The following is an 89,976-nucleotide window of genomic DNA, read 5'->3' as shown; positions in this document are numbered from 1 at the left end:
CAGATATCAATGGGGACGTAAAAAGATGACTCCTGTACAGTACAGGAATCATCTTTTATCTGCGGCTTAAAACCACAAGTCCCTTTTTTTACAAGTGTCCTTGACAAAGGGTACAGTTCATTGAGGGGTGCCTTGTTATTTTTAATGAACCGTTAGGACTGCACGGGTTTCTTGATGAAGGGTTCTACCTTTGCCAGCACTTCTTCTTCGGTCGGAGCACTGACGTAACGTCCGTTGATATAAACAAAAGCACGTTTGCCGCAAGGCCCGCAGTAGGATTTGCAGCCGACTTTGATTTCGGCGTCGGGAGCCATCTTTTGCAGCTTGGGCACAATCGTTTTGATCCGGGTAAACTTGCATTTATCGCATACGCGAATGTCGTTAGCCATGATTTCTCCTCAACTTCCAATCGATCAATGATCGCCGTGGTTGCCTTGAGACGGGTTGGTAATGACAAAACCTTCTTCAGGAAAATAAAGGTAGTCAATCTTTACGCCGTTCAGGAACGGGTCGCTAAGGTCGATTATAACATCGATTTCTTTATCGGTAGATACCACATTGTCGGACTCGGAAGGCTTCACCAAATCCAAACCGTAGTGCGCGTGATCTCCGTGCGCGTGCGTGACGAACACTTTCAGCGCAAGTCCTTTGTCCTTGTTCTCTTCTTTATCTAGTTCTTTCTTTATCACTTTGGCCGCATTGCGGGTAATTTTGACGCTCATTCCAATCGCTCCTGTCTCGTTTGAATTTCCGTTAACGTAGTATACAAATTGAACTAACATTCCTATTGTAAAGAATCACGCCCGGCAGCGCAAGGACAACCTCTCCTCCCGCCGGAAGCCGAATGCTTGTGTTCCTTCCATATTCATCCCAGGTATAGAGGGCTGACGCTTAACTTAACGCAAGCTAGGATTTTTTCGCTCGACCCGGTCCACAAACCAGTTCATCAGCAGCAGGGTTACCGCCATATCGTCAATCGGGACAAAGGGAAGCACGTCGGGCAGCACCCAATAAAGAGCAGCGGGAACGAGCAGCAGGAGCTTGTCCGACCATGGCACGCGGGATGAAAAAAGCAGACCCGGCAGCTTTCTGAATACATGGGCCCACCGCCGGATCGACCAGATTTTTCTCCACTTCATGGTTATCCCTCCTTTGCAGTAAGGATACCCCATTTCCCGGGAATCGAAAAGCTAAAGCGATAATGCTTCCGCCAGAATGGCATAAACATCCTTGTAAATGTCTTCAAAGTCCTCAGCCGGAAGCGGATTAACGCCTTCGCCCACCTCGACCGTAAATCCGGGACGACGGAACTCCTGAATGAACCAGTCCTTATAACCGGCGTCGCTGCCTCCAAGCTTTACCGCCCGATAGCCGCCAGCTTCAGCCAGGCATTCCGCCATGCCTTCCGACTCCGCGGGCTCCAAATCCCTGTAGTTCCAGTAGATTTCTTTGCCTTGACTGTGGAGGGATAATACACGTTCGAACGGCACCCCTCTCGTCAGCACGGCCAAAGCCGTCGCTTCCGGCTCGCTCAGCGGCGATGGGCCGCTGTAATCCTGCGGTGCCGGACCGGTTACCTCTCTTCGCTCTCGCTCCTCTTCCCAAAAAGCCGGAAACTGGTCGTTCAGGTCCACTCCCCTGATATTCGCTTTCCACCGCGAGAAATCGGCGGATTGGCCGTTCCATTCCAGCAGCCTGGCCTGGTAGACCCCGCAGTGGACCGCGCCGTTTTGGGAAAGGTCCACCCCGTCGGGATTAACCATCGGAACCGCCCATAACGTGTAATTGCTGTACCAGCTCTCGGCCTTCTGATACCCGGTACCACTACCGGAGTCCTTTTCCCCTTCCAGCTCCGCTGCATAATCCTCCAGAAATCGGAGCAGGAGCGCCGAAGTGATCCATTCGTTTGCATGAACGGCCGCGTTGACATGGATGTGGCGCGAGCCTTTTCCAATCCGGACGCACCAAATCGGTTTGCCCAGCACGCTGTGGCCAATGGAAGCAAATTTAAGCACGGAATACCGGCCCTGCAGCTGTCCGCATTGCCGGCAAAAATCGGCATAACTGAATTTCCGGTCCGCAATATGCACAATACGTTCCGGGTTGTCCCCGTAATACGGCATCATAATCAGAACACCTCCACCTGTTTGGTACACTTTATGACAGTCCTGTTGTCCGATATGCCCCTAAAAGTAAACGCTTTCATGAATTCCAGCCGACAGCTTTGATGACCTTCCATTGACGGGAATCGGCTGCCCGATAAACGGCTATGGACTGCAGCAAGCTGCTAAACAATAGTTTATGGGTGCTGAAAAGTACCGAAAAAAAGCCGTGCCGGCAAAAACCGGCTTCCCGCAGCCCGCGGCCGCAAAAAGCCGGTCATCCAACAAAGCATGGCCTGCATAACCTCCTACCACTTGGCCTTGTGCAGCCAAACGTTCTCTTCAGCCTCGTCCTCCGCCATGCGCCCGACATGCCACACAATCGGCGTCAGCCGGATTTCCTCGCCCAGCCATTCCTTCGCGATCCGCCTAAACATGATTTCATCCCCGCTGCAAAAAAACTGGTGTACGGGCGTCTCCACGCCCCTGGCCAGCTGGCCTTTCTGATACAGCACGGTGCTGATCTCCCTGGCCGTTTCATCGGCGGAGCTGATCAGCTTTACACCGGGCCCCATGACTTCCCCGATTGCCTTCCGGAGAAACGGGTAATGCGTGCAGCCGAGGATCAGGCAGTCCATTTCGTACTGCTTGATCCAGGACAGAGAACGGCAGACGGCTTCCCGGGTGCGGGAGGTTTCGAACTCCCCCTGCTCCACCAGCGGAACCAGGTCCGGACAAGCATCGCTGACCACCTCGATATAAGGCGACAGCTCTTTTAAGGCAATCGTATAAGCTCCGCTTTGGATCGTTCCCACCGTTCCGATGACGCCGACGCGGCCCGTTTTTGTAGCGCTGATGGCAGCCCTCGCTCCGGGATGAATCACGCCGATCACCGGAATCGGCAGCTTCTCCGAAATAAAATCAAGCGCAGCCGCCGTGGCCGTATTGCAGGCGATCACGACCATTTTCGGATTGAATTGAATCAAAAAATCTACAATTTGTTCCGTAAACAAGCGGACCTGTTCGGGAGTACGCGGGCCGTAAGGGGCCCGGGCCGTATCTCCAAAATAAATGATTTTTTCCCGGGGCAGCTGGCGCATCACTTCCTTAACGACCGTTAATCCGCCCACTCCTGAATCCAATATGGCGATGGCTTGCTGCACGAACATACCGCTTCCTTTATCTTAAGGTTTAAAAATGCTCATCGTTACTTTATGCCGGGAACGTTCAAAGCGTACCTGCGGCTACCCTGAGTCCCCTGTCCCTTCGCCGGAAAGCTCTGGATCGACTTCTTGCCCGGCGGCTCCCTCAGGGTTTTGTTCGGGAAATCCGGGATTCCAATCCTTTCGATCGCTCAAAAAAGGCCTCCTTCCGGAGGCCCTGCAGAAAAAACGTCCCTGCCGTTATTTCAAGGAAATATCGGCAGCCTGCTCTTCATCCAGCTCTTCGAAGATTTCTTCCTCGGAAAAATCGGCTTCTTCTTCAAAAGAGGAAACAACCGCTTCTTCCTCGGCTTCGTTGTCTTTGCCGAAACGGGATTGGACATCCTGTACGAGATGTCCGGCAGCCGTTTTGACCCGGGAATAAAGCTCGGTACTGTGCTCGCCAACTTTTTCCGCTGCCGCGTGGGTTTTCTCAGCTGCGGCGCGCGCACCTTCCGCGATGTCCTGGCGAAGTTCCTTGCCCGGCTTCGGCGCAAACAGAAGCGCCGTTACCGAACCGGCCACCGTTCCGATCAAAGTTCCCCAAAGAAAGCTTTTGCCTGCTTTGCCCATGATTCATCTCTCCTTTGCGGCCGCGCCCCATCCGTTTCCGGGCGAATGCCTAATGTTTAGTTCATTATAAGCAGCATGGGCTTGACCGGTCACAAAGGATAGAAAATTATTTTAATGAGCAAGCTCCCGTTCCAGATAACGCTGTACCTGCGCCGAGAAATCCGTTAAAGCCGCCGACAGCCGGGCCGTATCGATTTGACGCTCGGAGACAGGGCCATAATATTCCTGGACCAGCGGTTTCCGCAGTCTCACCAGCTCTTTCAGGATGCCGACAAGCCCATCCCCGATCACCTGCTCATCGTAGATGATGTCGAGAATATCCTCGTAGCTGCTGGCATCGCGCATAATGAAACCATCGATCAAATAACTGCCTACGTCCGTCACAACCTCCAGCGCCAGATGCAAAGCCCTTTCTTCCGCATAACGTCGGAGCACGTCCTGTCCGGACAACTCGCCCGACCTGCCGAGCACGTCAAGAATTTCGGGCAGCACCTTCAGCCGCAAATCAATCTGGTCCCGGTTGACATAATACATGTTCGTTCCCCCTCATTGAGTTCGGCACTTCTGATGTCAGTTCTTAAAATTCGTAGTCCACCACGGCTTGTGACTCGCGAACTTCAGAAATATGCTCGATGACTTTTTTATGCTCCGGATGCACCTGATAACCCTGAAGGTCCTCCAGCGTACGAAAAGTCGCCTCTAAAGAAAGATCATAGGAACGTGGCGTATCCACCGTATTTCTGCCGATGTGCAGATCAACCAGCTGCTCGACCTTGCCCTTCATCCCGTTCAGGACGGCGTACGTTTTGTCCACGCTTTCCGGGGAATTGTCTTTCAATTTAAACAAAACGATGTGTTTAATCATTGGATTTCATCCTTTGCCTGTTTTTTTAGGTGAACAAGTTCTGTTCAAAATATAACACACCTTTTTCCAGAGACGCCAGCGAAAGCGGGAGGCAAATGGGGGAAGTGGAACGCAAAGCGGAAGAGAAAGCCGGAAGGCTTAGCTCTTCCTGCCCCCTTGGACGGAACCGATAAAATACAATACGAAATAGACACCGGCCGTGAGCGCAAACATCCGGAAGCAAAACTCAGCCGCAAAGGACCTTTGGGAAACATCGGTCAGCAAATCGACCAGATCCTTGCGGATCATGCGCGGGTTCTCCCATAAGTCCCAGGTGTTCCAGCGTACAAAACGGCCCATATAGATGCCGAAGCTGCTGAGCCCCAGAATGCCTAAGGAAAACAGCCAGCCTGCCGCCGCGCCAAATTTTCTCCGGATCTCGCCGTGGAAGGACATCAGCGTAAACGAACCCAGCAGCAGACCCAGCGCGGCCGTAAGGAACAAAGCGGATATATGTTTCCAGAACGGCAGCTCCAGCCAGAACCGCTCGGCCGGATCCACCGGATAATTCACGAAGACATGCAGCAGATCCGTTACCATATAAGCCGAATTCGGATAAAACCCTAGCCACAGCAAACCGAAACCCGCCAGGCACATCCGCCTGAACCGTCCGGGCTGCAGCAGCAAAGCCCAATCCATCAGCAGCATGAAACCCACCGGAAGCCAAGCCAGAAACATGTTCCAGAAGATAAACAAATAAGGCCTGCGGCCCGATGCCAGCTGGAGGTCATAAATCCATTTGAGGCATAACAGAGTAACCACGGCTAACGCAAAAATAACTATCCATTTCCCCGGATAATGAAGTTCGGATTTGGTCCTCATAACCCCTCCTTGATCATGGCAAAGCTCGTTTTTCAGGTATTGACCTTACCCATGTAACGGGCGAACCCGCGTTTTGGTTACAGTCCTATTAAACCGAATGAAGCTGGTTGAAAGGTTTGACAAGCTGCCGGGCAATTTATATACTCAGCCAAATAAAAATGGCCAAATAAAAAAGACATCCGCCGCACCTTTCGGTTCGGCAAATGCCTTTTGCGTTGAACAACTTATTTGCTGTTCAGGTTGTATTTCTTGTTGAAACGGTCTACACGGCCGCCAACGTCATTGTTACGTTGTCTGCCTGTGAAGAATGGGTGGGATGCGGAGCTGGTATCCACGCGGATGACGGGATAAGTGTTGCCGTCTTCCCATTCCATAGTTTCGTTGGAAGATTTAGTGGATGCGCTCAGGAATTTGTAGTTTGCACTTGCGTCAAAGAAAATCACCTGTTGGAATTTAGGGTGAATTTGTTGTTTCACTCTGATCACCTTTACTGTTGAAATTATTTCGTAACTTTTACGATACTTTTTATTATAACTAATTCTCAGAAAAAACACCAGTACGAAATAAAAATATCAATTATTTATGGAAAATTAATAATATATTAATATCTTTTGGATATAATAGAGACATGAAGGCACTACAAGAAGCTGAAGGAGGACTTGGTATGAGACACGAAACCAATTTAAGTTTGTGGATGACTGAATTTCTATGCAGTTCGGACCAAGTGAAACTCCGCCGGATTCGTGAAGCCGAAAATCTTCATAACCCGGAGCTGATGAACAGCATTTATTTTCACCTGGCCATGCGGGACAAGCTGCATCTGCTTGAAAACCGCAAAATCGGTTAAGTTTAATCCATATCGAACTTCCCTGTTTGCCGTCTTCCGGCGGCCTACGGGGAAGTTTTTTTGCGTGCGGCATTTTTCATAAAGCGGACCAAGGGGCGGCCGCTTGACCCTGGCGGCCTTGTCCTTCCATCAGAGCTCCGTTAAATGTTTAGTCCCGTTATACAAGTCGCAGCTCCAAACGCCGTCTTCGCGGGAAAGCACGGTAAAAGCCGTGTTGCCAAGGTTCATTTTATCGGACAAGCCCGGGACCAGCTTTCGGAGACTATGGTAGAGCAGGACACCGTGGCTGACCATCAGAATCCGTTCGCCTTCGTGCCGGTCCGCAATTTCGGTGATGCAGGCCGCCCCGCGTTCCATGCCCAGATCCGGCGCTTCCAGACCGAGCTCCAGCTCCTTCCAGCCCGGGCCCCACTTGCTGCGGCGCTCCTCTTCGGTTGTTCCTTCGATTTGTCCGGCATTCATTTCCCGCAGACGGGGATCGATTTCAATTTTGCGAATTCCCTGCTCTGCGGCAATGATCTCGGCCGTTTCCCGGGCACGGACCAAATCGCTGGTATAAATCCGGTCCCATTTCTGGCCGCTCAGCCACTTCCCAAGCAGCTTCGCTTCCCTTTTTCCGTCTTCGTCCAGAGGGTTGTCGGTTAAGCCCTGCACCCTGCCTGTTTTATTCCATAACGTGCTGCCATGTCGGATCAGCCCCACCTGCGTCACTTCGCGTGCCCCTCCTTTAAATTCGGCTCCTTTGGGGCCGTGGGAGAAATAAGGATGTTTTAGATGCTCCTTCCATTATAAAGGAGCTTCTTGCAAAAAAACAAAAACGCCCGGCAGCCCGGACGTTCTTGACCTCGAGAATAACGGATAGACTGGCAGGAATCCGGTCTTTCAGTATTGGCGTATTAGATCCACTACGTTTACGCTTGGCGCCTGACCTTGCGCATACAAACGCAAATTGTCGGTAAAAATCCCGACCAGCCTTTCATTGTACCGAGGAGAGTTGCCCGCATTGTGCGGCGTCAGAATGACCTGCTCCAGGTCCCAAAGCGGGTGATCCTGCGGAAGCGGTTCTTCCTCGAACACGTCCAGACCCGCTCCGGCAATCGTGCCGTTTTTCAGCGCCTCCACCAAAGCCGGCGTATCCGTCGTAGCGCCTCTGCCGATATTGATATAGAAAGCTCCGGGTTTCATGGCTTCAAATTGGGCTTTGCCCATAATTTTCTCCGTATCCTTCGTATAAGGAAGACAGTTCACCACGAAATCACATTCTGCCAGCAGCTCATTCAGGCGGTCGGGCGTATACATCCGGTCCACCCATTCATCCGGTTTGTCCGAATTCCGCAGACCCAAAACGGTCATATGAAACGCTTTGGCCAGCCTGGCCGTCTCCGAGCCAATGGATCCTACACCAAGAATGCCTATCGTCCGTCCATGGGCTTCGTCCATCCCCTCTTCGGATAATGCCCAGGTACGGCTTGCCTGATTGCGGATGGCCATATGGACGCGGCGGGTCAAAGACAGCAGCATGGCAAAAATATGTTCCGATATAGGATACGGGTGAACGCCGCTCGCATTTGTTAACGTAATGCCAAGTTCCCTGAAACGCTCCAGGGGCAGTTGTTCTACGCCGGCTCCCCAGTTCTGAACCCATTTTAAGGGAGTCCCTTCACGCAAGAGCACATCGGCCGCATTGCTTCTCCAGCCTAGCAGCACCTCCGCGGACGGCAAATGTTCAGCCAGCTTGTCCGGATCGCTGCCGTCAATCAGCTCCCAGCCGGGAGCGGCTTCCTGAATAGCCTTGCGAAAAGCTTCCTCCAGCGGGCGTACCGCTACGATTTTTCCCATGATGATCCCTCCGTTTCTCCATTTCCTAATCTGCCAAAGATGCTAACATCCTCAAACGGAGGCTGTCAAATCGTCATTAGGAACCCTTTTCTAAGATGAATGGCTCATAAAGGCACAAATTCTTTCAGCGCTTCCACGTACGCGATGCCCAGCTTGGACAAGGCCGCATCTTTATGCCGGATCCAGCCGACGTTGATCGTCTCCTCCGAAGCCAGCGGCACGGCGATAATATCGCTCCCGTTTAACTCCGCGCTGAGTACTCCGGTTGAAATCGTATAGCCGTTGAGCCCGATCAGCAGGTTGAACAGGGTGGCGCGGTCGTTCACCCGGATGCTTTTTTTATGGGACAAAGTGCTTAAAATTTCCTCCGAGAAATGAAACGAATTATATTCCCCCTGATCGAAAGACAGGTACGGGTAATCCTGCAGCTGCTCGATCTGTACGATGGACTGGCGGGCAAGCGGGTTCTTAACGCTGATAAAGATGTGCGGACGGGCGATGAACAGGCTGGTGAACACCAGTCCCGCATCCTTCATCAGCTTGTTGATTACCTTCGCGTTAAACTCGTTCAGATACAAAATTCCGATCTCGCTGCGCAGCGTTTTGACGTCTTCGATAATTTCGTAGGTTTTGGTTTCCCGCAGGGCGAGCTCGTATTCTTCGTGACCATGCTCCTGTACCAGCTTGACGAAAGCGTTGACCGCAAAAGCGTAATGCTGGGCAGAAACCGAAAAATGCTGCGGCGATGGTTTGGCGTTCAAATAACGTCCTTCCAGCAGCTCGGCCTGCTCAACAACCTGGCGGGCATAACTTAAAAACTCTACGCCGTCTTTGGATAAAATGATGCCTTTGTTCGTCCGTTCAAATATCGTTATCCGGAGCTCTTCCTCCAGATCTTTGATGGCATTCGACAAGCTGGGCTGCGTAATAAACAACCGTTTCGCCGCTTCGTTCATCGATCCGCGAGTGGCGATTTCTATGACGTATTTTAACTGCTGTAAGGTCAATTCCCCGCCTCCTTCCGATCTTCATAGCCCTATTATATATCGGCAGCCGCCCTTTTCGGCAAGGCTCCTCCTCTTCTCTTGTTAAGCAAACAATAAAATCCCCCCAAGGGATGGGGGGATTTTCAAGGCCCTTCATATTCTCAAGGGCCTTCATATTCTCTTAAACTTTAAAGCGCTCTATGGAGGCCTGCAGTTCCTGCGCCAAACCGCTTAAATGACCTGCGGAGCCGCTGACTTCCTGTACGGAGGCCAGCTGCTGCTGGGACGCTGCCGCCGCGCTTTGCGTCAGCTCCTTCGCGTTGTCCGCGATCTCTGCCGAGGTTTCGGCCGAAGCCAGCACTTCTTCGGACGCCGCGGACATTTCCTCCGTTACCGCGGACACGTCCTGGAGCTGCGCAGACAGCTCGCGGATATTTTGCAGGATGCCGTCAAAGTTTTTCCCTACATCCAGCATGGTGGCTTGTCCGTTCTGCGCGTACGCCTTGCTTGTCTCCATGGTCTGGAACAGCTTGGCCGTGTCTTTTTGGATTTCGCCAATGAGCGAGGAAACGGTTCCGGCCGATTGGCCGGTTTGCTCGGCAAGCTTTTTAACTTCCGCGGCCACCACTGCAAAACCTCTTCCTTCCTCGCCCGCACGAGCCGCTTCGATAGCGGCGTTCAGCGACAGCAGGCTTGTCTGGGAGGCAATATCATTGATCGTGTTGGAGATGTCGCCGATGTTTTCGGACTTTCGGTTCAGGTCCTCTACCGCTCCGGCCAGCTGCACGATCGACTGGTGAATTTGCTCCATCTCCTGAACGGCCTGGGCCACATATTGATAACCGGTCCGCGCATTATTTTCCGAATGTCTCGAGGTTTCTACCAGCTCGCCCGCCGATTCGGCAATCCGTCCGATGCCTGTCGTCATCTCCTGCATCGTCCGACTGACTTCCTCGGCTCCGCGGGCCTGCTGGTCCGTTCCGTCGCTGATTTTCTGCATTTGTTTGGAAATATGCTCGGTTGCACTGGCGCTTTGCTCGGAAGCCGCCGTCAGCTGCTCGGAGCTGGCCGCCAAAGCGGAAGCTTTTTCGTTCACCTGCAGCACCAGCGATCTCAGCGATTCCACCATCTGGTTAAAGGACGCCGTCAGTCTGCCTGGCTCATCCTTGTACTGATCTTCGCCTTTTACAGTCAAATCACCGTTCGCGGCTTTCTCCATCATTTTCTGGAGGTCAAACAGCGGATTCGTGATCAGTCTTACAAGCGTCCAAGCGATAAAAGCCAGCAGCAAAGCCGCCAATACCACGCCGGCAATACTCACGGTTTTAGCCGTTAATCCCGCCTGCAGATTTTCGTCGTTCCGCTGTTTTGAATTATCGTCCGTAATTTTTGTCAAGGCGTCGATGGATTTTTCAGCGGCCGCCTTTGTCGGCATGATTTGATTCACGTAGGCCTGATAAGCTTCGTCTTTTTTGTTGGCCAGTCCCAGCGCGATCACCTGATCCGAATCCTTGACCAGCTTTTGGACCTGCTCGCTTAATTCTTTGTATTCGGACTGCTCCTTGCCGCCGTTAATCAGCTTCCCAAAGTCCTGCAGGAGCGTCTGGTTAGCCTTGTTCATATCGTCATAGTTTTTGTTCAGATCATGGTTCAGGTTTTCGTCGTCCGTAAGGATCAACCCTAAAATATCGTTCATGGCCGTAGTGAAATTGGCTTTCATTTCATTGATCTTTTTAACCTTCATTAAATTTTGCTCATAAAGCGCTTTGGAGTTGCCCACCGTAAGATTCACATAGTAGTAGCTAATTCCGCCGATCAGCAGCAAAAAAACAATCGAGGTCAGGTTTAGAATCAGCAGCTTGTTACGGATCTTCAAATCACGTACATTAAGAAATTTAAGCAAGCGATCAAGCAAGTTACGCAGGTTGCGCATGGTTTCCCCTCCATGGACAGCTGGCCGCCGGAAGCGGTTCTATCCTTTTTAATCTTTCTCTGTGTGAGTCTATTCGGACCAGAAAATAACTTCCGGTGGACTAGAAATCTTCTCCAGCCAAAAGTAGACTTCTTAAATATCGACTAAATTTGCTAATTTCTTTATTTAGTTTTGTAAACGCAGCGTTAAATTTTGAGTACAAAGTCCCGGGTAAATAAAAGATTTACAAAAAAAAAACGTTTTGCCCGAAGGCAAAACGTCGGCGGAAGTGAAAAATCGACTTACCCGTACGGCACGGGCGGGCCTTCAAAATAAACGATCTGGGAGATGCGGATATGCAGGGAACGGTCCTCCACATTCATTTGCACATGATCGACCGCCACGCCGGCAAGCGTTCCTTCTATCCGTCCTACGGTCGTTACCAAAGCCATTCGCTGGCCTTGGTGACGGCTTAAGTGCTGCACAAATACCGGCTCGAGCGGCGTATGATAAGCAGTCGGCTGAGGAATGCCGGCTACGGGAACAACCTGGGAATAAACAGCAGGCATATGATTCACGTAAGCGGGCTGCACAACCGGATTTTGCCGAGGCGGAAATTTCCCCGCCATCCCCTGCATTTCCATTTTCGTCCGTCCCTCCCTTAAGCAACAATATTCCGTAATGCATATGCGCCGTTCGGGCGATATATGCGGGTTTCCACTTTAACAAGAAAGCCGAACTCTCTTCACGTTCTTTTAACATGAGAGAATTATGCTGGAGTTAATCTTGAGCAGGAGGAGTTCCCATGCCAAATATTTGGATGCATATTGAATTCGGAAGAAAGCTGGCGGAGGAGTTCAAAAGCGATCTGCCTTTTCTCCGCAGGCTGGAAGAAAACCGCGTTTTGTATCAGCTCGGCTGTCAGGGGCCGGATTTTCTGCTTTATCACCGTTTTCTCCCCTGGCAGGGAAGCAGCGATGCCGTAAAACTCGGGGATCTTATCCACAGGCGCAGCTGCGGGCCGGTTCTGATCGAATTTTGGCAGCGTACCCGCTCTCTTCCTGCGGCCGAAAGGGAAGCGGTACAAATCTATTTCCTCGGCTTTCTGACGCACCATCTGCTGGACCGGAACCTGCACCCTTATATCAACTGGAAAGCGGGCTATAAGCAGCGCAATCATCAGCGTTTCGAGGTCGCTTTGGATACCGTATTTATGAAAGCCTGGTGGGGGATCGACACCTGGAACACCGATACCTCCAAAGAAATTGACGTTGGATCGCGGATCCCCGAGCCCATCCATGATATTTTGCATCAGACCGCCATCACCTGGTTTCCCGAAGTCTCGCATCTCAGTCCGGAAAGCTGGCAGGAGGCCTACCGGGATATGAGGATCGCCCATAAATGCCTTTATGACCCGAAGGGCTGGAAAAAGGCCATCGCGCAGGGCCAGATTAAAAAGCTGTTTTACCAGCCGCTGAGCGAAGAAGAACTCGAGCTGGATTATTTAAATCTGAAGCGTAAGCCTTGGCGCCATTCGGCTATCTATTCAGAAATCCGCGAAGAAAGCGTGTGGGACCTTTGGGAGCAAGCACTGGAGGAAGGACGTCAGGTTTTCCTCACGCTGGCCGATTTCATCCATGCCTCCACGGCCTTCGAAGCGTCGCGGCATCTCGGCAATCTGGCGCTTGTGCTGGGCAATCGCTCCTATGACACCGGCAAGGCATGCGGCAGCAATCTGATCAACCTGTATGCCGAGCCGATCTGGTGACATCCTACAAAAACCGGCAGCGATGGCTGCCGGTTTTTCTTTTTGCCCCCTTATAGAGCCTGGTTCCGCCGGGGCTCCAGAGCTTTTTTCCAAATGCCGAGAATAAGGCCGGACAAGACGGCTCCAATGACCACCGCCAGCAGGAACAACAAGGCGTGGTTCGCCAAAGCTGCTACAAAAATGCCGCCGTGCGGAGCCGGAATGTTGATGTGCCAAAGCTGGGTCAGGCCGCCGGCCACTGCGGAACCCAGGATGCAGGAAGTAAGCACACGCAGCGGATCGGCCGCCGCAAACGGGATAGCCCCTTCCGTAATGAAGGACAAGCCGAGCACGTAGTTGGTAATGCCGGATTTTCGCTCGTCTTCCGTAAATTTGCGTTTGAACAATGTTGTTGTAAGCGCAATGGCGAGAGGGGGAACCATGCCGCCTGCCATAACGGCTGCCATCATCGTACCGTTGGTGTTGCCGCTTGAAGTAAACACGCCGATAGCAAAGGTATAAGCCGCTTTATTGAAAGGACCGCCCATATCGATGGACATCATGCCGCCGAGAACGAGGCCAAGCAATACGGCATTGCCGGTGCCCAGGTTATTCAGACCGGAAACCACCCAATCGTTGATGGTGCTGAAGACGGGATCAAAAATGTAATACATGATTACGCCAGTAATCAGCAGGCCAACGACCGGATACAGGAGGATCGGCTTCAGACCGTCCAGCGTTTTCGGTAATCCGGCAAATACTTTGCGCAGTCCGATAACGATGTAACCGGCCAGGAAACCTGCCGCCAGGCCGCCGAGAAAACCGGAATTCGAGTTGACCGCCATCAGGCCGCCGACCATGCCGGGCATCAGAGCCGGACGGTCGCCAATGCTCATCGCAATAAAGCCGGCCAGGATCGGAATCAGGAAGTGGAATGCCCCGTCTCCGCCAATGGCCATCAGCAGCTTGTAAATCGGATTGTCCGCTCCACCCATCTGTTCAAACAGGAACGAAACGGCGATCAAAATACCGCCCCCGACCACAAACGGCAGCATGTGGGAAATCCCGTTCATCAAATCTTTGTAAATTTTGCTGCCGACGCTCGTTTTGCCTTGGCCGGAATCGGCGTTTTGCCCGGCTTTGGCTCCGGTGCCGCGATAAACCGGCGCATCCCCCCGCACCGCTCGTTCAATGAGCTCCTGTGGTTTGCGGATTCCGTCGCTTACCGGTCTTTGCAGCAGCGGCTTGCCGTCGAAGCGGCTCATTTCAACCTGCTTGTCGGCGGCGATAATAACGCCTTTAGCCCGGCGGATTTCCTCGGCGGTCAGCACGTTTTTGGCGCCTTCCGAGCCGTTGGTTTCCACGCGGATCTGCACGCCGAGCTCGGCCGCTTTTTTCTTCAAAGCATCTTCGGCCATATAAGTATGGGCAATGCCCGTAGGACAAGCCGTCACGGCCACTACAAAATCATCGGATTCGTCAGACAGGGCAGCGCTTTGCCCGGTTTTGGCTTTGGATGACACGCCGCCGGCATTCGCTCCAGACTGCCCGGATTTTGGAGCATCGTTTTGAGCATTGTTTTGAGATTCGGCTTCTTCCTGCTGTTTCCCGTCAAACAAAGCCACTACTTCGTCCGGTGTGGAAGCGGCCTGCAGCTGTTCGATGAAACCGCTGTCAATCAGCAGCTTGGAAAGCGAAGCTAACGTCTGCAAATGTACGTTTCCTGCACCCTCCGGCACGGCAATCATAAAAAAGAGCGTTGCAGGCTCTCCGTCCAGCGTATCGTAATCGACTCCATTTTCGCTTTTGGCAAAAACAACCGTCGCTTCGTTGACCGCCCTCGTTTTGGCATGAGGCATCGCAATGCCTCCGCCAATGCCGGTGCTGGCCTCCTCTTCCCGTTTCAAAATCATTTCCTTGAACAAAACCGGATCGTTGATCCGTCCATGCGCGGCCAGACTGCCAATTAACTCGTCGATTGCCTCTTCTTTCGTAACCGCCTTCAGACTCATAATCATCGTTTCTTTAATCATCAGGTCCGTGATTTTCATGACTTTTTCCCCCTAGCTGATATCGGTTTCCCTGCACCCGTTAATTCCATTTCGTAATATGGACTTGCGAACGTAATTCGCGGATATATTCCCCTGTGGCCAGATCATCGGAAAAGGCGGTTGCGCTGCCGGCAGCCACTCCTGTCCGGAAAGCTTCCAGCAAACCTTCTCCTTCGGTCCATGCGCTGATAAATCCGGCGATCATGGAATCCCCTGCGCCAACGGAGTTTCGTACCCGGCCAGCCGGCACGTTGGCTTCATAGGCCTCTGTTTCTGTAAGCAGCAAAGCGCCGTCTCCTGCCATGGAAACAAGAACGTGCCGCGCTCCGAGCTCGAGCAGCTTGCGGCCGTAAGCGGCAACTTCTTTTTTGTCCTTCAGCGTAACGCCAAACAGCTCAGCCAATTCGTGGTGATTGGGTTTGATGAGGAGCGGCTTATGCTTCAGGGCGTTTCTTAAAGCTTCACCCGTGGTATCAATGACGAATTCCGCGCCCTTCCGCCGGCAGACCCCGATCAACCGGTCGTAAAAATCTTCTCCCAGTGAAGGAGGCACACTCCCCGACAGCACCAATACGTCGCCTTCGTTCAGCTCATCAAATTGCCGAAGCAGCTGCAAGGCATCCTCATCACGGATGGCGGGTCCAAGTCCGTTGATCTCCGTCTCTTCCCCATGCTTCAGCTTGATGTTGATCCGGGTATCCTCTTGTACCTGGACAAAACCGGTCCGAATGGATTCGGCTTTCAGGCAATCCTCTACGTAGCGTCCCGTAAAGCCGCCGATAAAACCGACTGCCGTATTGTCCGTCCCAAGCCGGTTCAGCACCCGCGAGACGTTGATGCCTTTGCCGCCGGGCAGCTTCAAATCCCTTGTCATCCTGTTCAAGCCGCTCAGCTTGAAATCTTCCACTTCCACGATAAAATCGATGGAAGGATTCAGCGTTACCGTATATATCATGGTTATCCCTCAATTATGTTGGTTTTCTGCGTTATGGAGGTTCTCCAGCGTTCCGGCACCCTGTCGGTAATCAGTTCGGCTTCCTCCAGGTCAAACAGTTTGGCAAAAGTGATTTCGCCAAATTTGCTGGCATCCGCCAGCACAAAAGTTTGGCCGGACAATTCATGGGCCCTGCGTTTGATCAAAGCCTCTTCAGGATCCGGCGTCGTATACCCCATCACCGGATCTACCCCGTTTGTGCCAAGAAAACATTTATCAAACCGGAAATTTTCGATATTTTGGAGCGCAATGCTGCCGATCACCGCTTTCGTATGCGTTTTCATCATTCCGCCTAACAAATAGCTGCGAATCTGTTTGCTCACCAAGGCCTCCACATGGGACAGGCCGTTCGTAACAACCGTGATGTCCTGGGCTTCAATAAAAGGAATCATCGCCAAAGTCGTCGTTCCCGCGTCCAGATAGATGCATTCTCCGTCCTGCAGCTGCTGGGCTGCCATTCGGGCGATGGAGGCTTTTTCCTGAACGTTTTTGAACGTTTTCTCTTCAATGCCCGGTTCTTTGCCTTTCTCTCCGGGCAAGCTGGCTCCCCCATGAACCCGCTTGAGCAGCCGCCTGCTTTCCAAATCAACCAAATCCCGGCGGATCGTGGATTCCGAAGCGCCTATTAGATCCACCAGCTCCTGAAGCTTTACGATCCCCTGCTCATGTAAGCGCTGTAAAATTAGGTTATATCGTTCTTCTGTCAGCATATCCATACCTCCAACTGCTTTTATCATACCATAAAATCAGTCAAAATCAATCATATTCATTCAGAATAATTCAAAATCTTTCAAGCTGCTCTAGCCTGGAGATCAGGCGCATATGCTTGAAGTAAACGCAGTATTCCTTTTCCATGAATTTAAAGGGATTTTTATTGCCTTAACATCCATTTGATCTGTGCTGAATATTTGACGATTAAGATAAGGGGAATACGAGTAGTGAGGAGGTTATCCATGCGATTAGCCTTGTTTACGGACACCTTTTTCCCGCAGACGAACGGTGTTGCTCTGACGCTCAATCGGCTGACCAAACATTTGGAACGCAGAGGCATCGAACACCTCTTGTTTACCCCGAAATCGGCTCCGGAGGAACAATATGCCGGTTCGATCCGCCCGATTGCGAGCATCCCCTTCCTGCTCTATCCGGAATGCCGCCTGGCTCTGCCTAATCTGCCGGCCATCCGCAAACAGCTCAGCGATTTCCAGCCTGATCTGCTGCATATGGCGACTCCGTTTAATCTCGGGTTATGCGGGCTTCGTTATGCCCACAGCCATAACCTGCCTCATGTCATCTCTTACCATACTCACTTCGACCGGTATCTCGAATATTACCGCCTGCAGAAAATCGTTCCCCTGTACTGGAGATACATGAGGTGGTTTCACCAGTCCTGCGACGCCACCTTTGCCCCCTCCCAGGAAACGATAAATACGCTTCGCATGCAGGGATTTCAACGTCTTCGTCTTTGGTCCCGCGGAGTGGACTGTACGTTCTATACTCCGGATGCACGCAGCACCGACAGCGTCAAGGAACGTTACGGGATCACCGCCCCTCTGCTGCTGCTGTTCGTCGGCCGGATCGCGCCGGAGAAGGATATCACCACCTTGGCCCAGGCCATGCAGCTGCTGCCGGACAACGTCCGCTCGCAGGTGCATTTGCTGGTGGTCGGCGACGGGCCGATGCTGCCCGAGCTAAGGAGCCAGGTCCCGGACAACGTTACCTTCACCGGGTACAAACACGGGGAGGAACTGGCGGAGCTGTACGCCTCCGCCGACCTGTTTGTGTTTCCGTCCAGCACGGAAACGTTCGGGAACGTCGTCCTGGAAGCGATGGCTTCAGGGCTGCCCGTTATCGGCGTGAATGCAGGCGGGGTCAAAGACCTCGTCATGCCGGAAGTTACTGGCAGCCTGGTAGAGCCGCGACGCGCCGATGTTTTGGCCGAAGAGATTAGCAGGCTCGCAGCGCTGCCTTCCCTGCTTGCCGATATGGGACGTGAAGCGCGCAAACATGCGCTCCGCCAATCCTGGGAAAGCATCTTTGACGGCCTGATTCAGGATTACGAGGAAGCTATCGAAACGAGACGGGCAAACCGGGAAATTAAAACAGGCTGATTCTGGAGCAAAAAAACCCTCCTTGCTGACCTGCAGCAAAGAGGGTTTTTTTCATACAAACGCGCATTTGGCCTATTTTCCCGAGTGCTGTTACTTGTTCTTCACCTGCAGCAGACTGCCCAGCTTATCGGGATAATCGGTAATGATGGCCGTAACGCCGGCTTCCAGCAGCCGCTTCATGTCTTCTTCCTTATTTACCGTAAAAGGATGATAAGCGATGTTCTGTTCCGCTGCAGCCGCTACCCATTCAGGCAGAACGGCATAGTAGTGAGGATGCAGCGCATTCGCCCCCAAACCGGCCGCATATTTCCAAGGCTCGTATAAACCTTCCATATATAATACGCCTGTCCGGATTTCCGGTGCCAGCTCTTTGCATTTGACCAACGAATAATGATTAAAGCTGGAAATAATAATCCGGTCGCTTAAACCGAGTTCGCGGACTTCCCGGATGACGGCTTCTTCAAGTCCCGGATAAGGCACAATCCCGTTCTTCAGTTCAATATTCACTTGTACGGAAGTGGGAAGCACCAATTCCAACAGCTCGCGCAGCGTCGGCACCCGTTCACCGGCAAAAGAAGGATCAAACCAGGAGCCTGCATCCAAAGTGCGGAGCTCTTCCAAAGTCACGTCTTTGACCAGCTTGGACGAACCGGCGGTTCTTTGCAGTCCTTCGTCATGAATAAGCACCAGATGACCGTCAGCCGTCATTTGCACATCGGTTTCGATGCCGTTTGCGCCAAGCTCAATAGCACGCTTGAACGCGGCCATCGTATTTTCCGGACAATAGCCGGATGCTCCCCTGTGGGCAATATTTAAAAAGTTGTTCACCAGATTACCTCCATGTTTACGAATGAGTACAAACTATTTTATCGCCTCAAAATTTAGGGAAATCATGACTTATGTAAAATTTTATCGCTATTCCTTTAATATTATGAGGAAATCAATAAGAAAAAGCATCCCCGATTAACGGAGACGCCTTTTCTGTAACCCTGCTTGCACCGGGTTGGTTTGTTAAGCCTAGATTTCAAAATTTACGCCCGTCAATTGCTCACTGACGGTCCAAAGCTTGGCCGCGGCCTCCGGGTCAACCGCCCAGGAACAGACGCCGGTCATATTCGGCTCGCTTTCTTTCCCGGGTTCAACCTGGCGGGCGATGTCCACGTTTTCGCAATAAACGCCGCCTTTTCCGTCCAGCATCGGGCTCACTGCGCACCAGACGATGGTCGCCGCGCCTTCGGGAATCGTTTTCCGCTCGTTGTCATAATCAGCATACCCGCGTTCGCCCTGCTCGTTAATCGCCCCCATAGCCATCATCTCATCTTCGGAAAGGTGACGCGCCAGCCCCGTAAGGATACTGCCCGGATGCACCGAAAATGCCCGTACCCCTTCCTTTTGGCCCCTGCGATCCAGCTCTACCGCAAACAAAGCGTTAGCCGTTTTGGCCTGCCCATAGGCCGCCCACTTGCTGTAAGGTTTGTTTTTAAAGAACATATCGTCAAAATCAATACCGCCGCGCCGATGCCCTTTGGAGGATACGGACACCACTCTGGCTCCGCCAGCGGCTTTAAGCGCAGGCCACAGCCGGGCCGTTAATTGGAAGTGCCCCAGGTGGTTCGCCACAAATTGCTGCTCGTACCCGCGGCTGTCATAAGCTTCCTCCGAAGCCATGACGCCTGCGCTGTTCACCAGGATATGCAAAGGCCGTCCGGAGCGGATAAACCGCTCGGCAAAAGCGTCAATCGAGGCCGGATCCATCAGATCCACCGTTTCCAGCTCAACCCCGGGAATCGAAGCCAGGGCAGCTTTGGCTTTCTCAGGCGTGCGCGCCGGCACGATCACCTTGGCGCCTGCAGCGGCCAATACCCGCGTGGTTTCGAGACCCAGTCCGGAATAACCGCCTGTGACGATGGCGACCTTTCCTTCCAGATTGACGTCCCCAAGCGCCTCCTCCGCCGTTGTGCGCGGTCCAAAACCGGTATTCAGCGGCTCCTGAGGCGTAATCGTGTTATTTGTGTTCATGTTGATCTGCTCCTTTCGATAACTTACCGTCTTTAACTTCTTGAAAATGCTCCAGCTTGTACTTCAGCAAATCCAGCGTGGCCGTCCATTCCTCGATTTCCGATTCGACGGTCTGCCGGTGCTCGTCCAGCAGGGCGTAACATTTTTCCTCATCCTGTGCGTTATAAGCTTCAATATATTCCTGAATCTTCTTGAGCGGCATCCGCGTGTTTCTAAGATGGGTAACAAACACGATTTTGCCTAAGTCCATAGGACTATACTCGCGCTGCCCGCTGTATCCGCGTCCCGGCGGAAGAATCAGCCCGATTTTCTCGTAATACCGGAGCGTATCCGGCGAAAGACCGGTCTGCTCGGCAATTTCGGCAATGGTGTAGGAACGGTTATGATCAAACCCGTACACTTGGCGAACCTCCCTTGCTATTGGCTTGAAATTCGGTTATACGATCATCATACCCGTTGGAGTGAACTCCAAGTCAAACCCATAAAATGGAAATTATATCTCTTTTATAAAAAAAATCGCTCCCTCTTATCAGAGCAGAACGATTTTATCCTTTTCCCTTATTTGGGACGTTTATTGTAGCCTCGATCCCCGAACGGCTGAAGTTTCTCGAGCCACATATCCAGCAGCGCTTCGAGTTCCCCTTTGTATTTCTGCAAGCCGGCGGCATCGGCAAAATCTTCATCCGGCTTGATCTCATCCAGCTCTTCGAACACAAAGCTTGCTCCGCCGTACCGGTTCCAGTCCTGCTGCAGCGCGCTCATGCTGTTTACGTTGTTCTGCTGGGTAAAGGCCAGACGGTTGCGGGCGCCGTCCAGATCCATCGCGGAAGCGACCAGTATTTTTCCGTTCTCCGTATTCCGAATTTGATAAATCCCCATTCTGCGAAACGTCTGGCTGTACTGGGACGCCAGTTCCTTCTTGCGCTGTTTATCCAATGACACGAGTAACCCCTCCCCTGTTATAAAAAATATCTTCCGAAATTAATAGCCCATATCTTTCAAAATACCCGAAAGCGTCCGCAGGCGTTCGCCGATCAGCTCGCTGTCATCGCTAAGCGCCTGACTAAACAGTTTGATATCTTCCTTGATTTTGTCGTTGTCCGTAGCCACCGCAACCGTCATGGCGTCTCCCTGCAGGCCGACGCGGTCAATGACGGGATTCTGCGGATCATATAAATCTTCATACCGGTACGCTTCACGAAAATGGGCCATGCTGCTCGTCACCAAAATCGCCAGGTCAAGCACCCGGTGGAGCGGCAGCTCCTCGGACTGTCTCGACCATTTCTCCCCCGTGTACCGCCAGACTTTGGCGGAAATATCCACTTTGCCGCGGTCATTCCACTGGGCCAAGCCCAGGGACAGTCCTTTTGCATCGGTTTCCCCGGCGTATCTTCCGTCCACGTTTTCATAATTTTCAGAGACGATAACCGGCTTATGTTTAAGACTGGTAGGAATTTTCATGTAAATGCCACCTTCGATTTATTTTCACTAAGTTAGGGATCTGCTCGTTTAATCATTTTCTCGTCTGATCATTTTCGGTTTGAACATTCTCAGTTAAACATTTTACTTATTTACTTATTTACTAAATTACTAAATCCATAAGTTCATTTTATCCATATCCGCAATCCCCTGTCAACCCGCGCCGTTCAATACAGATCGCTTCTTACCCAATTAAGCTTTATTAAGCTTTTTCCGCACACGGCTTGTCCTCTTCTGGCGTTTCCCTGATAATAGGACAGGGATCCTTCCCATGCATAACATCTTATTTTTCGTTTATATTTGGAGGAAATACATATGAATAAGCAACGTATGATTCTGGATGCAGACACCGGCATCGACGACGCGATCGCGCTTCTATATGCCCTGCTTTCGCCCGAAATCCAAGTTGAGGGCATCACGACCTGCTTCGGCAATATCGATGTCGAGCAAGCCACGGACAACACGTTAAGATTATTAAAATTAGCCGGCTTGGAAAATAACATTCCCGTCGCCAAAGGGGCCGCTCATCCGTTAGCACGAACCGAAGTCCGGTTCTCCGAACATGTACACGGCCACAACGGCATCGGCGGCGCCGAGCTGCCCGCATCCGGCCAACAGGTGATCGGCCAGTCGGCAGCCGAATACATCGTGAACATGGCTCATAGATATCCCGGCGAAATTACGCTGGTTACGCTGGCACGCATGACCAATCTGGCGCTGGCTCTTGAGCTTGATCCCGGCATTGCCGGCATGTTCAAACGGGTTGTCGTTATGGGCGGCAATGTCCTGGTGCCCGGCAACGTATCCCCGGTGGCCGAAGCCAATTTCGCCGGAGACGCCAAAGCCGCGGCCGCTGTTTTTCAGTCCGGCATGCCTCTAACCATTGTCGGGCTTGACGTCACGCTTCAGACGCTGCTCACCCGGCATCAGCTGGAATACCTGCTGGAGCATGCGCCGGCCGGCAAGCAGCCGATGATGTCTTTCCTCCGGGATTCCCTTGAGCATTATTTCCGGTTCTACCAGGAAGCGAACCACCTGATCGGCGCCTGCCCGATGCACGATTTGCTGGCCGTTCTGGTCGCCGAAAATCCAAGCCTGGTTACGATCCAAAATCTGCACGCTTTTATTGCAACGGAAGGTGAGCATGTAGCTGGCATGGTCGTTACCGACCGGAGAGCCAAACCACATGTCGGACAGCCGATCGATTTCTGCCTTGGCGTTGACGGAGAACGCGCCATCAACCGGATGATGGCTTTATTCCTGAGCGAATATCCGGTTTCCTGACGCATAATTTCCTGACAGGTGCCAGTGCCGTTTCCTGACTGAGTGCCCGGTTCCTGCACAAAAAGAGGGTGTTCCCATGTTATTTTGGGGACACCCTCTTTTCCTTGTGCTCAAAATTCCAGGCTACCGGTTCGTTACATCCGTTCTTACCACGCCGACGTCGGAAGCGTTGATTGCAATCGGATTGCCGCCCTGCCCGGTGCGGGCTGACGAGGATTGCTTGACGGTGACCGAGATTTTTTTCTTTCGGATGCCTGTGCGTTTTCTCATCGCCATTGTCACCCCCTCTCCGGGACTGGAGCGTGCAGAGGCGCCTTATTTTCCCGACCTGGATTTGGCTGGTTTAAAAATTTTGACGTTCACCGCGTTGCTGGCCAGCGCATTGCCGTTTTGGGTGCGGGCAAACGCGTTTTGGTAGATTTTAATGACAATAAAATGGTTTTTGCCTACTTTATATTTATAGACCTTTGTGTAGGAGTCTTTCATCTCTTCACCTCTCGCAGGGAATGTACTGAAGTATATGTCCGCCTGTTCGGCAGCGCCCGGGCCAATAGAACCCTGCGGGAAAAAAGGCCAAAAGACTCCGGAATCCGCCTAACCCTTTCCTCAAAAAAGGAAAAGCCGGAACCCAAGCTGGTGCTTGGGTTCCGGCTGCTGTCCCTCCCGGGAGGGGGCCATCTATCCTTCTTATAAACTTTAATAGGTTTCCTTCAGAAATAGATGGATTCAGAAATTAGGGTTATTCAGCTTTGAGCGGCTGCCTTTTTTAAAGCAAATTGATAAAAACGCTCTGCCTCTCCCCGGCTGCCGAATCCGGCTTGAGCCAGCTTGTCGCTTCCGCCGCCTTTGCCGTCATATTCAGCCAGGTGGGTTTTAAAGAAAGCGCCGCAGGAGAACTCCCCGTTCCCGTTGTACGCAAGCACCACCTTGTTGTCGCCGCCGGTCAGGAACAGGACGGGAAGACCGCTGTCCGCCGCCAGCTTGACGGCCAGGTTTTGGGCGTCCTTAAGCGTTTTTTTCTCGAAAATATGCCCGATCACGCCCTCGTTAGCCGCCGGCAGCAGTTCCTTGGCCGCATATTGGTCGTTCTGCTCCTTCAGGGCCGCGAGCTCCAGCTTCAGTGCCTGCTGTTCCTGCTCCCATTTGGCGAAGCGGCCCAGGATTTCCTCTTTGCCGGTATTAAATTTGGCGGCCAAAGCGTTCAGGATAACCAGATTATCGTTAAATTCCTTAAGCGCCCTGCTCCCGCATTTGAAGTAAATCCGGGTATGTCCCTTTTGCTTCTCCGCTTTTAGCAGCTTGATCATGCCGATGGCGCCTGCCGAAGAAACATGGGTCCCGCCGCAGGCATTATATTCAATGCCGTCGATTTCTACGATCCGGATATTGTTCGTGACCTTCGGCTGTTTAACGAGCGGCAGCGAAGCCGCTTCCTCCCGGCTGACGAAATAACCGGTGATCTTCCGGTCCGCATAAATATGCCGGTTAACCTCCTGCTCCAGCGCCTCCAGTCGCGCCGGGCTCAATTCCGGAGCCTCCACATCGATGGTGGCATAATCAGTCCCCATATGAAAACTTAATGTCGCCGCTCCGTGCAGGCTCAAACAGACGGCGGAAAGCAAATGCTGTCCGCTGTGCTGCTGCATATGGTCGAACCGCCGCTCCCAATCAATAACACAGCGAACCTCGGATTCCTCCGGAAACCTTTCGACCCGGTGCCAGACGATTTCCTTTTCATCTACCTGCACCTCAAGCACCTGAATCCCGTTCATCCAACCGGTATCCGAAGGCTGACCGCCGCCCTCCGGATAAAAAACCGTCTCCTTCAGTTGGACGTAATAAACGCCTTCTCGCTCCTGCCTGTCCGTAATCGTCGTTGTCCATTCCCGTAATCCGGCATCATCGTAATAAAGCCTGTTAGTCATAGTCGGTTTTCCTTTCCCTATGCGTTCCATTTTGCTGGTCTGTTGCTTGTTCCTGTTTACCGGTTTCCCTTATTGTAGCTTAAGTCAAATCGATATGATAATCCTTCTTCGAATAATGACGGATCCGGTTGTTTTAAGCTTATCCATTCACAATCCCCATCATAAACCCGTCATAACCTTTACTCCCCACGGTTTGCAGCGCGGTTGCGGTGATTCGGGGTTCTTCGGCCAGCATGTCGAAAAAGGTTTGCACCCCTCTTACCCGCGGATCTTCGCTGTTCGGGTTCAAAATCTCGCCGCTGCGCACCACATTGTCCCCGATAATAACCGTGCCGGGATGCGAAAATTTCAGGGCCCACTCCAGATACCCCGGGTTGTTTGGTTTATCGGCATCAATAAATATAAAGTCAAAATCCCGGACCTGCTCCTGCTCCATTTTCGCCAGCTCATCAAACGCCGCCCCTACCCGGATTTTTACCTGAGTGTTTACGCCCGCCAGGGCCAGATTCCGCTGCGCCACCTCCGCATGGCGAGGATCATATTCCAGCGTGACCAGTTCGCCGTCTTCCGGAAGAGCCCGGGCCATCCAAACCGTGCTATAGCCTCCCAACGTGCCGATCTCCAGAATCCGTTTAGCCCCCCGCATCCGTACGAGCAGCTGCAGCAGCTGACCCTGGTTAGGCGCTACATCGATTTCGGGGAGTCCGGCTTCTCTGTTGTTTTGCAGAATCCGCTTCAGCACTTCATCTTCGGCGACCAAACGATCGGCCATGTAGCGGTCCACTTGCGTCCATAATTTTTGCCATCCCATTTTCATCCGCTCCTTGTTTTTGTTGTTCATTACACGTATAGTGTATGGGAACAAAAACAATAAATATAATATATCTTTTATTACTAATCATATATATAAGTTATGAAATGGAGGCGTTCATTTTGAATCTGCATGCCTTGCGTCTGTTCCATGTCATTGCTTCGTCCGGCAGCGTAACCCGGGCTTCGGAGCAACTGAATATCAGCCAGCCGGCCATTACTGCGCAGGTTAAGAAATTCGAGAAGGAGCTCGGCTTAAGCCTGCTGAAACCCCAGGGGAGAGGGATTGCCCTGACGGAGGCCGGTGAGAAATTAGCCGCCCACGCGACGCGCCTGTTCGCCGTTGAACAGCAGATCGAACAACTGGTGTCGGATTATCAGTCCGGCGCCAAAGGAGCCATAAGGCTTGCGGCTACCTATCTGCCCGCAAACTTTCTGCTTCCAGCCTGGATCGCGGGCTTCAAACAAAAATACGAGCAGGTCGAAATGTCCATCACCACCACCAATTCGGCCGGTGCCATGAAGCTGCTGCTAACTATGGAAGCGGACATGGCTGTGTTTGGAGGCGCAGCGGAAGAGTGGGAGGACAGCATCCAAATGGAGCAGCTGTTTGAGGACGAGCTGTGGTTTGTCGTTTCTCCCCTGCATCCTTATGCAGGCCGGAAGGTCAGCTTGGAGGAGATGGTCAAGCAGCCGTTTGTAATGCGTGAAGAAGGAAGCTCCACCCGGGAGCGGTTATTTTCCCTCTGCCGCACCTATAATCTGCCTGCTCCCCGCGTGGCCTTGCAGTTTAACGGTTTGCATGAAGCCATTACCTCCGTGTTGGCCGGTTACGGGGCCAGCTTTGTCTCTTCGCTGGTGGTCCGCGATTACGTGGAACGCGGGGCGTTATGCAGGGTGGACGTGGAGAGGATCCAGCTTCGGAATACCATCGGCGTATGTACCCGAAAAAATGAACCCTTGGCTGCCGCGGCTGATCACTTCATCCAGATGATCCGGGAAAGCCCCTATGCACATGCTTCAAAAGCTTAGCTCTCAAATCCACCCTCTTCACAAAAAATCTCCGCCTACCTGCCAAAAGGAAAACTTCCTGCCAGCAAGTTAGGTGGAGTTTAAATTCCTAAAAAAATATTTATGTATAAAATTAACAAAAATATATTTATCTTACATAAAGCTGTGTATATAATAGAATCACAACGAGAAAATGTTATTCATAAAAAAATGAATAAGAAGGTAATAACTGATTTATTTTATCCGTAATAATCTCTATTAAAATTGAGGAGGTCGAAAAATGAGATTTGCTTCAAGTAAATTTAAGATCGTAAGTATCGTTTCTATTTTCACAGTAATAGTAACTTCATTGTCGGCGGTAGCTATTGCAAAAGAAGTCCCAGGTCATACCAATAGTTATAGTTCTATTGATGGTGGAGAAATCCGCTATGGAGGAAGTACTAAATATTCTGTTTATTTCAGTAATTCAATAACTCAATGGAATAGTGTGGGAAGTGTTGATCTGAAACCAGATAATGCAACAAATATTGAAGATGTAACTTTCTCTGATGTAAATAAACCCTCTGAAACATGGGCCGGCCTGTATACTAATAAATCTGGTATTGTTACTGACACAATTAATTACAATTTAGCATTTTTAGACGATCCACTTACTACTAACGCAGAAAGAGAACACGTAATACTTCATGAGATGGGACACGCCTTCGGCATTGATGATCATAGTAGTGCTGTCTGGAATATTGTAATGAGCGACTATGTTAACACAGTAACAAAGTTAACATCTCACGATAAAGAAGACTATGCATTAGCTATTCAATGATAAAAGGAGGGAAAAATCAATGAAAAAAAGATTAATAACTACTTTTTCTGTACTGACCCTATTAACAGTTATAGGACTAGGCGGATATTATTTTTCAACTCATAATTCCATGAAGGTAGCTATTTTAGACGCTTCTCAGCAATTTGACGTCAACAATAAAGAGCTTTTGGTCGGATGGGCCGACCATGTATTTACCGGTACGGTGGTAATAAAAGATAAAGAGACTCAGGATAATGTTGGCCCTTATTCCATTTACAAAGTTAACGTTAACGAAAATATAAAGGGCAGTCTGGGCGGTGTTATTCAGATTAGCCAACGGATCGGTTATGAGGATGCCTCAAAAACCTTGTTCAAATTTGAAGGAGATAACTACCTGGAAGCCGGGAAAGAATATTTGTTTGTTTCCAAATTTGATGCCGAATCCGGAACACATCGTATTGTCCCAACCGTAGGCGACCTGCTATTAACTTCAGCAACAAAGGAGACATTATTGACTCAGTTCAAGGCTGCTGTCCTTAATCAAAAAGATTTCAGAAGTCTAAAATGAAACGGACTTAGCTGAAAATAAAAAAAGGGCAGAAGCCGTGACGGCCTCTGCCCTTTTGATATTGTTACCTTATTTAACTGTGTACCTTATTTAACTGTGTACCTTATTTAACTGTAGAATTGTACTGGGCAAGCTTGTCAGTAATTTGTTTAGCTGCTTCATCCAAAGCCGCTTTTGGCTCTTTTTGACCGTTCAGCGCTGCTTCAATGGCGCCTTCCACGATTTGACGGGCTTCAGGGAAAATACCCATAACCGCACCGGAAGTTGCTGTCGATTCCGTAGAAGCATGCAACTGGTCAACTGCCGTTTGGAACTGCGGATATTTAGCCATGTTGTCTTTCAATACCTGTTGGTCGTAAGCCGCTTTGGTGATCGGGAAGTAACCCGTGTTTACGCTCCATTTCGCTTGAACTTCTGGAGTTGCTAAATATTTGATGAACTCCCATGTTGCTTTTTGTTCTTCTTCTGGTTTGTTGTTCATGATATACAAGCTCGCGCCACCTACAACCACGCCGCCTTCTTTAGCGTCTGCAGGTCTAGGCAGGAAACCAGTACCTACTTCGAATTTGCCGCCAACGGATTGTACAATGTTGCGCAGGGAAGCCGTGGAGTCAAGCGTCATAGCGATTTGCCCTGCAGCAAAAGCTGCGTCCGTGTCGTCCGTTTTGCGTCCCAGGTTCGACAAAGCTTTTTCGTCGATCATTTTTTTCCACCATTCCAGCGTTTTCACGCCGGCGTCGGAATTAAGAAGCGATTCCGTAGCTGCGCCTTCGCGGCCGTTGCCGTTGTTGACGTAGTTGGCGTTTTGGTTAGCGAAGAATTGCTCCATAAACCAGCCATAGATCGCGATGGAAGCGGCAGGCTTGCCGTTTTTGGCCAAAGCCTTAGCTGCTTTTTCAAAATCTTCATAAGTTTTAGGCGGGTTTTCAGGATCAAGTCCGGCTGCTTTAAACGCGTCTTTATTGTAATAAACGATAGGGTTGGAAGTGTTGAAAGGCATCGCGTTCAATTTACCGTCAATCGTGTAATAACGCGTAATGTTGGGCTCCAGCTGAGACAGATCGTAGTTGTCCTCATCGATAAACTTCTGTACCGGAGTAATCAATTTGGAATCGATCATAAATTTACTGCCGATCTCATAAACCTGCATCAGGTCCGGACCGCTGTTGGAACCAATAGAAGCTTTCAATTTATTCAAGCTTTCATCGTAGGCGCCTTGGAAGACGGCTTGTACTTGAATGTCCGGATGGCTTGCGTTAAAGTCCGAAACGATTTCATCAATGGCTTTTTCGTTTGTGCCGGACATGGAGTGCCACCAGGTAATCTTAACCGGAGAAGCCGTTGCTGCGGCTGCCGTACCGGAACTGTTGGTGGAAGGCGTATTGCTTGCTCCTCCATTGTTCGAGCTTGCGCCGGCGTTGCTGTTGCTGCCCGAATTCGATCCGCATCCTGCCAAAGCTACTGTCAACGCCGTAGTCAGCAAAAGCAAACTTTTCTTGAAACGAAAACCTTTCATCAATAGATCTCTCCCTTAAGATTATGTTTTATATTTGTATATATAAAGCGGCGGCCTGCTGATGTGGCGACACAGGTTTTGTTAAAAACCGCTCTGTAACAAGTTTTAATTGCCCGGAATGCTTATCCTTTGAGCGCGCCTGCCGCCATCCCGCGGACCAGCTGCTTCAGCCCGAAGATCAGAAGAATCAGGGATGGAAGAATCGCTAAGGTGATGCCGGCAAAAACCAGGTTCCATGACGTAGACTCCTGAAATTCGAGCATCGAAATCCCAATCTGAATCGTCCGCATCGGTTCGCTGTTGGTGACCAGCAGCGGCCACAAATAGGAGTTATACATATTCAGGAACGAATAAACCGCGAGCGTCCCCAGAGCCGGTCTCGAGAGCGGAAGCATATGGAACAGGAAATAACGGAAATGGCCGCAGCCGTCCATCCGGGCCGCTTCAAACAGCTCTTTCGGAATTTGCAGGAAAAACTGACGCAGCATAAACGTGCCAAAAGCCGTCGCCAGAAACGGAATGGTAAGCCCTTGATAGCTGTCCAGCCAGTTCAAGCTCCGGACGGTCAAATAGTTGGGAATCATCGTGACTTCCCAAGGCACCATCATGGTAGCGACAAACAAGCTGAACATTAGCCCTTTTCCTTTAAATTCCATTTTGGCAAAAGCATAAGCCGCAAGGCTGGAGGTAATCAGTTGCCCAATCATGACGATCGCGGATACCAGGAACGTATTCCCGATAAAAGCAGCGATAGGAACAATGCTGAATACGTCCTCCATGTTCCCCAAATGGAACGTATGCGGAAAAAGGCTCGGCGGATAGGCGCTGGCTTCAGCCTGCGTCATGACGGACATAAACAAGCTGTAAATCACCGGGTACAGCACTAAAACCGCTGCCACGATCAGGACCAGAGAGGACAAGGCTTGTCCGGCCGTTAACTTTTTCATTGATAATGCACTTTCCTTTCCACCCATTTGAACTGAATCAGGGTCAGCAGCATAATAACAAGGAATAACATAATGGCCTGCGCGCTGCCTGTGCCAAACCGGAAGTTGATAAAGGATTCCTGATAAATGGAATAAACGAATACATTGGTGGCATTCACCGGTCCGCCCTGGGTCAGGATGTTGATTTGGCCAAAGGACTGGAAGGCGCTGATCGTCGAAACGACGAGCACAAAAAACAAGGTTGGCGAAAGCAGCGGCATCGTAATCCGGTAAAACACACGAAACGGACCCGCGCCGTCTATCTTCGCGCTTTCGTAAATTTCGTCTGGAAGTCCCTGCATGCCGCTGGATAAAATAATGTAATTAAAGCCGAGATTCATCCAGATAGTCATGATGGAAATGGACAACAGCGCAAAGTGCGGGTCGATCAGCCATTGAATGGGGGCTACTCCCACCTTCTCCAGCAAATAATTCAGCATGCCAAGCGTAGGATGGAAAAGAAACTTCCAAATCACACTTGCGGAACCGACCGAAATGACCATCGGAAGCGAGAAAGCAAACTGGAAAATCCGTTTCCCGCGCAGCAAATTATGAGTGAGTGCCGACAAAATCAAGGCCAGTAAAATTCCTGTAGGCACCGTGAGAAGCGCAAACAGCGCGGTAATTTTGATTCCGTTAACAAACAATCCGGATGAGAACAAATCCGTGAAATTCCCAAGGCCGACAAAACCTGCGATACGTCCCGTCGGATCCGTGCTGTGCAAGCTGAGATAAACCGACTTAACCAGCGGGTAAAACAAGAAAACGATAAATAAAACCAGGGATGGCGCCAAAAAGGTATAAGCCAAAGCGTTTTCCTTCAGTCTCATCCTCTTCAGCGAGGCCGGGCGAACCTTGGACCTGACGGAAACCGGTGTCCGTTCAACCGGCAAGCCTAATCGCTCATCAAGCTCGCTCATCCGGAAGCCTCCTTCTAAAATCTTTGGTTGTCCGATATCGGACATTACCTTTGTTAGTGTAAGGTTCCTGTGTTAGGACAAAGTCAAACAGATTCCGCTGATATGTAAAAATTGAAATGAATTGTTAACGTAAAGAAAACTGCAAAAAAACCTTTGGGTTTCGCCGCCGAGATTTAACGGGAATCCAAAGGCTTTTATTGTACGGTTATAACGGCTGCGGCTTTCCCTATTCTTTAATAGAGCCCAGCAGCACGCCTTTGACGAAATAACGCTGCAGAAACGGGTACAGAACCAAAATGGGCACAGTAGCCACAATAATGGTGGCGTATTTGATCGTTTCCTGGATCAGACTTTTATCTAGGTCGCTGTAGCCGGAAATCATGGAATCGGTCGAATTGGTGATCAGAATTTCCTGCAGCACCAGCTGCAGCGGATACAAATCGCGGTTCCGCAAGTAGATCAGCGCGTCCATATAAGAGTTCCAGTGGGCAACGCCGTAAAACAACGTCATGACGGCCATGATCGGCAGCGACACCGGTATAATGACCCTAAACAGGATCGTAAAATCGTTGGCCCCATCGATTCGCGCCGATTCCTCCAGCGCCACCGGGATTTCGCGGAACGAAGTGCGCATGACCAGCAGGTTCCAGGTGCTGATGGCCGAAGGCAAAATCATCGCCAGCCGGGTGTCCAGCAGCCCGAGATTTCTCATGTTCAAATAACCCGGAATCAGGCCACCGGAAAAAAACATCGTAAACGTAATCGCAAACATGATCGGTCCCGTAAAACGTACGCCTCTGCGCGACAAAGCGTAAGCGGCAAAAGAGGTCAGCACCAAATTCAGCGCCGTGCCCAGGATCACGTATACCAGCGTATTGAGATAACCGGTGCCGATCATCGGATTATGAAACACCTGCGTGTAAGCTTCCAGACTGAAGCCTGCCGGAAACAGCAGCAGGCCCCGCCGCTGGATTAGCTCCGACGGATTGCTCATCGAAGCAAAAAACACGTACAAAAACGGATATAACGTAATCAGCACCAGAAACAGCATCACGATCACGTTAACGGCGTCAAAGATTTTTTCGCCCAGCCCTGACCGGTGTATCATGGTTTGCACCTCCCCAACCCTTCGGTCACCATAAGCTGCTGTTCCCCACCTTGCGGCTGACCCGGTTGGCCGTTACAAGCAGCAGAAAATTGATGACATTGTTAAACAGTCCGATCGCCGCCGAAAACCCGTAATCCATCTGCAGCAGCCCTCGTCTGTAAACAAAGGTGGAGATGACGTCCGCCGTATCGTAGGTGGTGGAATTATACAGCAGCAAAATTTTTTGCATATCGCCTCCGGCCATCAGGCTGCCGAAACGCAGGATCAGCATAATCACGATGGTCGGCATGATGCAGGGAATCGTGATGTTGACGATTTGGCGGAAGCGGCCCGCGCCGTCCGTTTTGGCCGCCTCGTACAAGCTGGGATCTATGCCGGCGATCGCCGCCAAATAAATGATCGAACCCCAGCCGACCCCCTGCCAGATGTCGGAGGACACGTAGATTGTTCTGAACCATTCCGGCAGGATCAGGAACGTGCGCGGCGTGATGCCTAACACTTGCAGCGCCTGGTTGATCAGGCCGTCGCTGGCCAGGAAGTCCACCAGCATGCCGGAGACGATCACGACCGAAATGAAATGGGGCAGATAGGTGATGGACTGCACGACATTTTTGAAAATGCGGTTTCGCAGCTCATTTAGCAGCAGCGCCAGCAGGACCGGCGCCGGAAATCCGAACACAAAGGTGTACAAGCTGAGCAGCACCGTATTGCGGATCAGCCGCCAGAAATAATAGCTGTCGTAGAAAGAAACGAAATGCTTGAACCCGACCCAGTCGCTGCCCCATATGCCTTTGACCGGCGAGAAGTCCTTAAAGGCGATCTGCAGGCCATACATAGGCAGATAAAGAAAAATCACGTAATAGACGATAACGGGAATCAGCATTAAATAAATATATTTATGGCGCGCCAGATCCTTCAGCAGTTTCATGGCGGATTTTCCTCCTTTGCGGCTCCCCTTACCGTTTCATGTAACGTTCGTAGGCGGCTTTTTCAATCTCAAGCAGTTCGTTTATGCCCATTTTGTTCAGGGTTTCCGTGTATTGATCAAATTTGTCCAGCGATTCGGCTCCCATCACAAACTTGTCGAACATTTCGTCCCGGTAAGTGGTTATGTCAGCCATAAGAGCGGCCGCTCTAGCCGATTCAGAGGTCGTAAAGGAAAGCGGCGGCAGCCAGCCGCTGTTGTCTACGTCCATCCAGGTGGCAAGCGCCGCTTTCTGCTGAGGAAGCGCGGCATTTTGCTCCTGGTAGCGTTTGTCCTGGACAAACGGCATTCCGAACGGGAGGGCGTATTTGCCGATAGCTTCTCCGAAGGAAAGTCCATCCGGATTTTTCATGATTTCGTCGGTATAGGTCGGGTAGCCGTTCACCATATTATAACTTTGACCTTCCACCCCGAAATTGAACAGCATGTGGCCTTCCTCGCCGTAGTTGTAATCCAGCCATTTGATGCTTTCGATAATATGTTTGTTGCTTTTGGTAATAGCCGCCCCCACGCCCCCGAACATCGCACCGGTCTGTCCAAGCTGCGGTTTGTCGCCTTTGTTCAGCGCAGGATAAGGCGCGCCGACCAGATCAAACTCGGGATCTTTGCTTTTCATGGCCGTCATGTATTTGCCGATCCCCCCGCTGTGCGCCATCTCGGCCGCTCCCAGCAGCTCGCCGGTCACCTTGGCGTCCCTTTGCTTGTCGTCGGTCGCCGCATAATCGGGGTCGATCAGCCCTTCCTTATACCAATCCCGCATCGTTTGCAGGAACTCTCTGTATTCCGACTGCATCGGGCCATAAATGATTTCTCCGTTCTTCAGGCTGAACTGGCCGTTGATCCCCCAGGCGTTCAGGAAAACGTTGCTGAAATTAAGCAGCAGGTTTTTGTTGATCAGCAGCGGAATCTCATCCGGCTTGCCGTTGCCGTTCGGATCCTGTTCTTTAAACGCTTTCAAAACGGTATGCCACTCGTCAATCGTTGTCGGTACCTTAAGCCCCAGCTTGTCGAGCCAGTCTTTGCGGAGCGTCGGCCCTTCGTATGTCAGCAGATAGGGATCGATTCGCAGCAGCGGAAAAGCGTAAATCCGGCCGTCGTCGGTCGTGACCTGCTTGCGCACCTCCGGATTTTCCTTCAGAATTTTGCTGAAATTCGGCGCGTATTTGTCGATGTAATCGTTCAAGGGCAGAATGACGCCATTGTCCATGGCCGCAAGCCCCCCGCCGGGATAATCGGGCCATCCCCATTCGATGATGTCGGGGTAATCGCCGGAGCTCATCATCAGGTTAAACTGGTCTTTCCCTTGCGTGGTGCCGGCGGCCGGGGAGATAAAATCGATGTGGATGCCCGTTTTCTGCTCTTTGACCTTGTAAGCGGCCACATCATTAAAGCTTTTGATCTCCGGCGTAGTGCCCGTGAAATTCACGTAATAGCTAAGCGTAAGCGGCTCGGACACGATTTTGCCGTCCGGCAGGTTTTGCTCCGCTGCTGCCGGTGCCGAGCTTTCAGCCTGATTGGCCTGGCCGCCGCTGCCGGAGCAGGCGCTCAAGGCCAGCAGCATCGCCGTCAGCAAAGGCAAGGCTGCGATCCTCCCCCCGAGCCCGTTTCGCTTCCGCCGCGGCACCGATGCCGTAAGGCGGAATGGCGGGGCCGGTTTTTTTTCACGCCTCGGCATAAACGTTAGTCCGACCTGGCCTTTCTCCGAAGAGGGAGCCGGGACTTGCTGCTTGTCATCCATCTTTGTAGACCTCCTTTTTGACTTGTGCTTCGGTTCAAATGTAGCGGCAAAATCAGCCTTTTGCCTATAATCCGTTTATTAGATCGGCAGCCTGTTTGTTGCCCGGCGGCTAACCGTTTTTACGATCGGTGTTCCGCATGCAGGTTTTCCCGGTATTGCCCCGGCGTAATGCCTTCGTATTTTTTGAAAAACCGGATGAAACCGATATCATTGGTGTAGCCTACCGCCTTGGCCACCTGCCCGACGGTGCAGCCGGAACAGGCCAGCTGCCGTTTGGCTTCCTCCAGCCGCACGGAGGCGATAAACTCCAGCAACGTTTGGCCGGTCGCTTTTTTGAAGAAAGAAGACAAATAAGACTGCGTAAGTCCCAGCTCATCCGCAATCAGACCGACGCTGAGGCCGTTTTGCCCGTAACGTTCGCGGACGATCCGCTTAACCGCCTCCAGCGTTCTGGAGGTTTGATCCGTCCGTCCCTCCCGCCAAAGCCTGCATACGCCAAGAAAGTCCGCTTTGAGGTCCGCGAAAGCCCGATCGGCATCCTCCTGCTGCTCCCCTACGCGCGAAAAAAGTTTGGCCGCCAGCTGCGGGTCGGCCTCGGGCGTATACTGCACGATCCGGAACAAGGTCGAAGCCGCATGCAGCAGAAAATAAGAAGCGGAGCCCACCGAACCCGACTTGCTCTCTTTATGATCCTTATAAAGCGCTTCCAATAATTGCTCCGTTTTCTCCGTATCCCCCGATTTCACGAAGTTGGTCAGCTGCTGTTCGATCTCCAGCGGATAATGATAAACGGGAACCGCTGCCGTTTCGCCGCACGGCCCCGCATCCGGCTCCCGCTCCGCTCTCCGCCGTTTCAGCGCATCCCGGAACGCTTCGCCGATCCGCTGCATGCTGTCCGCTATAAAACTTTTGCCGGCGGATACCTGCAGCCGGAAGCGCTGCTGCAGCACCTGCTGCAGCTGATCCGCAATGCGGTCCCGCTCCTGCTCCAGCGCTGTCGCCTGCTCTCCGCTAAAATTCAGCAGCAGCGCAATCCGCCCCTGGTCCAGCTCCGTCGCATACCCGACGTGCCGCTCGTTGGCCAAATCTTCGGCAATGTTGGAGATGATGAAGCTGACGAATGTCCATTCCTGCTCGTCTTTGGCAAACCCGCTCATATCCTCCACCTCGATCAGAACCACCGCATAATAGGAAGAAATGAAACGCAGTCCCATAAATTGCAGCGACTCCTGCCGCAGCTCGTGCGGCTCCGCATAGCCGCGGATCAGCCGGGACAGAAAATGCACGCGGATGATCGGGGCCTGCCGCAGCAGCCGGGTTTGCAGCTCGGACTCCGTCAGCCTCGACGTTTCGAAAATAGAACGGATCAGCTCGTATTCATTCAGCCCCCGCTCTCCGCCCGCCGGCTGTTTCTTATCGGTTACGGTCCGCACTAAATTACGAAGAGGCAAGTAGTTGCGGTAGGCCAGATATAGCGAAACTCCCGCCCCGGCCAAAGCGGCTACAAGCAGCAGCACGATCGCACGGTTTTTGACCTGGCGGACCTCCTGCAGAAAAACGTCACGCGGAACTTCCACGACATATTTCCAACCGTACACGCGGGAGGTAGCGTAGGAGAATACGGTTTCTTCGCCCTGCCAGTTCATTTCCAGCTTGCCGTGATCTTCGGCCATTTCCGCATAGAGAACGGGAAGCGGGTTCTGCCGCTCGTCCGTAGAGCTGATAATCCGGTTGCTTGAATCCAAAATATAAATGTTGCCCGGACCGTCCGTAACCAGACCTTGAAAAAGGCTGCGCAGCTCGCTGCCGTTAATCAGAATGAGCAGGGCGGCTTTTTGCCCGTAGCCGCCTGCGGCTGGCATATACCGGGTGTAGGGGACGATCCGGCGCTGTTCGCCGAAATTGTTGGTGACCGGCGTTTCGGGCAGGAACTGCCAGCTCACGTTCTGCCGGGAGAAAAACGCCGTCCAGCCGGATGCGCTCCAGCTCTCAAACCGGTATACATCGCTGAACAGAATATCGGCCGATGTCCTGACGCCCGGTCCCAGCATCGTTTGCGTCTGCGGAAAATAAACATAATAATCGTAAACAAGCGGACTCATGGACAAATAACGTTTAAATTCATTTGAAAGCGTTATCATATTCAGGTTCTGTTGAGCGCTTAACGGTCCGTTCTCCCCCAGCAGCTGCTGCAGCTCCGGCAGGGTCATTACCTGCTGCTCCAGCTGCCTGACCTTCTCAAGCTGGCCGTCGGCCAGCACGCGCAGTTGTCCGAGCAAAGCCACGTTCGTATGGTCAACCGACTGTTCCACAACCGCCTTCGCCCGCCAATACAGCAGACTGCCGATAATAATCAGCAGCACCAGCAGCGCCATATACGACCAGAAAAAAGCGTTCCACGCTCCTCTGGGCCACCAGCGCCGGCCCGACAGCTTTTCGATCATCATGTGTTTGTTCATTCCCCCACTCACCTTTGGCTGTTATCGTTAGCTCCCATCGTCAGCTCCCGTTAAATGGAAAGTGCAAACTTAATTATAACAAGCCCCTGCAAGCCGGCCCCATAATCCATTCGTTGGATTTATGATTCATTTATTGGATCGCGGAAAACGCTTAATGCCGGATTGAGGTCAAAAAAAGCCTTCTTCGCAGCGCGGGCTGCTGAAGAAGGCTTTTCACTTGGGCTTTTGGAAGGGCATTGATGCCCAAAATATCCAGCCGGGTTAAAAGCACCTAATAAACCTAACGAACTATCTTCTCGGAAAATAGCCAAGAAACGCCTGCGTCTCCGGATTAAAAGCAAGCACCAGCGGCCCAAGAAGCGTATCCTGTTTCGTATTAAAGGATACGGTTACCACCTGGCCTCCCGTTGCCTGGAGGGTTTCCAAGTCTTTCTTTTGGGCATCGGTTGTTGTCATGAGACTGGCATCTTTGGCCGCGATCCGTTCTACTTTGGCGTCCTCCTTGGCGGTTACGACCGACGAGTTGCTGCCGATCTGCTTCCAGGCCAAGCCCTGAAAGGTTTTAACCTGATCCTGCGTTAATGTTCCGCCGCCATTCGAAGAGTTTCCGTCCAGCATCACCATGTAATAAAGCGGGCCTTCCGGCATTTTGCTGTCCGTATAATTCGGACCGTAGTATACGCGCACTTTTTCGCCGGCTTTAACGTCTTCCCAGCTTACGGGCTGTCCCTCGGCCGTCGAGACGTTTGTTTCTTTGCCGGAGGTTACCGTCAGGGTCGCGATCAGCGTGCCGCCTTTGGCTTCCCCGAACTTAACGACCCAGCCGTCGCTTGTATGCTGCACATCTTGAATGACGTCCTCCCGGATGAGCGTCTGGGAACCCAACGTAAGCGAAGCGGCATGGGATTGTCCCGGATAAGACTTGGCAACGATCGGCCCGTATTCGGCTGTCACTTTCATGCCGGCTTTAAGGTCTTTCACGGCCGCCTTGCTGCCGTCGCTGTTTTGGATAAGCGTATCGCCGTCCACGTTAAGCACGATCCAGCTGTCGTCGCCTCTCCCAAGCAGTTCCACTTTATAACGGCTGTCATCCGTTTTGCTGACGCTGACAATAACGCCGATATTGCGCAGATGCATTTCCGGATCGGCAGCCGGGATTCCTTCATCCTTTTTATCGATCGAGATCGACCGCTTGGAGCCATTGTAATTCATCGTATACCCGAGTGCTTCCGCTTCAGCGCGGGCCGGCAGATAGACCTGTCCGTTGATGACGACCGGCTTCATTGAGGTGGCCTGTCCGTCCACAGTAACCTTCATATCGCCGCGCAGCAAACCGGTAACCTTCGCCGTAAAACCGGAGGCGCCTGCTGCCGTTCCCGCTCCAAGCACGCCCAGCATGGTGGTGATCAGAATAACCTTTTTCTTATTGTTCATGTCCAGAGCTCCTTCCAGCCCGCCAGGGGCTTTGGCTAATCTTTCAACTGCTCAGACGGCGCAGGCTGGAAAAAGGTTGCAGGTTCGCTTCCAGCATCTTCCCAAGCTACATAGTCAGGGTTACGATATATCCGTTCATATTATCCCCGGAAACAGTGTAGCTGCGATTGTTCGGAATCCGGATGTTATCTTTCCCGGAAGCCGGAATATACAAAATTTCGTACTCCGTCCCTTCCACGTTGACCTTGATTTGCTGCTGCTCCCTTATGTAATTGAGATATTCCTCCAGGGTTAAATTTTTCTCCTGCATAACGGCGCTGTGCGGCAGGCCGACATACCGGAAATGCCACGGCTCGTATTTGATGCCCGTAATGGCGGTTTTATCCTCCGGATAACGTAAAATAAACCCGTATTTCCACGCGTTTTTCTTCAGCCATTTCCCTTCAGGCGCCTGGCTCATTTGCTGCTCAGTGGAACCGATGTCCAGCGCCTTGCCCGAATTATGCTCGCTGTACCCGGCCGGCAAAGCGGAATCGCTGCCCATCTGATTATATAGCTCATCTTGTTTATCAAAATCCCTGTACCCGCTGCTGATGAGAAAATGATCAACCCCATCCTTTCGCGCAGCCTCCACCATTTGGGAAAAATATGCCGTGATGCTGGCGGACAGCTCGATGCTGTCATCCAACAGGCCGAAACCCTTCCTCAGCTCCGGATGGTCGGAAAGCTTGACGATATCCGGCATCACGCCGTCTCTGTGCAGCTTATGCTCCTGGTTCACCAGGATTAAATCCCCTTTATAAAGCTGATCTTCACTTAAGGTCAGCGTCTGCTCGTCTGCAGCCTCGCCGGACTCTCCGGCGGCAGGCTGGTTTCCTTCTGCCTGATCTGCTGCGGGGTCGGCCGCTGCATCGGCCGGAGGTTCTGTCTGTTCTCCCCTTGCCTCTTGAGCAGCGGATGGTGCCCCGGTCACCCCCGAATGGCTGATATTTTCAGTATGCTGCTTCAGCAGCAGCACTCCTTTATACCCTGCCAGCAGCAGAATAATAATCAGCAATACTCTTTTTTTCACGCTAAAAATCCCCCTTTTCCTAACGTCATACAGCATACCTCAAAGTTCTTAAGAAAAGAGGGCAAATTGTTTAAGAAAATATTAAATTTCAGCGTTAGCCCTGCTTGGCAAATTAACCATCTCTGAAAGAGGGACCTATCCCTCAGCCCACCGCCGGCAGCTTCACCAGCACCTGATATTCGGTGCCCGGCTGCAGGTCTTTCGCTACGCCGTCTTCGGCTAAAACGCCGTTCACGTACACTTCCGGCGCCGTCACGCCGGCTTCGCGTTTCATCTTGATCGACAGCTCGGCGCCTCTGAAGCTGCGCTTCACAGAAGCCTCGTGCCAGTCGGAAGGCAGCTGCGGCTGAATGCGCAGCCCTTCTTTCGTGCCCTGCACGCCGAACAGTCCGTCTACCAGACAACGGTAAACCCAAGGCACGGTGCCCGTGTTGAACAGATGACTGGAGCGGCCGGCCGTTTTCGGGAATTGACGGTAGGCGCCCCGGTAATAGTTCGGAATGAAGACGGGCAGCTGTCCGCGCCGCAGGATGTCTTCGCGGTCCGGTCCCGGCAGCATTTTTCGCAGCAGCCGGTAGGCGTTGTCCCGTTCTCCGACCGCGTACAGCCCATAAATGTAGAAGGCGGCCGCATGATTATAAACCGCACCGTTCTCCGCGCTGCCCGGATGTTTCTGCGTAACCCGGCCGACGTCTTCACGCATGGCCGTAAAGGACGGCGCCAGCTTTTCCACCCCGTAAGGCGTCTCCAGCTGCTCCTCCACCGCACGCATCAGCTTCTGTCGTTTGATCTCGTCGGCAGCGCCGCTCAGCAGCGCCCACCCCTGCGGGTTGATAAAGATCCGGCCTTCTTTGTCGGTGCTGATGCCGAACACGACGCCGTCGTCCGTGATTCCGCGCGCATACCAATCGCCGTCCCAAAGATACTCGTTGACGATGGCGTTTGTTTCTTCCGCGGCCAGTCGGTATTTTTCAGCCCCGTCCGAATATCCGGCATGACTGCAAATATCCGACCAGACTAGAAATGCATATGCCGTCGCAATCGTCAGCCAGCCGGAAACCCCTTTGCCCTTATAGCCGACCATGTTCATCGGGTCGCACCAGTCCCCCTGGTTGATGAAGTTGAGGCCCCGCACATCGCGGTCCTGAATCAGCCACTGCATCGCCAGGTGGATATGCTCGTAAACGGTGGCAGGCTCGCTGCGGTCCGCAAACGGAACTTGTTCATCCAGAATCGAATAATCGCCGGTTTCATCCAGATAGGTGCTGAGACAAATCGGCAGCCAGACGCAGTGGTCAGTATGCGGCACCTGGTTGATGTATTTGAGCTCGGCCTCCTCATGCAAAATAATCCCGTCAGGCATCGCTCCGCTTGCTTCCTGCTGGCTAAGCGCCGTCAGGAACGCCGCCCGGGCCGTTTCCGGCTTGATGTAGCTCATGCCCATGTTATCCTGCAGATAATTGCGGGTTTGCGGATCCGTCGTCAGCCGGTTGGTAATGCCGTGATAATACAGCTGCCGCGGCAGCCAGTGATTGACGAAATTGTCGAGATCGGCGTCCGGCGTATGAATTTCCAGCGTACCTTTCCCCTCGCTGATGTAATCCGCATAGTCAAGGTCCGCCTGCTCAAACCCGTCTAGTCCATTTTCCTTTTTATCCGTAAAATATTTCCGGCGAATCTCCGCTACTTCCGCTTCGTCGTGCGCCGGTCCAAAAATAAACCGGAACTCGCGCTCCTCCCCGGGCGCCAGCTCAAGTCTGTACTGCAGCACCGCCGCAGGCGTTTCATAGCGGGCTTCCCCTCCGGCCAACGTTTCGGCTTGAATGGCCGACGGCATCATGATGCCGCCTTCCCCTTCAAATTCCTCCTGGTTTGCTTCCCAGGCATCCGGCTTCTGCTCGGCCAGCAAAAAGGTTTTATCGCTGAAATGTTTGATTTTATCGTAGTCCTGGTATTTCTGATACGGCGTAATAGAGGAAGCCACAATGGCCTGAAGATCCTCCCGGTATTCGCCGGATTGATTCATCCAGGACATATATCCAATCGTAAAATAAGGATAAAGGCTGATTTTACGCGAGGTTTCGGACACATTGCTCACTTTGACCTTCCAAAGCTCCAGAGCGTCCTCCTTAGGCAGGCTAAGAGTTGTTTCGACGCGCAGACCCTGATGCTGCACTTTCCAGCGGATATCCTGTTTGCCCACCGAAAAAACATACTGCTCCGGCAGCACGCGGACCGGCTCATAAGGAGCGGAGAAAATCCCGCCGTTTTCCTCATCCTTGACGTATACAAAACGGCCCGGATGGTGCGCATAATAAGGCTGCTCCGGCTGCATAAACGTCTTGGCCTCCAAGTTCGGGGCATGCGAATATTTGGCCGGCTCGGGCTGCATGAACTGGGCTACGGCATATCCGCGGCAGTTCATGTGGATCATCATTTTTTCGTTCCACAAAAATCCCGAGGCCTTCGGCAGCAAAGTCGGGCTGGATAATTCGTATCGCTCCTGGTTATCCGTAGGTCTGATCATTTTTTCTGCACTCTCCATCCTTATGTTTTTCTAAAATATAACAGGGCTGTTCCCCGTCGCAACGAGAACCTCAATGCTGCAGTCTTTTATTTGTTAGCGCTTACTGAAAGGGTTTCCTAAACAGCTTTCCAGTAAATCATACCTTATAACAATAGGCATTGCACTTTACAGGTTGCCTCAGAAAATGGAGAGAACTGAAGTGGTATACAAGTATACGATTAAAAATCGGACCAAACCCGGAAATACGGATAAAATTAACCGAATAACCTTCTTCTTTTAACTCGGTCTCTGCTATTGATATAATACATAGGAAAGGAGTGGGAATGGTATGAATGACAATCCAGGTTTCAGCGATCCATATATACGAAACGAAAGCGAACAAACGCATGTCCTTACGGTCTCCAGACTGGCGTCCATTTTTGCTCAGCGGGCCGCGCAGCATGACCGGGAGGGCACTTTCCCTTTTGAAAATTTCGAGGATTTAAGGAAAGCCGGCTATCTAAAGCTGACGGTTCCTAAGGAATATGGCGGGGAAGAAATTCCGCTGTACGAATTTGTACTGCTGCAGGAAAAACTCGCTTATGGCGACGGCTCCACCGCTTTGGGCGTAGGCTGGCACCTGGGACAGGTGCTGCATTTGAGAACGAGCCGGAAATGGCCGGAAGAGCTGTTTGCCGCCTTCTGCCGCTCCGTCGTTGCCGACGGAACGATGGTGAACACGTTCGCCAGCGAAGCCTCAACAGGAAGTCCCAGCCGGGGCGGCAGACCGGAAACGACGGCTGCAGCCACGGAAGGAGGCTGGCTCATTACGGGCCGCAAAACGTTCAGCACGCTGTCCCCGATCCTCGACCGTTTTGTCGTTACGGCTTACCTTCCCAATGAAGAAACGATCGGGGAATTTCTTGTCGAGCGGTCGGATAAGGTAGAAATCGTGGAAACCTGGGATATGCTAGGCATGCGCGGAACAGGCAGCCACGACGTGGTGATGCACGGCGTATTTGTTCCCGAGGCTAACCGGCTTTCCGGCAAAGGGAAAGACGACGGTGCCGGCTGGATGCTGCATATTCCGGCTTGTTATATGGGCATCGCCCTCGCGGCCCGGGATTATGCGCTGAATTTCGCCCGTTCCTACAAACCCAATAATTTGAACGAACCGATCAGCACCCTGCCTTCCGTTCAAAATCAGATTGGGCAGATAGAAATCGAACTGCGGACCGCCCGTTCCCTGCTGTATGCTGTGGCTGACCGGTGGGACCGCGAACCGGATCAGCGGACAGCGCTTAAAGCCGACCTGGGCCTGGCCAAATATGTAGCGACCAACAATGCCATTAAAGTGGTGGATCTGGCCATGCGGATCGTGGGCGGTACCAGCTTGTCCCGAAATCTCCCCTTGGAACGTTATTACCGGGATGTCCGGGCCGGCCTTCATAACCCTCCGATGGAGAATACAATTATCCAGACCCTTGCTGCTGCCGCTTTAAAAGGCGGGTTATAGGCTAACGGCGGAAAAAGGGCCGGCTGATCTGCCGCTACAATCGAATCGCCGGCTGCGCTGAAACAAATAAATCCCCCTTGGTTCGCCGGCATTTACACTCCAGCAAAAAATCAAGGGGGATTTTATTAATGCCTTAGCGCGATTATGATTTCACCGCTGCGGCAAGCATCAATACTACATCTCTGCGCGTAACAGTTTCGCTTGCCGGAGCAGCGCCGGCATCCTGGCCAGAGGCCGCGGATAAAACAGAAGCCGCTTCGCTGGCCGTTACGGTTTGATTGGCTTTAAAAACATTTCCTTGGAAAGCATCAAGCAGACCGGCTGCTTTTAAAGCAGCAACGGAAGGCAGCGCCCAAGCCGGGATGCTTTTTTCGTCCGAATAACCTGGCTCCGCAGTGGTAGCCGTCAGTTGGAACGCGCGGTTCACCATAACCGCGAATTCCGCCCGGGTAACCGGCTGGTCCGGACGGAAGGTACCATCGCCGTAACCTTTGATAAGTCCGGCGTCAGCGGCGGCCTGAATCGCGGCGGCGGCTGTATCCTTGGCCAGATCGGTAAAGGTAATGCCGTTTCCTTCCGACCCCGTGGCCGAACCGGCCGAACCTCCGGCTTCACCCGGAAGCGCCGCCCCTTTCAGATCGGTAATGCGGCCTTGCGTAGAGATGTTCACCGCTCCGACTTTATCCAGGTATTCATGGAAAACTTCGTAATCTACCAGATTCAGTTCGTAGAAACGGCCGTCATTTTTAGCTTCTTTCATGGAGCTGTAGAAGTCTCCGCCGTCCGCCATGTAAGAGTTGGTAGCCACGATATAATAAGCATTCGGATCAATATCCGTATAAGTACCGTCATTGTTCTGGATTTGCACCTTCTCAACGCGGCTGCCTTCCTGTTTCTTCTCGCCGGTTACGTCATCCACAACTTCGCGCGGTTTTGCCGAATCGTAATAGAATCGCAAGCCGGACACTTGAGGGAAACGTCCCTCCCCTTCTTCAATGCCGCTTACGCCGTTCTCCAGAGCAGCCGTAATTTCTTTGCCGGTCATCTTCAGGGCCGTCAGGTTGTTCCCGAACGGCATGACGGTCAGCAGATCGCCAAGCGTAATATCGCCGGACTTGATCGAAGCGCGGATGCCGCCGCCGTTTTGAATCGTGACGTAACCTTTCACATCCGGTTCGCTTACGATGCTCATCACTTTGGCGCGCATGCCGTCAGCCATCAGGTCGCCCAGATTGGTCTCCTGACTGCGGACATTGTCGCGTTCACCGTTCAAATCCACGTCGGCTTCCCCGATCACCGTCTGCTTCAATTCTTCCAGCGGCTTGGCATACTCCGCCAGCTTTGCTTCTGCGTCAGGGTCGCTTTTAATTACGTAATTGCCGGCGGCATCCTGGGCGTCCAGGGCAATCAGCTTGTCCTTCCAGGCTGTAAGCACGCCTTTATCGTCAAACGTCACGTCAAGCTGGCCGAGGTTGTTGTCGTATTCCCCGGTTTGTACGATCAGCGTCGGTTCGGCATCCTTGTGATGCACTTCCGCATCGTTAAGCTGGGTATGGGAATGGCCGCCCACAATGACGTCCAGGCCTTTCACTTCTTCCGCCAGCTCCTGGTCAACGGTGTAACCGAGGTGCGTAAGCGCAATAATTTTGTTGATGCCCGCTTCTTCCAAAGCATCGACCGCCTTCTGGGCTTGCTCGACTTCATCTTCAAATTTAATATTTTTACCCGGAGAAGACAGCACGGACGATTCCGGCGTTGTCAGCCCGATAATCCCGACTTTTTCCCCGTTCACTTCTTTAATGATGGCCGGATAAATCTGTCCATTTTCGCCCGGCTGACCGATCGTTTCATGAAAACTGCCGTTCAAAGCCGGTTCAGTGCTGAAATCGATATTTGCGCTTACAAACGGAAACTGGGCCCCTTTTACAAACTCCGCCAGCGTTTTGGGGCCTTTGTCAAACTCGTGGTTGCCAAACGTCATGGCGTCATAGCCCATTTTATTCATGAAATACAGGTCCGCTAATCCATTATACTGATTGAAATACAAAGTCCCGGAAAAAACATCCCCGGCATCCAGCAGCAGCGTGCTGTCCGTTTTGGCTTCGTTCACCGCGGTTACCCGGCGGGCGATGTTGTCCAAATGGGCATGCGTATCATTCGTATGTAAAATACGGAGATCAAAACCTTTTGCTGCCCCCGTGTCTTCCGCTGTACCGGCTGCTGCGGTATTTCCTGCAAAAGCCGGCAGCAGCCCAGCCGTAATCAGAGCGGCGGCAAGAATCCTGCTTAATGGTTTTTTACCTAATTCCATGAATGAAATTCCTCCTCTTTCTATAAAATAGAGTTTAATCGCTTCCCTATCTAACTATAAAATCAATAGATTTTCCTGTAAATAACAGAAAACCTATTAGATTCCCAGAGAAGTCTGATCCTGAAAGGATTGGGTTCTGTAATCATAGAATAGAATTGTTTGGTAAAAAACACCCCTGCATTAAATCCATGTAAGAAAACGCTTTTGGGTTCTATGGCCGGATGCCCAATGCCTCGAGGCTATAAGTTGATTCCTTTCCCCCGGTATGTTAAGATGACACCAAATTTACGGATGGGAGTGATTGAATAATGTAAGATTTCTTGCCGGTTTTTAAGAATAAAACAAACCTGGTTTGCGTTCGGGTGTTTGTTTTGTTCGGGCTGCCGCAAGAAATTTACTTATTCTCTCACTCGGAAAATAGATTGCCCGGCCCTCCGGAGGGGGCCGGTCTGCTGTATTTTTTTGAGCTGCGGGAAAAGTAACTTTTCTTGCAGCTCATTTTATTTTTTTACAGCAGGAGGGAATAACCATGTCAACGATCAACGTGTCTGGCCTGACCTTTGCTTATGAAGGCAGCTGCGACAACATTTTTGAACAAGTCAGCTTCCAGATCGATACCGACTGGAAATTGGGGTTTACGGGAAGAAACGGGCGCGGCAAAACGACATTCCTGAACCTGCTTCTCGGCAAAATGGAATACGGCGGGACGATTTCGTCTCCGGTCAGCTTTGATTATTTTCCTTTTCCCGTGAGGCATCCGGAGTACCTTGTGCTGGACATCGTCAGCGACATCTATCCGGATTATGTGCTGTGGCAGCTGCAGCGCGAGCTTTCCCTGCTTAAGGTTTCGGAAGACGTGCTGTACCGTCCCTATAATACTTTATCCAACGGGGAGCAAACGAAAGTGCAGCTGGCGGCTTTATTTTTGAAGGAAAATCATTTCCTGCTCATCGACGAGCCGACCAACCATCTGGATAGGCATGCCAGAAAGCTGGTCAGCGAATATTTAAACGGCAAAAGCGGGTTTATTCTGGTTTCCCACGACCGGGCGTTCCTGGACCGATGCGTCGATCACATTTTATCGATCAACAAAACCAACATCGAGATTCAAAAAGGCAATTTCTCCACTTGGTGGGCCAATAAGCAGCTCCAGGACCAATTTGAACTGAACGAAAACGAAAAACTCCGCAAAGACATCAAACGGCTGTCGGGCGCCTCCAAAAGAACCGGCCAATGGTCGCATGAGGTGGAAAAAACCAAAAACGGGACACGAAATTCTGGCTCCAAGGTCGATAAAGGGTACATCGGCCATAAAGCCGCCAAAATGATGAAGCGCTCCAAATCCATTGAGCAGAGACAGCAATCGGCGATCGAAGAAAAATCCAAGCTGCTTAAAAACATCGAATCATCGGAAAGCCTGCAAATCTCGCAATTGGCTTACCCTAAATCGCAGTTGGCCGAACTGGATCACGTCTCTATCCGTTATGGAGAAAAAACGGTTTGCCGGGACATCAGCTTTACTATCGAGCTTGGCGACCGGATCGCCCTGTCCGGCCAAAACGGCTCCGGCAAATCCAGTTTGCTTAAGCTGATTCTGGGTGAAGCTATTCCGTTTACCGGGACTTTTCATCCAGGCAGCGGCCTGAAAATCTCCTATGTCTCCCAGGACACCTCCCATTTAAGCGGAAACTTATCCGGCTATGCCCGGGAGCAGGGGATTGACGAAAGCTTGTTCAAGGCAATTTTGCGAAAGCTGGACTTCTCCCGCCTGCAGTTCGAGAAAGACATGGCCATGTTCAGCGGGGGCCAGAAGAAAAAAGTGCTGATCGCCAAAAGCTTGTCCGAAGAAGCCCATCTGCACCTTTGGGATGAACCGCTGAACTTCATCGACGTCATCTCCCGGATGCAGATTGAAGAAGTGCTGCTCGAACACGCGCCAACTTTGGTTTTTGTGGAGCATGACAGCGAATTCACACGAAAGATCGCAACCAAAACCGTAGAGCTGCAAGGCTGAGGAAAACCTTTGAAAGGGGATGAAGGCGATGCTGGATGAGATTGTAGATGACCGGGCGGACCGTTCATCAAAGAATGAAACGGTTCGCTTGCTTAGAATAACCTCAAGGACATCCTGCAAAAAAATAAAAAACATCGCCTGTCCGACTGATGAAGCGGCGCGGCGATGTTTTTTATTTTTTTCTTATCTGGACAAACCAGCTACGATTTTATCCATCAGTCTGTCGGAAACCAGCCTTCTTGTCCATACGGCCGATTTTGCCATTTTCCCTAAAGCATACCTCGTTTTCGGCTTTGACGCCTGTATGGCCTTCTCGATGCCTTTGGCGATCACGTCCGGATCCGAGCCTCCTTGTTCCTGGCTTCGTAAAAATGCGGCACGATTTTCCGCCAGCCTGGCGTAGGCGCCCCGGCCGGAAGTCTTCAGCATGTGATCCGCCGCGATTCCCGGCCATTCCGTATGGATTGCCCCCGGTTCAATAACGACGACGTCGATGCCAAACGGTGCGACCTCCACCCTTAAACAGTCGCTTAACCCCTCAACGGCAAACTTCGTGGCATGATACCAAGCCCCCAGCGGTTCGTGTATTTTTCCACCAATGGAAGAAATGTTGATGATCCTTCCGAAACGATTTTTCCGCATATGCGGCAGCACCAATTGGGTCAAGCGCGCCAGGCCAAAAACATTCACATCGAATTGTCTCTGCGCTTCGGATAAAGGCACGTCTTCCAAAGCGCCGTAAGAGCCGTAACCGGCGTTGTTAACCAAAACATCAATTCTGCCATAAGTTTGCACAATCTCCCGGATACCTGACTGCATAGCTTCATCATCGGTAACATCCATGTTTAACGTATGAATGCCCGCCTTTTTCAGCCCTTCCATCCGCTCCACCCTCCGTGCAGCAGCAAAAACGATATGCCCCGCCCGGCTCAGCCGGATGGCAGCCGCCTCCCCGATCCCCGAAGAAGCGCCAGTAATCAAAATCACTCTTTGCGTTTTATCGCCCATTTTCCCATACAGCTCCAATCTATAAAATCATATTTGTGCGCCTACCGAAATAATTGACAAAAGTCTAATATTTGACTACGATTTAGTATAATTCTTTTTTTCTTTCGTTCAATGTTCAATTTAAAGGGAATAGTCACTTAATAGGCACTTCTCGAAAATGTGTCAATTATCGAGGAAATTCATGTTTAGGGGAGCGATGGATCGATGAGGAGCGCACAGGAAGACCAGCGTGTTTACAAGACTCGGAAGCTTATTCGCAGCGCACTTGCTGAGTATATGACTTCAAAAAGCATCAAGGAAATTACCGTTCGCGAAATCGCCGAAAAAGCCCATATCAGCAGAGGAACCTTCTATTTGCATTACCGGGACGTCTTTGATTTGATGGAGCAAATCGAACGGGGGATTCTGGATGAATTGAACCAAATTTTAGACCAGGTATATGAAAAGCCGAACGATTCCCTGCCTTTATTAATGACGGAAATCTTTCGGCTTCTCTCGCGGAATGCGGATATTACCCCTGCGCTCTTGAGCGAACGGGGGGATATCGCTTTTTTGGAAAATTGCAAAAAGCTAGTGAAGGAAAGGGCTTTAGCGTTTTGGGAAACCACACATGATGCAAGCAGCATGAACCTATTTGCTTATCATCTTTGTTTCATTTTGGCCGGAAGCTTCGGGCTGCTGCAGGAGTGGCTCGCTTCCGGCATGAAAGAAACACCTGAAGAAATGGCCGCGCTTGCCGAAAGGCTGATCCGGGAAGGAAGCGGCGTATTAAACAGCCTGTAACCCGTGACCCTCAGGACAACTCCTGGACCGCGGCTTGGAACCCCTTGCTCCATGCCCAAACATTCACCCCAAGCAAAAGGGCCATATAAACGTAAATGCCGTAATCCAGCCGAATGGCAACATAATGCACCAGCGCAAACCCGCCTAAAAGGATCAGCATGCCCAGCATTTTAAATCCCCGGCCGGAATCGGGCACCGTTTCGAACGGCCGGGAAAAAGGCTGCTCTTTGCCCAATATGAGAAACGAGAGGTACGTGTACAGAAAGAGAACAAACAGTACCACGATCAGATCCGGAAGAATCCGAAAACCAAATATCGCTATGAATATAACGGCATCCACCAGGAATAAAGGGATCAGCAGACGCATCAGAAAAGCTTTCAGCGTTCCTTTGTAAATATCGTTCCCGCGAACGACCGGGATGGCTTCAAAAATCCAAGCTCCCTTATATTTTCCGGAATATTTGAGCATCAGAATCACCGTCGGAATCAACAGGCCGCAAAAATAGATGAACAGATAACTCCGGCCGGCTGAAATCTCGGCGAAGCTTGATCCGTCTTTCAAATTCGTCAGCAGGAAAATAAACGGAAAAATAATCGAAAAACCGAGCGACGGATACACCTTCAGCTTAAAATCCCGTTCCCTGGCCATCATAATCGAGGCGAAATTAAAAAAGGCAGCCTCCTCCTTGGTCCGGCAGACCCACGTTCCGATTTGCTCATAAAACCTGAACTTCCTGCGGCGTCCCTCCCCCTCCTGCTCGGACAGTTTTTGCAGGTTTTGCTCAAACAAAGGCATCAGCCGAATATACAGCGCTAAAGCGAAGATCGGGACGAGCAGGGCAAGCAGGGCAAAAGAAACGTAAAGGCCCGAATGCCGCCCGTTCAGCAGCACCTCAAAGGGACCTGCAAACCAAACTGGGGGCAGAAGGTACTGCCACCACCGCGGCTCGAAGTTCATCGAAAGGGACGTCAGGTCAAACAAACGAAATACCAGCTGATATCCAACCGTAATGGCAATCGTCAGCCCAATCTGTACATAGTTGATGATATCCTTCAGCAGCTCACCGTTAAAAAAGCGCAGCACCAGAAAATACAGCAGCGCCGTCAGCGCCACAATCAGGCCATCCAGCAAAAGGATCTCCGCCAAGTACAGCAGCAAAAAAGCAAAACCATGCTTTAGAAGCGCCGCAACCAACGAAGGAAGCGTGATCGCCGCTGTTAGAGACGTCATGTAGATCAGGATATGTATCATTTTTGCCAAATTGACGGTCCGCGGGTTGACGGGTCTGGATAAGAGAACCGCTTTATCGCGGATATCCAACAGCACCGATGAAAAGTCCGAGATCAGCGAGCTTGTCACCATAAAAAAAATAATGCCAAAAACGAGGCCCATCTGAAGCAAATAATGATTGCCCATGAGCATAAACGGAACCAGTACAAGCCCGATCAACACATAAAGCCATAAAGAGCCGATATACCGGCTGCCGGAATCCGTATCTTCATAGGTGTCCGTACTGGACGAGACTCCCCCCAGAAGAGTCCCTTTTTTTCTGCGCGAAAAAGAATTAGCCCCAATCGTGGGCACCCTGCGCCCGTCCGTCGTCAGCTTGACCTGCAAAATCAGCCGCAGCTCCGGGTATTGCACCCCCATCTTTTCCAGCGGCGTACGGAGCCGGTCCAGCATTTTTAAAATTCGGAATTCCTTCATTCCGGCACCCCGTTTACGGCCGCAACAAACCTTTCGGCAAGGCTCCGGTGCTCGTCAAATCCCGTCAGCTGCGTAAAAATATCCTCAAGGCTGCTCTCCAGGTTTTGCTGCTTCAGCTCTTCAAAACTGCCGTCGGCCGCAATCCGCCCGTCATGGAGTAAAATGATGCGACTGCTGATTTTTTCAACAACGTCCATAATATGCGAGGAATAAAAAATCGTTTTACCCTGCCGGGACAGCAGCTCCAAGATCTCCTTTACGACCATGACGCTGTTGGCGTCAAGCCCGCTCAACGGCTCGTCCAGGAACAGAATATCCGGATTATGCAGCAGGCTGGAGATCAGCATCACCTTCTGCCTCATCCCTTTTGAATAAGAGGAAATCCGGCTGTCAAAAGCGTTATGCAGCCCGAGAATTTCCGCCAGCTGCAGGCCCTTGAGCTCCGCCTCATGGGCGTCGATTCCATATAACCTGCCAATAAAGGTCAAATACTCGCGGGCTGTCAGCGCATCATAAAGCTCTGCAACTTCGGGCACGTAACCGATTCTGCGTTTATATTCAGGCCCCGCTTCGGCAATATTTTTCCCGAAAATGCGCACCTCGCCGGTATAGCCCTGCACTAGGCCGAGCATGATTTTAACCGTGGTGCTTTTTCCGGCGCCGTTCGGACCGATGTACCCGATAATCTGGCCCGGATCAACCGTCAGGTCAATCCCGTTCAAAACAAACCTTCCTCCAAATTTCTTTCTCAAATCACGGATGACGATTGCTGGTTCCCCCGTCCGGTTCATACCGAATCCCCTTTCGTCTTTTTGTAAATTATCCCACATTAGGTTTGGGATGAACAGGTTATTTAGCATTTCGGCCCCTCTGCTGCAGTCATCATCGCATGATCCAGAAATACAAAAATTACGGTAAACTTGGGCTGAGGCTGAAACCCCGCGGTTTGCTCGCAGGTTGATGCGACCTTTTGAGCAGCTCGAGCTACCCCCTCTGCTCCTGCTGGTTTTGTTTGAATCACCCAGCTCAGCGTAGACTTGGCTAAACAACAAAAAGCGCTGACCCTCAAAAGGTCAACGCTTTATAATATGGAGCCTAGGGGGATCGAACCCCTGACCTCATCGCTGCCAGCGATGCGCTCTCCCAGCTGAGCTAAGGCCCCGTATATATGGATGCGGTTGAGAGGACTCGAACCTCCACGGGGGTTAGCCCACACGGACCTGAACCGTGCGCGTCTGCCAATTCCGCCACAACCGCATATCTTTTGTTGCTGTTAGTTACTCAGTAACTTCAGCAGCGACAAGATAGATAATATCATGCCAGACTTGGGCCTGTCAATATTTTTTTGTCATTTATTTCTTTATCTAAAAACCCCCTCACTGCAAAGCAGCAAGGGGGCTAAATCCTATGATCTTATCCTTAAGCTAGGCGGACATTACAGCAGCCAAGCGCGGGAAATGATAACCAACAGAATGAACAACACCAGAATTGCACCCGTGGAAGTGAATGCTCCGCCTACGCCGCCGTATCCTACTCCTGCTACTTCACCCATGATTTACGACCTCCTCTTGTTGGAATACTCTATACCATATGACCTTTATCTTTGTTTGCTGTGGGCTAAATGGCTTTGGATTCGTTTTTCCGCACCTGCCCAGAATTATGGCTATACAGAACAGCAATGTACTGTACAAATACAAAAGGCCCTGCATCAGCAAGGTCTTTTGTGCGTGTCTTTTTATGTATAAAAGGTAGTAACCATTAGGGAGGAACTTTAATCCGGCTGATCGGGAATCTGCCGGCCCCACCCAGCAAATTCCCGCCAACCAATTTATCATTAAGAGGGTAATTTCAATATACACGCCTTAGATTAAGGCAACCTTATAGAAAGCTGAAAATTACCTTAAACTTTTTTGACCCCTTTTAATCATCATTTGCTTAAACCAGAAAAACAATCCGATCCCCATTAAAGTGACGATTCCCCCAACCGCCTGAAGCAGCGTAATTTTCTCGCTTAACAGGAATGCGGCCAGGATGATGGCTACCGCCGGTTCGGCAATGATGACCATGGAAATCGTGGTTGCTCCCAGCGATCCCAGCAGCCGGTTAAATAACATTTGTCCGAAAATCGTAGGTACGATGGCAAGCAGCAGAAACAGCACCCATTCCTTCGTACCGTATTCAAATAAAGGGGTTCCCTGGACCAAATTGTAGATCAGCATTACGACACCGCCCACAAAAAAGACAATATAGCTGTAGGCAATGGGCGGGATTTTCCGCACCAGGTTTTGGCCGGTCAGCATATAAAGCGAAGAAGCCACGGCCCCGAGCAACGACAAAACGTCGCCATACATGGCCTGTGAAGAGACCCCGATGTCGCCCCAAGCAGTAACCGCTGAGCCGATGACGGCCACGCTTAACGCCAGCACGCCGCCCCCGGTAGTCCGTTCCTTAAACAGGAGGAAAGAACCGAGCATAATAAATACCGGCTGCAGCGACAGCAAAATCATGGAGCTGGCTACGGACGTATAAGCCAAGGATTCCATCCAAAGCAGGAAATGCAGTCCCAAAAAAAGACCCGCCAGCACGAGCAGCAGCATCTCTTTCTTCGAAAGCTCCTTAAGGACGGAACGTAAAGACACTTTAAGCATCATGGGCGTAATCAGGATAAGCGTAAAAAAAAGCCTGTACATCCCCAGCACGGAGGCCGGCGCGGAAGACCACTTGATCAGAATGGAGGATAACCCGATCGAGATAACCCCAATGGTCAACAGTACCGCATTCACATAAACCGATTTTGATTCCTTCATGAGTGTTAATTCCTTCTTCGCATAAAAAATCCGGGCTTGTCGTTCATTTGCGGGGCGCAAGCATCACTAATGCTCCCACCAGACAAATGACCATGCCTACCCAGTCATAAGCGTCCGGGTTTTTACGGTCTACCCACCATCCCCACAGGACGGACAACACAATAAAAATCCCGCCGTAAGCCGCGTAAATACGGCCAAAGGACGAGAAGGACTGCATAGTCGCCACTATGCCGTAGGAGATCAGCAGCAAAGCTCCCAACCCGCCGTAAAGCCAGCTTTTTCCGTCACGCAGCCACAGCCAGATCAGATATCCGCCTCCAATTTCAGCCAACCCCGCAAGTATAAAAAGTACGGCAGCTTTCATGAAAAGTGTCCTTCCTTCCCGGACTTTTAGAACGCCCTCTCACATGTTACTGCATCCGCAGATTGTTTGTACAGAAAATTATTACAAGGCGCTGCGAGCATCCTGCCTGCCTATGTTTGTTAACTTTAAAGTCCATAAAAAAACCGCCTTATGACAGGCGGATTCGTTTGATTCATTTAAAGCGTTACCTTAAACCTCAATTCCGGCTACTCTCCGCCATCCCCGTCTTTAGACAGCAGCCCCTTCAATTCGCGCATAAACATGTCGATGTCTTTGAATTGGCGGTAAACGGAGGCAAAACGGACATAAGCCACTTCATCAACCGGATATAGATGCTCCATCACCAATTCCCCGATCTGCATGCTTTCCACTTCGGCGACCGCCGTATTCCGCAACGAGGTTTCGACCTCGGTTACAATGGATTCCAGCTGTTCTACGGACACCGGCCGTTTTTCGCAGGCGCGGATCAGGCCGCGCAGCATTTTCTCCCGGCTGAATTCCTCGCGGCTGCCGCCTTTTTTAATGACGATCAGCGGCGTTTCCTCCACCATTTCGAAGGTAGTAAACCTGCGGCTGCATTTTTCGCATTCCCGGCGCCTGCGAATGGAGCGGTTTTCATTCGCAGGCCGGGAATCCAGCACCTTTGTCCCGTTATAATCGCAATAAGGACACTTCAAAATATCCTCTCCTTTCTTAACAAATCAAGGTTTTCTTACATTTGGTTAACAATTCCATCTAAAAATTTAAAACTTTGTGAGTAGATTTCGTAATACGGCACATAATACAGTTACCAACCCAAGGAGGTGAAAAAGACAATGGCAAACAACAACAGTGGCAGCTCCAACAACCTGGTAGTTAGACAAGCATCCGGCGCACTCGAGCAAATGAAATATGAAATTGCTCAAGAACTCGGCATTTCTTTTCCACAAGATGGATATGCAGGCAACTTGACTTCTTACGAAAACGGTTCTATCGGGGGTTACATCACTAAACGTCTTGTAACACTGGCAGAACAACAACTGGCTGGTCAATTCAAATAATGAACTGACAAACAGCTGAGCAGCGCCGGGGAGAATTCTACATTCTCTCCGGCGTTTTGTTTTTTAGAAATGCTCATAGATGTTTGTGTACTGCTCATAATAATGCACGACCCGCTGTACATAATGCCTGGTTTCGCCAAGCGGGATATTTTTGGTTGTTTCCACAGTGCCGTCCCATGTTCCGCTCTTCAACCAGTTTTTAACCCTTGTAGGCCCGGCATTATAAGCAGCAATGACTGCAATCATATTTCCGTTAAACTGATCCGATAAATTCTTCAGATACCAGGTGCCGATTTCAATGTTCGTCCCTGTCTCATCATTGATCCTGTCCATGGAAACGTTGGGAAGTTTGGCTTTTTCCAACACCCATTGCGCTGTATCCGGCATAATTTGCATGACGCCAAGCGCGCCCTTTTTAGACTGCCTGCTGGTTTTATAATTCGTTTCAACCTTGATAATGGCGGCAACCATAAACGGATCAAGCTGATTATTCTGCGAATGCTTTCGGATATCGTCTTTATAATAGATCGGATAAAAAAGGGAAAGCCACTGCGTATTCATAAACAGCAGCACGACAAATCCCAGGAACAAAAGCAGCAGTACCCTTTTCTTGCGCAGCCACTTCATAACAACCCACGGCTTTTCCAAAACGCTTCAATCTGCGCTTCGGTCTCTTCAAGTCCCAAACTATTGTCAATAACAATGTCCGCAAGCTCTTTCTTTCGTTCAATGTCCATTTGGGCGGACAATCGGGCTTCAGCCTGGAGGGCATTAAGACCATCGCGTTCCATCAGGCGTGCCAGCTGGACTTCACGAGGTACATATACCACCATAATGGTTTCATAAAGCGGAGCAAGTCCGGACTCGTAAAGCAGCGGAATATCCGCCACAACCAGTTTATCCGGAAACTCCGCTTCATACGCATCCATGCGCCTCTTGGTTTCCGCCCGGATGGCCGGATGCGTAATCGCGTTAAGCGCAAGACGTTCTTCCGGACGGGAAAAGACAAGGGCACCAAGCTTCTTGCGGTTCAGCGTTCCATCCGGCAGAAGCATGTCCTTTCCAAAACGCTGCACGACAGCCTCCAATACCGGATGCCCGGGCTCCATTACCTCGCGAGCCAATACATCAGCATCAATCAACAGCGCTCCCCGGCGTGTGAGCATTCGGGAAACGGTACTTTTTCCCGTAGCGATTCCGCCTGTCAGCCCGATCTTCAATTACATTCACCTCATTAAATCATTGTTGCAGCCGCTGGCAGTTCGGGCAGTAATGCGTACCCCTTCCGCCCACGACAGACTTCTCGATCACGCCGCCGCAGCGGTTGCAGATTTCATTTTTGCGGCCGTAGATTTGCAGCTGCTGCTGGAACATGCCCATTTCCCCTTGTCCATTAACATAGGACTTGATGGAGGAGCCGCCGGCATTTACCGCTTCGGTCAAAGTAGAGATCACGCTCTCGTACAAATTCCTGAATTCTTCGCAGCTAAGCGAGTCCGCAGGACGCTCCGGATGAATCCCGGCACGGAATAAAGCTTCATCCACATAAATATTGCCAAGCCCTACAATGTATTCCTGATTGAGCAGGGCTACTTTGATTTTTGTTTTCCGCCCGGCCAGAACCTGCCTGAAGGCTTCAAAGGTAAAACTGTCATCCAGCGGCTCCAGCCCCAGCTTCAGCAGCGGCTTGTTCCTGAATTCCTCGCCGGGCGCAAACAAATGCATCGTGCCGAATTGGCGCACATCCCGGTAACGGAGCTCAGTCCCGTCCGTAAAATGAAAGATCACGTGCGTATGTTTCTCCACCGGCTCGTCGCTGCGGTACAATCCGTAACGCCCTTCCATCCGCAGATGGGAGACGAGCACCAGATTGTCCATTTCGATGCGCAGGAATTTGCCTCTGCGGCCGACTCCCGTAATCGTATGTCCTTCCAGTTCGCGGCTGAACAACTCCGCATCGTCAGGCCGCTGAATGATCCGCGGCAGCGAAACGGTCACTTTCTCTATCTTCTTGCCTGTAACTAATTCGGTTAATGTTCGTCTTACGGTTTCAACTTCCGGCAACTCCGGCATACTTCCTTCACCTCATGTCCCATTATACCGGAAAAAAGCAGGCCGTGCGCCTTTATTTAGCCTCGTACCAGTTGTTCCCGCTGCTGACCTCCGCTTTGAGCGGTACGGACAGCTCCAGCGCTTTCTCCATCACTTCCGGCACCAGTCCGGTCATAAGCGCAAGCTCATCCTCTGGAACTTCAAAAACAAGTTCGTCATGAACCTGAAGCAGCATGCGGCTCTTCAGCTTCCGTTCGCTCAGCGTTTCCACCATGCGCACCATCGCCAGCTTAATGATATCGGCCGCCGTTCCCTGAATCGGCGTATTCATGGCCGTTCTTTCCGCAAACGAACGCAGATTAAAGTTGCTGGCGTTGATTTCCGGCAGGTAACGTCTCCGCTCCAGCAGCGTAGTTACGTAGCCGTCCCGCTTCGCTTCTTTAACGATGGAATCCATATACTTGCGCACCCCCTGGAAGACGGCGAAATACTGTTCGATAAACTGGCCGGCTTCCTTCCGGGTGATATTCAGGTTTTGGGACAAGCCGTAATCGCTGATTCCGTATACTATGCCAAAGTTGACGGCTTTCGCGGAGCGGCGCATATTGGAATCCACCTGCTCCTGCGGCACGCCAAACACGTCGCTGGCCGTCTTCGTATGAATGTCCATCTCCTGCAAAAACGCTTCCTTAAGCCGCTCATCCCCGGAAATATGCGCAAGCACCCGCAGCTCAATCTGGGAATAGTCCGCTGCCAGGATGTGCCAGCCCGGCTCCGAAGGAACAAACACCTTGCGGATTTTCCGGCCTTCCTCCAAACGGATCGGAATGTTCTGCAGGTTCGGATATTGACTGCTCAGCCGTCCCGTAGCCGTAATCGTTTGACGGAAATAAGTATGCACCTTGCCCGTTTCAGGGCGTATTTCCTTCAAAAGTCCCTCTACATAAGTCGACTGCAGCTTGGCCAGCTGACGGTAATCGAGAATGTATTTCACGATATCATGGTAAGGAGCCAGCTTTTCCAAAACATCCGCGTCGGTGGAATAGCCGGTTTTCGTTTTCTTGATGACCGGCAGCTGCATTTTATCAAACAAAATTTCCCCGAGCTGCTTCGGCGAATTGAGGTTAAACTCCGTCCCTGCAATGTCGTAAATTCGAGCGACCAGCTTATCGATCTGCCCCTGGAATTCAACGCCAAGGTTCTGCAAATCCTCCCGGTTGACGGAAACGCCCTGTTTCTCCATATCGGCCAGAATCCGGGAAAGAGGCATTTCCAGATCGAAAAAGAGTTTGCTCATGCCGCTTTTCTCCAAGTCCTCTTTCTGGAGAGGCAAAAGCTTGGCAAGCGCTGCCGTTTTCCGGGCCAGATGATGGCCCAGCGTTTCCTCTTCCGGCACTTTGTATTTGGCCCCTTTGCCAAATACGCTTTCGTCGGAAGGAAGCGTAGCCAGGCCGTATTTATCGGCCAGCGCGGAAACGCTCTGGTCTCCGCCTGTCGGATCCAGCAGATAAGCGGCGATGCTGACATCAAAAGCGGCGCCTGCAAACGGAATCCCGTGCCAGTGAAGAGCCAGATCCGCCCGGTGCAGGTCATAGCCGTTTTTGGCTATGAATTCATCGCCAAGCCAATCCGCCAAAGGTTTGGCTTCTTCTTTTTTCATAAGTTCATAAGGAACTATGTAATATTTCTCTTGAGCGAATAAGGCAATGCCAACAACTTCAGCCTGGTGCGGATTGTCCCCGCTTGTTTCGATATGAATGAACTGGACCGATGAAAGGACTTGCAGCAGTTCAGAGAGATTTTTCTCCGTACAAACCACATAATCCAGCTCCTCGGCTTCATCCCGTTCAGCCTCTCCTGCAATCCCTCCACCGCCTTCCGACGAAAAAGACAACCGCTCCAGCAGGGATTTGAATTCCAGCTTGCGGAGCATGGGAGCCGCTTTCTCTTCAGCAAGACCCGCAAAGGCCATTTCCTCCCAGCTTCGGTCCACCGGCATTTCGCGATGAATGGTAGCCAGCTGTTTGCTCATCCGGGCATCTTCCGCATGGTTCACCAGGTTTTCTTTCATTTTCCCTTTAAGCTCGTCCGTTTTTGCCAGCACTTCTTCTACGCTGCCATACTGGTGCAGCAGCTTCAGCGCCGTTTTCTCACCGATGCCCGGCACGCCCGGAATATTATCCGAGGTATCGCCCATAAGGCCTTTAAGGTCCGTAATCTGCTCGGGTTTCAGTCCGTAGCGCTCCTGGATTTCGGCATAACCGTAAGGCTCTACTTCCGTAACGCCCTTCCGGGTCAAAGCGACCTGGACGTTGTCCGATACGAGCTGAAGCATATCTTTGTCGCCGGTGACGACAAGCACCTGCCGGCCTTCCTCGTCCGCCCGTTTGCTCACGGCCCCGATGATATCGTCCGCTTCAAAACCTTCGGACTCGTAACGCGCAATGCCAAAGCTGTCGAGCAGCTCCTTCAGCATCGGAAATTGCTCAGAGAGCTCCGGGGGCGTTTTCTCCCGTCCGCCTTTGTAATCTTTGTATCCCTCATGGCGGAAGGTTTGCTTGCCCGCGTCAAAAGCAACCAGAATGTGGCTTGGCTGCTCCTCCTGGATTAACCGCAGCAGCATGTTCGTAAATCCGTATACGGCATTCGTATGCTGACCGGCCGAATTCGTAAGCGGCGGCATGGCGAAAAACGCCCTGTATATAATGCTGTTCCCGTCAATCAGGATCAATTTATCCATCTCTTGCACCTCGTTCTTAGGTTTGGCTTCCTGTCTCTTATGATAACACAGCGCTGCGCAGCAGCAAAAACAAGAAAAAGGCTACAGAACAGTTTCTGTAGCCCGCTTGAACATCCAGGTTATTTTTTTATCCAAATAACAAAATCCAATTCACACGATCTATCTCTTATTGATTCAAATCGGGACGCGTGCCGGTGACCAGATAAACCGTGCTTTCGCCGATATTGGTGGCATGATCGCCGATCCGCTCGATATAGCGGCCCACCAGCGTAAGCAGCAGAGCCTGATGAATCTGCTCCGGATCTTTGTTCATGATTTCATAGAGATCGCGGAGAATCTGGCTGTACAGGTGATCAACTTCATCGTCATCCTGGGCCATTTTATAAGCCAAATCCGTATTTTCGTCGAGGTAGGAATTCAGGGAATCCTCCACCATCTTTTCCACAAGGCTCGCCATTTTAGGAATGTCGATCAGCGGTTTAATCAAGCTTTGGCCGTCAAGCCGGATGGTTACTTTGGCAATGTCCAAAGCCAGGTCTCCCATCCGCTCCAAATCGCTGGAGATTTTGAAGGCCACGATGATTTTACGCAGATCCTTCGCCACAGGCTGCTGGGTGACGATCAGTTTGGAGCCCAGTTCCATCACCTGCTCTTCCATGCGGTTCAGCTGAGCATCTTTGGCTACCACTTCTTGCGCTTGTTCAAGATTCGTGTTCTGCAGAGAGGAAACCGCGTTCTGAAGAGCGCCCTTCACATGTTCGCCCATTTCGCGGAGCAGCTGCCGCAGGCCTTCCAAATGCAAATCGAATTCTTTTCTCTGTATCATCGGCATCTGCCCCTTTCATTTATCCAAAACGGCCGGAGATATAATCTTCGGTCCGGGAATCCCGAGGATTCGAGAACAACTGCTGGGTTTCGCTCGCTTCCACAACCTCACCATTGAGGAAAAACACGGTGCGGCCGGAAATCCGGGCGGCCTGGTGCATATTATGGGTAACCATCACAAGGGTGTAGCTGCTCTTCAGCTCCTGAACAAGCTCTTCGATCTTCAAAGTGGAGATCGGGTCAAGCGCCGACGTCGCTTCATCCATCAGCAAGACGTCGGGCTGCACGGCCAGCGCTCGCGCGATGCACAAACGCTGCTGCTGTCCGCCGGACAAACGAAGCGCGGAGCGTTTTAAATAATCCTTCACTTCATCCCACAAGGCGGCTTGGCGGAGGCTTCGCTCCACGATGGCGTCCAGTTCGGAACGGCTGCGGATCCCATGCAGTCTGGGACCGTAAGCCACATTATCATATATGGTTTTCGGAAAAGGGTTCGGCTGCTGGAACACCATGCCTACATTCCGTCTCAGCGCTTCCACCTCAACCTGATCGCTATAAATATCGCTGCCCCCAACTTCTACCTTGCCTTCGATTCTGGTGCCTGGAATCATATCATTCATACGGTTCAAGGTGCGAAGCAGCGTAGACTTCCCGCAGCCCGACGGTCCAATGAACGCGGTAATCTCTTTCTCCGGTATATCCATGGAAACATCTTTAAGCGCATGGAACAAACCGTAATATAAGTTTAACTGGTTGATGTGAATAATAGGTTTCATCGACTTCTCCTTCGATTTGCCCTAGCAAATGAATTGTAAACCATCTTTGATTTTACAATCGGAATGTAAAACGAAATGATTCTAATTGTAAACTCACTGTAAAATATGGTTCCAAGGGCATGTCTACCTATTATTGGATTCCTCCATTGAAATATATACCGGTATAATCCGCGAATATGCCTGCAGCCGCCTAATTTAAACTTTTAAGTCCTTCAAAAACGGATTGGGCCTGCTCGCGGGCGGCTTCGGCAAGTCTGGAAATTTCTTTTTCGGCATGATCAACGGCATTGACCGCTTCAACCATGCTCTGAAAAGTATGGTCAGCCGATTCCACCCGATCTTTCCCCTGCTCCATCTCCGTTTCCGACTCTGTCGAAGACTGCACGGCCTTCTGTACAAGCTCATGGATTTGTTTAAGCGTAAAGCCGATCTTATCGGAAAAAGCTTTCGTTTGACTGGCCAAGTTTTTGACTTCATTCGCCACAACGGCAAATCCCCGGCCGTGTTCCCCTGCATGGGAAGCTTCGATTGCCGCGTTCATCGCCAGCATTCCCGAGCGATCCGCCAGCTCGCGAATGGAGCCCGAGATCCGCATAATGTCATCGGCCATTCCCTGTAAGTGCCCCATCTGCTCTGCCTGAAGAGAAAGCATGGACAATACCCGTTCAAAAGAAAGTTTGACCATCTGCAGTTCAATCCGCCCGTCCTGCGTCAAATCAATCATTTTCTCCGTTAACGTTCTGCCCTGCTCGGCAGCTCCAGCTACTTCCCGGGTGGCCGCCTCGATCGTTTGCACCGAATCGCGGGAAGAGGCAAGAACCGAATGACGGGAACGGCTGGCTTCCTGCTGCAGCTGGCGGGACATCATCATCAGGTTATGTACCGTAATTACCCCTTCAAACCTGCCTTCATCCGTTAAAATCACGCAGTCATAAAAACGTTCGGCTTCTCTCGCAAGCGCCGCATCTATAATTTCTGCAGGATCATGATGAATACCCATAATCAAGGATTGGCTGTCCGCAAATTTGGAAACAGGCCGGTCATAAAACAGCTCAGAAGCAAATCTGCCAGTTAATTTACGGTAAAATTGCTCACGCATGATCAACCCGATGACCTGTCCCGAATCTTCGGACAAGACCACGCATGGCGGCTGATCCGGTTCCTGAAAACGCGACAGCAGCTTTTTGCACGTCATGTCCGGCGAAACGACCGGCACTTTGATTTTCCAGGCATCTGCCATGACTTCTTCACGTTCCTTGGTTAACGTCAACTGGTCCATGTCTTTAGACCCCCATTTAAAAATTGGTCCTTCTTTAGTCCTATGATAAGGTAAAAAGATTAAAACCGTTTACATGATATGTAAAAACACAAAATAGACAAAAAAACAAGGGCTATCCCGGCCCGTCAAACCTTTTGGGATAAGCCCTTCTTCTTGTTCACAACCAGCTTGTACCCTACGCCGCGTATCGAGTCGATATGCACGGATTCGGGATCCAGCTCCAGTTTTTTGCGGAGCGAACTGACATGTACGTCTACTGTACGCTGTCCGCCGATATAATCGAAGCCCCAAACCGCATTCATCAGATCATCTCTCGTCATGACCACTCCCGGTTTGCGTGCCAGGTAAAGCAGGACTTCAAATTCTTTCGGCCGCAAGGTGATCGTTTCACCGCCCAGCGTGACTTCGTATTTCTCAGGGTAAATCACCAGCTCCCCCAATACGATTTGGGAATCCGTTTCGAGAACGGGCTTGATAATCTCCTCGTCCCCCGAAGATCTGCGGAGCACCGCGGCTACCCGGGCAAGCAGTTCGGCTACGCCAAACGGTTTCGTTATATAATCATCGGCTCCCGATTTAAGCCCTTGGACTACTTCTTCTTCGGCATTTTTGGCGGTCAGGATAATGATCGGGGTCCCGACGCCTTCGCTTCGCAGCTTGGACATAATTTCAAAACCATTCATCCCTGGAAGCATCAAATCCAGAAGGATCAGATCAAAGCTGGACCGCAGTCCTGTTTCGCAGCCGCTTTGGCCGTTCTCCTCCACCGTAACCTCATAGCCCTCGTTCTTTAAATTATAAGACAGCAGCCGTGACAGCGTCGGCTCATCCTCAATAACCAGCAATCGCTTAGCCATAGGAACCCCCATTTACTGTTCTGAATAACCGGCAGAAGGCCGGGACTTGATTATTATCAGCATAGCACGGAAATGTTAACCCCGTGTAAAATCGCTTTTTTGTGTTCAGGGCGGTTCAAATCAGGGACACGAAATCAGTCCAGCTGCTGGACCATTGGAAGGTCCAATATAAAGGAGGATCCTTCGCCAACTTTGCTTTCGACCCGGATCGTGCCGTGGTTTAGGTCCACCAGATGTTTAACGATGGAAAGACCCAGCCCCGTTCCGCCTGAGCTCCTTGACCGTGCTTTATCCACCCTGTAGAAGCGCTCAAAAATCCTCGGAAGATCCTTTTTCGGAATGCCGATCCCCGTATCGGATACGACAAAACGAATTTTCTCTTCCTCACCGTCATCCAGCAGATGCGCCGCCACCTTCACCCTGCCGCCGTCAGGCGTATAACTGATGGCGTTGGAGAGAAGGTTCATGAAAATCTGCCGCAGCCGGTCTTCGTCGCTCTCCATAAACAGCCCTTCCGGCACTTCCAGCTTCAGCGAGATCGATTTTTTGTCGGCCGAGGCTTTCAGTACGTCGAACAAACTTTCGAACAGGGGGCGCAGTTCTATTGGTTCATAGGACAGCGGTACCCGGCGGGATTCAATTTTAGACAATTCCAAAATGTCTCCGATCAGCCTGTTCAGGCGGTCCCCTTCATCGTAAATGATCTGGAGAAACGAGCGCGCCGTTTCTTCGTCCTTCACGCCGCCCGAGAGCAGCGTTTCGGCAAATCCCTGCACGGCCGCAATAGGCGTTTTTAATTCATGGGAGACGTTGGCGACAAATTCGCTGCGCATTCTTTCCAGCTTGCGGATCTCGGTCACATCCTGGAAGTGGAACAACATTCCGCGGTAGCCGTCGCCTTCCTCGACCATCGGCACGACGTCGATCCGCAGTATTTTTTCCTCGGGATCGTAAACGGTCAATTCTTCAGACACATACCCTCTGCGCGAAACGCCTTCGTCAATGAACTTGGTCAGCTCATAACTCCGCTTAATATCCTGATAAGGACGCCCGAGCACCTCCTGCTCCCGGATCCGGAGAATCCGGCAGGCAGCCCGGTTAACAAGCGCGATTTGCCCTTCCACGTCGACAATAATAATGCCGCCCGTCATATTTGCGAGCACGCTCTGGAGCAGGTCTTCGTTTTCGCGGATCACCCGAAGCTGCTGCTGCAGGCTGTCCGCCATACCGTTGATCGCCTTCCCAAGCTGTCCGATCTCATCCACCCTGCGCTGGAGATAAACCCTGGCATCGTAATCGAGTTTCGAGATCCGGTTGGCTACCTGCGTAATTTTGTTCAGCGGCTTTGTGATGCTGAAGGCCAACCGGTAACTGACCAGTCCGGCCGCTATGAACAAAACAAGCAGACCGCCTATCATAAGCGACCATGCCTTCCATAAACCTTCCTTGACAGTATGCAGGCTCATGGAAAGCCGGATGTAACCGTCAAAGCCTTGGGGACTGGTGACCTTTTCCGCTACGTAAAGCATATCTTCCTTGATGGTGTCGCTGAATCGGATGGAAACTCCAGGGTCGCCGCTGCCGGCTTGTCCGGCGTTTTTGATTTCCTTCCGGTTCAAGTGATTTTCCATCTCGGCCGCGTTGCTTTCGGAATCGCCCACGACCTTTCCGTCCGCCTGGATAAAGGTGACGCGCAGGCCGGTCAGCTTGTCCAATTCAACCGCTTTGGAGGAATAATAACCGATGGCAGCCGGATTATTTTCCGTCGGCATGAACGTAAACGTACTGCTGAGCACATTTATTTCCCGGGCCATATTATCTTCAAGAACGGCAATATGGGAGTCTTTAAACACTTTGGCCATGGTAAAGCCGGCCGCGCACATGGAAATGCCGACCAGCCCCATTAAAATCCAGGCCAATCTAGTACGGAATGATCTCATAAGGCACTCCTATCCACAAGTTTCTCCAAATACTCTCTTTATAAGTATGGTTCTATGCCCTCAGATTCCAAACCTTGTTCAACATCATTTAAAAACCGGTTCTTTAAACTGGCCCAGCTTCTCCAGCGAATCCTTCTCCACTTCGGCATGCAGACTATTTCCATGCGAGTCCATGGTGACAATGGCGGCAAAACCGTCCACTTCGAGATGCCACATCGCCTCCGGAACGCCAAATTCCATAAAGTCCACGCCGTTCACTTTCTTGATGCATTCCGCATAATATTGGGCTGCGCCGCCGATGGCGTTCAGGTAAACCCCGCCGTGCTCCTGAAGGGCAGCCAGCGTTTTGGGACCCATGCCGCCTTTGCCGATCACCGCCCGGATGCCGAATTTCTTCATGATGTCGCCCTGATAAGGCTCCTCCCGAATGCTGGTGGTCGGTCCGGCCGCCTTGACATGCCAGCCTTCCTCGTCCTTGAGCATAACGGGGCCGCAGTGATAAATAACCGCTCCGTTCAGATCCAGAGGTGCATCGTGATCCATCAAATATTTATGGAGCGCATCCCTGCCGGTATGCATTTCCCCTTTGATCACTACGACATCGCCTACCCGCAGGCCGCGGATCTGCTCTTCCGTAATCGGGGTATGCAGGACCACTTCTCTGGAAGAGGACGCTGCCGCCGTTTGATCCGCCGTTTCCTGCACGGTTTGGGCCGCTGTATCCGGATCGGCTTCCGGTTCGGACATCCCTACTTCCGAACCTCTCTGATAAATCCAGCTGCTGATTTCGCCCGTAGCCGGGTTAATCAACACGCCTTGACGTCGAAAAGCCCAGCAGTTATAAGCTACGGAGACGTAAAAGCTGGCCGGCAGCCGGTTCATGGCTCCGATTTTACAGCCGAGCAGCGTCACTTCGCCGCCGAATCCCATCGTGCCGATGCCCAGCTTGTTAGCGTTCTCCATCACATAGGTTTCCAGCTCCGCAAGCTCCGGAATGGGATTCGCGTCTTCCAGGTGGCGGAACAACTGCTGCTTCGCCAGTTCATACCCGGTTGTCCGGTCGCCGCCGATTCCTACGCCGATGAAGCCGGCGCTGCAGCCTTGGCCTTGGGCCTGATAAACGGCGTGCATGATGCATTTACGGATGCCGTCCAAATCCCGGCCGGCTTTCCCGAGCCCTTCCAATTCAGCCGGCAGGCTGTATTGGATATTTTTATTTTCGCAGCCGCCGCCCTTGAGGATCAGCCGCAGATCAATCTCTTCCTTTTCCCACTGTTCAAAGTGGATCACCGGGGTTCCCGCCCCCAAATTGTCGCCGCTGTTTTTCCCCGTCAGGGAATCTACGGAGTTCGGCCGCAGCTTTCCTTCCTTGGTAGCTCTTACAATCGCCGAATGAATATCGCGTTTCATTTCAATTTGATTCGCTCCGACAGGCGTATGCACGATAAAGGTCGGCATGCCCGTATCCTGGCAGATCGGCGACACCTGATCTTCGGCCATCTCGATATTGCAAGTTATCGTAGACAGCGCTAGGCCGGCGCGGGTCGCTTCGTTTTCGGCGGCTTTTCCTCGCTTGACCGCGATCCGAACATCCCCCGGCAGGTTGGTTGAGGTTTCCACAATCAGCTCGTAAACGCTTTGTTCAAATGATTTCATAACGAAGCTTCCCCTTTCTTGTGCAAATCCAACATATTCTACAATTATCATAACACAGGGGTCGCCCCAATTCTGCCTCATTTTATTAAAATTTAAAGCGCATACATTTCTTTTCTTCTCATTCTCTTTTGGCAAAAAAACACCCCGCGCCGAAGGGTTCTCCGGAACAGGGTGCTCTGTTTTATCCGTTAACGACCGTACCGCCGTTAATGTGAATCGTTTGGCCGCTGATATAAGAAGAATCGTCGCTGGCCAGGAACACGTAGGCCGGAGCGAGCTCTTCCGGCTGCCCCGGACGTTTCATCGGCGTATCCGCGCCGAACTGTTTTACTTTCTCGGCGTCAAAGGTCGACGGAATAAGCGGCGTCCAGATCGGACCCGGAGCGACCGCGTTTACGCGGATGCCCTTGCCCACGATGTTGTTGGACAATGCGCGGGTGAAACTTACGATTGCGCCTTTCGTCGAGGAATAATCCAGCAGGGTCGGATTGCCTTCATAAGCGGTAATGGAAGCCGTATTGATAATGGCGCTGCCTTTCTTCAGATGCGGCATGGCCGCTTTGACGAAATAAAACATGCCGAAAATGTTGGTCCGGAACGTTTTCTCCAGCTGAGCCGAAGTAATGTCTTCGATGCTCTGCTGCGGATGCTGCTCGCCCGCATTGTTGACCAAAATATCCAGTCCGCCGAACGCTTCAACCGTTTGTTTGATCGCATCTGCGGCAAATGTTTCGTCGCCGACATCCCCTGGAATCAGCAGCGCCTTAACGCCTTCCTGCTCCACTTCTTCCTTGGTCTTCTGGGCATCCTTGTCTTCGTTCAAATATACAATCGCCACGTTGGCGCCTTCTTTGGCATAAGCAACGGCTACGGCGCGGCCGATTCCGCTGTCTCCTCCCGTAATCAGGGCGGTTTTGCCTTTCAGCTTGCCGGCTGCTTTATAATTCCCCTCATATTGCGGGAGAGGATGCATTTCGCTTTCCGCCCCGGGCTGCTGATTTTGATGCTGAGGAGGTAAAGTTTGTTTAGGTTGCTGGTTTTGCGGCATGATGCAAAACTCCTTTCTTGTCGTCCGTGTGGATTGTTCAAGATTAGAATGGCCTAATTGACGCCACTTATGCTAAAACTTTCTGTTCAGCATTCCTCTATCCCTTACCACCAACCCCATTTCTCTAAACAATAACCGGGGTCTCTCCCCCTACAAAAAAGAACGTCCTTCATCGCAAAAAAGCATCCCGCACAACGTCTACCTAACGTTATACGAAATGCTTTTATTTGCTGCAAATGCACCTGAGTCAGACTTAGATTATGTGGCGGTAAACCATAAAAAACGTCAGAACCAGCACTACGACCGCAAGCGCGGAGCTGAAGCTGCGGATTTTACCGAATGCGGACGTATCGCTGCCGCTTTTGGCCAAACGAAGCGGTTTGCCCAGCATGCCGCTTAAGCCGCCGGCAAGGATGAACAAAATACCGACAACCGTCGTCCAGGCCATCGTATAGTCGCCTTCAAATACAAGATAAATCCCTGTCAGCAGTTGAAGAACCAGACCGAATTGGGCAAAACGGTTCAAAGAACCCACCACATTCAGGACTCCCTCCCGGCTGGCCTGCGACAGCTTGCTGACACCGGCGACTACGAACGGGAGCAGGATATAAAATCCCAATGCAAGCGAACCTAAAATGTGCAAAAACATAATAACCTTAAACATCTAAACCCTTCCTTTCACTTTCGTTATCCGAAAACAATTGCTGCTAACTATTCCCATCTATTATAGCGGTTAGCTTGTCTCCCTGCAAAGCGCGGCTAATAAAAAATAAAGAGAGGACCGCCGGGAAGGCTTCCCTCTCTTTATCTTAATTTAAATCTTTGTCCGGGAAGATCCGAATAGCCGCTCTCCCCCTCCGCCTTAGTTCTTGTCTCCCTGCTGAACCACGGCTACGACGTTTCGAACGGAATCCGCCGATTTGTCCAAAGCCGCTTGCTCTTCGGGAGTAAGCTCCAGTTCAAAGATTTTTTCAATACCCCCGCCGCCTAGAATTACCGGTACGCCAAGGAACAAATCCTGATAGCCATATTCGCCTTCAAGCAGGGCGATGACAGGTAATATCCGCTTCTTATCCTTCAGGATCGCTTCCGCCATCTGAACAAGCGAAGCTGCCGGCGCATAATAAGCACTGCCGTTTCCGAGCAGGTTCACGATTTCGCCGCCGCCGACACGCGTGCGCTGGACAATGGCGTCAAGCCGCTCCTTCGGAATCAAGCTTTCAATCGGAATGCCGCCTGCACTGGAATAACGGACAAGCGGAACCATGTCATCCCCGTGGCCGCCGAGCACAAAACCTCGGACATCCTCAACCGATACGCCCAGCTCCTGAGCGATAAACGTGCAGTAACGGGCGGTATCCAAGACGCCAGACTGTCCGATCACGCGATTTTTCGGAAAACCAAGTTCCTGAAATGCCGCATAGGTCATGGCATCCACCGGATTGCTTAAAATAATGACGGTCGCATCCGGGCAATATTTTTTCACGTTTTGACAGACGGAACGCACGATGCCGGCATTGGTGTTGACCAGATCGTCACGGCTCATCCCCGGTTTGCGGGCAATGCCCGCAGTAATGATTACAAGAGTAGAGCCGGCTGCATCCTCATAGCTGGAAGTGCCAAGGATGGCGCTGTCAAACCCTTGGACCGGACTGGCCTCCATCATGTCGAGCGCTTTGCCTTTCGTCGGATTCTCCAGCTGAGGAATATCCAGCAGCACGACGTTGCCCAGTTCTTTCTGCGCCAGCATTAAAGCAGTAGTGGCGCCGGTAAACCCGGCGCCAACAACGGTAATCTTATTGCGGTGAATAGCGATGATCATCAAACCTCCTTACATGTTTTTGATCACTTCGTCCGCAAATTCGGAGCATTTGACCTGCGTTGCGCCTTCCATCAAACGCGCAAAGTCGTAGGTCACGGTTTTATTGTTAATCGAGGTTTCGAGACCTTTATAAATCAGGTCGGCCGCTTCCTGCCAGCCCAGATGTTCCAGCATCATAACGCCAGACAAAATCACCGAACCCGGGTTTACTACGTCTTTGTCCGCATATTTTGGAGCCGTGCCGTGCGTTGCTTCAAAAATCGCATGACCCGTTACATAGTTGATGTTCGCCCCCGGAGCAATCCCGATGCCGCCAACCTGCGCAGCCAGCGCGTCGGACAAATAGTCGCCGTTCAGGTTCAGCGTGGCGATCACTTCGAAATCTTTCGGACGAGTCAGCACCTGCTGCAAAGCGATGTCGGCAATCGCATCTTTGATGATGATCTTGCCGGCTTTCTCCGCTGCTTCCTGAGCCGCATTTGCTGCATCCGTGCCGGATTCCTCCTTGATCCGGTCATATTGAGCCCAAGTGAACACTTTATCGCCGAATTCAGCTTCGGCTACTTCATAACCCCAGTTCTTAAAGGCGCCTTCCGTAAATTTCATGATGTTGCCTTTGTGAACCAGCGTTACGCTCTTGCGGCCATGTTTGATCGCATATTCAACCGCGGCACGGACAAGGCGTTTGGAGCCTTCTTCCGAAACCGGCTTGATGCCGATGCCTGAGGTTTCAGGAAAACGGATTTTGTTGACGCCCATTTCATTTTGCAGGAAAGCCAGCACTTTCTTGACTTCCTCGGAGCCTTCCTTGTATTCGATACCGGCGTAAATATCTTCCGTATTCTCGCGGAAAATAACCATATCCACATCCTCAGGACGTTTAACCGGCGAAGGCACGCCGTCAAAATAACGAACCGGACGAAGACATACATAAAGATCAAGCTCCTGGCGGAGCGCCACGTTCAAGGAACGGATACCGCCGCCGATCGGCGTTGTCAAAGGCCCTTTAATGGCTACGATATATTCACGGATCGCCGTCAGCGTATCGGCCGGCAGCCACTCCCCGTATGTATTAAAAGCTTTTTCTCCGGCAAATACTTCATACCAGGCAATTTTCTTCTCCCCGCCGTAGGCTTTCTCAACCGCCGCATCCAGCACGCGTTTCGAGGCCTTCCAGATGTCGCGACCCGTGCCGTCCCCTTCGATAAAAGGAACAATCGGGTGGTTAGGAACGACAAGTTTGCCGTTCTGAATTTCAATTTTTTCCCCTTCGGTAGGCAGAGCGAATTTCTCCAACTTTGGCATGATATCAAGTTCCTCCTCAGTATGTTTATCGATCTGGAACAACAATAAAAGCTGGCCGGCGGCGCGTGCCGGTCCAACCCTTCGCTTCTTCAAGCGGGGATCGGACAGGCTTCGCCCGGCCGGCTTTACGCCTTTACGTGACAATAGTGTAACATAAATCACCCGATGATCTCATGCGGATGTTTATTATCTCATGTCGATCGGGATATATTGCTGATTGTATTGCCCTGTGTATTCCGCACGCGGACGTATAATCCGGTTGTTGTCGAGCTGCTCGAGAATATGGGCGGTCCATCCGGACAAACGGCTGATGGCAAAAATCGGAGTAAAGAGGTCTTTAGGGATGCCCAGCAGCGTATAGACGGAAGCCGAATAGAAATCCACGTTAGGTTTCAGTCCTTTTTGCCCGGTGACAAGACTTTCCACCTTTACCGAAATGTCGTAAAGGGAGGTATCTCCCTGCATGAGGCCCAGCTGACGGGACATCATCTGCAAATGTTTGGCGCGCGGATCCCCGTTTTTATAAACCCGGTGTCCGAAACCCATAATTTTGTCCTTGTTCGCAAGCTTGCGCTGAATATAAGGCTCAACGTTTTCGATCGTGCCGATTTCGTGCAGCATATCCATCACGGCTTCGTTTGCTCCGCCGTGCAGCGGTCCTTTCAAGGTACCGATCGCGGACGTGATCGCGGAATAAATATCGGTCAAAGTCGCAATCGTGACGCGGGCCGAGAAGGTGGAAGCATTCAGCTCATGATCGGCATGCAGGACAAGCGCTTTGTCCAGAGCTACCACGGAAGTGGCGTCCGGTTCCTGGCCAGTTAACATGTACAGGAAATTATGGGCAATGGAAACGCCCTGCAAAGGAGCTACAGGCTCCTTTCCTTCCCGGATGCGCGCAAAAGCCGCAATGATCGTCGGCAGCTGGGCCTGCAGCTTGATCGCTTTCAGCTGGTTGGCTTCCTTCGAATTATCATTCGCTGTTTCGTCATACAAAGCAAGAGCAGATACGGCAGTACGAAGCGCCGCCATCGTGTTCGCGTCCTTCGGATACAGCTTAAGCTGCTCGATCAAAACCTGAGGAACGGCCGAATGCCGGCTTAACAACTGCTTAAGCTCCGCAAGCTCCTGCTGATTCGGCAGGTGGCCGTGCCAAAGCAGGAATGCGGTTTCTTCAAAACTGGCGTGCTCCGCCATGTCATCGATGTTAATGCCGCGATAGGCAAGTACGCCGTCTTCAATGGAACTGATAGAGGAAGTGGCCGCAACAATGCCTTCCAGACCCTTGGTAGCTGTCATAAAACATCTCTCCTTTGTGAACGAAATGTGTCAGCAAGCTGAATGAAAACATTTACATTTTCAAAGTTTACAAAATTTCGATAATCAAAAACAAGAGGTTCGCATCATTTTGTTCAAAAAATTGTAAAAATAAAATTGACATGTGGTGAAACCTTCTATCATCATACTGGATTTTACCGAGCAAGGGAACAGCTGGGGCGATTCTAACAGCATCAAAATGTTTTATCAGTTACATAAACATTTTTTTGTAATCGGTTACAATTCAATGATTTTTCTCACAATTTGCCTTTAATTAGGCTTTTCCTGCATACTATAAGAAGGAGACAAGGACCATAGGAGGGGTTTTCTGTGGATCAGATTATCGTCAAACGCATTTTGCGTGGTGTATGGGTTTTGGTTGCTATCGCCCTTCTGCTCCTTGGGGCTTATTGGCTGCTCCCGCTGCTTTATCCGTTCCTTATTGCCTGGTTAATCGCTTATGCGATGAAACCGTTCGTTGGTTTTCTGCAAAAAAGGGCCAAAATGCCCCGATGGCTTTCCGTAACGTGCGGCCTGCTCGTCTATTTTGGCGGGGCGGTGCTTGTTTTGTCCGCGGCGGTGACCCGGATGGTCAAGGAAATCATCCATCTTACCGAATCTTTTGATACTTACGTGAATCAGGTGAGGGATATTTTTATCCGCTGGTCCAACAGCGAAGGCATTCAAAATATCGTCTATGAAATCAATAAATTTATCCAGAACAATCCGAAATACGAAGATACGATCAACAAAAACATCAACAAAACCACGGACACGATCAGCGCGGCGGTCACGCAGTTCGTTTCGGACTTTTTAAACGGCATTGTAGGAGTGCTAACCTCCCTCCCGCATTTCCTGCTGATCCTGATCGTCACGATATTGGCCACTTTCTTTATTGAAAAAAATTGGGAGAAGCATACGCTGACCCTCGTAGGCTGGGTTCCGACCCCGCTGCGCAAAACGGCGGGCGAAATTTGGACCAGCCTGAAAAAAGCGCTGTTCGGCTATTTGCGCTCGCTTTTCATCATGGTTTCGATTACGGCATTTATCGTTCTGATCGGGCTGCTGATCCTTGGCGTAGACTCCGCTTTTACCTTGGCGCTCCTGATCGGCCTTGTCGATTTGCTTCCTTACCTGGGCGTAGGCACCGTGATGATTCCATGGTTTGTTTACCACTTTGCCGTGGGCGACGTTCAGCTTGCAATCGGACTGTTGATCCTTTACGGCGTTATCACCATTGCCCGCCACCTGATCGAACCGAAGGTATTGGCTACCAGCGTAGGTCTCGATCCACTCCCGACCTTGGTCGGCATGTTTGTTGGACTTAAACTGTTCGGCGTGTTCGGACTTATTATCGGCCCGGTTTCGTTTGTCGTGATCTCCGCGATTTATAAAACGGGAGTGTTCGGCGAGCTGCGAAATTACATCATGAACGGCCGGGTTAGGTAAAAGCAGGATGGATCAAAAAAAGCCGCCTTCCAACAGGAAGCGCGGCTCTTTTTAGGTTCAGACCTCAGCGGCGAAAAAAAGTAATCGTTCCGTTCTTCAGCTTTCTCTCTACCCATTTCCGGATTGGGTATCGCAGCAGCGGACGGGTCAAAGGGAAAACCAAAAGGAACCCGATAATATCGGTAATAAATCCGGGGATCAGCAGCAGGATTCCGCCGCCGAAAACGCAAATTCCGTCGAGCAGCAGCTTGCCGGGCACCTGCCCGTTGTTCGCTTTAAGCTTCGCATCGGCCATAATTTTGCGGCCTTCGAACTGCATCATCAGCCCGCCGATAATCGAGGTGGCCAAAGTAAGAAAAATCGTTTTGCCTAGTCCAAGCCGGTCGCCGACATAAACAAAACCGTAAAATTCTATGATGGGTACAATTAAAATCAGTGCAAATATCCATTTGCGCATCTTTTTACTCCTTACCTGAAGCCATTTTAAAGGCCAGCCCCCAAAACTATAAAATCTGCCCTTTCAGAATATTGTACAGCTCAGGCAGGGTTTTATCCAGTCGGACGGGTTTTATCTCCTTGTTTACCCAGGCATGCGAAGAAGATCCGGTAACCAGCAGCTCGCCCAGCCGCTCGCGGTCAACCGTCCATACACGGTCCAGGCCGGCGATTCCCTCGCCGCCTTCCTCCTCTTCCTCTCCCGATGCTTCCCATCTCCGCACCTCATATTGAAAATCCAGCCGCAGCGGACTGAAGCGAATCACACGGGTAAAAACGGCAATCCGATCGTCGTATAAAGCGGGTTGTCTGTAACGGATGTCCAGATCGATCACCGGCAGCAGCACCCCGCTCTCCTCCATCTGGCGGTAAGTAAAGCCGAACTGGCGGATAAACTCCGTCCGTCCCATTTCAAACCAGTTTAAATAATTGGCATGATAAACAATCTTCATTTGGTCGGTTTCCTGATACCGTACCCGCAGGCTGTGCGTATACCAGCTGCTCGAAGATTGTTGTGAATCTGTTTTTTCCCGTTTCATCCGTTCATGGCTCCTTTCAAAAAAAATATAAGCGGATCAAGACCAAAAAAGCAATGGCTCCGCGAGGCGGAAAACCATTGCTTTCTGGTAAAGGCCACAGCTCAAAGCCGTCTGCCTTATTTTTGGATTTGTCCGATTTTAACCAGGTTTGTAGAACCGGAACGGCCAAGCGGGATACCTGCAGTAATTACTACCAGGTCGCCTTCTTTAACCAGGCCGGAAGCCAGTCCGCCTTTCATGGCGTTATCAAACATGGCATCAGTGGAATCCGCCACTTCGCCTTTCACCGGCGTTACGCCCCAGGCAAGTGCCAGACGGCGCAGCGTTTGATCTTCCGTAGTCACGGCAATGATCGGGGATTGAGGGCGATATTTCGATACCATACGTGCCGTATGGCCCGTTTCGGTCGATGTAATGATCGCTTTGGCATTCAGATCCATCGCGGAGCTGGCAACCGCTTGGCTGATCGCCTCAGTAACGGTGCTTTGCTGAGCATGGCTCTGTTTTTCGAAAATTTCACGGTAAGCCAAAGCGGATTCCGCTTTCTCGGCAATACGGGACATAGTCAAAACGGATTCTACCGGATATTTGCCGGCAGCTGTTTCTCCGGACAACATGATTGCATCCGTACCGTCGAAGATGGCGTTGGCCACGTCGCTCGCTTCAGCGCGCGTAGGTCTTGGGTTGCGCTGCATGGAGTCGAGCATTTGAGTAGCCGTAATAACCGGTTTGCCTACACGGTTACATTTTTCGATCATCATTTTTTGTACCAATGGCACGTCCTCAGCCGGAATTTCGACGCCAAGGTCGCCGCGGGCAACCATCAAGCCGTCGGAAACTTCAAGAATTTCGTCGAGGTTCTCTACGCCTTGCTGGTTTTCGATTTTGGAGATGATCTGGATATGGGAAGCGTTATGTTTCTCAAGCAGAGCGCGGATTTCAAGCACGTCGCTTGCTTTACGCACGAAAGAAGCCGCAATGAAATCGATGTTTTGCTCGATACCGAATACGATGTCATTCGCGTCTTTCTCAGTGATACCCGGAAGCGAAATCGCTACGCCAGGAACGTTAACGCCTTTTTTGCTCTTAATGGTACCGCCGTTTACGATGCGGCATTTGATTTCGGTTCCTTGAATGTCTACTACAGTCAAACCGATCAAACCGTCGTCGATCAAGATCGTGGAACCCACTTCAACGTCGCCCGGCAGATCTTTATAAGTAACGGAAATTCGGTTTTGGTCGCCCAAGATTTCTTCCGTAGTCAATGTGATAAATTCGTCTTGAACCAGTTCGATCGGCTCAACAGCCAATTTGCCCGTACGGATTTCAGGACCTTTCGTGTCCAGCAGAATAGCTACCGATTTGCCCAACTCTTGGTTGGCCTGGCGGATATTTTTGATCCGGTTGCCGTGCTCTTCAAAGTCTCCGTGGGAGAAGTTGAGACGGGCTACGTTCATGCCAGCCATGATCAATTTCTTTGTGTTTTCCAATGATTCACTGGAAGGACCGATAGTACATACGATTTTCGTTTTACGCATTGGGTTTTCCTCCGTTTTTTTGAAATCTCTCTTTATTCGTCATAATCCAACACACTTTTTCCAACTATTAAATCTACTACAATCTTCCCTGTTTGTATAGGAGATTTGTCATTGCTTTCTCGATTTCCCGGCTATTCTCCACGAGCGGCCGCAGACTCGGCCGTCAGATCGGAAAGCGGGTCCATTTGTTCCTCAATGGCGCGTCTTTCAGCAAATTTACCGATCTTCCGGAATTTGTCATAACGGTCATTCAGCAGCTCTTCACCGTTTAAAGCCGTAAGCTCCTCCAGATGGCGGGTAATGGCCTCTTTGATGGCCGAAGCGGTTTCTTCGTAAGAACGATGCGCCCCGCCCCGCGGTTCAGGAACGATCTCTTCAATCACTTCCATCTCCAGCAAATCCTTGGCGGTAATTTTCATCGCTTCCGCAGCCTGGTCGGCCTTAGAAGCATCCTTCCACAAAATGGAGGCCGCCCCGTTTGGAGAAATAACCGAATAAATCGCGTTCTCAAGCATCAGCACCCGGTTGCCTACGCCAAGCGCAAGCGCCCCGCCGCTGCCGCCTTCGCCGATAACCACACAAATAACCGGAACCCGAAGCAAAGCCATTTCTTTCAGGTTACGGGCGATGGCCTCCGACTGGCCCCGTTCTTCAGCTGTAATGCCGGGATAAGCGCCTTTTGTGTCAATAAAGGTAATGATCGGCCGTCCAAATTTATCGGCCTGCTGCATCAAACGAAGGGCTTTGCGGAATCCTTCAGGATGCGGGCTGCCGAAAAATCTCGCGATGTTGTCTTTCGTATCTTTGCCCCGCTGCTGTCCCAATACGGTCACGGACACGCCGCCCAGCTTGGCGAGCCCGCCGACGACCGCAAGATCGTCGCCAAACAGCCTGTCCCCGTGGAGTTCGATAAAGTCCGTAAAAATAAGCCCGATCAGATCGAGCGATGTAGGACGCTGATGATGCCGGGCCAGATGCATTTTCTGCGAAGGGGAAATGTTGCTGTACACTTCCTCTTCGAGCTGGCGATAACGTTCTTCGAGCCTTGCGATTTCTTCGCTGAAGTCTATTCCCTTCTCGGCGCCGAACTGCTGCAGCTCTTCAATTTTCTTCCGCATCTCAACAAGCGGTGCTTCAAAAGGCATTTCACCCGCCAATTGCAGTTCCTCCCTTCACGCCGTGCAAATCAAGCAGCTTGGACAAGGTCGATTTCAGATCCTTGCGGTGGGTCACCAGGTCGAGCTGACCATGCTGCAGGTTAAATTCAGCCGTTTGAAAATCATCGGGCAGTTTCTGACGAATCGTCTGCTCAATGACAATCCGGCCGGCAAATCCGAATACCGCTCCGGGCTCTGCGATGATAATATCTCCAAGCATAGCAAAGCTGGCGGAAACGCCTCCAGTGGTTGGATCCGTAATCACCGATATATAGAGGCCACCGCGTTCATGAAAGCGGGCCAGCGCTGCGCTGGTTTTGGCCATTTGCATCAAGCTCAGAATGCTCTCCTGCATCCGGGCGCCGCCCGAGGTGGAGAAAATAATGAGCGGCAGCTCCTGCTCCGTTGCCGCTTCGATTGCCCGCGTAATCTTCTCGCCTACAACGGACCCCATGCTTCCCGTAAAGAAATCAAAGCTCATAACGGCCAGTACGGCCGGATAACCGCCGATAAGGCCTTGTCCGGTCACAACCGCTTCGTTCAAGCCGGATTTCAGCTTCTGCTGCTCCAGTTTGGACGCGTATCCCGGGAATTCCAGCGGATCGAGGGATTCCAGGTTTTCATCGAACTCCGTAAAGCTGTTCTCATCCGCGATGTAACGGATGCGTTCCCATGCGTTCAGCCGCATGTGATAACCGCAGGAAGGACAAACCTTTAAATTCTTCTCCAGTTCCTTGCTGTATTGAATGCTGCCGCACTTCGGACATTTATTCATCAAACCTTCCGGAATTTCACGTTTTGGACGCTCGCCGGTTTCTTCCGCACGGCCCTGGCCCAAACGCTCTGAAGGAATGGTCGCGTATTTTCTTTTCTTCTGAAACAAATCTTTGAACAAAAGCTACACCTCTTCAGCCGTTAATGTATTGGCCGCATCTTGCAGTTCATGCGATCCCCAAACGTTTATGTTACGGATGCAGAATCAAATTCAGAACTTCCTGCACTTCATCAAGCTCGCCTGACGGAACCAATATTTCAAAATGCCCCTTAGACATATTCACAGGACGGATGTGAACGAGAAACCCTTCTTCTGAAAGCTTGTTTTTGATCATTTCTGCCATTTTGGCGGTAGGAGCAATGTAAATAACCGTCCACATTATCGTTCGTGAAGCCCCCTTACAAACGTTCTGACCTGAATAATAGAACTATGATAACATAATTTTCATTTTTCCCGCAACAAACACGCCCGCGGCCAGACGGGCCTGCGCGGTTTCCTTTCCAGTCAGAACGCCTATTCCAGCTCCGCTTTCTTAACGACGTTCAGCTCGCTCAGCATGGCTATCAGTTGATCCGAAGGCCATTCTCCCTTCCACTTCACCGTCGCTTCGAGAGCTAAATGATTTTCCATTTTTTCCAGCGAAAAGCTTGTCACTTCGATATGCCGCTCCCTTAGCTTATTCAACAAACGTTCCGCCGCACCTGCTTCATTCAGCAGAAGAACATGGATTTTTTCAGTTTTCGGCGAAGTAAAACCTCTCCCTCCGAAACGGCTGTGCATCAAAATCTGGCCGACAAAGATGATGAGCGTAACCCCCAAGCCGATCCAATATAATCCGGCTCCGACGGCCATCCCGATGCCTGAGGTCGCCCAAATACCGGCGGCGGTTGTCAGACCTTTGATCGTCTGCTTCTGCATAAAAATCATGCCGGCCCCGAGGAAACTTACCCCGCTGACTACGCCAGCCGCAATCCTCGATGGATCCAGCGAAAGATTGTCCCATCCCATCTGGTCCCGAAACCCGTATTTGGAGATAATCATCATCAGTGCCGCGCCGACCGCGACCACGAAATGGGTTCGGACCCCGGCTTCTTTCATCCGGTTCTTCCGTTCATAGCCGATCAGCACCCCGCAAATACCGGCAAGCAGCACCCTGAGCAGCAGTTCGTATTGCGTCACGTCTTTCACCTTCCTCGCCCCATAACCGGCGGTATTAATGAACAAGTACAAGATAACCGTCCCCTGAACGAAGTTTTGAAGAGAATCCGGATCGATCCAGAGCCCAAAACAGGTATAATCCTGCGCGCCGCATACATCCGGCTCCGGGGAACCTTTACGGCCTATACTTGCTTATATCTTAACAAAATCAGCCGGATATGTTGAGAGCCGGGGAAATTTCCGTTTAGCGCCACTGGCGGTGCAGAGGACGCAGGGAGCCTGTCCGCTACCCGGGTCCCGTATCCGGACCGGCTGAACCCGTGAGGACGGCCGGTCGGGGCGGCAGGTTACAAATACTGGTTGGCTCCTTCGTTCTTATGGGCAATCCGGGCGGAAGCCGCCGCCGCGATGCCCGCAACCAAATCATCGAGAAACACATGGATGCCGTCGGTTTTATCGTTCAAAACGCCGATGATCCCCGGCTTCACCTTGTCCAAATAACCAAGACTCGTCAGTCCGATCATGCCGAATACGCTTGTTATGCCCAGCGCCATCGTTTCATCCACGCCGTACAGCGGTTCGTCCGCCTGCAGGATCGCCTGAAGCGGTTCCGGCAGCAGCTTTTTCTCCGCCAGCTCATCCAGCGCAATGCCGGTAAACAGTGTATATTGGACTTCCCTTTTGCCTAACACCGATTTGACGCTGTCCAAACACTCCTCTTCCTTCAATCCTGGATGATAAGGAGTCTGGAGCTGATAAACGATGGAAGCAATGGATTCGAGGCTGACGCCTCTCCGGAGCAGTTGGGCTTCCGCAATTTCATAGGTCATCTAATCCCTCCGCCTCTAGCGCGTAAAGTACGCCCGGCCAAATGACCGGTTCGTCCCGATCTTTGTCCTTGCGTGTTCCTAAGTGTATGCGCCGAGGAGGAAAAAAGTTCTTAAAACATTCTCGCATAAAAAGGAGCCCGCGAGGTGAAAAATCGCATGATTATCCATTAGCCCGATTATGCAAGTACTGATTTAGGCCGTTCCCAATGACCCGGAGTTTTCTTTTGATCCCGGGGATCCGGGGAAAAGGATTAACCTTCGAAACGTCGGCGGCGGATCTCAAAAAAACCGGCCTTCCGGAAATGCGGAAGGCCGGCGGCCTAAACGCGCCGGCTATTTGATTCTGACCGTCCCGGCGCCGAGCAGGTGCTCCATCGCCTTGATCAAGTCAGGCGACGGCTTGATGCGGTAGCGCTCGCTGAGGGCGAGCAGCCGGCCGCTGCTCTCGTAGAACAGCACCGTGGGCAGCGGCCCCGGATGCTGCTCCAGCATCTGCTTGAGCTGCTCCAGCAGCCGGGCGTCCTCCGCCGCCGCGGCGATTTTGATGAAGACGCGCTGACCAGGCGTCTTCACCGGACCTTCGCCGGCCCCGCCGGAGGCCGGCGGAGCCGCCGCCCAGCCAGCGCGGGCGGCGGCAGGACCGCCAGCCGGCCGCGTAAGCGGGCCGGCGCTGCCTTCGGCCGGTCCCGCCTGCGGACCGGCCCCGGCTGTCCGGGCGCCCGCGGCAGGCCCGGACTCCCGCCCCGCGGACGGCGCCGGGCGGCTGCCGGCGCCCGCGCCGCGCGTCCGCGGGGCCTGGGCCGCGCGGCGCAGCTGCGCGAGGCCCGGGGCGCCAAGCTGCGCCACTTCGTCGGCCAGCAGCTTGAAGCCCTCATCCTGCTGCTGCACCGTCGCCCGGACGGCCAGCAGCGCGCCTTTTTCCACGAGGTTCCGGCTTCTCGCCCACACCTCGGGGAAGAGCACGACCTCCACGCGTTCGATCTGGTCTTCCAGCTCCATAAACGCCATCGGTTTGCCCTTTTTGGTCGTGATCGCCTTCAGCGAAACCACCATGCCGCCTACGACCGTCCGGCTTTCGTCCTGCGCTTCGGCCAGGTCCATAAGCTTGTCTACGCCGTCTTCAGAAAGCAGGTCTTCAAAATCGTCCAGCGGGTGACCGGACAAATACAGGCCGAGCAGCTCGCGCTCCAGCGACAGCTGATCCGCCGCCGACATGCGCGGCACGTCCGGATAAGGAATGTCCCAGTTGACCGTTTCCACGAAATCGAAAAACTGGATCTGCAGATCCTCCCGCTCCTTGCGCCATTTGAGCGCGGCCTCCACCGCTTCGTCCAGCATCGCCAGCAGCTGGGCGCGGTGTCCGGGCAAGCTGTCAAACGCGCCGCCCTGAATCAGCGACTCGATGACCCGCTTGTTGCAGACCCGCAGATCGACGCGGCGGCAAAAGTCCAGCAGGCTTTCGAACGGTTTCTCGGCCCGCTCGCGGATGATGCTTTCCATCGCCTGGGTGCCGACGTTTTTGATGGCGGCCAGACCGAAACGAATGACGCCCATACCGCTATCTCTGCCGTCATCGCCAGTACCCTCCGTTTGCCCTTCGTTTTCTCCTGCGGCCGTTCCGGCATTCCCGCCGGAAACGGCTCCGTTTGCCGAAAGTCCGCCACTCCGGCGCGGCGTAAACAACACGCCGCTGTCGTTCACGTCCGGCGGGAGCACTTTGATCCCCATCCGCCGGCATTCGACGATATATTCCGCCACCTTGCGGTGGCTGCCCATCACGGCCGTCAGCATGGAGGCCATAAATTCGACCGGATAATGGGCTTTCAGATATGCCGTCTGGAAAGCAAGCACGCCGTATGCCGCGGCATGAGCGCGCGGGAAGCCGTAGTCCGCAAAACGGACGATCATGTCGTAAACGGCGTTTGCATCCTGCTCGGTATATCCCTGCTTAAGGCTGCCGGCCACAAAATGTCCGCGTTCCTCGTCCAGCACTTCCCGTTTTTTCTTGGAAACGGCCCTTCTCAGCAAATCCGCTTCGCCAAGCGAAAATCCCGCCATATTGGAGGCGATCTGCATGATCTGTTCCTGGTAAACGATAATGCCGTACGTATCCTCCAGGATCGGCTTCAGATCCTCATGCGGATATTCGACCTCCAGCAGACCGTGTTTGCCTCCGATATACTTCGGTATAAATTCCATCGGTCCCGGACGGTACAGAGCAACGACGGAAATGATGTCTTCGAATTTGGACGGGCGCAGATCCTTCAGCACCCGGCGGATGCCGGAGGATTCCAGCTGGAAAATGCCCGTCGTTTCCCCCTTCGAAAGCATTTCATAGGTCGGGGGATCATCATCGGGAATGAGGCGGAAATCCAGGGCGTTTCTCCCCTGGCTGACGATCCAGTTCATGCATCTTTCAATAATCGACAAGGTGCGCAAACCGAGGAAATCCATTTTCAGCAGCCCGATCGACTCCAGATTCTCCATGGAATATTGGGTCAAAGCGGCTACTTCGCTGCCTTCCTGCAGCGGCACGGCGTCCGTCAGGGGGTCGCGCGAAATAACGACGCCCGCGGCATGGGTAGAGGCGTGGCGCGGCATGCCTTCGACCTTCATCGCTGTATCCAGCAGCTCTCGAATGCGCGGCGAGGAGTCGTAAAGTCCTTTAAGATCCGGGCTTTCCTTGAGCGCACGCTCCAGGGTGATCCCGAGATGGGAAGGAATCAGCTTCGCCACCTTGTCCACCTCGCCGAACGGCACGTTCAGGGCACGGCCCACGTCCCGGACGGCGGCTTTGGCCGCCATGGTGCCGAACGTAATGATCTGGGCTACATGTTCGGGGCCGTATTTCTCCGCGACGTAAGCGATGACTTCATCCCGCCGCTCGTCGCTGAAGTCGATATCGATATCGGGCATCGTGACCCGTTCCGGATTCAGGAACCGTTCGAAGAGCAGCTTATATTTCATCGGATCAACATCCGTAATGTGCAGCGTATAGGCAACGAGACTGCCCGCCGAGGAACCCCGTCCGGGACCGGTGACGATCCCTTGTTTATGGGCGTAAGCGATAAAATCCCATACGATCAGAAAATAATCGGAAAATCCCATCCGGTCGATAACGCCCAGCTCAAATGACAGCCTTTGTTCCAGCTCCGCGCGCAGCGTGTCATCCTGCCAGCGCTCCAGCTGACCATAGCGTTCCTCCAGCCCCTTCCGGCACAGCTGCTCCAGATAACCGGCCGCATTCAGGCCATCCGGGAGCGGACGATATTCAGGCAAAATCGACCGTCCGAACTCGAGCTGCAGATGGCATTTATCTGCGATAACAGCCGTATTCGCCAGAGCTTGGGCCCACTGCGGAAACAGCCGCGCCATTTCCTGCTGGCTTTTCAAGTAAAGCTGGTCGGTCGGAATTTTAAACCGTTCCTCATCGTCCACGTTTTTCCCGGTGCCGATGCAGATCAGCACATCCTGAACGTCGGCGTCCTCGCGCTGGAGATAATGGACGTCGTTGGTCGCTACCAGCTCCACGCCGATTTCCTCCGCCAATTCCACCAGCAGCGGGTTCACCTTCTTCTGCTCGGGAAGGCCGTGATCCTGGATTTCCATATAAAAATCTTCGCCAAACACTTCCTTGTAGCGTAAAGCTGCCCGTTTGGCCTCCTCGCGGCGGCCGTGCAGCAAATGCTGGGGCACCTCGCCGCCCAGGCAGGCGCTGAGCACAACCAGCCCTTCGCTGTGTTCCTCCAGTGCGGCCCAGTCGATGCGGGGTTTATAATGAAACCCCTCCAGATGGCCGATGGAGCACAGCTTCATCAGATTCCGGTAGCCCTGCTCGTTTTTGGCAAGCAGGATCAGATGATAGATCGGCTGGTCCTTCCGGCTGCCGCGTTCCTTACGGGAGTCGGCCGTAAAATAAGCCTCCATGCCGATAATCGGCTTGATGCCTCTGGATTGGCAGAGCTTGTAAAAAGGAACGGTTCCGTACATTACCCCGTGATCCGTCAAAGCCAGAGCCTTCATGCCGTACTCCGCCGCCTTGTCCACCAGATCCTCAAGCCTGGCCGCTCCGTCGAGCAGGCTGTATTCGCTGTGCACATGCAGGTGCACAAAACTTTCGCCAGTCATCTTTGTCCCTCCCCGCTGCGGCCGCTGCCGCAGTAATTTATCCTTTTATGGATGACGTACATGCAAAGCCATCAAACCGCGTTAAGCGGATATTTTTTCTAATAACCCTTTATCAAAAACGCAGACAGGCCGTTTAACGGCCGCGGTTTTCTCATTGCTAAAATAGGCACATCCGTTCCTATCAAAGATTTTATCATACATCGGCACGGTTCGCCCATACAATGATAGAAAAGCGCTCCGGACAAGCGGGGCTGAGAGGAGTATCCGGAACCATGAGCTCGTTTATGACCAAAGCTATTCTCGATTTTTTTATCGCCTTTGGCATCGTTCTGGGAGGCGCGATGGTAGGGGGCATCGGGGCTGTCATTTCCCTTCAGCCGCCGACCCAAACCATGCTTGACGTTTCGGACCGCATCAAAATCTGGGCGCTCGCCGCCGCGGTTGGAGGCACCATTGACCCGATGAGGGTGATTGAAAGCAACTTTTTCGACGGGAACCTGTCGCCTGCCATCAAGCAGATCTTATATCTGGTATTCGCCTTTCTCGGCGCGCATATGGGTTCCGAGCTGGTCAAGTGGGTATGCGGAGGGAGCCGGGGATAACCTATGAGAGTGCCGCAGTTCGACCGTTTCCGTCCTTTCATGCAGCTCATGGGCGTCTTCGTGCTGGGGATGCTGGTGGGCAGCGTTGTCTATAACTCCCTTTATCATGCCGCTTACAATCGAATCTGGACCGAAAAAAAAGACCTGCAGATCGAATTGGAGCAAGCCAAAATCGATCTGCAGGCCATGAAAAAATACAGCAACAGGCAAACGGCCATCAAGGAAATCAAAATCACGATCGAGGATCATGACCCGCCCTTCGATTCCCTTGTGGTCAAGGAAGTGACCCAAAAGCTGCAAACCGAGCTGAACGTCCTGCGCGGTCGGAATATGTACGACATTGACAGCGACGCCAAAATGACGCGCATCTTGTTAAACCAGAAAAGGTACGTAGTCCGGGACAAGGAATACAGCATCCAGATCAAAACGATGCTTGTCAGCGAAGGCGTCCTGCAGGTCTGGGTCGATTTAAAGGTAGCCGCTCCTTAACCAAGAAATCCTTCCATCGTCCTTTCAAAACGCTCCGTCAACCGTGATCGATCGCCTGCAGCGTCATAACGGCTTTGGCCGCAATCCCGTCATGATGGCTCATCACGATCTCCAGCTTGCACGTCCGCCGGCTGACTTCCAGAACGATGGGTGTGATGACGACCTGATTTTCAATCTGCAGCGGTTTAATGAAATAAGCGGTCATATTATCCACCACATAACCGCTCCCGCTGAGATCTTTGGCCGCCGCCAGCCCAGCCTGGGTCATCAAGGAAGACAACACGCCTTCCGAGATCGTGCCCAAATAAGTGGCCATTTGCGGGGTGATGATGCCGTGGAAAAATAAATGGCCGTCCGCCCCCCGCTCCTCGGCAAAACCGTTCCACATCAGCTGCTCAAACGTTTCGCCCAGCTGCGGCTGGTTCTGCGCGTCCCGCATCGCCTGCAGCACTTCTTTGCGGGTAACGGAGGAAACCAGCTTCCGGTTCCGGTCTACGATCGGCAGAAAATCTATGCCCTCCCAGACCATGATCTGGGCGGCCGAGGCCAGCGAGGTCTGCAGCCCGGCCGTAACCGGATTCCGGGTTACGTATTTTTCGATAGACTGGTCCGCATCCGCTTCTTCAATATCTTTCCGGCTGATGATGCCGATCACCCGGTTCCAGTCGTCCGTCACTGGAAACCGGGATTGCCCCGTTTCGGCAGCAAGGCGTTCGAAATCGGCGACAAAGCTGCTGATCTTCAGATAGCCGGTTTTCCTTTTGGCCGACGTGACGATATCGTCGATGAGCATAATTTTTTTCTTGATAATCCGGTCAAAAATCGCCCGGTTGATCATGGAAGCCACCGTAAACGTATCGTGGCGCGAGGAAATGATCGGAAGCGCCAGCTTGTCCGCCAGCTGCTTCACTTCCCGGCTGGTGCCGAAACCGCCGGTGATCAGGACGCCGGAGCCCTGCTCCAGCGCCAAAATATGCGCATCCTCGCGGTTGCCCACGATCAGCAGGCTTCCCGCGTCGATATAACGGACCATAGCGTCAATTTTCATGGCCCCGATTACATATTTGTGCAGCGCTTTGCCGAGCCCTTCGTTGCCCCCAAGCACATGCCCTTCCACGATCTCCACCACATCCCCGAAAGACAGCTGGTCGCTCAGATTGCGCGGCTTTTTCTCCACCCGCACCGTTCCGATCCGTTCCTTCGTGATGACGATGCCCACATTTTCGGCTTCCTTCACCGCCCGGTAAGCCGTTCCTTCGCTGACGCCGAGATTTTTCGCCAGCTTGCGCACGGAAATTTTGGTGCCTACCTTCAACCCTTCAATATACTGAAGCAGCTGCTCGTGTTTGGTAATGGATTCTTCGTGTCCCTCCATCTGTACCCCTCCGGATGCAAATCTGTACTAATCTGTATCTATTATAGCATTATTGCCGGCATCCCGAAACTCATCCCTGCTCCCTGCTGTCCGAGAACCTGCCTGCTGTGCACAAAAAGCCCCGCCATCCTAAAAGGACAGCAGGGCTTGTCTTTTCCGAAATTATAACGGGCGGCTTTGCTTGCGGCTTTTGGACCACTTGAGCTGCCATTCACGAAGTTTGGCCTGACGGATCCATTCCAGCTGTTTTTTGTTTTCGGTATCCACGCCAAGAATGAAATGCAGGTGAGCGCCGATGACCAGAAAAGCAAACAAGGCCCAGACCACGCCAAACCAGGATACCCAGCCGCTCCCAGGAGCGAAGGATATCATTGGCAGCGCATACAGCAGCATGGCCAGCGCGACCAGCATGTACAGGATATGCTTCAATTTTCCCCATATTGTCATTGGATAAACACTCCTTCACCAGAAATCTATATTTCTAGTCTATGAAGCTTTCAGACAAATATGAGAGTTAATTTATGAAAGATTCCGTTTCGCAGTTTTATTTTACAGGCCGCTTCCATATAGGTGCTGCAGGCTGTCGGAAATAATCTGGTTGACATCCTGGATAATGACGCTCAAACGGCGTTCGGCGTCAAACAGGCGGCGAATGTTCAGGTTCAGGCTGAGCGTATCGAACAGCTTCTCCATCTGCTCCATCTCTTCCTGAGCCGGCATGTCGCCGGACATCATGCGCTGCTGCACATCCATCTGGCGGGCGCGGAAATCCTCCAGCATCCGTTTGCTTTCCGGATCGGCATCCACCAGCTTCATGGCCGCGTTGATTTCTTCCACTTCCTTGCTCTCTTTAAGGGCCTTGGCAAGCCCGTGAGCCTGATCGTAAATGTTCATAAAGTTACCTCTCCTCTATCACCTTAGTCTTTGGCATTATACCGTACCCGGCATCCCGAAGCAAAAAGCCCCGCAAATTCCTGCCAAGGCTAATCACCAAGGTAAAAATGTCCTCATATGATGAAATACATGCAACCATGCAGGTCGTGCCAACAGTATAAAGTGACCAGCCTCAGGTTGGAAGGAGAACGTCAAATGCCCTCCATAAAACTACCCATAAAAACCATGAATCCCGGTGTACTCGGGGAAAGCGACATTGTGCTTGGGGCAGCTGCGGTGAAACGGATGAAAATCCCCTCCCAAACCCCTATCCGGCTGTTGTTCGGTTCCTTTGAACATTACGTCAAAGTGATTCCGCAAAGCAAAGCAAACAGCCTGCGCATCAGCCAGAGTCTGGCCGAAAAAATGAGGGTGCCCCCGCACACCGTACTGCGCCTTGTGTATACGCCAAACTCGAGAACCCTGCATCTGGGGCCGGTTATCGGCGTTCTGCTCAGCCGCGATTATCCGGGTAATCCGGAACGCCCCTTTGGGCAAATGACCGCTTTCTGCAAGGAGATGACGTTTGCGGGACATAAGCAGGGAGCGTTTATTTATTTTATTACTCCTGGCGGCATTGAAAAAGGCATCTCCAGCATCCAAGGGTGGGTATACGACAAAGGCTGGCGTACGG

At 51.9% G+C, this 89,976-nt stretch carries 86 protein-coding genes, 2 tRNA genes and 1 pseudogene (1 of these 89 cut by a window edge); 15 read left to right on the top strand and 74 right to left on the bottom strand.

Annotation, left to right across the window (positions count from 1 at the left end; genetic code table 11):
• Nucleotides 1-152: 152 nt before the first annotated feature.
• The 10 genes from AC3ZPD_RS18940 to AC3ZPD_RS18895 form a co-directional block, all read right to left on the bottom strand.
• The gene (locus AC3ZPD_RS18940) at nucleotides 153-389 is read right to left on the bottom strand and encodes a YuzB family protein (RefSeq protein ID WP_490985836.1); all 237 of its coding nucleotides are present in this window, start codon (nucleotides 387-389) and stop codon (nucleotides 153-155) included.
• Nucleotides 390-413: 24 nt separating this feature from the next.
• Nucleotides 414-722 (bottom strand): HesB/IscA family protein, encoded by a 309-nt coding sequence (locus tag AC3ZPD_RS18935; RefSeq protein WP_490985835.1) that lies wholly within the window; start codon nucleotides 720-722, stop codon nucleotides 414-416.
• 174 nt (nucleotides 723-896) lie between these two features.
• On the bottom strand, nucleotides 897-1,139 hold the full coding sequence (locus tag AC3ZPD_RS18930) for a hypothetical protein (RefSeq protein WP_490985834.1): 243 nt from the start codon (nucleotides 1,137-1,139) through the stop codon (nucleotides 897-899).
• Between the two features lie 51 nt (nucleotides 1,140-1,190).
• The gene (locus AC3ZPD_RS18925; RefSeq protein ID WP_490985833.1) at nucleotides 1,191-2,126 is read right to left on the bottom strand and encodes a M14 family metallopeptidase; all 936 of its coding nucleotides are present in this window, start codon (nucleotides 2,124-2,126) and stop codon (nucleotides 1,191-1,193) included.
• Nucleotides 2,127-2,410: 284 nt separating this feature from the next.
• Complete coding sequence (racE, locus tag AC3ZPD_RS18920; RefSeq protein ID WP_490985832.1) at nucleotides 2,411-3,271, bottom strand: glutamate racemase; 861 nt, start codon at nucleotides 3,269-3,271, stop codon at nucleotides 2,411-2,413.
• Nucleotides 3,272-3,505: 234 nt separating this feature from the next.
• On the bottom strand, nucleotides 3,506-3,877 hold the full coding sequence (locus AC3ZPD_RS18915) for a YtxH domain-containing protein (protein ID WP_490985831.1): 372 nt from the start codon (nucleotides 3,875-3,877) through the stop codon (nucleotides 3,506-3,508).
• Nucleotides 3,878-3,988: 111 nt separating this feature from the next.
• On the bottom strand, nucleotides 3,989-4,411 hold the full coding sequence (locus AC3ZPD_RS18910; protein WP_490985830.1) for a DUF86 domain-containing protein: 423 nt from the start codon (nucleotides 4,409-4,411) through the stop codon (nucleotides 3,989-3,991).
• Nucleotides 4,412-4,454: 43 nt separating this feature from the next.
• Entirely contained in the window at nucleotides 4,455-4,742 is a 288-nt protein-coding gene (locus tag AC3ZPD_RS18905) for a Dabb family protein (RefSeq protein ID WP_490985829.1), read from the bottom strand.
• Nucleotides 4,743-4,880: 138 nt separating this feature from the next.
• A complete protein-coding gene (locus AC3ZPD_RS18900; protein ID WP_490985828.1) occupies nucleotides 4,881-5,603 on the bottom strand; it encodes a DUF1361 domain-containing protein in 723 nt (240 codons plus the stop codon).
• Between the two features lie 224 nt (nucleotides 5,604-5,827).
• On the bottom strand, nucleotides 5,828-6,079 hold the full coding sequence (locus AC3ZPD_RS18895) for a type B 50S ribosomal protein L31 (protein ID WP_490985827.1): 252 nt from the start codon (nucleotides 6,077-6,079) through the stop codon (nucleotides 5,828-5,830).
• A gap of 188 nt (nucleotides 6,080-6,267) precedes the next feature.
• Between AC3ZPD_RS18895 and AC3ZPD_RS18890 the strand changes: the two genes are divergently transcribed.
• On the top strand, nucleotides 6,268-6,450 hold the full coding sequence (locus tag AC3ZPD_RS18890; RefSeq protein WP_490985826.1) for a hypothetical protein: 183 nt from the start codon (nucleotides 6,268-6,270) through the stop codon (nucleotides 6,448-6,450).
• Between the two features lie 129 nt (nucleotides 6,451-6,579).
• Here AC3ZPD_RS18890 and AC3ZPD_RS18885 read toward each other — a convergent pair whose 3' ends face one another.
• The 5 genes from AC3ZPD_RS18885 to AC3ZPD_RS18865 all read right to left on the bottom strand — a co-directional run bounded on the left by AC3ZPD_RS18885 (nucleotide 6,580) and on the right by AC3ZPD_RS18865 (nucleotide 11,831).
• Nucleotides 6,580-7,161: a histidine phosphatase family protein gene (locus AC3ZPD_RS18885; RefSeq protein ID WP_490985825.1), complete on the bottom strand. Its 582-nt coding sequence runs from the start codon at nucleotides 7,159-7,161 to the stop codon at nucleotides 6,580-6,582.
• A gap of 171 nt (nucleotides 7,162-7,332) precedes the next feature.
• A complete protein-coding gene (locus AC3ZPD_RS18880; RefSeq protein WP_490985824.1) occupies nucleotides 7,333-8,289 on the bottom strand; it encodes a D-2-hydroxyacid dehydrogenase in 957 nt (318 codons plus the stop codon).
• A gap of 104 nt (nucleotides 8,290-8,393) precedes the next feature.
• Entirely contained in the window at nucleotides 8,394-9,296 is a 903-nt protein-coding gene (locus AC3ZPD_RS18875) for a LysR family transcriptional regulator (RefSeq protein ID WP_490985823.1), read from the bottom strand.
• Nucleotides 9,297-9,456: 160 nt separating this feature from the next.
• Nucleotides 9,457-11,208, bottom strand: coding sequence for a methyl-accepting chemotaxis protein (locus AC3ZPD_RS18870; protein ID WP_490985822.1), 1,752 nt, complete (start codon nucleotides 11,206-11,208; stop codon nucleotides 9,457-9,459).
• Between the two features lie 281 nt (nucleotides 11,209-11,489).
• Entirely contained in the window at nucleotides 11,490-11,831 is a 342-nt protein-coding gene (locus AC3ZPD_RS18865; RefSeq protein WP_490985821.1) for a DUF2642 domain-containing protein, read from the bottom strand.
• A 161-nt stretch (nucleotides 11,832-11,992) separates the two neighbouring features.
• On the opposite strand from AC3ZPD_RS18865, the gene AC3ZPD_RS18860 reads away from it, so the two are divergent.
• Nucleotides 11,993-12,955: a zinc dependent phospholipase C family protein gene (locus AC3ZPD_RS18860; protein ID WP_490985820.1), complete on the top strand. Its 963-nt coding sequence runs from the start codon at nucleotides 11,993-11,995 to the stop codon at nucleotides 12,953-12,955.
• A gap of 50 nt (nucleotides 12,956-13,005) precedes the next feature.
• Here AC3ZPD_RS18860 and AC3ZPD_RS18855 read toward each other — a convergent pair whose 3' ends face one another.
• From AC3ZPD_RS18855 to AC3ZPD_RS18845, 3 genes are read right to left on the bottom strand one after another with little or no spacing between them, the layout of a single operon-like run.
• Nucleotides 13,006-14,985 (bottom strand): PTS fructose transporter subunit IIABC, encoded by a 1,980-nt coding sequence (locus AC3ZPD_RS18855; RefSeq protein WP_490985819.1) that lies wholly within the window; start codon nucleotides 14,983-14,985, stop codon nucleotides 13,006-13,008.
• Between the two features lie 40 nt (nucleotides 14,986-15,025).
• Nucleotides 15,026-15,940 carry a 1-phosphofructokinase gene (pfkB, locus tag AC3ZPD_RS18850; protein ID WP_490985818.1) on the bottom strand — a complete coding sequence of 305 codons (915 nt, stop codon included), beginning with the start codon at nucleotides 15,938-15,940 and terminating at the stop codon, nucleotides 15,026-15,028.
• 2 nt (nucleotides 15,941-15,942) lie between these two features.
• Entirely contained in the window at nucleotides 15,943-16,689 is a 747-nt protein-coding gene (locus tag AC3ZPD_RS18845) for a DeoR/GlpR family DNA-binding transcription regulator (protein WP_490985817.1), read from the bottom strand.
• A gap of 243 nt (nucleotides 16,690-16,932) precedes the next feature.
• Between AC3ZPD_RS18845 and AC3ZPD_RS18840 the strand changes: the two genes are divergently transcribed.
• Nucleotides 16,933-18,087: a glycosyltransferase family 4 protein gene (locus AC3ZPD_RS18840; protein ID WP_490985816.1), complete on the top strand. Its 1,155-nt coding sequence runs from the start codon at nucleotides 16,933-16,935 to the stop codon at nucleotides 18,085-18,087.
• Between the two features lie 90 nt (nucleotides 18,088-18,177).
• Here the strand turns inward: AC3ZPD_RS18840 and AC3ZPD_RS18835 are convergent, their stop codons facing one another.
• The 5 genes from AC3ZPD_RS18835 to AC3ZPD_RS18815 form a co-directional block, all read right to left on the bottom strand.
• Nucleotides 18,178-18,915, bottom strand: a complete 738-nt coding sequence (locus tag AC3ZPD_RS18835; RefSeq protein ID WP_490985815.1) for a glycerophosphodiester phosphodiesterase — start codon at nucleotides 18,913-18,915, stop codon at nucleotides 18,178-18,180.
• Between the two features lie 189 nt (nucleotides 18,916-19,104).
• Entirely contained in the window at nucleotides 19,105-20,106 is a 1,002-nt protein-coding gene (locus tag AC3ZPD_RS18830; RefSeq protein WP_490985814.1) for an oxidoreductase, read from the bottom strand.
• Nucleotides 20,093-20,506 (bottom strand): MerR family transcriptional regulator, encoded by a 414-nt coding sequence (locus tag AC3ZPD_RS18825; RefSeq protein ID WP_490985813.1) that lies wholly within the window; start codon nucleotides 20,504-20,506, stop codon nucleotides 20,093-20,095. The genes AC3ZPD_RS18830 and AC3ZPD_RS18825 overlap by 14 nt, the downstream gene beginning before the upstream one ends.
• A 158-nt stretch (nucleotides 20,507-20,664) precedes the next feature.
• On the bottom strand, nucleotides 20,665-21,048 hold the full coding sequence (locus AC3ZPD_RS18820) for a GIY-YIG nuclease family protein (RefSeq protein ID WP_490985812.1): 384 nt from the start codon (nucleotides 21,046-21,048) through the stop codon (nucleotides 20,665-20,667).
• Nucleotides 21,049-21,087: 39 nt separating this feature from the next.
• The gene (locus AC3ZPD_RS18815; protein ID WP_490985811.1) at nucleotides 21,088-21,567 is read right to left on the bottom strand and encodes a DUF6530 family protein; all 480 of its coding nucleotides are present in this window, start codon (nucleotides 21,565-21,567) and stop codon (nucleotides 21,088-21,090) included.
• A 333-nt stretch (nucleotides 21,568-21,900) separates the two neighbouring features.
• Between AC3ZPD_RS18815 and AC3ZPD_RS18810 the strand changes: the two genes are divergently transcribed.
• Nucleotides 21,901-22,869 carry a nucleoside hydrolase gene (locus AC3ZPD_RS18810; protein ID WP_490985810.1) on the top strand — a complete coding sequence of 323 codons (969 nt, stop codon included), beginning with the start codon at nucleotides 21,901-21,903 and terminating at the stop codon, nucleotides 22,867-22,869.
• 123 nt (nucleotides 22,870-22,992) lie between these two features.
• Here AC3ZPD_RS18810 and AC3ZPD_RS18805 read toward each other — a convergent pair whose 3' ends face one another.
• The 4 genes from AC3ZPD_RS18805 to AC3ZPD_RS18790 all read right to left on the bottom strand — a co-directional run bounded on the left by AC3ZPD_RS18805 (nucleotide 22,993) and on the right by AC3ZPD_RS18790 (nucleotide 25,605).
• Entirely contained in the window at nucleotides 22,993-23,139 is a 147-nt protein-coding gene (locus AC3ZPD_RS18805; RefSeq protein ID WP_174704622.1) for a hypothetical protein, read from the bottom strand.
• Between the two features lie 45 nt (nucleotides 23,140-23,184).
• Nucleotides 23,185-23,355 carry a hypothetical protein gene (locus tag AC3ZPD_RS18800; protein ID WP_490985809.1) on the bottom strand — a complete coding sequence of 57 codons (171 nt, stop codon included), beginning with the start codon at nucleotides 23,353-23,355 and terminating at the stop codon, nucleotides 23,185-23,187.
• A 257-nt stretch (nucleotides 23,356-23,612) separates the two neighbouring features.
• Nucleotides 23,613-24,794, bottom strand: coding sequence for an alanyl-tRNA editing protein (locus tag AC3ZPD_RS18795; protein ID WP_490985808.1), 1,182 nt, complete (start codon nucleotides 24,792-24,794; stop codon nucleotides 23,613-23,615).
• A 139-nt stretch (nucleotides 24,795-24,933) separates the two neighbouring features.
• Nucleotides 24,934-25,605, bottom strand: coding sequence for an O-methyltransferase (locus AC3ZPD_RS18790; RefSeq protein ID WP_490985807.1), 672 nt, complete (start codon nucleotides 25,603-25,605; stop codon nucleotides 24,934-24,936).
• A gap of 122 nt (nucleotides 25,606-25,727) precedes the next feature.
• Here AC3ZPD_RS18790 and AC3ZPD_RS18785 point away from each other — a divergent pair, with 122 nt between their 5' ends.
• The 3 genes from AC3ZPD_RS18785 (at nucleotide 25,728) to AC3ZPD_RS18775 (ending at nucleotide 27,982) form a co-directional block, all read left to right on the top strand.
• A complete protein-coding gene (locus tag AC3ZPD_RS18785; RefSeq protein ID WP_490985806.1) occupies nucleotides 25,728-26,636 on the top strand; it encodes a LysR family transcriptional regulator in 909 nt (302 codons plus the stop codon).
• A 259-nt stretch (nucleotides 26,637-26,895) separates the two neighbouring features.
• Nucleotides 26,896-27,435, top strand: a complete 540-nt coding sequence (locus AC3ZPD_RS18780; RefSeq protein ID WP_490985805.1) for a zinc metalloprotease — start codon at nucleotides 26,896-26,898, stop codon at nucleotides 27,433-27,435.
• A gap of 19 nt (nucleotides 27,436-27,454) precedes the next feature.
• Nucleotides 27,455-27,982: a hypothetical protein gene (locus AC3ZPD_RS18775; protein ID WP_490985804.1), complete on the top strand. Its 528-nt coding sequence runs from the start codon at nucleotides 27,455-27,457 to the stop codon at nucleotides 27,980-27,982.
• A gap of 103 nt (nucleotides 27,983-28,085) precedes the next feature.
• Here the strand turns inward: AC3ZPD_RS18775 and AC3ZPD_RS18770 are convergent, their stop codons facing one another.
• From AC3ZPD_RS18770 to AC3ZPD_RS18725, 10 genes and pseudogenes are all read right to left on the bottom strand, one after another.
• Entirely contained in the window at nucleotides 28,086-29,498 is a 1,413-nt protein-coding gene (locus tag AC3ZPD_RS18770; protein WP_490985803.1) for an ABC transporter substrate-binding protein, read from the bottom strand.
• 122 nt (nucleotides 29,499-29,620) lie between these two features.
• Nucleotides 29,621-30,445, bottom strand: a complete 825-nt coding sequence (locus tag AC3ZPD_RS18765; RefSeq protein ID WP_490985802.1) for a carbohydrate ABC transporter permease — start codon at nucleotides 30,443-30,445, stop codon at nucleotides 29,621-29,623.
• Entirely contained in the window at nucleotides 30,442-31,404 is a 963-nt protein-coding gene (locus AC3ZPD_RS18760; protein WP_490985801.1) for a carbohydrate ABC transporter permease, read from the bottom strand. Before AC3ZPD_RS18760 ends, AC3ZPD_RS18765 begins: the two co-directional genes overlap by 4 nt.
• Nucleotides 31,405-31,630: 226 nt before the next feature.
• Nucleotides 31,631-32,512 carry a carbohydrate ABC transporter permease gene (locus AC3ZPD_RS18755; RefSeq protein ID WP_490985800.1) on the bottom strand — a complete coding sequence of 294 codons (882 nt, stop codon included), beginning with the start codon at nucleotides 32,510-32,512 and terminating at the stop codon, nucleotides 31,631-31,633.
• Nucleotides 32,513-32,537: 25 nt separating this feature from the next.
• Nucleotides 32,538-33,440, bottom strand: coding sequence for an ABC transporter permease (locus AC3ZPD_RS18750; RefSeq protein ID WP_490985799.1), 903 nt, complete (start codon nucleotides 33,438-33,440; stop codon nucleotides 32,538-32,540).
• Between the two features lie 28 nt (nucleotides 33,441-33,468).
• Nucleotides 33,469-35,235, bottom strand: coding sequence for a type 2 periplasmic-binding domain-containing protein (locus tag AC3ZPD_RS18745; RefSeq protein WP_490985798.1), 1,767 nt, complete (start codon nucleotides 35,233-35,235; stop codon nucleotides 33,469-33,471).
• A gap of 119 nt (nucleotides 35,236-35,354) precedes the next feature.
• A complete protein-coding gene (locus AC3ZPD_RS18740) occupies nucleotides 35,355-37,694 on the bottom strand; it encodes an AraC family transcriptional regulator (RefSeq protein WP_490985797.1) in 2,340 nt (779 codons plus the stop codon).
• A gap of 288 nt (nucleotides 37,695-37,982) precedes the next feature.
• Nucleotides 37,983-39,128, bottom strand: a complete 1,146-nt coding sequence (locus tag AC3ZPD_RS18735) for a stalk domain-containing protein (protein ID WP_490985796.1) — start codon at nucleotides 39,126-39,128, stop codon at nucleotides 37,983-37,985.
• Nucleotides 39,129-39,387: 259 nt separating this feature from the next.
• Nucleotides 39,388-39,873 (bottom strand): annotated as a pseudogene (locus AC3ZPD_RS18730) (M15 family metallopeptidase); the annotation flags it as partial.
• A gap of 469 nt (nucleotides 39,874-40,342) precedes the next feature.
• Nucleotides 40,343-42,727: a GH36-type glycosyl hydrolase domain-containing protein gene (locus AC3ZPD_RS18725; protein ID WP_490985795.1), complete on the bottom strand. Its 2,385-nt coding sequence runs from the start codon at nucleotides 42,725-42,727 to the stop codon at nucleotides 40,343-40,345.
• A gap of 328 nt (nucleotides 42,728-43,055) precedes the next feature.
• Between AC3ZPD_RS18725 and AC3ZPD_RS18720 the strand changes: the two genes are divergently transcribed.
• The gene (locus tag AC3ZPD_RS18720) at nucleotides 43,056-44,222 is read left to right on the top strand and encodes an acyl-CoA dehydrogenase family protein (RefSeq protein WP_490985794.1); all 1,167 of its coding nucleotides are present in this window, start codon (nucleotides 43,056-43,058) and stop codon (nucleotides 44,220-44,222) included.
• Between the two features lie 142 nt (nucleotides 44,223-44,364).
• Here the strand turns inward: AC3ZPD_RS18720 and AC3ZPD_RS18715 are convergent, their stop codons facing one another.
• On the bottom strand, nucleotides 44,365-46,533 hold the full coding sequence (locus AC3ZPD_RS18715) for a 5'-nucleotidase C-terminal domain-containing protein (RefSeq protein ID WP_490985793.1): 2,169 nt from the start codon (nucleotides 46,531-46,533) through the stop codon (nucleotides 44,365-44,367).
• A gap of 529 nt (nucleotides 46,534-47,062) precedes the next feature.
• Here AC3ZPD_RS18715 and abc-f point away from each other — a divergent pair.
• Entirely contained in the window at nucleotides 47,063-48,547 is a 1,485-nt protein-coding gene (abc-f, locus tag AC3ZPD_RS18710; protein ID WP_490985792.1) for a ribosomal protection-like ABC-F family protein, read from the top strand.
• A 183-nt stretch (nucleotides 48,548-48,730) separates the two neighbouring features.
• Here abc-f and AC3ZPD_RS18705 read toward each other — a convergent pair whose 3' ends face one another.
• Nucleotides 48,731-49,555, bottom strand: coding sequence for an oxidoreductase (locus AC3ZPD_RS18705; protein WP_490985791.1), 825 nt, complete (start codon nucleotides 49,553-49,555; stop codon nucleotides 48,731-48,733).
• Nucleotides 49,556-49,759: 204 nt separating this feature from the next.
• On the opposite strand from AC3ZPD_RS18705, the gene AC3ZPD_RS18700 reads away from it, so the two are divergent.
• A complete protein-coding gene (locus AC3ZPD_RS18700; protein ID WP_490985790.1) occupies nucleotides 49,760-50,338 on the top strand; it encodes a TetR/AcrR family transcriptional regulator in 579 nt (192 codons plus the stop codon).
• A 10-nt stretch (nucleotides 50,339-50,348) separates the two neighbouring features.
• Here the strand turns inward: AC3ZPD_RS18700 and AC3ZPD_RS18695 are convergent, their stop codons facing one another.
• The 8 genes from AC3ZPD_RS18695 to nrdR all read right to left on the bottom strand — a co-directional run bounded on the left by AC3ZPD_RS18695 (nucleotide 50,349) and on the right by nrdR (nucleotide 55,894).
• A complete protein-coding gene (locus AC3ZPD_RS18695) occupies nucleotides 50,349-52,046 on the bottom strand; it encodes a hypothetical protein (RefSeq protein ID WP_490985789.1) in 1,698 nt (565 codons plus the stop codon).
• Entirely contained in the window at nucleotides 52,043-52,837 is a 795-nt protein-coding gene (locus tag AC3ZPD_RS18690) for an ABC transporter ATP-binding protein (protein ID WP_490985788.1), read from the bottom strand. The genes AC3ZPD_RS18695 and AC3ZPD_RS18690 overlap by 4 nt, the downstream gene beginning before the upstream one ends.
• Before the next feature lie 298 nt (nucleotides 52,838-53,135).
• Nucleotides 53,136-53,208: transfer RNA gene (locus tag AC3ZPD_RS18685), tRNA-Ala, on the bottom strand.
• 11 nt (nucleotides 53,209-53,219) lie between these two features.
• Nucleotides 53,220-53,303: transfer RNA gene (locus tag AC3ZPD_RS18680), tRNA-Leu, on the bottom strand.
• A 178-nt stretch (nucleotides 53,304-53,481) separates the two neighbouring features.
• Complete coding sequence (locus AC3ZPD_RS18675) at nucleotides 53,482-53,598, bottom strand: YjcZ family sporulation protein (RefSeq protein WP_490985787.1); 117 nt, start codon at nucleotides 53,596-53,598, stop codon at nucleotides 53,482-53,484.
• 343 nt (nucleotides 53,599-53,941) lie between these two features.
• Entirely contained in the window at nucleotides 53,942-54,853 is a 912-nt protein-coding gene (locus tag AC3ZPD_RS18670; protein WP_490985786.1) for a DMT family transporter, read from the bottom strand.
• A gap of 43 nt (nucleotides 54,854-54,896) precedes the next feature.
• Nucleotides 54,897-55,217 (bottom strand): YnfA family protein, encoded by a 321-nt coding sequence (locus AC3ZPD_RS18665; protein ID WP_490985785.1) that lies wholly within the window; start codon nucleotides 55,215-55,217, stop codon nucleotides 54,897-54,899.
• A 206-nt stretch (nucleotides 55,218-55,423) separates the two neighbouring features.
• Entirely contained in the window at nucleotides 55,424-55,894 is a 471-nt protein-coding gene (gene nrdR, locus AC3ZPD_RS18660; RefSeq protein WP_490985784.1) for a transcriptional regulator NrdR, read from the bottom strand.
• A gap of 138 nt (nucleotides 55,895-56,032) precedes the next feature.
• Here nrdR and AC3ZPD_RS18655 point away from each other — a divergent pair, with 138 nt between their 5' ends.
• Complete coding sequence (locus tag AC3ZPD_RS18655; RefSeq protein WP_490985783.1) at nucleotides 56,033-56,257, top strand: alpha/beta-type small acid-soluble spore protein; 225 nt, start codon at nucleotides 56,033-56,035, stop codon at nucleotides 56,255-56,257.
• A 63-nt stretch (nucleotides 56,258-56,320) separates the two neighbouring features.
• Here the strand turns inward: AC3ZPD_RS18655 and AC3ZPD_RS18650 are convergent, their stop codons facing one another.
• From AC3ZPD_RS18650 to AC3ZPD_RS18580, 15 genes are all read right to left on the bottom strand, one after another.
• Nucleotides 56,321-56,884, bottom strand: coding sequence for a lytic transglycosylase domain-containing protein (locus tag AC3ZPD_RS18650; RefSeq protein ID WP_490985841.1), 564 nt, complete (start codon nucleotides 56,882-56,884; stop codon nucleotides 56,321-56,323).
• Nucleotides 56,881-57,477 (bottom strand): dephospho-CoA kinase, encoded by a 597-nt coding sequence (gene coaE / locus AC3ZPD_RS18645; protein ID WP_490985782.1) that lies wholly within the window; start codon nucleotides 57,475-57,477, stop codon nucleotides 56,881-56,883. The genes AC3ZPD_RS18650 and coaE overlap by 4 nt, the downstream gene beginning before the upstream one ends.
• A 19-nt stretch (nucleotides 57,478-57,496) precedes the next feature.
• A complete protein-coding gene (mutM, locus tag AC3ZPD_RS18640) occupies nucleotides 57,497-58,330 on the bottom strand; it encodes a DNA-formamidopyrimidine glycosylase (RefSeq protein ID WP_490985781.1) in 834 nt (277 codons plus the stop codon).
• Between the two features lie 52 nt (nucleotides 58,331-58,382).
• The gene (gene polA / locus AC3ZPD_RS18635; RefSeq protein ID WP_490985780.1) at nucleotides 58,383-61,049 is read right to left on the bottom strand and encodes a DNA polymerase I; all 2,667 of its coding nucleotides are present in this window, start codon (nucleotides 61,047-61,049) and stop codon (nucleotides 58,383-58,385) included.
• Between the two features lie 166 nt (nucleotides 61,050-61,215).
• A complete protein-coding gene (gene phoU / locus AC3ZPD_RS18630) occupies nucleotides 61,216-61,875 on the bottom strand; it encodes a phosphate signaling complex protein PhoU (protein WP_490985779.1) in 660 nt (219 codons plus the stop codon).
• Between the two features lie 19 nt (nucleotides 61,876-61,894).
• Nucleotides 61,895-62,650, bottom strand: coding sequence for a phosphate ABC transporter ATP-binding protein PstB (pstB, locus tag AC3ZPD_RS18625; protein ID WP_490985778.1), 756 nt, complete (start codon nucleotides 62,648-62,650; stop codon nucleotides 61,895-61,897).
• Between the two features lie 190 nt (nucleotides 62,651-62,840).
• Nucleotides 62,841-63,929, bottom strand: a complete 1,089-nt coding sequence (locus AC3ZPD_RS18620; protein WP_490985777.1) for a methyl-accepting chemotaxis protein — start codon at nucleotides 63,927-63,929, stop codon at nucleotides 62,841-62,843.
• Between the two features lie 125 nt (nucleotides 63,930-64,054).
• The gene (locus AC3ZPD_RS18615) at nucleotides 64,055-64,786 is read right to left on the bottom strand and encodes a response regulator transcription factor (RefSeq protein ID WP_490985776.1); all 732 of its coding nucleotides are present in this window, start codon (nucleotides 64,784-64,786) and stop codon (nucleotides 64,055-64,057) included.
• Nucleotides 64,787-64,920: 134 nt separating this feature from the next.
• The gene (gene pnpS / locus AC3ZPD_RS18610) at nucleotides 64,921-66,726 is read right to left on the bottom strand and encodes a two-component system histidine kinase PnpS (RefSeq protein WP_490985775.1); all 1,806 of its coding nucleotides are present in this window, start codon (nucleotides 66,724-66,726) and stop codon (nucleotides 64,921-64,923) included.
• Nucleotides 66,727-66,810: 84 nt separating this feature from the next.
• Nucleotides 66,811-68,382 (bottom strand): fumarate hydratase, encoded by a 1,572-nt coding sequence (locus AC3ZPD_RS18605; protein ID WP_490985774.1) that lies wholly within the window; start codon nucleotides 68,380-68,382, stop codon nucleotides 66,811-66,813.
• A gap of 181 nt (nucleotides 68,383-68,563) precedes the next feature.
• A complete protein-coding gene (locus AC3ZPD_RS18600; protein WP_490985773.1) occupies nucleotides 68,564-69,430 on the bottom strand; it encodes an SDR family oxidoreductase in 867 nt (288 codons plus the stop codon).
• A 253-nt stretch (nucleotides 69,431-69,683) separates the two neighbouring features.
• Nucleotides 69,684-70,094, bottom strand: a complete 411-nt coding sequence (locus AC3ZPD_RS18595) for a hypothetical protein (RefSeq protein ID WP_490985772.1) — start codon at nucleotides 70,092-70,094, stop codon at nucleotides 69,684-69,686.
• Between the two features lie 198 nt (nucleotides 70,095-70,292).
• A complete protein-coding gene (gene mdh, locus AC3ZPD_RS18590) occupies nucleotides 70,293-71,246 on the bottom strand; it encodes a malate dehydrogenase (RefSeq protein WP_490985840.1) in 954 nt (317 codons plus the stop codon).
• A gap of 15 nt (nucleotides 71,247-71,261) precedes the next feature.
• Nucleotides 71,262-72,557, bottom strand: a complete 1,296-nt coding sequence (gene icd, locus AC3ZPD_RS18585) for an NADP-dependent isocitrate dehydrogenase (protein WP_490985771.1) — start codon at nucleotides 72,555-72,557, stop codon at nucleotides 71,262-71,264.
• Nucleotides 72,558-72,743: 186 nt separating this feature from the next.
• On the bottom strand, nucleotides 72,744-73,856 hold the full coding sequence (locus AC3ZPD_RS18580) for a citrate/2-methylcitrate synthase (RefSeq protein ID WP_490985770.1): 1,113 nt from the start codon (nucleotides 73,854-73,856) through the stop codon (nucleotides 72,744-72,746).
• 348 nt (nucleotides 73,857-74,204) lie between these two features.
• On the opposite strand from AC3ZPD_RS18580, the gene ytvI reads away from it, so the two are divergent.
• Nucleotides 74,205-75,323 (top strand): sporulation integral membrane protein YtvI, encoded by a 1,119-nt coding sequence (gene ytvI / locus AC3ZPD_RS18575; protein ID WP_490985769.1) that lies wholly within the window; start codon nucleotides 74,205-74,207, stop codon nucleotides 75,321-75,323.
• 64 nt (nucleotides 75,324-75,387) lie between these two features.
• Here the strand turns inward: ytvI and AC3ZPD_RS18570 are convergent, their stop codons facing one another.
• The 9 genes from AC3ZPD_RS18570 to AC3ZPD_RS18530 form a co-directional block, all read right to left on the bottom strand.
• The gene (locus AC3ZPD_RS18570) at nucleotides 75,388-75,780 is read right to left on the bottom strand and encodes an FxsA family protein (RefSeq protein WP_490985768.1); all 393 of its coding nucleotides are present in this window, start codon (nucleotides 75,778-75,780) and stop codon (nucleotides 75,388-75,390) included.
• Nucleotides 75,781-75,826: 46 nt separating this feature from the next.
• Nucleotides 75,827-76,357: an acyl-CoA thioesterase gene (locus AC3ZPD_RS18565; RefSeq protein ID WP_490985767.1), complete on the bottom strand. Its 531-nt coding sequence runs from the start codon at nucleotides 76,355-76,357 to the stop codon at nucleotides 75,827-75,829.
• Nucleotides 76,358-76,473: 116 nt separating this feature from the next.
• Nucleotides 76,474-77,895, bottom strand: coding sequence for a pyruvate kinase (pyk, locus tag AC3ZPD_RS18560; RefSeq protein WP_490985766.1), 1,422 nt, complete (start codon nucleotides 77,893-77,895; stop codon nucleotides 76,474-76,476).
• Between the two features lie 131 nt (nucleotides 77,896-78,026).
• Complete coding sequence (locus tag AC3ZPD_RS18555) at nucleotides 78,027-79,052, bottom strand: acetyl-CoA carboxylase carboxyltransferase subunit alpha (RefSeq protein ID WP_490985765.1); 1,026 nt, start codon at nucleotides 79,050-79,052, stop codon at nucleotides 78,027-78,029.
• The gene (gene accD, locus AC3ZPD_RS18550) at nucleotides 79,042-79,947 is read right to left on the bottom strand and encodes an acetyl-CoA carboxylase, carboxyltransferase subunit beta (RefSeq protein WP_490985764.1); all 906 of its coding nucleotides are present in this window, start codon (nucleotides 79,945-79,947) and stop codon (nucleotides 79,042-79,044) included. Before accD ends, AC3ZPD_RS18555 begins: the two co-directional genes overlap by 11 nt.
• Before the next feature lie 70 nt (nucleotides 79,948-80,017).
• Entirely contained in the window at nucleotides 80,018-80,206 is a 189-nt protein-coding gene (locus tag AC3ZPD_RS18545) for a glutamate decarboxylase (RefSeq protein ID WP_490985763.1), read from the bottom strand.
• Nucleotides 80,207-80,340: 134 nt separating this feature from the next.
• Nucleotides 80,341-81,006, bottom strand: coding sequence for an MgtC/SapB family protein (locus AC3ZPD_RS18540; RefSeq protein WP_490985839.1), 666 nt, complete (start codon nucleotides 81,004-81,006; stop codon nucleotides 80,341-80,343).
• Nucleotides 81,007-81,332: 326 nt separating this feature from the next.
• Nucleotides 81,333-81,815 (bottom strand): phosphatidylglycerophosphatase A family protein, encoded by a 483-nt coding sequence (locus AC3ZPD_RS18535; protein WP_490985762.1) that lies wholly within the window; start codon nucleotides 81,813-81,815, stop codon nucleotides 81,333-81,335.
• A 333-nt stretch (nucleotides 81,816-82,148) separates the two neighbouring features.
• Nucleotides 82,149-85,943 (bottom strand): DNA polymerase III subunit alpha, encoded by a 3,795-nt coding sequence (locus tag AC3ZPD_RS18530; protein WP_490985761.1) that lies wholly within the window; start codon nucleotides 85,941-85,943, stop codon nucleotides 82,149-82,151.
• A 272-nt stretch (nucleotides 85,944-86,215) separates the two neighbouring features.
• Between AC3ZPD_RS18530 and AC3ZPD_RS18525 the strand changes: the two genes are divergently transcribed.
• A complete protein-coding gene (locus AC3ZPD_RS18525; protein ID WP_490985760.1) occupies nucleotides 86,216-86,545 on the top strand; it encodes a YtrH family sporulation protein in 330 nt (109 codons plus the stop codon).
• Between the two features lie 3 nt (nucleotides 86,546-86,548).
• Nucleotides 86,549-87,034: a sporulation membrane protein YtrI gene (locus tag AC3ZPD_RS18520; protein WP_490985759.1), complete on the top strand. Its 486-nt coding sequence runs from the start codon at nucleotides 86,549-86,551 to the stop codon at nucleotides 87,032-87,034.
• Nucleotides 87,035-87,071: 37 nt separating this feature from the next.
• On the opposite strand, the gene AC3ZPD_RS18515 is transcribed toward AC3ZPD_RS18520, so the two are convergent.
• The 3 genes from AC3ZPD_RS18515 to AC3ZPD_RS18505 all read right to left on the bottom strand — a co-directional run bounded on the left by AC3ZPD_RS18515 (nucleotide 87,072) and on the right by AC3ZPD_RS18505 (nucleotide 89,303).
• Nucleotides 87,072-88,409, bottom strand: a complete 1,338-nt coding sequence (locus AC3ZPD_RS18515; protein WP_490985758.1) for a DRTGG domain-containing protein — start codon at nucleotides 88,407-88,409, stop codon at nucleotides 87,072-87,074.
• 162 nt (nucleotides 88,410-88,571) lie between these two features.
• Nucleotides 88,572-88,856, bottom strand: a complete 285-nt coding sequence (locus AC3ZPD_RS18510) for a hypothetical protein (protein ID WP_490985757.1) — start codon at nucleotides 88,854-88,856, stop codon at nucleotides 88,572-88,574.
• 102 nt (nucleotides 88,857-88,958) lie between these two features.
• Nucleotides 88,959-89,303, bottom strand: a complete 345-nt coding sequence (locus tag AC3ZPD_RS18505; protein WP_490985756.1) for a YlbF/YmcA family competence regulator — start codon at nucleotides 89,301-89,303, stop codon at nucleotides 88,959-88,961.
• A gap of 195 nt (nucleotides 89,304-89,498) precedes the next feature.
• On the opposite strand from AC3ZPD_RS18505, the gene AC3ZPD_RS18500 reads away from it, so the two are divergent.
• Nucleotides 89,499-89,976, top strand: the 5' end (the start) of a protein-coding gene (locus AC3ZPD_RS18500) for a YheC/YheD family endospore coat-associated protein (RefSeq protein ID WP_490985755.1). The gene runs 893 nt beyond the window's last position; only the first 478 of its 1,371 coding nucleotides appear in the window; its start codon is at nucleotides 89,499-89,501; its stop codon lies off the right edge, out of view.

Source organism: Paenibacillus mobilis, assembly GCF_058267595.1.
This window is presented reverse-complemented; position numbering and strand designations above follow the sequence as displayed.

Coding starts and splice junctions, on each gene's coding strand:
- AC3ZPD_RS18745 (WP_490985798.1), bottom strand. CDS start 35,235: ATGGATGACAAGCAGCAAGTCCCGGCTCCCTCTTCGGAGAAAGGCCAG.
- AC3ZPD_RS18915 (WP_490985831.1), bottom strand. CDS start 3,877: ATGGGCAAAGCAGGCAAAAGCTTTCTTTGGGGAACTTTGATCGGAACG.
- AC3ZPD_RS18935 (WP_490985835.1), bottom strand. CDS start 722: ATGAGCGTCAAAATTACCCGCAATGCGGCCAAAGTGATAAAGAAAGAA.
- AC3ZPD_RS18755 (WP_490985800.1), bottom strand. CDS start 32,512: ATGATACACCGGTCAGGGCTGGGCGAAAAAATCTTTGACGCCGTTAAC.
- AC3ZPD_RS18690 (WP_490985788.1), bottom strand. CDS start 52,837: ATGAACCGGACGGGGGAACCAGCAATCGTCATCCGTGATTTGAGAAAG.
- AC3ZPD_RS18565 (WP_490985767.1), bottom strand. CDS start 76,357: ATGAAACGGGAAAAAACAGATTCACAACAATCTTCGAGCAGCTGGTAT.
- AC3ZPD_RS18520 (WP_490985759.1), top strand. CDS start 86,549: ATGAGAGTGCCGCAGTTCGACCGTTTCCGTCCTTTCATGCAGCTCATG.
- AC3ZPD_RS18705 (WP_490985791.1), bottom strand. CDS start 49,555: ATGGGCGATAAAACGCAAAGAGTGATTTTGATTACTGGCGCTTCTTCG.
- AC3ZPD_RS18890 (WP_490985826.1), top strand. CDS start 6,268: ATGAGACACGAAACCAATTTAAGTTTGTGGATGACTGAATTTCTATGC.
- AC3ZPD_RS18815 (WP_490985811.1), bottom strand. CDS start 21,567: ATGAAAATTCCTACCAGTCTTAAACATAAGCCGGTTATCGTCTCTGAA.
- AC3ZPD_RS18715 (WP_490985793.1), bottom strand. CDS start 46,533: ATGGAATTAGGTAAAAAACCATTAAGCAGGATTCTTGCCGCCGCTCTG.
- pfkB (WP_490985818.1), bottom strand. CDS start 15,940: ATGATATATACGGTAACGCTGAATCCTTCCATCGATTTTATCGTGGAA.
- AC3ZPD_RS18750 (WP_490985799.1), bottom strand. CDS start 33,440: ATGAAACTGCTGAAGGATCTGGCGCGCCATAAATATATTTATTTAATG.
- AC3ZPD_RS18670 (WP_490985786.1), bottom strand. CDS start 54,853: ATGAAGGAATCAAAATCGGTTTATGTGAATGCGGTACTGTTGACCATT.
- AC3ZPD_RS18595 (WP_490985772.1), bottom strand. CDS start 70,094: ATGTTTAAGGTTATTATGTTTTTGCACATTTTAGGTTCGCTTGCATTG.
- AC3ZPD_RS18665 (WP_490985785.1), bottom strand. CDS start 55,217: ATGAAAGCTGCCGTACTTTTTATACTTGCGGGGTTGGCTGAAATTGGA.
- AC3ZPD_RS18580 (WP_490985770.1), bottom strand. CDS start 73,856: ATGACAGCTACCAAGGGTCTGGAAGGCATTGTTGCGGCCACTTCCTCT.
- AC3ZPD_RS18525 (WP_490985760.1), top strand. CDS start 86,216: ATGAGCTCGTTTATGACCAAAGCTATTCTCGATTTTTTTATCGCCTTT.
- polA (WP_490985780.1), bottom strand. CDS start 61,049: ATGGATAAATTGATCCTGATTGACGGGAACAGCATTATATACAGGGCG.
- AC3ZPD_RS18900 (WP_490985828.1), bottom strand. CDS start 5,603: ATGAGGACCAAATCCGAACTTCATTATCCGGGGAAATGGATAGTTATT.
- phoU (WP_490985779.1), bottom strand. CDS start 61,875: ATGATACAGAGAAAAGAATTCGATTTGCATTTGGAAGGCCTGCGGCAG.
- pstB (WP_490985778.1), bottom strand. CDS start 62,650: ATGAAACCTATTATTCACATCAACCAGTTAAACTTATATTACGGTTTG.
- AC3ZPD_RS18925 (WP_490985833.1), bottom strand. CDS start 2,126: ATGATGCCGTATTACGGGGACAACCCGGAACGTATTGTGCATATTGCG.
- AC3ZPD_RS18795 (WP_490985808.1), bottom strand. CDS start 24,794: ATGACTAACAGGCTTTATTACGATGATGCCGGATTACGGGAATGGACA.
- AC3ZPD_RS18620 (WP_490985777.1), bottom strand. CDS start 63,929: ATGGACCAGTTGACGTTAACCAAGGAACGTGAAGAAGTCATGGCAGAT.
- AC3ZPD_RS18790 (WP_490985807.1), bottom strand. CDS start 25,605: ATGGGATGGCAAAAATTATGGACGCAAGTGGACCGCTACATGGCCGAT.
- abc-f (WP_490985792.1), top strand. CDS start 47,063: ATGTCAACGATCAACGTGTCTGGCCTGACCTTTGCTTATGAAGGCAGC.
- AC3ZPD_RS18780 (WP_490985805.1), top strand. CDS start 26,896: ATGAGATTTGCTTCAAGTAAATTTAAGATCGTAAGTATCGTTTCTATT.
- AC3ZPD_RS18880 (WP_490985824.1), bottom strand. CDS start 8,289: ATGGGAAAAATCGTAGCGGTACGCCCGCTGGAGGAAGCTTTTCGCAAG.
- AC3ZPD_RS18740 (WP_490985797.1), bottom strand. CDS start 37,694: ATGAACAAACACATGATGATCGAAAAGCTGTCGGGCCGGCGCTGGTGG.
- AC3ZPD_RS18910 (WP_490985830.1), bottom strand. CDS start 4,411: ATGTATTATGTCAACCGGGACCAGATTGATTTGCGGCTGAAGGTGCTG.
- AC3ZPD_RS18695 (WP_490985789.1), bottom strand. CDS start 52,046: ATGAAGGAATTCCGAATTTTAAAAATGCTGGACCGGCTCCGTACGCCG.
- AC3ZPD_RS18840 (WP_490985816.1), top strand. CDS start 16,933: ATGCGATTAGCCTTGTTTACGGACACCTTTTTCCCGCAGACGAACGGT.
- AC3ZPD_RS18865 (WP_490985821.1), bottom strand. CDS start 11,831: ATGGAAATGCAGGGGATGGCGGGGAAATTTCCGCCTCGGCAAAATCCG.
- AC3ZPD_RS18505 (WP_490985756.1), bottom strand. CDS start 89,303: ATGAACATTTACGATCAGGCTCACGGGCTTGCCAAGGCCCTTAAAGAG.
- AC3ZPD_RS18510 (WP_490985757.1), bottom strand. CDS start 88,856: ATGACAATATGGGGAAAATTGAAGCATATCCTGTACATGCTGGTCGCG.
- AC3ZPD_RS18700 (WP_490985790.1), top strand. CDS start 49,760: ATGAGGAGCGCACAGGAAGACCAGCGTGTTTACAAGACTCGGAAGCTT.
- AC3ZPD_RS18605 (WP_490985774.1), bottom strand. CDS start 68,382: ATGAAATCATTTGAACAAAGCGTTTACGAGCTGATTGTGGAAACCTCA.
- pnpS (WP_490985775.1), bottom strand. CDS start 66,726: ATGAGATCATTCCGTACTAGATTGGCCTGGATTTTAATGGGGCTGGTC.
- AC3ZPD_RS18845 (WP_490985817.1), bottom strand. CDS start 16,689: ATGCTGACAGAAGAACGATATAACCTAATTTTACAGCGCTTACATGAG.
- AC3ZPD_RS18545 (WP_490985763.1), bottom strand. CDS start 80,206: ATGTGGACGGTTATTTACATTGCTCCTACCGCCAAAATGGCAGAAATG.
- AC3ZPD_RS18650 (WP_490985841.1), bottom strand. CDS start 56,884: ATGAAGTGGCTGCGCAAGAAAAGGGTACTGCTGCTTTTGTTCCTGGGA.
- AC3ZPD_RS18810 (WP_490985810.1), top strand. CDS start 21,901: ATGAATAAGCAACGTATGATTCTGGATGCAGACACCGGCATCGACGAC.
- pyk (WP_490985766.1), bottom strand. CDS start 77,895: ATGCGTAAAACGAAAATCGTATGTACTATCGGTCCTTCCAGTGAATCA.
- AC3ZPD_RS18600 (WP_490985773.1), bottom strand. CDS start 69,430: ATGCCGCAAAACCAGCAACCTAAACAAACTTTACCTCCTCAGCATCAA.
- AC3ZPD_RS18720 (WP_490985794.1), top strand. CDS start 43,056: ATGAATGACAATCCAGGTTTCAGCGATCCATATATACGAAACGAAAGC.
- mutM (WP_490985781.1), bottom strand. CDS start 58,330: ATGCCGGAGTTGCCGGAAGTTGAAACCGTAAGACGAACATTAACCGAA.
- AC3ZPD_RS18760 (WP_490985801.1), bottom strand. CDS start 31,404: ATGAGCGAGCTTGATGAGCGATTAGGCTTGCCGGTTGAACGGACACCG.
- AC3ZPD_RS18655 (WP_490985783.1), top strand. CDS start 56,033: ATGGCAAACAACAACAGTGGCAGCTCCAACAACCTGGTAGTTAGACAA.
- racE (WP_490985832.1), bottom strand. CDS start 3,271: ATGTTCGTGCAGCAAGCCATCGCCATATTGGATTCAGGAGTGGGCGGA.
- AC3ZPD_RS18860 (WP_490985820.1), top strand. CDS start 11,993: ATGCCAAATATTTGGATGCATATTGAATTCGGAAGAAAGCTGGCGGAG.
- AC3ZPD_RS18725 (WP_490985795.1), bottom strand. CDS start 42,727: ATGATCAGACCTACGGATAACCAGGAGCGATACGAATTATCCAGCCCG.
- AC3ZPD_RS18800 (WP_490985809.1), bottom strand. CDS start 23,355: ATGAAAGACTCCTACACAAAGGTCTATAAATATAAAGTAGGCAAAAAC.
- AC3ZPD_RS18765 (WP_490985802.1), bottom strand. CDS start 30,445: ATGAAAAAGTTAACGGCCGGACAAGCCTTGTCCTCTCTGGTCCTGATC.
- AC3ZPD_RS18675 (WP_490985787.1), bottom strand. CDS start 53,598: ATGGGTGAAGTAGCAGGAGTAGGATACGGCGGCGTAGGCGGAGCATTC.
- AC3ZPD_RS18870 (WP_490985822.1), bottom strand. CDS start 11,208: ATGCGCAACCTGCGTAACTTGCTTGATCGCTTGCTTAAATTTCTTAAT.
- AC3ZPD_RS18855 (WP_490985819.1), bottom strand. CDS start 14,985: ATGAAAATCACGGACCTGATGATTAAAGAAACGATGATTATGAGTCTG.
- AC3ZPD_RS18905 (WP_490985829.1), bottom strand. CDS start 4,742: ATGATTAAACACATCGTTTTGTTTAAATTGAAAGACAATTCCCCGGAA.
- icd (WP_490985771.1), bottom strand. CDS start 72,557: ATGCCAAAGTTGGAGAAATTCGCTCTGCCTACCGAAGGGGAAAAAATT.
- AC3ZPD_RS18830 (WP_490985814.1), bottom strand. CDS start 20,106: ATGAACACAAATAACACGATTACGCCTCAGGAGCCGCTGAATACCGGT.
- AC3ZPD_RS18535 (WP_490985762.1), bottom strand. CDS start 81,815: ATGACCTATGAAATTGCGGAAGCCCAACTGCTCCGGAGAGGCGTCAGC.
- AC3ZPD_RS18940 (WP_490985836.1), bottom strand. CDS start 389: ATGGCTAACGACATTCGCGTATGCGATAAATGCAAGTTTACCCGGATC.
- AC3ZPD_RS18930 (WP_490985834.1), bottom strand. CDS start 1,139: ATGAAGTGGAGAAAAATCTGGTCGATCCGGCGGTGGGCCCATGTATTC.
- AC3ZPD_RS18570 (WP_490985768.1), bottom strand. CDS start 75,780: ATGCGCAAATGGATATTTGCACTGATTTTAATTGTACCCATCATAGAA.
- AC3ZPD_RS18805 (WP_174704622.1), bottom strand. CDS start 23,139: ATGAGAAAACGCACAGGCATCCGAAAGAAAAAAATCTCGGTCACCGTC.
- AC3ZPD_RS18530 (WP_490985761.1), bottom strand. CDS start 85,943: ATGACTGGCGAAAGTTTTGTGCACCTGCATGTGCACAGCGAATACAGC.
- AC3ZPD_RS18775 (WP_490985804.1), top strand. CDS start 27,455: ATGAAAAAAAGATTAATAACTACTTTTTCTGTACTGACCCTATTAACA.
- AC3ZPD_RS18515 (WP_490985758.1), bottom strand. CDS start 88,409: ATGGAGGGACACGAAGAATCCATTACCAAACACGAGCAGCTGCTTCAG.
- AC3ZPD_RS18735 (WP_490985796.1), bottom strand. CDS start 39,128: ATGAACAATAAGAAAAAGGTTATTCTGATCACCACCATGCTGGGCGTG.
- AC3ZPD_RS18615 (WP_490985776.1), bottom strand. CDS start 64,786: ATGGCTAAGCGATTGCTGGTTATTGAGGATGAGCCGACGCTGTCACGG.
- AC3ZPD_RS18770 (WP_490985803.1), bottom strand. CDS start 29,498: ATGAAAGGTTTTCGTTTCAAGAAAAGTTTGCTTTTGCTGACTACGGCG.